Genomic DNA, 115,343 nt, shown 5'->3' on the forward strand with positions numbered 1-115,343 from the left:
GGGGGGGGGGGGGGGGGTCCCCCGGGGGTGCGGCCCCCCCGGGGGTTCGCGGGGGGGGGGGGGGCGGGGGCGGCGGGGGTAAGACGCCGGTGCGGCGCGCGTGGGACGCGCGCCGCACCCGGTGCCGGACCCGGTGTCGCTGGAGCGGCGGGCAACGGTCACGCCTGCCGTCTGATCTTCCGGGTCGAGGGGTGGGGGTCCGGCCGGGGGCCGGGCCGCCACCAGGTTCGTACGGCCGTCAGGCCAGGCCCGCCACGAGGTCGCCGACGCTCTTGCGGCGGCCGGTGTAGAACGGGACCTCCTCGCGGACGTGCATGCGGGCCTCGGAGCCGCGCAGGTGACGCATGAGGTCGACGATGCGGTGCAGTTCGTCGGCCTCGAAGGCGAGGAGCCACTCGTAGTCGCCCAGCGAGAAGGAGGCGACGGTGTTGGCGCGGACGTCGGGGTAGCCGCGGGCCATCTTGCCGTGGTCGGCCAGCATGCGGCGACGGTCCTCGTCCGGCAGCAGGTACCAGTCGTAGGAGCGGACGAAGGGGTAGACCGAGACGTAGTCGCGGGGGGTCTCGTCGGCGAGGAAGGCCGGGATGTGCGACTTGTTGAACTCGGCGGGGCGGTGCAGCGCCATGTTGGACCAGACCGGCTCCAGGGCGCGGCCGAGCTTGGTGCGGCGGAAGAGGTTGTACGCCTCCTGGAGCTCGTCGCTCGTCTCGGCGTGCCACCAGATCATGACGTCGGCGTCGGCGCGGAGACCGGAGAGGTCGTACGTGCCGCGGACGGTGATGTCCTTGGCGGCGAGCTGGTCGAACAGCTCCTGGACCTCGTCGGCGTAGCCGGCGCGGTCGGCGGGCAGGACGTCGCGCAGCTTGAACACGGACCACAGGGTGTAGCGGATGACCTCGTTGAGGTCCTTCGCCTTCTTACCGGCGTTCGGGATCTTTTCGGGCGCACTCATACGCCTATTCTCGCCCGTCACGAGGAGTGCCCCGCACCGGGGTGGGGGGTTTGCCGCGTGGCGATGATCTCGTCGGCCGCGCGGTGGGCGGAGGCGATGCAGGCGGGGATGCCGACGCCGTCGTACGCGGCGCCCGTGAGCCGCAGTCCGGGGAGGGCGGCGACGGTCTCGCGGACGCGGGCGACGCGGGCGAGGTGGCCGACGGGGTACTGGGGCAGGCCGCCGGTCCAGCGGGTGACGGTGGTGGCGACGGGCCGGGCGGTGAGACCGGTGGCGGCGGCGAGGTCCTTGAGGGAGGCGGCGACGAGGTCGGTGTCGTCCCGGTGGAGGTGTTCGTCCTCGCCGTGGCGCCCGACGGAGGTACGGAGCACGAAGAGGTCGGGGGCCCGGTCGGTGATCCAGCGCCATTTGCGGCTGGAGAAGGTCGAGGCCTTGATGGTGTGCCCGTCGACGGGCGGCACGAGGAAGCCGGAACCGGTGAGGGCGGGCATGTCGGCGCGTCGGAAGGCGAGGGTGACCAGGGCCATGGAGGCGTACTCGACGGCGGCGAGTTCGGCGGCGGCCGCCGGGGCGTGGTCGGCGAGGAGGGTGGCGGCGGGGCCGGCGGGGGTGGCGAGGACGACGGCGTCGGCGGTGAGGACGCGGCCGGGGGTGACGACCTGCCAGCCGGTGGCGCCGGTGCGGCGCAGGGCGGTGACGGGCGTGCCGGTGTGGATCTCGCCGCCGCCGGCGCGGACGGCGGCGGCGACGGCGGCGGGCAGGGTGCCGATGCCGCCGTCGAGGCCGGCGAAGACGGAGCCGCCGAGGCCAGTGGCGGCGCCGGCCGCGTCGGCGGGGACGGCGGCGCCGGCCCGCTGGACGGCGCGGACGGCTTCGGTGAGGGTGGGGTGGCGGCGGGCGGCGTCGAAGAGGGCGGGGACGGCGGCCTTCATGGAGATGCGGTAGGCGTCGCCGGCGTAGACGCCGCCGAGGAGGGGTTCGACGAGCCGGTCGACGACCTCGTGGCCCATGCGGGCGGCGACGTACGCGCCGATGGCGGTGTCGTCGCCGATCTCGGTGGGGGGCAGGTCGCCGTCCTGTCCGATCCGGCGCACGCCGTCCTCGGACAGGAGGCCTTCGACGGCGCGGGCGTCGCCGGGGACGCCCATGACGTGTCCCTTGGGCATGGGCACGAGCCGGCCCCGGGACCAGACGGAGGCGGTGGTGGTGGCCGGGGCCTGGAGCCGCTCGCCGAGCCCGACGTCGCGGGCGAGGGCGAGGGCCTCGGGGCGGCGGGCGAGCAGCGACTCGGCTCCGAGATCCACGGGGGCGCCGGCGATCTCTCCGGCGAGCAGCTTCCCGCCGAGCCGGTCGCCGCCTTCCAGGAGGGTGACGCGCGCGCCCCCGGCGAGCAGCCGGTGCGCGGCGGCGAGCCCGGCGATGCCGCCGCCCGCGACGACGACGTGGGGTCCCGTGGTGTCCGCGTTCATGCCCCCACTCTCTCAAACCGCCTCCCCACGCCGATGCCCCTCCCCGAGCCCTTGAAAATAGGCCCCATGACGGAACGACTGGTGGTCATCGGTGGGGACGCGGCGGGGATGTCGGCCGCTTCGCAGGCGCGCAGGCTGAGGCGGGCCGGGGAGTTGGAGATCGTGGCGTTCGAGCGGGGGCGTTTCTCCTCGTACTCGGCGTGCGGGATTCCGTACTGGGTGAGTGGGGACGTGCCGGCGCGGGAGGAGTTGATCGCGCGGGCGCCGGAGGAGCACCGGGCGCGGGACATCGATCTGCGGATGCGGACGGAGGTGACGGAGATCGATGTGCCGGGGCAGCGGGTCCGGTGGCGGGAGGTGGAGTCGGGTGCGGAGGGCTGGACGGGGTTCGACCGGCTGGTGATCGCGACGGGCGCGCGGCCGTTGCGTCCGCCGGTGCCGGGGGTGGACGCGCAAGGGGTCTTCGGGGTGCAGACGCTGGAGGACGGGCAGGCGTTGCTGGACGGGCTGTCGGGGGCGCGGGGGCGCCGGGCGGTCGTGGTGGGGGCCGGGTACATCGGGGTGGAGATGGCGGAGGCGCTGCTGAAGCGGGGCTTCGAGGTGACGGTGGTGAACCGGAGCGAGCAGCCGATGTCGACGCTGGATCCGGAGATGGGGCGGCTGGTGCACCGGGCGATGGACGGGCTGGGGATCCGCACGGTGGGGTCGGCCGAGGTGACGGGGTTCGTGGCGGACGGGGACGGCCGGGTGCGGGCGGTGGCGACGGACACGGCGGAGTATCCGGCGGATGTGGTGGTGCTGGGGGTGGGGGTGGTGCCGGAGACCTCGCTGGCGGAGGCGGCGGGGCTGCCGCTGGGGTCGTACGGGGGGTTGCTGACGGATCTGGCGATGCGGGTGCGGGGCCAGGAGAACGTCTGGGCGGGCGGTGACTGTGTGGAGGTGCTGGACCTGGTGTCGGGCCGGGAGCGGTACGTGCCGCTGGGGACGCACGCGAACAAGCAGGGGCAGGTGATCGGCTCGAACGTGGGCGGGGACTACGCGACGTTCCCGGGGGTGGTGGGGACGGCGGTGTCGAAGGTGTGCGATCTGGAGATCGCGCGGACGGGTCTGCGGGAGAGGGACGCCCGGGAGGTGGGGCTGCGGTTCGTGTCGGTGACGGTGGAGTCGACCAGCCGGGCGGGGTACTACCCGGGGGCGGCGCCGATGACGGTGAAGATGCTGGCAGAGCGGCGGACGGGCCGTCTCCTGGGGGTGCAGATCGTGGGCCGGGAGGGTGCGGCGAAGCGGGTGGACGTGGCGGCGGTGGCGCTGTCGGCGCGGATGTCGGTGGAGGAGGTGGCGGCGCTGGACCTGGGGTACGCGCCGCCGTTCTCGCCGGTGTGGGACCCGGTGCTCGTGGCGGCGCGGAAGGCGGTGGCGGCGGTCCGGGCCGCCGGGTGACGGGCCCGGGGGCCGGTCCGTTCTCCTCGTACCGTCCCTGACGACGGCGGCGGGGCCGGTCCCGTACCTTCCGTACGGTTCCGGCCCCGCCGTGGTCACGGGCGCGGGGGCGTCAGACGGCCGTCCGCGTGTGCACGTACTCGACCAGGCGCGTCAGGGCGTCGGGGTCCATGGCCGGCATCACGCCGTGGCCGAGGTTGAAGACGTGCCCCTCCAGGTCCTTGGCGGCGGCCAGGACCTCGTCGGTCTTGGCCTCGACGACCTCGCGCGAGGCGAAGAGGACGGCGGGGTCGAGGTTGCCCTGGAGTGCCTTGCCGGGGCCGACGCGGCGGGCGGCCTCGTCGAGGGGGACGCGCCAGTCGACGCCGACGACGTCGGCGCCGGCCTCGCCCATGAGGCCGAGCAGTTCGCCGGTGCCGACACCGAAGTGGATGCGGGGGACGCCGTGGCCGGCGACGGCGTCGAAGACCTTGGTGGAGGCGGGCATCACGGAGCGGCGGTAGTCGGCCGGGGCGAGCGCGCCGACCCAGGAGTCGAACAGCTGGACGGCGGAGACGCCGGCCTCGATCTGGACGGTGAGGAAGGCGGCGGTGATGTCGGCGAGGCGGTCGAGGAGGTCGGCCCAGAGCTGCGGGTCGCCGTACATGAGCGCCTTGGTGTGCTCGTGGCTGCGGGACGGGCCGCCCTCGACGAGGTAGCTCGCGAGGGTGAAGGGCGCGCCGGCGAAGCCGATGAGCGGGGTCTCGCCCAGCTCGGCGGTGAGCATGCCGATGGCCTCGGTGACGTAGTGGACGTCCTCGGGGGTGAGGTCGCGCAGGCGGTCGAGGTCGGCGCGGGTGCGGATGGGTTCGGCGACGACCGGGCCGACGCCGGGCTTGATGTCGAGGTCGATGCCGATGGCCTTGAGGGGGACGACGATGTCGCTGAAGAAGATGGCGGCGTCGACCTTGTGGCGGCGTACGGGCTGGAGGGTGATCTCGGTGACCAGCTCGGGCCGCATGCACGACTCGAGCATGGGGATGCCCTCGCGGACCTTGAGGTACTCGGGGAGCGAGCGCCCGGCCTGCCGCATGAACCAGACGGGGGTGTGGGGTACGGGCTCGCGCCGGCACGCCTTGAGGAACGCGGAGTCGTACGTCCGCGACTGCTGCTTCGTCTGCTGGCCCGTCGGGCTGTCCATGGCACTCACGCCCAAATCTTCGCATGTGGCGGTAAGCCGCTCGTGCGGGGCGGGTGTCCCTCCCTGCGCGGCGGGCCCGTTCCGCCTACTCTTCCCCGCATGGCTGCGGCTCAGGGACATTTTTCCGATCATTCCGAGGGCAATCGAGGGGCGGGCGACACGGCGGGGGGTACGGAGGGGGACGCGGCGCCGCCGGAGTTCCGGCGGGCGGTCGAGGGCTTGCGTGCGGCGCGGTTGCGGCCGGAGATGGAGGTCGATCCGACGCGGCCGCCGCAGCGTCTCGCCCCGTACGCCTACGCGGTGGAGGCGGCGGTGGTGGAGGGCGAGGAGGATCTGGCGGACGGGCGGCTCGTCCTGTTGCACGATCCGGACGGCCACGAGGCCTGGAAGGGCACGTTCCGGCTGGTGACGCTGGTGCGGGCGGAGCTGGAGCCGGAGATGGCGGCCGATCCGCTGCTGCCGGAGGTGTGCTGGTCGTGGCTGACGGGCGCGCTGGAGGCGCGGGGGCTGGCGTACGGCGAGGCGAGCGGGACCGTCACGATGGCGGGCTCCCACTATTTCGGGGGCCTGGCGGACCGCAGACCGGCGACCCAGATCGAGATCAGGGCCTCGTGGACGCCGCGCGAGGGGTTGGGCGGGGCGCCGGACACGGGGGCGCATCTGGCGGCGTGGTGCGATCTGCTGTGCCAGATCGCGGGGCTGCCGCCGGTGGCGCCGGAGCCGGGTTCGACGACGGCGGGGGCGGGGGTCGTGTCGCTGCCCCAGCGGCGGGGGCCACAGGGCGCTTGACGGGGTCCCCCGTGGGGGTGAGCGGCGGGGACGTTCCGGCCGACGCTCGCTCACGCGTCCGAATTGCCCGAATTGTTACTCACTAAATCGTGATCTTTCCCTAAAGGCGGGCGGCCCTGCTGCCGAAGGATTCAGTGACCCCTTCACAGCACGGGTTCGCCCCCGGCTTCTTCCCCGAGCCGGCTCCGTCCCCGCACCTTCCCCCCAGGAGGCCTGGTGTCCGTTCTCCTCGAGCAGCCCGCAAGCCTGGTCGCCTACCGCCCGAACAAGCCGACGGCCATGGTCGTCGTGGCCGACCCGCGCGTCCGCTCCACCGTCACCCGCCACCTGTGGGCCCTCGGAGTACGTGACGTGATCGAGGCGTCGTCCATCGCGGAGGCCCGTCCCCGCGTCGGCAACCCGCGCGACATCTGCGTGGCCGACGTCCACCTGCCCGACGGCAGCGGCCTGACCCTGCTGTCCGAGACCCGCGCGGCGGGCTGGCCCAACGGCCTGGCCCTCTCGGCCGCCGACGACATCGGCGCGGTGCGCAACGCCCTCGCCGGCGGCGTCAAGGGCTATGTCGTCACCGGCACCCGTACGAACATCGGGCACCCGACACGCCCGGGTGCCGCGCCGATCGGCGCCGCCGCCGCCCGCCTCGGCCACCGCCGCCCCCCGGGTGCCCCGAGCCACCCGGGCGGCTACCGCGAGCTCTCCGGCCGTGAGGTCGAGGTGCTGCGGCTGGTGGCCGAGGGCCAGTCCAACAAGGCGATCGGCGTCTCCATGGGCCTCTCGGCCCTCACCGTCAAGAGCCACCTCGCCCGCATCGCCCGCAAGCTGGGCACCGGCGACCGCGCCGGCATGGTCGCGGTGGCCCTGCGCACCGGAATCATCCACTGAGGCACCACCGGCGCTCCGCGGTCACCTGTCGACGGAACGTTCCGTCCGTTCCTCGGGGGGTGACCGCCGGTGGACGGATACCCTTGACAGGTGACCGACGCCCAAGAGACCGCAGCAGACACAGCACTGCGCACCACCGGGGGCGGCCCCCCGGACGACGATGTCCCTGCGAATGGGCTTCCGATCCCGTTGCTGGAGCCCCGTGAGGGGGTTCCGCCCGTCGTCGCGAGCGAGGACGCCCTCGCCGAGGTGATCGCCGCCTTCGCGGCCGGAAGCGGTCCCGTCGCCGTGGACGCCGAGCGCGCCTCCGGCTACCGCTACGGCCAGCGCGCCTATCTGGTCCAGCTCCGCCGCGAGGGGGCCGGGACCGCCCTGATCGACCCGGTCGGCTGCCCGGACCTCTCCGGCCTCGGCGAGGCGCTCGCCGGGACCGAATGGATCTTGCACGCCGCCACCCAGGACCTCCCGTGCCTGCGGGACATAGGCATGCTTCCCACCTCCCTCTTCGACACCGAGCTCGCCGGACGGCTCGCGGGCTTCCCGCGGGTCGGCCTCGGCGCGATGGTCGAGTCCGTCCTCGGGTACGCCCTGGAGAAGGGCCACTCCGCCGTGGACTGGTCCACCCGGCCGCTGCCCGAGCCGTGGCTGCGGTACGCCGCGCTGGACGTGGAGCTCCTGGTCGACCTGCGCGACGCCCTGGAGAAGGAGCTGGACCGGCAGGGCAAGCTGGAGTGGGCCCGCCAGGAGTTCGACGCCATCGCCTCGGCCCCGCCCGCCCCGCCCCGCAAGGACCCCTGGCGCCGCACCTCCGGCATGCACAAGGTCCGCCGTCGCCGTCAGATGGCGGTCGTACGGGAGCTGTGGACGGCCCGCGACCGGATCGCCCAGCGGCGTGACGTCTCCCCCGGCAAGGTGCTGAGCGACGCGGCGATCGTTGAGGCGGCCCTGGCCCTCCCCGCGAACGTGGCCGCGCTCTCCGCGCTGCCGGGCTTCGGCCACCGGATGGGCCGGCGCCAGCTGGAGCAGTGGCAGGCCGCGGTGGACCGGGCCAGGGCGCTCCCCGAGAACGAGCTGCCCCAGCCGGGCCAACAGGTCGCCGGGCCGCCCCCGCCGCGCGCCTGGGCGGACAAGGACCCGGTGGCGGCCGCGCGGCTCTCGGCGGCGCGGGCCGCGGTGTCGGCGCTGGCGGAGGAGCTGAACCTGCCGCAGGAGAACCTGATCACCCCCGACACCGTGCGGCGGGTCTGCTGGGAGCCCCCGGCGCCCGCCACGGAGGAGACGGTGGCCGCCGCCCTGACCGGGCACGGCGCGCGTCCCTGGCAGGTCGGCCTGGTCGCCCCGCTCCTGGTGACGGCCCTCGCCGCCACCGCCTGAGACGAGCGGTCCGCGAAGGTCCCCCCAGCCGGCCCGGGGGGACCTTCGCGCATGTCGGGCCCTGCCGGGCCGGGGCTCCGGCGCCGCTCCCGCGTCGCCGGCCCGCCGGGAACCGGTTCAGGCTTCCGGGAGCGGCCTGGAGCAGGTCGAGACGGCGACGTAGCCCAAGCCGTCGTACTCCCCGGCCGGGGAGAGCGGACTCAGGTGCAGCCGGTAGGTCCAGCGGGGCACCATCGCGCCGAAGCTCCGCGCGGGGTGCGGGCCCTTCAGCCACTCCCGCACCGTCCGAGGGGCGCCGGCCGCGCCCCTCAGGTCCAGGAGGTGGTCGCCGGGGACGGCCTCGGCGAGCCGTGCCTCCAGGGTGCCGGGGCGGGCGGGACCGATCCGGTGGGCCACGGCGGCGCCCGCGCGGCGCCGGGACCACGGCAGCCGCCGCAGGCGGCGGGCCCGGAAGGCGCCGCCGCCGAACAGCAGGCCGAGCGCGTAGTAGGCGTCGCCGTGGCGGGCCTGAAGGTGGTGGCCCATGGCCGGCACGGCGCCGCCGTAGCGGCCCTTGGCGAGGTGCCCGTTGTGGGCCCAGAGGGCGACCCTGGCGGCCGGGTCGTCCAGGAGGTCCCCGACGGCCTCGGCCATGTACCGGTCGCGGGCGGCGAAGACGGTCTCCTCCGGGTCCTCGTGCCGCCCGGGCCTGGTCACCAGGTCGGCGGCCCGCACCAGGAGGCGGGCGTGCCCGTGCGCGTCGGCCGCCTCGGGGGCCGTGCCGCGCAGGAACTCCAGCAGCTCCCCGGCCTCGTGCACCAGGCGCCGCTCGGGGTCGGGGCGTGAGCCGGGGGCGGCGTCGGCGAGGACGCGGAGCGGGGCGAGGAGCCCGGCCGCGCGGTCGGGCGCGGTCCTGCGGAGGAAGGCGTCGAGTGCGGTCAGGGAGGGGCCGCACTTCTGCGGGTCGATGCCGGCGAACCGTACCTTCGCGGCGTCCGGACGGCCCTGGTTGTAGGTGCGCATCCAGGTGAGCACCGCGAGCATCTCGCGGGTCCGCCAGGTCCAGAAGCCGAGTCCGGCGAGGGCTTCGGCGGCGTCGCCCACGCCGTGGCGGACGTAGGCGTCGACGGCGGGGGCCGCCGAGGCGCTCGCCTCCATGGCGAGGACGGTGAAGCCGTGCTCGGTGACGAGGTACTCCAGCAGGCGGTGTTTGAGCCGGAAGAACTCGGCGGTGCCGTGGGTGGCCTCACCAAGCCCCATGATCCGCACGCCGTCCAGCACCTCGCCCAGCGGCCGGAGGTCGTCCACCGGGCCGCCGGCGGACAGGCCGGCCAGCGGCAGGGCCGTGCGGGCCAGCCACTTCGTCACCTCGTCGGACATGTCCTCCCCCTCCGCGCGCTCCGCGAGGACACTAGTGAGGAGGGCCGCGCCCGCGCGCGCCGTCCATGAGACAAAGGTGGCCGGAAAGGCGGCGGCGGTCGGCGCGGTCCGCGGATGTGACCTTCACCGCTTGCCCCTCAGGGGGTGGGCAGCCTGGTTACCCACAAGTAGCATGGGGGAAGCAAGCGCGCGCTTAGCCGTGCGCCGCAGCAGTGCCATCCCGCACCCTGGAGGAGAGCCATCGTGCCTCGTACCGTCAGGGACGTCGTCTTCGTCGACGGCGTCCGCACCCCGTTCGGCAAGGCGGGCCCGAAGGGCATCTACCACGAGACCCGCGCCGACGATCTCGTCGTGAAGGCCATCCGGGAGCTGCTGCGCCGCAACCCGGGCCTGGACCCCGCGAAGATCGACGAGGTCGCGATCGCGGCCACCACGCAGATCGGCGACCAGGGTCTGACCCTCGGGCGTACGGCGGGCATCCTGGCCGGGCTGCCGCAGTCGGTGCCGGGTTACTCCATCGACCGTATGTGCGCCGGCGCGCTGACCGCCGTCACCTCGGTGGCCGGTTCGATCGCCTTCGGCGCGTACGACGCCGTCATCGCCGGTGGTGTCGAGCACATGGGCCGCCACCCCATGGGCGAGGGCGTGGACCCGAACCCGCGCTTCGTGTCGGAGAAGCTCGTCGACGAGTCGGCCCTCTTCATGGGCATGACCGCCGAGAACCTGCACGACCGCTACCCGCACATCACCAAGCGCCGCGCCGACGAGTACGCCGTGCGCTCGCAGGAGAAGGCCGCCAAGGCGTACGCCGACGGCAAGATCCAGCAGGACCTGGTCCCGATCTCCGTCCGCCGCACCTCCCCCGAGGCCGGCGAGACCGGCTGGGGCCTGGTCACCGCCGACGAGCCGATGCGCCCGGGCACCACCCTGGAGTCGCTGGCCAACCTGAAGACGCCGTTCCGCGTCCACGGCAACGTGACCGCGGGCAACGCGGCCGGCCTGAACGACGGCGCCACCGCCTCGATCATCGCCTCCGAGGACTTCGCCCGGGAGAACAACCTCCCGGTCAAGATGCGCCTGGTCTCCTACGCCTTCGCCGGCGTGGAGCCCGAGGTCATGGGCTACGGCCCGATCCCGGCGACCGAGAAGGCCCTCGCCAAGGCGGGCCTGACGATCGACGACATCAACCTGTTCGAGATCAACGAGGCGTTCGCCGTCCAGGTCCTCGCCTTCCTCGACCACTACGGCATCGCCGACGACGACGCGCGCGTCAACCAGTACGGCGGCGCCATCGCCTTCGGCCACCCGCTCGCCTCCTCCGGCGTCCGTCTGATGACGCAGCTGGCCCGCCAGTTCGAGGAGCAGCCGCAGGTCCGTTACGGCCTCACCACCATGTGCGTCGGCTTCGGCATGGGCGCGACGGTCATCTGGGAGAACCCCCACTGGGAGGGCAAGTGAGCAACACCGCCGAGCTTCTGAAGGGTGCGGCCGAGCTGTTCCCGGACGAGGTCGTCACCAGCGCCCACGTACGTCACTTCGAGCTGCCCGCGGGTGCGGGCCGGTTCGCGCTGATCACGCTGGACAACGGCTTCGACCACACCAAGCCGACCACCTTCGGACCGCAGTCCCTCGCCAACCTGAACACGGCGATCGACCAGGTCGAGGCGGAGGCCGCGAACGGCGAGATCGTCGGCGTCGGCATCACCGGCAAGCCGTTCATCTTCGCCGTCGGCGCCGACCTCAAGGGCGTCGAGCTGCTGAAGAAGCACGAGGAGGCCCTGGCCATCGGCAAGGGCGGCCACGACGTCTTCAAGCGGCTGTCCGCGCTCGCCGTGCCGACCTTCGCGTACTACAACGGCGCGGCCATGGGCGGCGGCGTCGAGGTCGGTCTGCACTGCGCCTACCGCACGGTGTCGAAGGCCCTGCCGGCCTTCTCGCTGCCCGAGGTCTTCCTCGGCCTGGTGCCCGGCTGGGGCGGCTGCACGATCCTGCCGAACCTGATCGGCGCCGAGAAGGCCGTCTCGGTCATCATCGAGAACTCGCTCAACCAGAACCGCCAGCTCAAGGGCAAGCAGGTCTTCGAGCTCGGCATCGCCGACGCGATCTTCGAGGGCGCCGACTTCCTGGAGCAGTCGCTGATCTGGACCGCGGGCGTCCTGAACGGCACCGTGACCGTCGAGCGTCCCGAGGTGGACCGCGGCGAGGCCTGGGACCAGGCCGTCGCCAAGGGCCGTGCCTTCGCCGACTCCAAGGTGCACGGGGCCGCCCCGGCCGCGTACCGCGCCCTGGACATCATCGAGGCGTCCAAGGACGGCGACCTGCAGAAGGGCTTCGACGCCGAGGACCAGGCCCTCGCGGACCTGATCATGGGCGGCGAGCTGCGCTCCGGCATCTACGCCTTCAACCTGGTGCAGAAGCGCGCCAAGCGCCCCGCCGGTGCCCCGGACAAGTCGCTGGCCCGCCCCGTCACCAAGGTCGGCGTCGTCGGCGCCGGTCTGATGGCCTCGCAGCTGGCCCTGCTGTTCCTGCGCCGCCTGGAGGTGCCGGTCGTGCTGACCGACATCGACCAGGAGCGGATCGACAAGGGCGTGGGCTACGTCCACGCCGAGATCGACAAGCTGCTCGGCAAGGGCCGCATCAACCAGGACAAGGCCAACCGTCTCAAGGGCCTGGTCTCCGGTGTCCTCGACAAGGCCGAGGGCTTCGCGGACGCGGACTTCGTCATCGAGGCCGTGTTCGAGGAGATGTCCGTCAAGCAGAAGGTGTTCGCGGAGGTCGAGGCGGTCGCCCCGGCGCACGCGATCCTCGCCACCAACACCTCCTCGCTGTCGGTCTCCGAGATGGCCTCCAAGCTCCAGCACCCGGAGCGCGTGGTCGGCTTCCACTTCTTCAACCCGGTCGCGGTCCTGCCGCTCCTGGAGATCGTCCGCGGTGAGAAGACCGACGACGCCTCCCTGGCCACCGCGTTCGGTGTCGCGAAGAAGCTGAAGAAGACCGCGGTCCTGACGAAGGACGCCCCGGCGTTCGTCGTGAACCGCATCCTGACCCGCTTCATGGGCGAGATCCAGAACGTCATCGACGAGGGCACGCCCGTCGAGGTGGCGGAGAAGGGCGTCGAGCCGCTCGGCCTGCCGATGTCCCCGCTGGTCCTCCTGGAGCTGGTCGGCCCGGCGATCGGTCTGCACGTCTCGGAGACGCTGAACCGCGCCTTCCCGGAGCGCTTCAAGGTCTCTCCGAACCTGAAGGCGGTCGTCGAGGCCGGCAAGCGCGGCTTCTACGTCTACAAGCCGGAGAACGGCTTCAAGCCGGAGCTCGACCCCGAGGTCGCCGCGCTCCTCAAGCAGGGCGACACCGTCCTGACCGAGGAGCAGGTCCGGGACCGCGTCCTGGACGCGGTGGCGCAGGAGATCGGCCTCATGCTGGAGGAGGGTGTCGTCGCCGAGGCGCAGGACATCGACCTCTGCCTGATCACCGGCGCGGGCTGGCCCTTCCACCTGGGCGGCATCACGCCGTACCTGGACCGTGAGGGCGTCTCCGAGCGCGTCAACGGCAAGCGGTTCCTGGCCCCGGGCGTGGCGAGCGTCCCGGCGTAACGGCAGGACTCACGTCGTACGGGAACGGCCCCGGCACCTGGAAAGGTGCCGGGGCCGTTCCGCGTGCACGGGCTCGACGCGGCGGATCAGTCGAGGGTGTGCCAGGGCTCCAGGGCGAGCGCGTCCCCTCCGGGGCGGACGCGGGCGGTGAGCAGCGAGGTGCCGTCGGCCAGGGCCAGCGCGACGAGGCGGCCGTCGGGCCCGGCGCGCAGGGCGGTGGACAGCTCGCGGTACGGCGTGCCGGTGTGCGTCCAGGCGGTGCCCGCCTCCTCCTGCTCGCTGGGGTGGGCGCACAGGGCGAGGCGGCCGTCCTCGGCCCGCTGCGCGAGGACGGTGCGGTCGGCGCCGTCGACGACGCAGCGGGTGGCGGTGAGGGGTCCCGGCCCGGCGGCCTCGACGAGGCGGGTGGGGGCGAGGGAGCGGTCCGGGGACCAGGCGCACACCCAGCCCTCCTGGTCGGCGTAGAAGGCCGTGGTGTGTCCGGAGGGGCCGGTGACGGCGGTGAGGGTGCCCATGGTCACGGAGGCGGGCAGGAGCTCCTCGCGGACCGGCTTCCCGCCGGACTCGCGCTGCTGGTAGCGGACGAGGCCCTTGGCGTGAGAGCTGTACAGCTCGACGAAGCCGGAGCCGTTGGTGACCGCGACGGGCGAGGGGTCGGTTTTGGACCCCAGCAGGTCCCACCAGGGGTGCCAGCCGCCGGCGTCCTTCTGGGCGCGGACGCTGACGCCGCCGCCGCCGTTGCGGGAGAAGACGTAGGTGCGGCCGATGCCGTCGACGGTGACGGCCGGGGTCCCGGTCCAGGTGTAGGAGGGCCCGTTGGGGTGGGCGAGGGAGCGCCACTCCAGGGCGGGGCGGCCCGTCTGGTACTGGGTGGTGTGCACCAGTTCGACGTGGTCCGGCTCGCCGCCGACGGCCGGCCGCAGGGCGACGAGGTGGACGTAGCCGTCGGCGCCCTGGCCGACCGAGAGGGCGGGGAGGAGCTCCCCGCCGCCGCCGAGCGAGACGGGACCGGTCCAGCGGCCGTCGGCCCCCTCGGTCCAGCGGACCACCTCGCCGTTCCTGGGCAGGTAGGCGCTGAATCTCCCCTCCTTGCCACGGGCCAGCCAGGCGCCGTGGAGTCTGGGGGCGGCGGGGGAACCGGTGGGGCGGGCTGTGGGGGCCTCGGATCGATTCGCCATGGGGGCTGCAGCACTCCGGTCAACGTTGAGGTCGGGTACGAGCCGACCCTATCGGCCCGGGTGAACCCGTCCCTCCGCCGCCCGCAGTCCCGTCCGCGGCCGCAGCGGGCGCCCTCGCGGGACGCCCGCGGCGGGGGCTCAGTAGGTGGCGTCCCGGCCCTCCCGGCCGAGCCGGCTGTGGCCGCGTCCGTACAGGAAGTACACGACGATGCCGATCGCCATCCAGACCGCGAACCGGAACCAGGTCTCGCCGGGCAGGTTCAGCATCAGCCACAGCGAGGCGGCGATGGAGAGGACCGGCAGGACCGGGACCCACGGGGTGCGGAAGGCGCGGGGCAGGTCGGGGCGGGTGCGGCGCATGACGATGACGCCGGCGGCGACCACGACGAAGGCGAAGAGGGTGCCGATGTTCACCAGCGTCGCCAGCTCGTTGATGCTGGTGAAGCCCGCGACGATCGCGATGAGCACGCCGAGGAGGACCGTCGGCCGGTAGGGCGTGCGGTACTTGGGGTGGGTCACCGAGAAGAACCGGGGCAGCAGTCCGTCGCGGCTCATGGCGAAGAAGACCCGGGTCTGGCCGAGCAGGAGGATCAGACAGACCGTGGTGAGGCCGACGGCGGCACCGAAACTGATCACGCCCGCGTAGAAGGGGTGTCCGGCGGCCTTGAAGGCGTCGGCGAGGGGGGCGCTGACGGAGAGCTCGGTGTAGTGCTGCATACCGGTGACGACGAGGGCGACGGCCACGTAGAGCACGGTGCAGATGAGGAGGGAGCCGAGGATGCCGCGGGGCATGTCGCGCTGCGGCAGCTTGGTCTCCTCGGCCGCGGTGGCCACGACGTCGAAGCCGATGAAGGCGAAGAAGACGACGGAGGCGGCGGTGAAGATGCCCATGACGCCGAAGTTGGTCGGCTCGTAGCCGAACAGGAGCTGGACCAGCGGCGAGTCCCAGTTGGAGCCGCCGCCCTCGGGGGTGACGGCGGGCGGGATGAAGGGCTTGTAGTTGTCGCCGACGACGAAGAACAGGCCGGCGACGATCACGATCATCACCACGGTCACCTTGATGGCGACGACGAGGGCGGTGATGCGGGCGGAGAGCTTCATTCCGAGGACGAGGATGACGGTGAGGACCAGGACGAGGAGGAAGGCCAGGATGTCGAAGGTGCCGCCGGGCGCGTCGGGGCCTTCAAGGGCGGCCGGCAGATGCCAGCCGACGTTGTCCATCAGCGAGCGGACGTACCCCGACCAGCCGACGGCGACCACCGCCGTACCGAGGGCGAACTCCAGGACGAGGTCCCAGCCGATGATCCAGGCGGGCAGCTCGCCGATGGAGGCGTACGCGAAGGTGTACGCCGATCCCGCCACCGGCACCGTCGAGGCGAACTCGGCGTAGCAGAGGGCGGCGAGGGCGCAGACGATGCCGGCGGCGACGAAGGCGAGCGCCGTGGCCGGGCCCGCGTTCTCCTTGGCGACCTTGCCGGTCAGGACGAAGATGCCGGTGCCGATGATGACGCCGACGCCGAAGACCGTGAGGTCCCAGGCCGAGAGGGATTTCCGGAGCGCGTGCTCCGGTTCCTCCGTGTCGCGGATCGACTGCTCGACCGTCTTGGTCCGGAACATGCCGGAGTTGGCGCGTGGCCGTTGGTCCGTACTCACCGTCGTACCTCCCTGCCATGGGGCTGCCCGCTCTCAGGTCAGGATGCACGCGGAAGGGCCGGTCGGCACCTGTAAGGGTGATCCGACCGGCCCAATGGTGACGCCGGGTGACGGGGGCCGTCAGTCGCGGGCGGGCTCCACCGCCTGGCTGCTCTCCTCGAACCGGCCGTCGAGGCGGGAGACCAGGCCGGTGACCTGGCGCGCGATGTCCGGGGCGGTCAGGCCGATCTCGGCCAGGACCTCGGCGCGGGAGGCGTGGTCGAGGAAGCGCGGCGGGATGCCGAAGTCACGCAGCGGTACGTCCACGCCGGCGTCGCGCAGCGCCTGGGCGACGGCCGAGCCGACACCGCCGACACGGCTGTTGTCCTCGACGGTGACGACGACGCGGTGGCGCTCGGCGAGCGGGGCGAGGGCCTCGTCGACGGGCTTGACCCAGCGGGGGTCGACCACCGTGGTGGAGATGCCCTGCCGGTCGAGCAGGCCGGCGATCTCCAGGCACATCGGCGCGAGGGCGCCGACGGAGACCAGGAGCACGTCGGGCCGGTCGGTGCCGGGCTCGCGGAGCACGTCCATGCCGCCGACGCGTCCCACGGCGGGGACGGCGGGGCCGACCGCGCCCTTGGAGAAGCGGACCACGGTGGGGGCGTCGGTGACCTCGACGGCCTCGCGGAGCTGGGCGCGGACCTGGTCGGCGTCGCGCGGGGCGGCGAGCCGCAGACCGGGCACGACCTGGAGGATCGACATGTCCCACATGCCGTTGTGGGAGGCGCCGTCGGTGCCGGTGACACCGGCCCGGTCCAGGACGAAGGTGACGCCGCACTTGTGCAGGGCCACGTCCATGAGGACCTGGTCGAAGGCGCGGTTGAGGAAGGTGGCGTAGACGGCGAAGACCGGGTGCAGGCCGCCGGTGGCGAGGCCCGCGGCGGAGACCGCGGCGTGCTGCTCGGCGATGCCGACGTCGAAGACGCGCTCGGGGAAGACCTTGGCGAACTTGTCGAGGCCGACGGGCTGGAGCATGGCCGCCGTGATGGCGACGATGTCCTCGCGCTCCTTGCCGAGCGCGACCATCTCCTCGCCGAAGACGGAGGTCCAGTCGGCGCCGGAGGAGGCGATGGGCAGCCCGGTGTCGGGGTGGATCTTGCCGACGGCGTGGAAGCGGTCGGCCTCGTCGGCGAGGGCGGGCTCGTAGCCGCGGCCCTTCTGCGTGATGCAGTGGACGATGACCGGGCCGCCGAAGCGCTTGGCGCGGGTGAGGGCGGACTCCAGGGCCTCGAGGTCGTGGCCGTCGATGGGGCCGACGTACTTCAGGCCGAGGTCCTCGAACATGCCCTGCGGGGCGATGAAGTCCTTCAGGCCCTTCTTGGCGCCGTGGAGGGTCTCGTAGAGCGGTTTCCCGACGACGGGGGTGCGCTCCAGGATGTCCTTGCCGCGGGCGAGGAACCGCTCGTAGCCGTCGGTGGTGCGCAGGGTGGCCAGGTGGTTGGCGAGGCCGCCGATCGTGGGGGCGTACGAGCGCTCGTTGTCGTTGACGACGATGACGAGCGGCCGGTCCTTGGCGGCGGCGATGTTGTTGAGCGCCTCCCAGGCCATGCCGCCGGTGAGGGCGCCGTCACCGATGACGGCGACGACGTGGTCGTCCTTGCGCAGGATCTCGTTGGCCTTGGCGAGGCCGTCGGCCCAGCCCAGCACCGTGGAGGCGTGCGAGTTCTCGATGACGTCGTGCTCGGACTCGGCCTGCGAGGGGTAGCCGGACAGGCCGCCCTTCATCTTCAGCCGGGAGAAGTCCTGGCGGCCGGTGAGCAGCTTGTGGACGTAGCTCTGGTGGCCGGTGTCCCAGAGGACCTTGTCCTTCGGGGACTCGAAGACGCGGTGCAGGGCGATGGTCAGTTCGACCACGCCGAGGTTGGGGCCGAGGTGTCCGCCGGTCTTGGAGACGGCGTCGACGAGGAAGGACCGGATCTCCGCGGCCAGCTGCTCCAGCTGTTCCGGGGAGAGCCGGTCCAGGTCGCGCGGTCCCCTGATACGGGTCAGCAGGGCCACCCGTGCCTCCTTGCGTGTGCTGGTCGAGCTTGCCGATTCGGTCGAGTCTAATGTTCCGTCCTGGATCGCGGGCATCGGGCCGGGGGTGGGGCATCACCCGTACGGCCGATGGACCGCTGATCTGTACGGCTCCGTACGCGTGATCCGTACGGCTCCGTACCCCTGATCCGTACGGCTCCGCACGCGCGCGTGCACTGCTCCGGACGCACCGGTGCCCGGCGCCGGTTTCGCGGCGCCGGGCGGTGTGGCGAGCGTTACGCGGGCGTCAGGCGCGCCCGGCGGTCTTCTGCGTGCGGCGGGAGACCGAGTCGATCACGACGGCGGCGAGGAGCACCGCGCCGGTGATCATGTTCTGGATGGCGTTGGACATGCCGATCATGTTCAGGCCCTGCTGGATCGACTGGATCACGATCATGCCCAGGAGCGCCGACCAGACCTTGCCCCGGCCGCCGAAGAGGCTGGTGCCGCCGATGACGGCCGCGGCGATGACGAGCATCAGCGTGTTGCCGCCGCCGAGCGACTTGGTGGCGCCGCCGGAGAGGCTGGCGATGAAGAGTCCGCCGAACGCGGCCAGGGTGCCGGCGATGGCGAAGACGCTGATGCGGACCAGGTCGACGTTGATGCCGGCGCGGCGGGCGGCCTCGGCGTTGCCGCCGACGGCGAAGACCTTGCGGCCGAAGAGGGTGCGGCGGGCGACGAAGTCGGCGACGACCAGGACGGCGAGGAAGAGGACCAGGGCGAGCGGCAGGCCGCGGGCGCCCTCGGGCTCGTTCATGACGTAGGCGACGGCGAGGACGAGGACCGCGACGACGGCGGTGCGCAGCGCGATCTCGGTGACCGGGCGGGCCGGGAGCTGGGCGGCCTTGCGGCGGCCGCTGTCGCGGAGCAGGGAGGCCAGGTACACGGCGACCGCGAGGACGGCGAGGCCGTAGGCGGCGATCTTGTCGGCGAAGAAGTAGTTGGTGAGGTTCTCCACCACGCTGCCGGAGGGCGTGTTGATGGAGCCCTCGCCGCCCATGAGCCACTCCTGGAGGCCCATCCAGCCGAGGAAGCCGGCGAGGGTCACCACGAAGGCGGGGACGCCGATCTTGGCGAAGAAGAAGCCGTGGAGGGCGCCGATGACGGTGCCGGTGAGGACGGCGAGGACGATGGCGAGCCATTCGTTGGTGCCGTTGCTCACCTGGAGTCCGGCCCAGACGGCCGCGCCGACTCCGGCGACGGAGCCCATCGACAGGTCGATCTCGCCCAGGATGAGGACGAAGACGATGCCGACGGCCATGATGCCGAGGCCGGAGGAGTACACCGCGATGTTGGCGACCGAGCTCGCGGACAGGAAGTTGCTGTTCTGGAGCTGGAAGACGACCGCGATGACGATCAGGCCGAGGACGACCGGCAGGGAGCCGAGCTCGCCGCCGCGGATCTTGCGGGTGAACTCGGTCCAGTAGCCCTTGAGCCCCTCCTCGCGGACGAGGAGGCGCGGGTCGACGGCCGGGACGGGGGCGGCGGAGCCCTCGACGGCGGCGGCCGGGGCCGGGGTCTTCGGAGCGGTACCGGCGTCCGCCGGGGACTGCGGGGTCTTGGCGAGGTCGCTCACTTGGCGTCCTCCTTCGCGGCCGTACGGGCCTGCCGACGGGTCACGGCGTTGTCCGTGGCACCGGTGATGGCGGCGATGATCGTTTCGTGGGTGGTGTCCGCGACGTCGAAGACGCCGTTGTTGCGGCCGAGCCGGAGCACGGCGACCTTGTCGGCGACGGCGCGCACGTCGGCCATGTTGTGGCTGATGAGGATGACGCCGTGGCCGCGCTCGCGCAGCCGCTCCACGAGGTCGAGCACCTGTGCGGTCTGCTCGACGCCGAGGGCGGCGGTGGGCTCGTCGAGGATGACGATCTTCGGGTCGCCGATCAGGGCGCGGGCGATGGCCACGACCTGGCGCTGTCCGCCGGAGAGGGCGGCGACGGGGATACGGACGCTGGGGATCCGGATGGACAGGGTGTCCAGGAGCTCCCGGGCCCGCTTCTCCATCGCGATCTCGTCGAGGACGGAGGCCGAGGCCAGCTCGCTGCCGAGGAAGAGGTTGGCGACGACGTCGAGGTTGTCGCAGAGCGCGAGGTCCTGGTAGACGGTCGCGACGCCGAGGTTCTGGGCGTCGTGGGGCTTGGTGAGCTGGACCGGGCGGCCCTCCCACTCGATGACGCCCTCGTCGATCGGGTGGACACCCGAGATGGTCTTGACGAGGGTCGACTTGCCGGCGCCGTTGTCGCCGACGAGGGCGACGACCTCTCCGGCATGGATCTCCAGATCGACGTCGGTGAGCACCTGGACGGCGCCGAACCGCTTGGAGACCCCGCGCAACGCCAGCACGGGCGTAGCGGACACGTGAATCATCTCCTTGCCGCCTGACCGGCGGGGATGAGGTGCGGGAGCACAAGGGGGGTGCGAGAGCACCAGGGGGGTGGTGAGTCCGGCGTCCCCGCCCCCGCTTGCGGGGCGTCGGACGGGGCGGGGCGCGCCGGACCGGTTCCGGGACGGGCCGGGGGCGTTACTTGACGCCGGCCGCGTCGCAGGCCGCCTTGTACTCGGCGGTGCAGATGTCGGCGGCCTTGTAGACGCCGTCGGCGACGATCGTGGAGGCGATGTTCTCCTTGGTCACGATCTGCGCGTCGTACAGCTTCGCCGGGATGTCCTTGAACTCGCCGGTCAGGCTGGTGACCTTGGTGGGAACCAGGTCGTCGATCTTCTCGCCCTTGAGGAGGCGCACCGCGATCTCGGCGGTGGTCTCGGCCTCCGGCTTGATCTGCTTGTAGATGGTGAACGCCTGGTCGCCCTTGAGGATGCGCTGCAGACCGGCGAGCTCGGCGTCCTGGCCGCCGACCGGGACCTTGACGCCCTGCTTGTTGAGGGCGGTGATGATGCCGCCGGCCATGCCGTCGTTGGCCGAGTAGACGCCCTGGAAGCCGTTCTTGCCCAGGGAGTCGATGGCGGCGCCCATCTTCTTGTTGGCCTCGTCCGGGGACCAGTCCGGGATGTCCTGCTCGTAGACGACCTTCTTCACGCCGGTGTCGAGGACGCTGTGGGCGCCCTTCTTGAACAGCGGGGCGTTCGGGTCGGTCGGCGAGCCGTTGATCATGACAACGTTGGCGTCCTTGGCCTTGGCGCCGAGCGCCTTCACCAGCGCCTCGCCCTGGAGGCGGCCGATCTTCTCGTTGTCGTAGGAGACGTAGGCGGAGATCGGGCCCTCGGCCAGGCGGTCGTACGCGACCACCTTGACGCCCTTCTTCTCGGCCTGCTGCACCCAGGACTTGGTGGCCTTGTAGTCGACCGAGTCGAGGATGATCACCTTCACGCCCTGGGTGACGAGCGCGTCGAACTGCTTCTTCTGGGTCTCGGTGTCCTGCGCGGCGTTGTTGTACTTGACCTCGCAGTCGCCGCACAGGGCCTTGATCTTCGCCTCGATGATCGGGCGGTCGAAGGTCTCGTAACGCGTGGTCTTGTTCTCCGGCAGGAGCAGACCGATGGTCTTGCCGTCACCGCCGCCGTCCGAGCCGCCGTCGCCGGCCTTGCCACAGGCGGCGAGCGAGAGGGCCATCGAGACCGCGGCCGTGCCTATGACGACGCGACGCGTCCTTGCGTTCATGTGGGGTTGCCTCCCTGACGAGGCCGCGACGTTGCGGCCGAGGTGGCACGAAGTCAACTCGGCCGCACGATCGACGTCAAGAAGTAAATCCTTAACGAGATGACAACGGTGCCGTTCGTAATCTAAGTGAAGGCAGGCGTGGCCAGGGCCGCGGCGGCGGGCAGTGCGCTCCCCGCGCTGCGCAGCAGCGTCGAGTCCCCCATCTCGTTGAGCACCAGGGCAAGGGCCCCCAGTACCTCGGCGCGCCCGCCGAGGGCGCCCTGCGCGAGCGAGAGCTGCCGGGCGGCGCTGGGGATCGCGTACCGCGAGACGGAGTCCCTGATGGGCCCGAGGACCAGCTCGCCGGCCTCCGCCAGGTCCCCGCCGAGCACCACCCGGCTGGGATTGAGCAGGTTGCAGAGGTTGGCGATGCCGCTGCCGATGTGCCGGCCCACGTCGGCGACGACCCGGCGGCAGCCCGGGTCGCCCTCGCGGGCCAGCTGGACGACCCGCTCCATGGTGAGGTCCGGGCCGTGGCTGGGCTGGAGCAGCGGCAGCACGTAGCGGGCGGCGGTGAAGGTCTCCAGGCAGCCCCGGTTGCCGCAGCGGCAGACGGGGCCGGACTCGTCCAGGGTGATGTGCCCGATCTCGCCGGCCGTGCCGCCCGGGCCCCGGTAGACCCGGCCGTCGATCACCAGACCCGCTCCGACGCCGCTGGCCACCTTGATGTACGCGAGGTCCTTCACGCCCCGGCCGCTGCCCCAGACCAGTTCGCCGAGGGCGCCGAGGTTGGCGTCGTTGTCGACGTGCACGGGGACGCCGAGGCGGGCCGAGAGCTCCTCGGCGGGGTTGATGCCGCTCCAGCCCGGCAGGATCGAGGTCGAGCCGAGCGTCCCGGAGGAGACGTCGATGGGGCCGGGCACACCGAGTCCGACGCCGATGACCTTGTCCCGGCCGATGCCGGTGGCCTCGATCAGCCGCGTGACCAGCTGTTCCGCCCGGTCGAAGCCCTCCGCGGCGGAGGCGTCGACGTCGAGCGGCTCGGCCTCCTCGGCGAGGACCTGGTGGGCGAGGTTGCCGACGGCGACCCGCAGGTGGGTGTGGCCGAAGTCGACGCCGATGACGATGCCCGCGTCCCCGGAGAGCGAGACGCTGCGGGCGCGGCGGCCCCCGGCGGAGGTGGGCGTGACCTCGACGGTCCCGCCGTCCTTGAGCTCGCGCACGATGTTGGAGACCGTGGCGGCGGACAGGCCCGTCGCCCGGGCGATCTCCGCCTGGGTAAGCGACCCGGCCATGCGCACCGCCCGGACGACCCGTTCGAGATTGGCCCTGTGCAGAGACGTCTGCGACCCGGGAGTCTCCATCGACTCACTCACTCCTGCCGTTTTCTCCAACATGTGAACTCTAAGGGGACGCTTTCGGCTTGGTCCCCGTCAAGACCTTGAAGAGGCGGGGCGGTGGGTGTCACAGCACGGACGGGGCCCCCGGCGCGCCGTGCGCGCCGGGGGCCCCGGGCCGGTCGGTCCTGGACCGCCGCGTCACTTCACCGCGCCGGCGGTGAGTCCCGCCACCACCTGCCGCTGGAAGATGATGTACGCGGCCAGCACCGGCAGCATGGCCATGACGAGGCCGGCGAAGAGGCCGGACCAGTCGCCCTTGTAGCCCTGGCTGACGGCGAGCTGCACCAGGCCCTGGGAGAGCACCTTCTGGTCCTGCTCGGTGTTGAGCACGGTCGGCAGCAGGTACTGGTTCCACTGGCCGAGGAAGTTGAAGATGCCGACGCTGATCAGGCCCGGCTTCGCCATCGGCAGCATCACCTGGAAGAAGGTCCGGGTGTGCGAGGCGCCGTCCACGAAGGCCGCCTCCGCCACCGAGGTCGGCAGGGTGCGGAAGAAGGCCGTGAGGAAGAAGACCGTGAAGGGCAGCGAGTACGCGATGTAGACCAGGATCAGGCCGTGCGGGGTGTTCAGCAGGGCCATGTTCTGCATGACGTAGAACAGGGGCACGAGCGCCAGGATGATCGGGAAGCTCATCCCGCCGATGAAGAGGAAGTAGAGGAAGCGGTTGCCCGGGAAGTCGAAACGGGCGAGGACGTAGGCGGCCATCGAGCCGAACAGCAGCGTGCCGAGGAGCGAGCCGCCCACCACCACGATCGTGTTCATGAAGTAGTCGCCCATGTGCGCCTCGGTCCAGGCGCGCGACCAGTTCTCGAAGTGGAGCCGGTCCGGGAGCGACCACGGCGAGGTGAAGATCGCCCGGTCGGTCTTGAAGGAGGTCATGACCGCCCAGAGCAGCGGCATGACCACCATGATCGCCCAGATGATCAGGACCCCGTGCGAGAAGACGTTGAGGACCCCGCCCTCGCCCCTGGGCTCCTTGACGGCGGCGGGGGCCGTGGCGCCGGCGGGCAGGGCGCCGCCGCCCGCCGGGGGGCCGGGGGTCTTCTCGACGTCGGTGGAGGCAGTTTCGGTGATCTTCATCAGAACTCCAGCCGCTCGCGCCGGCCGACCTTCATCACGACCGCCGCGAAGGCGAGCGTGAGCAGGAGGAGGGCGACGCCGATGGTCGTTGCGTAGGCGGCCTGACCGTCCCGGAACGCCTTCTGGTACACGTACAGCGGCAGGACGATCGTCGAGTAGTCGGGCCCGCCGCCGTTGGGGCCGACGGTCATGATCTGGACCACGGCGAAGGACTCCGCGCCGAGCGCCAGGATGCCCATGTAGATCCAGCCGGACTGCACGGTGTCCCAGAGCAGCGGCAGGGTGATCCTGAAGAAGGTGGTGAAGCGGTTGGCACCGTCGAGCAGGGCGGCCTCGTAGAAGTCCCTCGGAATGGACGCCATGCCCGCCGAGAAGAGGACGACGAAGAATCCGACGGTGGACCAGACGAGGACGACCATCACGCACATGAGGGCGAGATCCGGGTCGCCCAGCCAGTCGGGCCGGACACTGCCGAGGCCGACGAGTTCGAGGGCGGAATTGATGGCGCCGCTGTTCGGGTTGTACGCGAACTGGAAGAGGAGCGCCACGATCGCGATGGACAGCACCTGCGGGAAGAAGTACACGATTTTGTAGAACGACGATCCGCGCACGCCCGCGACGGCCGCTCCCTTGCGGCGGCGGCCCCCGACATTCAGCATGAAGGCGAAGAACAGGGCGAGGCCGACGGTCACCAGCGGCAGCACCACGGCGAAGGTCAGGCTGTGCTGGAGCGATTTCCAGAAGATCTCGTCGTCCAGCATCCGGCTGTAGTTGTCGAAGCCGACCATCGAGAATTCCGGACTGAGCCCGGTCCAGTCCGTGAACGAGTAGTAGATGGACTGGATGAACGGCCAGATGACGAACAGCGCGTAGAGCGCGAGGGGGATCGCCAGGAACCCCACGATGAAACGGTACTTGCCGTGTTGCATTCCTACCGACCCCGATCTTTCCCGCCGAGGCGCGCCGCCGGTGCCGCGCGCGAAGGTTCCGGGGCCCGCTCCCGGTCGGCGGGAAGGGGCCCCGGCGCTGCTCACTGGTGCTTGTAGTGCTTGATGTTCGGGTCCTTGGCCGCGTCGTCGGCGAACTTCTGGATCTTCTTGATCGTCTCGGCGGGGGTCGCGCGGCCCGCCATCATCTCGCCGATGCCGGCGACACCGATCTTCTCCTTCTGCAGGGCGACGTACCAGTCCTGCAGCCGCGGGTTGACGACGTTCTGGCCGGCCTTCTCCAGGGCGGCGACGCCGGACTTCAGGCCCGGGGTCAGCTCGATGCCGTCGGTGCCGCCGTTGAAGGCGGTCAGGGACTTCACCGACTGGGTGAAGTTCTTGGAGGAGGCCTCGCTGAGCATGATGCGCAGCTGCTCCATGCCGCCCTCGGCGTTCTTCGCCTTGGCCGGGACGATGAAGGGCTCGCCGCCGGAGGCCCAGATCGTGCCGAAGGGCATCTTGTCGGAGGAGTCAAGGCCGGTCGGGGCGGAGAGGGCCAGGCCGAAGTCGGCCGGCATGGTCTTGGCCGCCTCGTTCTCGACCCAGGAGCCGTTCGGGATGAAGAGGGCCTTGCCCTCGGTCCAGGCGGTCTGCGACTGGATGTGGTCGAGGCCGGGGGTGCCCTGGAGGATGTAGCCCTTGCGGACCAGCTCGTAGTACGCCTCGAAGCAGGCCTTGACGGCCGGGTGCTCCCAGGCCTTCGGCTCCAGGTTGTCGATGGCGTCGAGCACCTCGCGGCCGCCGACCTTGCCGATCATCGGGTAGAGGGAGAAGGGGACGTAGTACGGGTGCTTGCCCGCGTACGTCCAGCCCGCGATGCCCTTCCTCTTGGCCTTCTCGCAGACGGCCAGCATCTCGTCCCAGGTCTCGGGGTACTTCGCGTCGAGCGAGTCGAGCAGCTTCTGCGAGTACCAGACGCCGTAGACGGTGTAGGCGTAGTAGAGGACCCAGACGGGGGCGCCGTCGAACTGGCCCATCTCGACGATGCCGGGCCGCAGGGTGTCGCGGACCTTCTTCTTCGGGTCGTCGACGGAGGGGGCGTCCAGGAGGGGCGTGAGGTCGGCCAGCTGCTTCTGGCCGACGAGGACGCCCATGTCCATCTGCTCGGCGCCGGAGTTGTCGATGAGGTCCGGCGGGTTGCCGCCGTTGAAGCGGGGCTGGAGCTCGGTGGTGATCTTCTGGGTGGGCGTGAACTTGACCGTGGCCCCGGGGTAATTCTTCTCGTAGAGCTTGATCGCGTCCTTGGCGTACTGCTGGCCGAAACCACCGTCGAAGAGGACGAAATCGAGCGGCGCCGACTCGTTCACCCCGAGCGGGTTCTTGTCGGATTTCGTGCCCTTCTCGACCTTCTCGTTCCCGCTGCCGCCACCGCTGGCACAGGCCGACAGGAAGCCCATGGTCGGCACGGAGATGAGGCCGATCGCGGCGGAACGCTTGATGAGGTCGCGACGGCCGAGGCCCTCACTGGTGCGGGCGGAGGTGGATCCCATGCTCAAGTCCTCGCCTTCATTCAGGACTCAGGCGGTGTACCGGTCACCCGTACTCTCGCCACAGGCGAAGGGCCCCGCCACCGCGGTCAATTGCTGGGTCGTGCAGGCGTCGGGCCGTCGTCGATGGATACGACCGGCGGGACGCCGACAGGTATAGTCCACTTCCCTTCGCCGGAGCAAGATCGAAAGCAGGTTTCGGCAGCCATCTTTCCCGAGTTGAGACCTCGGGGAGGAGCACCACGTATCTGCGGCGTTTCGTCCCGCCATTCACCGCCAACACCCTTGACACGCTGTGCGACTTGACCCCTACTGGAGTCTGCGCCATGGATCTGACAACGTTGTCCAAGACCAGCGGCAGGAGCGACGACACCGCATGCAGACCGGATTCCCTCCCCGATCGCGGCCCCGGCCCGGTGGCCCGAGAGCGCTTGCGCTCGCCGCGTCGGCGGCCCTGATCCTGACCTCATTCCCCGCCCTGGCCCCGGCGGCTCAGGCACTCCCCGGCCCGGCGGAGAAACCGGACCGGGAGTTCCACACCTCCTTCGAGGCGGACGAAACCCCACCGACCTGGCGGAACACGGTGGAGACGGCCCCCGACGGCACCGAGCGCGCCTCCGGCGTCGACGGCGGCTTCGCGAGCGGCATCCCCGGCAACGTCACGGACCGCGTCACCGGGCTGCGCGCCAGCGGGGAACACGCGGGCGCGGGCGAGACCAAGGAGAACCTGATCGACCTCCAGCCCGGTACGAAATGGCTGGTCTTCGCCCCCACCGCCTGGATCGAGTTCGACCTGGACTCGCCCGTCGCCCTCGCCTCCTACGCCCTGACCTCCGCCAACGACGCCGCCGAGCGGGACCCCCGGGACTGGACGCTCAAGGGCTCGGCCGACGGCGAGGAGTGGACCGTCCTCGACACCCGGACGGGCGAGGACTTCGCGAAACGGTTCGAGACCCGAACCTACGACCTCCCGACGCGCGGCACCGCCTACGCCCACTACCGGCTCGAGATCACCGCGAACCACGGCGCCGGGCTCACCCAGCTGGCGGACGTTCAGTTCTCGAACGGGGACACCTCCGCCCCCGTGCCCAAGGAGATGCGCACCGACGTCGACCGCGGCCCGCTCGGCTCCCCCACCGCCAAGGCCGCCGCCGGCTTCACCGGCCGCCGGGCGCTGCGCTACGCGGGCACCCACCGCGCTGACGGCCGGGCCTACGCGTACAACAAGGTCGTCGACGTGCACACCCCGGTCCGCCCGGACACCGAGCTGTCCTACCTCGTCTTCCCGGCGATGAACGAGACCGACCTGAACTATCCGGCCACGCACGTGGCGGTCGACCTGGCCTTCACCGACGGCACCTATCTGAGTGACCTGGGCGCCGTCGACGCCCACGGCGGGCCGCTCACCCCGCGCGGGCAGGCCGAGGCCAAGCGGCTGTACGTCAACCAGTGGAACCGGGTCAGCTCCCGGATCGGCGCCGTCGCGGCCGGCAGGACCGTGGACCGGATCCTCGTCGCGTACGACTCCCCCAAGGGGCCGGCGAAGTTCCAGGGCTGGATCGACGACCTGAGGATCGGCGCCACGCGGCCCGAGCCCCGCCCGGAGCACCTCTCCGACTACGTGTCGACCACCCGCGGCACGAACTCCAGCGGCGCCTTCTCGCGCGGCAACACCTTCCCCGCGACCGCCGTCCCCCACGGCTTCACCTTCTGGACGCCGGTCACCAACGCCTCCTCCCAGAGCTGGCTGTACGAGTACGCGCGCGGCAACGACGCCGACAACCTGCCCACGCTCCAGGCCTTCTCCGCGAGCCACCAGCCGAGCCCGTGGATGGGCGACCGGCAGACCTTCCAGGTGATGCCCTCGGCGGCGGCCGGTGACGTCCCCACCGGCAAGGCGGCCCGGGCGCTGCCCTTCCGGCACGCCCGCGAGACCGCCAGGCCGTACCTCTACGGCGTCACCTTCGAGAACGGGCTGCGCGCCGAGGTCACGCCCACCGACCACGCGGCCATGATGCGGTTCACCTATCCGGGTGAGGACGCGAGCCTCGTGCTCGACAACGTCACCGACGCGGGCGGTCTGACCCTCGATCCGGCCACCCGCTCCTTCACCGGGTACTCCGACGTCAGAAGCGGCCTGTCCACCGGCGCCGGACGCATGTTCGTGTACGGCGTCCTCGACGCGCCGGTCACCGACGCGGCGGCCGAGGGCGTCCGGGGCCGGCTGCGCCTCGACGCGGGCGAGGACCGCACGGTCACCCTGCGGATCGCCACCTCCCTCATCTCCGTCGAGCAGGCCAAGGCGAACCTCGCCCAGGAGATCCCGGACGGCACCTCCTTCGAGCGGGTCCGCGAGCGGGCCCGGAAGGCCTGGGACGCACTGCTCGGCCGGGTCACCGTCGAGGGCGCCACCCACGACCAGCTCGTCACGCTCTACTCCGGGCTCTACCGGCTGTACCTCTACCCCAACTCCGCCTTCGAGCAGGTGGACGGGCGCCCGCGCTACGCCAGCCCCTTCGTCCCGCCGGCCGGACCCGACACCCCGACCCGTACCGGCGCGAAGATCGTCGACGGCGAGGCGTACGTCAACAACGGCTTCTGGGACACCTACCGCACCACCTGGCCGGCCTACTCCTTCCTCACGCCCCGGAAGGCGGGCGAGCTGGTCGACGGCTTCGTACAGCAGTACAAGGACGGCGGCTGGATCTCCCGCTGGTCCTCCCCCGGCTACGCCGACCTCATGACCGGCACCTCCTCCGACGTGGCCTTCGCCGACGCGTACGTCAAGGGCGTGGAGTTCGACGCCGAGGCGGCGTACGAGGCGGCGCTGAAGAACGCGACCGTCGTCCCGCCGCACCGGGGCGTCGGCCGCAAGGGCATGGACACCTCGCCCTTCGTCGGCTACGCCTCCACCGAGACGCACGAGGGCCTGTCCTGGTCCCTGGAGGGCTACCTCAACGACTACGGCATCTCCCGCATGGCCGAGGCGCTGTACGAGAAGACCGGGAAGAAGCGGTACCAGGAGGAGGCGGCGTACTTCCGCGACCGCGCCCAGGGGTACGTCTCCCTCTTCGACGCGGAGGCGGGTTTCTTCCAGGGCCGTGACGCGAAGGGGGCCTGGCGGGTGCCGTCGGCCGCGTACGACCCCCGGATCTGGGGGCACGACTACACCGAGACCAACGGCTGGGGTTACGCCTTCACCGCCCCGCAGGACTCGCGGGGCCTGGCGAACCTGTACGGCGGGCGGGCCGGTCTCGCGAAGAAGCTGGACGCCTACTTCTCCACCCCCGAGACGGCGAGCCCCGAGTTCACCGGCTCGTACGGCAGCGTCATCCACGAGATGACCGAGGCCCGGGACGTCCGCATGGGCATGTACGGCCACTCCAACCAGGTCGCGCACCACGTGCCGTACATGTACGACGCGGCCGGGCAGCCCTGGAAGACGCAGGAGAAGGTGCGCGAGGTGCTGTCCCGGCTCTACACCGGCAGCGAGATCGGGCAGGGCTACCACGGCGACGAGGACAACGGCGAGCAGTCGGCCTGGTACCTCTTCTCGGCGCTCGGCTTCTACCCGCTGGTGATGGGCGGCGGGGAGTACGCGATCGGCTCGCCCCTCTTCCGGAAGGCCACCGTCCGGATGGACAACGGCCGCACGCTGGTGGTGGAGGCTCCCCGCAACAGTGCCCGGAACGTCTACGTCCAGGGCGTCACGGTGAACGGCCGCGCCTGGAACTCGACGGCCCTCCCCCACGACCTGCTGGCGCGCGGCGGCACCCTGCGCTTCGACATGGGCCCGCGGCCCTCGTCCTGGGGTACGGGGCCGGGCGCGGCGCCCGCCTCGATCGCACGGGACGACCGGGTGCCGGCCCCGCCGTCGGACGCGCTGGCCCGGACGGGTCCGCTCACCGACGACACCTCGGCGACCTCGGCCGCCGTCACGGCGGAGCCGCTGCCGGTGACGGGCCCGACCCGGGCGGTCCGCTACACGCTGACCTCGGCGGCGCGGGCGGACGCGCCCTCCGGCTGGGTGCTGCAGGGCTCCGCGGACGGGGCGCGCTGGACCGATCTGGACCGCAGGGCGGGCGAGTCCTTCGTCTGGGACCGGCAGACGCGGACCTTCACGATCGCCGCGCCCGGCTCATACACGGCGTACCGGCTGGTGGCGGACGGCACGTCCCGGCTGGCCGAAGTGGAGCTTCTGCGCTGACAAAAGGGATATAAGTCCGGGATCGAAACAGTTGTGTCACAAACCAGTTGACCTGTGAAGATCTGATGAGAACGATCCTGGATCATAAGGTTTCCGCTGTCGGCCGTCCGGGTGACGCGCCGGTGGCGGAACCTTTCCTTTCGTCTTCCTCTCAGGAGAACTACGTGGCCAACTCCACTGGCCTGAACCGCACGGGCATCCTGTCCCGTGTCACCGTCGCGGCGATCACCGCGGCGCTCGTGGGCACCACCACCGCCGCGGTCGCCGCGGACGCGCCGGCGCCGGTCGGCAAGACCTCCGCCGCGGCCGAGAAGGCCACCCCGGGCGCGGGCACCTTCGCCGCCGAGTCCGCGGCCGACGCCGCCATCGGCGAGCTGCGCGCCGCCGACCGCAACGGCGGCCTCTGGTCGTACTGGCCGAACGGCTCGGGCGGCTTCGACGCCCGCGAGTCCGTCGGCTCCGGCTGGAACAGCGTCAGCAAGGCCACCCAGGTCGACCAGGACGCCGACGGCGTCTCGGACGGTGCCTGGATCGTGTCCTACGGCACGCTGTACTGGCTGGAGTGGAACGCCGACCCGGTCAACCTGGGCAGCGGCTGGGGCACCTTCAACACGGTCGTCTCCACGGCCAGCCTCGGCGGTGCCGCCGCGGACGACCTGCTGACCCGTGACGGTTCGGGCAACCTGTACCTGTACCTCGGGTACGGCAACGGGCGTCTCGCGCCCCGCGTCAAGGTCGGCACCGGCTGGAACATCTACAACGCCATCACCGGCAAGGGCGACCTGAACAACGACGGCAAGGCCGACGTGATCGCCCGTGACGGTTCCGGCAACCTGTGGCTGTACAAGGGCACCGGCAACTACAACGCCCCCTTCGGCCCGCGCGTCAAGGTCGGCACCGGCTGGGGCATCTACAACACGGTGGTCTCCACCGGTGACGTGGACATCGACGGCGTGGCCGACGTGCTCGCCCGCGACGGTTCCGGCAACCTGTGGCTCTACAAGGGCACCGGCACCACCGCTCCCGCCTTCAAGCCGCGCGTCAAGCTCGGCACCGGCTGGAACACGTACCGCCTGATGTTCTGATCCGCGCCCCGCGCGTGTGAACGAACGAACGGGCCCCGCTCCTCTTCCGAGGAGCGGGGCCCGTCCCGTTTCGCCGACCGGCCGGCCGGGACCGGGTCAGCCGCGGATCAGGTTCCGCAGCACGTACTGCATGATGCCGCCGTTGCGGTAGTAGTCGGCCTCACCGGGGGTGTCGATGCGGACGACCGCGTCGAACTCGACACCGGTGTCGGTGGTGACCTTGACCGTGCTGGGGGTGGTGCCCTCGTTCAGCTCGGTGATGCCGGTGATGGAGAAGGTCTCCTCGCCGGTCAGGCCCAGCGAGTCGGCCGACTCGCCGGCCGGGAACTGGAGCGGGAGGACGCCCATGCCGATGAGGTTCGAGCGGTGGATGCGCTCGTACGACTCGGTGATGACGGCCTTGACGCCGAGGAGGGCCGTGCCCTTGGCCGCCCAGTCGCGGGACGAACCGGAGCCGTACTCCTTGCCGCCCAGGATCACCAGCGGGGTGCCGGCGGCCTGGTAGTTCTGCGAGGCGTCGTAGATGAAGGAGACCGGGCCGCCCTCCTGCGTGAAGTCGCGGGTGTAGCCGCCCTCGGTGCCCGGCGCGATCTGGTTGCGCAGGCGGATGTTGGCGAACGTGCCGCGGATCATGACCTCGTGGTTGCCACGGCGCGAGCCGTAGGAGTTGAAGTCACGACGCTCCACACCGTGCTCGGTGAGGTACTGGCCGGCCGGGGTGTCGGCCTTGATGGCACCGGCCGGGGAGATGTGGTCGGTGGTGACCGAGTCGCCGAGCTTCGCGAGCACGCGGGCGCCCGTGATGTCCTTGACCGGGGTGGTCTCCATCGTCATGCCCTCGAAGTACGGGGGCTTGCGGACGTAGGTCGACTCCGGGTCCCACTCGAAGGTGTTGCCGGTCGGGATCGACAGCGCCTGCCACTGGGCGTCGCCCGCGAAGACGTCCTGGTAGGACTTGTTGAACATGTCCTCGCCGATGGCGCTGGCCACGACGTCGTTGACCTCGGCCTCGGTCGGCCAGATGTCCTTGAGGAACACCGGGTTGCCCTCGGTGTCGGTGCCCAGCGCGTCCTTGGTGATGTCCACCTTCATGGAACCCGCGAGGGCGTACGCGACGACCAGCGGCGGGGAGGCCAGGTAGTTCATCTTGACGTCGGGGTTGATGCGGCCCTCGAAGTTCCGGTTGCCGGAGAGGACCGAGGTGACCGCGAGGTCGTGCTCGTTGACGGCCTGGGAGACCTCCTCCGGCAGCGGGCCGGAGTTGCCGATGCAGGTGGTGCAGCCGTAACCGACGAGGTTGAAGCCGACCTTGTCGAGGTACGGGGTGAGGCCCGCCTTGTCGAAGTAGTCGGTGACGACCTTCGAGCCCGGGGCGAGGGTGGTCTTGACCCACGGCTTGCGGGTCAGGCCCTTCTCCACGGCCTTCTTCGCGACGAGCGCGGCGGCGACCATGACGTACGGGTTCGAGGTGTTGGTGCAGGAGGTGATCGCGGCGACGGTGACGGCGCCGTGGTCCAGCGTGTACGTCGAGCCGTCGGGAGCGGTGACCTGGACCGGGTTCGACGGGACGGCGGCGCCGGTGCCCTCGGCGTGCTGCGGGGCGCCCGCGCCGTTCTCCTGGCTGCCGTAGGCGGGGGCGTCGGAGGCCGGGAAGGACTCGACGCTCGCCTCGTCCACCGGGGAGGCGGCGGTGCCGGCCTCGGCGGCCGGGACGTCGACGTAGTTGAGGACGTCCTTGGCGAACTGCTCGGCGGCGTTGGCGAGGACGATGCGGTCCTGCGGACGCTTCGGGCCGGCGATCGACGGGACGACGGTGGAGAGGTCGAGCTCCAGCTTCTCGGAGAAGTCGGGCTCGGCGGCCGGGTCGAGCCAGAGGCCCTGCTCCTTGGCGTACGCCTCGACGAGCGCGACCTGCTGCTCGGAGCGGCCGGTGAGCTTGAGGTAGTTCAGGGTCTCGCCGTCGATCGGGAAGATGGCGGCGGTGGAGCCGAACTCCGGCGACATGTTGCCGATGGTGGCGCGGTTCGCCAGCGAGGTGGCGGCGACGCCCTCGCCGTAGAACTCGACGAACTTGCCGACGACACCGTGCTTGCGCAGCATCTCGGTGATGGTCAGCACCAGGTCGGTGGCGGTGGTGCCGGCGGGGAGCTCACCGGTCAGCTTGAAGCCGACGACGCGCGGGATGAGCATGGAGACCGGCTGGCCGAGCATGGCGGCCTCGGCCTCGATGCCGCCGACGCCCCAGCCGAGCACACCGAGGCCGTTGACCATGGTGGTGTGGGAGTCGGTGCCGACGAGGGTGTCGGGGTACGCCTGGCCGTTCCGGACCATGACGGTGCGGGCCAGGTGCTCGATGTTGACCTGGTGGACGATGCCGGTGCCGGGCGGGACGACCTTGAACTCGTCGAAGGCGGTCTGGCCCCAGCGCAGGAACTGGTAGCGCTCCTTGTTGCGGCCGTACTCCAGCTCGACGTTCTGGCCGAAGGCGTCCGCGGTGCCGAACTTGTCGGCGATGACGGAGTGGTCGATGACCAGCTCGGCCGGGGCCAGCGGGTTGATCTTCGCCGGGTCGCCGCCGAGCTCCTTGACGGCCTCGCGCATGGTGGCGAGGTCGACGACACAGGGCACACCGGTGAAGTCCTGCATGATCACGCGGGCCGGCGTGAACTGGATCTCCTGGCTCGGCTGGGCCTGCGAGTCCCAGTTGCCCAGGGCGCGGATGTGGTCGGCGGTGATGTTCGCGCCGTCCTCGGTGCGGAGCAGGTTCTCCAGCAGAACCTTCAGGCTGTAGGGGAGCCGGGCCGAGCCCTCCACCTTGTCCAGGCGGAAGATCTCGTACGACTCGTCGCCCACGCGCAGCGTGCTGCGGGCGTCGAAGCTGTTCGCCGACACGACAGTCTCCTTCATCAAAGTGCGCGTACTACCGTCATGCTGCCGCCACGACTCCTCGCCGATCCGCTAAGGTAAGGCTAAGTTAGGTAGCCCTTACCGGGCAGGCGGCCGCAGTGCGCCGTAAGCAGTTATCTCGATGTCGAGATAACTCTAGTGCATCCACGGCGTCCGGTCATGCCCGGCCGCGCGCGTTCTCCCCGCGCGTACGGGGCGCGCGGGCGGTGGGGCCGGACCGCGCGGCGACAGAGCGGGACGAACCCGGACGGACGCGGAAGGATTGCCGCCACCCCGGGGCGGGCCGAGGATCGGAACATGTTCAGCGGCGCGCATGTGATTCTCTACACCCGGGACGCCGAGGCGGACCGCGACTTCCTCAAGGACGTCGTCGGCTTCGACCACGTGGACGCCGGGCGCGGCTGGCTGATCTTCCGGCTGCCGCCGGCCGAGATCGCGGTGCACCCCACGGACGGGGAGCCGCAGCACGAGGTGTACCTCATGTGCGAGGACGTCGCGGCCACCCTCACGACCCTGGAGGACCGCGGGGCGCACATCTCACGGCCCATCAGCGACCAGGGGTGGGGCCTCCTCGCGGCGGTACGGCTGCCGAGCGGCACCGAACTGCCGCTGTACGAACCGCGCCACCCGATCGCGCACGACACGCCACCCGGATGAACCACCCCAATGATCGTCTCATCTCATATCTGAGATAACGTGACGCCATGGCAGACGACTACCTCGTACGTATCGGCAAGCTCATCCGTGACGCCCGCCAGCACCGTGGCTGGACGCAGACGCAGCTCGCCGAAGCACTGGCCACCAGCCAGAGCGCCGTCAATCGGATCGAACGCGGCAACCAGAACATCAGCCTTGAGATGATCGCCCGCATCGGTGAAGCCCTCGACAGCGAGATCGTGTCCCTCGGCTACTCCGGGCCCATGCACCTGCGCGTCGTCGGCCGCCGCCGTCTCTCCGGCTCCATCGACGTCAAGACGAGCAAGAACGCCTGTGTCGCGCTGCTCTGCGCCTCCCTGCTCAACAAGGGCCGCACCGTCCTGCGCCGCGTGGCCCGCATCGAGGAGGTCTTCCGCCTCCTGGAGGTGCTGAACTCCATCGGCGTCCGCACCCGCTGGATCAACGACGGCGTGGACCTGGAGATCGTGCCGCCGGCAGAGCTGGACATGGAGTCCATCGACGCGGAGGCCGCCATCCGCACCCGCTCCATCATCATGTTCTTCGGCCCGCTGCTGCACCGCCTGGACCGCTTCAAGCTGCCGTACGCCGGCGGCTGCGACCTCGGTACGCGCACGATCGAGCCGCACATGATCGCGCTGCGCCGCTTCGGCCTGGAGATCACCGCCACCGAGGGGCTGTACCACGCGCGCGTGGAACGGTCCGTCTCCCCCGACCGCCCCATCGTGCTGACCGAGCGCGGGGACACGGTCACCGAGAACGCCCTGCTGGCCGCGGCCCGCCACGACGGCGTGACCGTCATCCGCAACGCCTCCTCCAACTACATGGTCCAGGACCTCTGCTTCTTCCTGGAGGCGCTCGGCGTACGGGTCGACGGCATCGGCACCACCACCCTCACCGTGCACGGCGTGCCGCAGATCGACGTCGACGTCGACTACTCCCCCTCCGAGGACCCGGTCGAGGCGATGAGCCTGCTGGCCGCCGCGGTCGTCACGGAGTCGGAGCTGACGATCCGCCGGGTCCCGATCGAGTTCATGGAGATCGAGCTCGCGGTCCTGGAGGAGATGGGCCTCGACCACGACCGCTCCCCCGAGTACGCCGCCGACAACGGCCGCACCCGCCTCGTCGACCTGACGGTCCGCCCCTCCAAGCTGGAGGCGCCGATCGACAAGATCCACCCGATGCCCTTCCCGGGCCTCAACATCGACAACGTCCCCTTCTTCGCGGCCATCGCGGCCACCGCCCAGGGCAAGACCCTCATCCACGACTGGGTCTACGACAACCGGGCCATCTACCTCACCGACCTCAACCGCCTCGGCGGCCGCCTCCAGCTCCTCGACCCCCACCGCGTCCTGGTCGAGGGCCCCACCCGCTGGCGCGCCGCCGAAATGATGTGCCCCCCGGCGCTGCGCCCGGCCGTGGTCGTCCTGCTCGCGATGATGGCGGCGGAGGGCACCTCGGTGCTGCGGAACGTCTACGTCATCAACCGGGGGTACGAGGACCTGGCGGAGCGGTTGAACTCGGTGGGGGCGCAGATCGAGATCTTCCGGGACATCTGAGCAGCCTCGGATGCAATGCCACTAATCCCCTCCTGACCTGCACGTATGTGAGCCAGGAGGGGACTCGTCGGCGTCTGTGGAACTTGTCTGGGACTTTGGTTCGAGATCGGGAGACTACCGGGTTCGGTGCTCCATGTGATACGTCATCAGAATGATGCGGAGCAGCCACCCCGTCGGAGGAGACCCGGTACAGCGAGCTGTCTCCAACTCGTGCTCAGCCATGCGCCCCATGCACCGGCTCAGGTGTCCGAGGAACCCCGGAGGGCGCGCTGCCCTGACGTGACATTGCTGAGCCGTGAAGCATGCGCCGAGCCAGCGCGTCGATCTCGGCAAGCAACCCCGCGGACTGCTGTTCCAGGTCAATGGCATGCTGGTGGAGGACTGTACCGGCATGTCGCACACGGTGGCTGATGTGTGGAGCGTTGCCCTTCGCGTACACCAGGTGCCCCTCCGGCAGCCCCAGGGCTGTGCAGTAGGCCAGCATTTGGTACAGGTCCTCATTCGGAAAGCCGCGATTTCTGCGGGCCTTGTACTTGGCGTCCGCGACGATCAGCGGGGTGCCGGACTCTCCGTACCAGACGAAATCGGGTCGCAGGCCGATCGCATCCCCTTCGTCCATGTGGATGTTCCGGGCCTGGAGGACACTTCTGCCACCGTAGGGGCGCATGGCCTCCCGTAGTGCCGTACAGATGAAGTCCTCGTAGATGCCGTTCATGTCGAACAGGAATCCGTTCATGCGCAGCTGCCCGGGCAGGTGCTCGGCCGACCATCCCCTCAGCACCGTTCCGGAGAGGTGAAGCGCCGGGTGGTAGCGGGTGTTGAGCCGCGTCGGATGCCAGGCGGGTGGTGTCTGCCCCCGGGTGAGCGGTGTGATGTCCACCAGCCGGGACCGCTGGTGCATCAGGCGCGTACGTACGGTCCGGGGGACACCGGGGAGGCGCAGGAGCCGGTCGACAGCCGCGCGGAGGAGGCGGTTCTCGGCGATGTCCGTGGTGAATTCGTCGTACGTCACCTCCGCGGGCACGGGCATGCCGAATCGGCGGCGGATCTGTTCGGACTCGCGGAGCCGGCCGCGTACGACGGGGGACGACTCCTCGGCCGTCCGGTAGCCCTGGAGCAAGCCCTGCCGCAGTGCACGGTCGATCTGGCGCTCGACGGTGTGCGCGAACGCCGGGAGGAGGTCGTCGTGCGCGGCCAGTTGCACGGTGCCGTCCCGCCAGCCCCGGGGGTCGCTGCTGTAGCCGAGCAGGAAGATCAGGCGGGTGATCGGCACCTTGGGGGTGATCCGCACCGTGACGCCTTCGCCTCCGGGGACGGTGAGTGTGACGGCACCCACCCTGCTGCCGGCGCGCAGTCGCCAGGCGCCCGGGTCATAGGGGTCCGGACCGGCCTCTTCCAGGATTCTGGACGCGGCCAGTGCGCGGCCCACGGCGTCGGGGAGCCGGACCGAGCGCGCGGGTCCGTGCTCGACGAGCGGGACGTCGGAGGTCACTGTGCGTCGGTCCCGTCACCCGGTTCGGGCGAGGTGGTGCGTGACGCGAGCGCCCTGCGGAGGGCCGGCAGGCCGTAGCGGCCCTCGATGTCCACGCCTTCGCCGTAGTGGTGCTCCTCCAGGAGCGGAAGGATCTTGGTCCGCCAGGTCCGTTCCAGTCCGCCCTCGCGGTAGACGCCGGTCTTCATCAGGTACGACGGTCCGATCTTGAAGTCGGGGTCGTCGATGCGGGCGTTGAGGGCGTCGAGCAGGTCCGCGGGTTCGGGGTCCTGCTCCTTCGACTCCAGCCAGGAGCGCAGCAGCCCCCGGGTGGGATCGATGCGCGGGGACAGCTCGACGAACGCGAAGCGCCGGCGCATCGCCGCGTCGACGAGGGCGATCGAGCGGTCGGCCGTGTTCATGGTGCCGATGACGAAGAGGTTTCGGGGCAGGGAGAAGTCCTCGTCCGAGTAGGTCAGCCGCACCGACCGGTCGCGGTATTCGAGGAGGAAGTACAGCTCGCCGAAGACCTTGGCGAGGTTGGCCCGGTTGATCTCGTCGATGACCAGGAAGTGCGGGATGTGCCGGTTGCCCTCCCTGCTGGCCAGTTCGGCGAATTCGCGCAGCGGGCCGGCCGTGAGCCGGAAGGCGACCTCACGCGTCCCGGGGTCCTCGCGGGGGCGGAAGCCCTCGAAGAAGTCCTCGTAGGAGTACGACGGGTGGAACTGGACCAGTTCGACCTGCTCCGGCCCGCCGCCGAAGAACTCGGCGAGCTCCTGCGCCAGGAAGGTCTTGCCCGTCCCGGGAGGCCCGTAGAAGATCAACTGTTTCTCGTCGTGGAGCAGTTGCCTGATCTCCTGCAGCCATGCGAGGTGGTGCACGTGGAGCTTCTTCCGCAGTTCCTCGGTGGGCTCGGGCAGCTCCACGTCGCGGCGGGCGGTGACGGCCAGGGGCTCGGCGCTGATCACGGAGCCGTCGGCCAGGGCTTCTTCCACCAGCTCCTCGTCGCTGACCCCGAGGCCGTCCACGATGGCCTTGACGGTGGTGAGGTCGATCACGTCGTGGCGCGACGAGAGCTTCTGACGCAGTTCCTGCGGCAGTTCGTCCAAGGGGAAGCCGTCGCCTCCCCACTCCACGGGGCGCCAGAGAACGCGGCTTCCATCGTCGGCGACGAGGTGCTCGACGTTGCCCGTGATCTTCCCGGTGTGGAGCCGGCCATCGGAGAGTGCGCACACCGTGTCGCCGGGCCGCATCCGGGAGAGGAAGGCGTGCAGCTCCTCAACGAGCTGCGGCTTCTCGGTGTACGTCGCCGCCGATCCGTAGTCCTCGTCGACGAAGGTGCGCAGCTGTTCCTTGCTGATGCCCTGAGTGGCGGCGGGGCGCAGGTGGGCGGCGGTCAGGGACACCCTGCCTTCGGGGAGCCACGCGCGCCGGAACAGGTCGGGGCCGGCCGAGTGCGGCCCCCGTACCAGCCAGGCGCGACTCGGACCCGACCACACCTGACCGAGGAAGTCGGCGAGCGGCCGGCCGTCCTCGGTCTTCCACTCCATCCACCCGTTGCTGCTGCGACCCAGGAGGATCTCCCCCGCCGCGGAGGGCGAGTTGCACTCCACGTCCTCGACCACTTCGAGCCAGCCCGGCCACGTGGACGTTTCGCGTATCACCCCTTCCGCGATGAGCCGTTCGCGCAGGCGGTACGAGGAAGGCGTCTTCTCCGGGAACGACGGGACGACGTCGGGTCGCGCCGGGGAGCCCGCGAGCACCACCATCTTCTGGCTGCCGTTAGTCCCGTTCTCGGTCAGCAGCCGGCCTCTGGCCGTGGGCCCGCCGTACGGCAGGCCCAGCTGGAACTCGGGGTACGAATCGAGCATCGGTGTCCTTGGGTCGGTGGGTACGGCCGGGTGCATTGTGGGGCGCTCGTGATCCACTTCGGCGTCGCTTCGCGTATTTCCGGCCAACTCCGACGCCTCGGCCGGCACAGATCCGGCCGCACGTTGCCGTGCACGGCGGCCGACGTCCATGATCGGGAGCGGAGCACCGGCACGGCGAGGGGGGAACGGTGGGCACCGGAACGACGAGCGGACCGACCAGGCAGCGGCACACCGAGGACCTGCTGGCGGCAGTGTCCATGACGTCCGCGCAGCTCGCCCAGGCGGTCGGCCGGTTCGACGGTGACACCCTGGCCATGGTGACGGCCGCGATTCGCACGGCGGAGCGCGCCTTCGAGGAGCTCGACGCCTGCTACGACGTCATCGACGACGCGTCGGCCACGGGCCGGGCGATCGCCGCCCGGCTGAGCGCCCTGCTCGCGGCGGAGGACGAGCCGGGCGTCGGTCGGGAGCTGGACGCCCTGGACGCGGTCTCCGCTCGCGTCCGCGGCACGGACCGCGCCCGAGAACTGCTGCACCGTGTCCTCGGACGGGAGGAGGCGGCCGAGCGCGCCCTGCCGGCGGTATGCCGTCTCACCGGGGCGGACCTGCCCGCTCTCCCTTCCGCGTACGCGGACGACGCGGGTTTCGACGACCTGATGGCCTTTGCCGCCCGCGAGGAGGAGCTGGCGCCACGGCTGCGTGAGGCGCACGCCGAACGCCTCCGCGAGGTGGCCGCGCACCTCGTCCACGTGGTGGAGCAGGTCGCGGCCGTGGGTTTCGCCGACGAGGCCTTCGCCCGGGAATCGGCGCACGAGGCACGCCGGGCCCACGAACTGTGGGTCCGCTGCCTCGCGGAGCGCAGGCGCGACCTCGGATAGCAGGCCGTCTCCGCGCCCGTACGGCATCGGTCTCCGGCCGGATACCGTGTGCGGTGCGACCGGACACGTCAGCTCCGTCCTCCCGCTCACGAGCAGAAAGGCCCCTCGTGCACATCGCCCCCCTGAGCCCGCATGACCCCGTCGAGCTGGGGGGCTACGAGCTGCTCGGCCGCATCGGGCACGGCGGCATGGGACAGGTGTACCTGGGCGAGTCACCCGGCGGGGAGCCCGCAGCCGTCAAGGTGATCAAGCCGTCGGTCGTGGACTCCGAGACCCGGCAGCGCTTCGCCCAGGAAGTGGAGATCCTCAAGACGATCTGGGGTGCGCGGATCGCGGCGCTGCTCGACGCCGACGCGGAGGCCGATCCGCCGTGGCTGGCCACCGAGTACATCGAGGGCCCCGACCTGAGCCGACATGTGGCCCTGCACGGCCCGCTTCCCTCGCTGCTCGCCGCCTCCCTCGGGGCGACGCTCGCCGAAGCGCTCGCCACCGTGCACAAGCAGGGTCTGCTGCACCGTGACCTCAAGCCCGCGAACGTGCTGCTCGGCCCCAACGGACCGAAGGTCATCGACTTCGGGCTCGCGGTGTTCGCCGAGTCGAGCGTGTCCCTGACCGCGCCCAACGCCGTGGTCGGCACCCCGGCCTGCATGGCGCCCGAACAGGCGCGGGGCGACCGGCCGCTGACCCCCGCGGTCGACGTGCACGCGCTCGGCGCCGTGATGCTGTTCGCCGTCTCCGGCCACCTCCCCTACCAGGCCGCGAACATCCACGTCCTCTTCCACCAGGTCACGGACCCGGAGACGGCTCCCGACCTGTCGGGGGTCCCCGACGAGCTGATGCCCCTGCTGACGGCGATGCTCGCGCACCGGGCCGAGGACCGGCCGGCGCTGAGCGACGTCGTCCAGCAGTGCCGGGCGGTCATCGAGGCGCAGGGCTTCAAGGTCGCCCAGGCGCGGCGCCGGCTCACGACGCACACGGCGGCCCCTTCACATCTGCTGGACAGCCTGCCGCCGACGGTCCCCCTCCCGCTGCCGCCCACCGTCCCGGCGGTCCCGGCGGTCCCCGGGCCGAGCACGTCGCCGAAGACAGAGCCGACCGTGGTGCTTCCCCCGGACGCCGTGGTGCTGTCCCCGGACGCCACCCCGCCGGCCGCCCCCGCGCCTGACACCGACGAGCAGGTCGCCCCCGAGCCGACCCCTACGCTCGTCGACCGTCCCACACCGCGGTCCGGAACCGCCGCGCCCTCGTCCGCGCCCGCCGCTCCGCGGCCCTCCACGGACACGGACAGCCCGTCGTCCACGCCGCCGGCCACTCCCCGCACTCCCCGCGGCCGCTCCGGGCAGCGGCTCCCTTCCGCCCAGGCCCGGATCACCGGACAGCGGCTCCGCGAGGTGTACGCGGCCCAGGCGCCGTTCTGACACCGGCGGGCTCCCGTTGCCGGCGGACCCGCGATACTGAGGGGCCTGCCACAACCGTCACGTAACACCACAGGAGGACACGGGTGACCGCCGTCCAGACCAGCCCCGAGCAGCACGGCGACGCGTCGGACGCGGCGGGGCAGGAGCAGTTCCCGGCAGGCGCGCAGGTGCTCGTACGCGACGAGGTGTGGCTGGTCAAGAACGCGGTGCCGACCGCCGATGACGGCACCCGGGTCGAGGTGGTCGGGGTGTCCGACTTCGTACGGGACCAGGAGGCCGTGTTCTTCACCGGCCTGGACACCGTCGAGCTCATCGACCCGCGCGACACCCGGCTGATCGCGGACGACTCCCCCACCTACCGGCGCTCCCGGCTGTTCCTGGAGGCCGTGCTGCGCCGCACGGCCCTGCCCCAGTCCGAGCGGCGGCTCGCGCTCGCCGACTCCTTCCTCCTGGACCCGCTCCCCTACCAGCGCCGCCCCGCCGAGCTCGCGCTCTCCGGCGCCAATCTGCGCCCCCGGCTGCTGATCGCGGACGTGGTGGGCCTCGGCAAGACGCTGGAGATCGGCCTGACGCTCGCCGAGCTCATCCGGCGCGGCCGGGGCGAGCGCATCCTCGTCGTCACGCCCCAGCACGTCCTGGAGCAGTTCCAGCACGAGCTGTGGACGCGGTTCGCCATTCCGCTGGTCCGCCTGGACTCGGTGGGCATCGAGCGGATCCAGCGCGAGATCCCCGCGGGGCGGAACCCGTTCACCTTCTTCAAGCGCGTGATCGTCTCGATCGACACGCTGAAGAACACTGACCAGTACCGCCACCACCTGGAGCAGATCCGCTGGGACGCGGTCGTCATCGACGAGTCGCACAATCTGATCAACCGCGGCTCCCTGCGCAACCAGCTCGCCCAGACGCTGGCGCCGCGGACCGACGCCCTGATCCTCGCGTCCGCCACGCCGCACAACGGCGACGCGAGGTCGTTCGCCGAGCTGATCGCCCTGCTGGACCCGGCGGCGATCCGCGATCCGGAGAACTACCGGGCCGAGGACATCGAGCACCTCTTCATCCGCCGTACGAAGGTCAGCACCGAGGTCCGCGAGCAGATGAAGGGCCAGTGGGCGGACCGCGGACCGTCCCAGGCCGTGCACTGCCCGGCCACCCCGGCCGAGGAGCGGATCTTCGAGGAGCTGGCGTCCGTCTGGCTGCCGCGCGACGGCAGCCCGTCCGTGAGCTCCGTCCCGCTCTTCCCGTACACGCTCCTCAAGTCCTTCCTCTCCTCGCACGCGGCGCTCAGGGCCACCGTGAGCGCCCGTATCAAGACCCTGGAGAAGAAGGACGCCCCCCGCGCCACGGCGGCGGAGCTCGCCGCCCTGCGCCGGCTCGCGGAACTGACCGCCGACCTGACGGAGGCGGACTCGGCGAAGTTCGCCGCGCTGGTGGAGCAGCTGAAGGGCATCGGCGTCGGCCCCTCCTCCGACACCCGCGTCGTGGTCTTCTCGGAGCGCGTCCAGACGCTGGAGTGGCTGGCGACCGTCCTGCCCGCCGCCCTCGGCTTCCGGGGCCGGACCGCGAAGGACTGCCTGCGCGTCATGCACGGCGGCCTCTCCGACGAGCAGCAGATGCGGGTCGTGGAGGAGTTCGGGCTGGCCGGCGCCCCGGTACGGATCCTGCTGACGGGCGACGTGGCCTCCGAGGGCGTCAACCTGCACCGCCAGTGCCACCAGCTGATCCACTACGACGTGCCGTGGTCGCTGATCCGCATCGAGCAGCGCAACGGCCGCATCGACCGCTACGGGCAGGCCCACCCGCCGCAGTTCCGCGCCCTGATCCTCACCAGCGTCACCGAGGGCGCGAAGGACGACACCCTGGTCTCCGAGCGGCTCCTGGAGCGCGAGGACCAGGCGCACCGTTCGCTCGGCACGGCGGAGGCCGTCACCGGCCTCTACCGCGCGGAGGCCGAGGAGAAGTCCCTCATCCAGGATCTGCTGCGCGGCAGGACCGTGGACGAGTCCCTCGACGGGCGCCGGTCCGGTGAGGACGCCGGCACGGATGCCATGGACGACTTCCTGGCGGACTTCTTCGGCTCGGTCGGTGACGCGCCGCAGGCGGACGACGGCACCGCGGCCGACGGGTCCGCCCCCGAGACGGTGGGAGGCGCCACCGGCACGGGTGAGGCGACGGGCTCCGTCCTCCCCCGCCTCTTCGACTCGACCGCCCACTTCCTGGACGAGGCGCTGCGCGAGGTGTACCCGGACGCCCGGGACCGCCTGGACCTCGACCGCGACGAGCAGTCGGGCCTGCTGTCCTTCCGCCCCCCGGCCGACCTCCTCCACCGCCTCAAGGCGCTGCCCGTGGACTACCTGCGCGAACAGCGACTGCGCGAGCGGCTGTTGGTCACCTTCAACCGGCGGCTCGCCCAGCACTCGCTCCAGCGTGCCCGCGAGGCGGGTTCCACCTCCAGCTGGCCGGAGATCTCGCTGCTGACCGATCTGCACCCGGTCGTCGAGTGGCTGACGGACAAGGTCCTCGTCCGGCTCGGACGCCAGGAGGCACCGATGATCACGGCCGAGGTGGCGGAACCCACCTATCTCGTCCAGGGCGTGTACTCGAACGCCCTGGGCCGGCCGACGGTCGTCAAGTGGATGGGCGTGACGCGCGGCGGGGTCGTCGACGACGACATGGTGTCGCTGCTGCGCCGCTCCGGGGTCGGCCCGACGATGGCGAACAAGCTCCGTCACCGGGATCCCGCCCCGCTGGCCGCCGCCATCCCCGCCGTCCTGGAGGCCGCCGAGGCCTTCATGGAGCGGCACCGGGACGCCTGGGACCGGCCGCTGCGCGAGTCGATCGAGCGCCACAAGCTGCGCCTCGGCGACTGGGAGCAGCCCACGCTGGCGGGCGAGCACACCAAGCGGCGGCTCACCGACCTCGCCGACGACCTGCTGACCACCGGGCAGCGCCCGATGCTGCGCGTCCTCGCGGTGCTGCTGCCCGACCCCGACGCACCACCGGCCGCGTCCGCGCCCCTGTCCGCCACGCCCGCCGCCCTCTGAGAGAGCCACTGTCATGACGTACGACTCACTGGTCAACCGCGGCGACTACTTCTCGGCCCACTACCTCGCCGAGGTGCTGCCCAAGGACCTCAAGACGGGCCTGCTCCAGACCTGGAAGGAGCGGGAGGAGGCCGCGAAGCCCCCGGCCGGTACGGGCGAGGCCGGGGCGGCGCTTTCCGAGGACGCGGACCCGCTGCGCGAGGACGCCAAGCAGGCCCTGCCCGTCACTCCGCGGGCAGGTCTCCGGGCACTGCGGCGTGACTACTTCCGGGCCCGCTCGTTCTTCGCCCTCCCCGAGGACGCCGAGGGGACCGCCTCCACGCCCGACGCGGGCGACGACGCTCTGACGTACGACGCCCCCGCCTGGCGGGAGCGGGTCCACGCGCTGAACGCCGAGGTCCTGCGCGCACTGGGCTACGACGCGAAGCCCGGCAGCATCACCGTCTGGCGGGCGGGTCAGAGCCACGAGATCACGGTCGCGCACGCCGAGAAGGGCCTCGTCGCCGTCGACTGCGGCTGGGCCGCCGAGGCGGACGCCGCCCTGGACCCCGACGGCCCGGGCCGCCTTCTCGACCCCGTCGTCCTCGACGGCTCGAACAGCCTGACCACCGGCTCCAAGCTGGCCTCGTTCCTGTTCGCCTGCGACGAGGCACCGCGCTACGTCCTGCTGCTCGTCGGCGGAGTCGTCGTCCTCGCCGACCGGATGGTGTGGGGCGAGGGCCGCTACCTCGCTGTCTCCCTCGACACCGCGCTCCAGCGCAACGACACTCGCCCGGGCGGCGAACTCGACACCGTCGCCGCACTGTTCGGCGCCGACTCGCTCCGCACCCCCGAGGAGGGTGGCGAGAACCCGCTCTCCGAACTCGTCGGCAAGTCCACCAAGCACGCGGTGGGCGTCTCCAGCGAGCTGCGCGACGGCCTGCGGCTGAGCGTCGAGCTGATCGCCAACGAGGTCCTGGAACGCCTCCGCGAGCAGGGCGTACGCCCCCAGGACATCGGCGAACTCTCCGAGCTCGGCCGCCAGCTGACCCGCGAGTCGCTGCGCTACCTCTACCGCATCCTGTTCCTGCTGTACGCCGAGGCCCGCCCCGAGCTGGGCATCCTGCCGTCCGACTATCCCGAGTACCAGCTCGGCTACGGCCTCGGTCGGCTCGGCGAACTCGTCGCGGAGCGCGACCTCGTCGACGAGAAGTCCCGCCGCGGCTTCTACCTGTACGAGTCCCTCGACCTGCTGTTCCGCAAGGTCCAGGACGGCTACCGGCCACGCCGCACCCACGGCGAGGCGGCGGAGGCGCCGGAGCCCGCCGACGCCGTCGGCGCCGTCGGCGCGAAGACGAGCGAGGACCTGGGCCTGCGCTTCGAGCCCCTGCACTCCACGCTCTTCGAGCGGGACTCGATCAAGCTGATCGGCGCGGACGCCGTCGTCGACCCCCGTCACGACGCCGACGAGGCCCTCGCCCGCGGCGAGCGCGTCCGCTACCTCGACACCCGGCTGCGCAACGCCACCCTGTACGAGGTCCTGCACAAGCTCATGCTCACCAAGGGGAAGAAGGGCGAGCGCGGCGGGTTCATCTCGTACGCCCAGCTGGGCATCAACCAGCTCGGCGCCGTGTACGAGGGCCTGATGTCGTACTCCGGCTTCATCGCGGGCGAGGAGCTGTACGAGGTCGCCAAGGGCGGCGACCCGAAGGACGGCTCCTGGCTGGTGCCCAAGTCGAAGGCCGACGAGTATCCGGACGCCGTCTTCGTCCGCCGCCCCGACCCGGACACCGGCGAGGAGGTGCGCGTCCGGTACGCCCCCGGCTCGTTCGTCTACCGGCTCTCCGGCCGCGACCGCCAAACCTCGGCCTCGTACTACACCCCGGAGTCCCTCACCAAGGTCACCGTTCAGCTCGCCCTCCAGCACCGCCTGGACCAGGACGGCACGGTCACCGAGGCGCGCGAGCTGCTCGACTGGAAGATCTGCGAACCGGCCCTCGGCTCGGGCGCGTTCCTCAACGAGGCCATCAACCAAGTCGCCGCCGAGTACCTGCGCCGCCGGCAGAAGGAGCTCGGCCGCTCCATCGACACCGAGCAGTACGCCGTCGAGCTCCAGAAGGCCAAGGCGTACATCGCCCTCCACAACTCGTACGGCGTCGACCTCAACGAGACCGCCGTCGAGCTGGCCGAGGTGTCCCTCTGGCTCAACACCATGCACCCCGGCATGGAGGCCCCCTGGTTCGGCCTCCACCTGCGGCGCGGCAACTCCTTGATCGGCGGCCGGCGCGAGGTGTACGGCCCCGAGCGCCTGAAGAAGGGCGGCTGGCTGGGCACGACCCCGGAGCGCTACCCGCTCGCCGACGCGCAGGCGGGCGTCCCGCTGCCGGAGGGCGCGGTGCACCACTTCCTGCTCCCCGCGAAGGAGTGGGGCGCGGTCGCCGCCGAGAAGGAGGCGAAGGCGCTGGCCCCGGAGGCCGCGAAGGCGCTCGGCGCGTGGCGCAAGGCGGTCACGAAGTCCCCGACGGCCAAGCAGACGGCCCGCCTCCAGGGCCTCGCCCGGCGCGCCGAGTACCTGTGGGACCTGGTCGTGCAGCGGCTGACGATCTCCGAGCGGGAGATCTCCCGGCGGGTCGATGTCTGGGAGGCGGAGCCGGAGTGGCTGCGCCGGCCGAAGGAGGCCGTACCCCGGGAGAAGGTGCTGGCCGACCTGACGGCCGTGGACACCCCGTACTGGCGGTTGAAAAAGCTCATGGACACGTGGTGCGCGCTGTGGTTCTGGCCGGTGCAGGAGGCTGCGCTGCTGGACGGGACCGACGCACGGTACGAGCGGACGGAGGTCGTACCTGCGGGGCAGGGCGGGGCCTCTGCGGAGTCCGGGGCGTCGGACGTGATCCGTACGTACGAGGAGGTCGACCTCCTCGGGAACGTCACCGTGAAGGAGGTCAGGCGCGGTGACATCGACAAGCGGCGCAAAGGCACCCGCAAGGGCGAGCAGTCCTTCGCGGGCCAGCGCCGCGAGATCATCCCCCTGTCGAACCTGGACGACTGGCTGGACTTCGCGGAGGCGCTGCTGGGCACGCACGACGTGCCGGCGGAGTCGCTGGTGGCGTCTTTCGACTCGCTCGGCGACCTGGAGCGGTACGAGGACGAGCTGCCGGACTGGATGGGCATGGACCGGTCGTACTGGCTGGAGGGGCGGTTCCCGTGGGTGGGGGTCGCGGGGGATGTGGCCAAGCGGCAGGGGTTCTTCCATTGGGAGTTGGAGTACGCCCAGGTGTTTGGGGGGCGGGGCGGGTTTGATCTGCAGGTGGGGAATCCGCCTTGGGTGAGGCCGGACTGGCGCGAGGACCTGGTCCTTGCTGAACTGGAGCCTTGGTTCGTTTTGGCGGAGAAACCCGGAGCAGCGGAGTGGCGACTGCGAAAGGACGACGCCCTGACCATAAGCGGAAGCACAGACGGTCACGCCTATCTTCTGACGGAGTTGGCGACTCACGCGGGGGCTGTCGCCACACTTGGGAGCCCGGCCTCGTATCCGCTCCTGGTTGGCACCCGAGGCGACCTCTATCGCGCGTTTATGGCTAGGGTTTGGCAGCATCTAGCACGCTACGGTAGCGCTGGCCTGATTCACCCCGACACCCACCTCGGGGGGGTGCGAGAGCGCACGATCCGGGCCGCAGCCTTTCGACACCTGCGGGTGCATGCACACTTCGTCAATTCCGCCAACTGGGCATTCGAAGACCTGAACCGGTCCCAAGAGTTCGGCATGCATATTTACGGGACTCCACAAGACCCCGACTTCTTGCATCTCAGCGAACTGCGGGACGCCGATTTGCTGCCTGATTCCCTCACCCATGACGGACTTGGTGAAGCGCCCGGCATCAAGAACAAGGGTTCTTGGGACATTCGACCCCATTACGATCGCGTAGTTCGAGTGAACACCGAGCTGCTGGCCAGTTGGCAGGCGCTCACTGACTCTCCCGGCCCAGCAACAGAAACTCCGCTGCTGTACCCCGTCCTGCGTGGCGAACAAATGGCCATCCAAGCCATTTCCGAATTCCGGGGGCGTCTTGCCGACTACGCACCCTCGATCACAATCGGCTATACCGAGACAGCCGCCAAGAAGGAAGGGCTGATCAGGTGGGGCAACCAGAGGGTGAGGTCCCTATCGGATGTCATCCTCCAGGGTCCGCATTTCGCAGCGGCGCTTCCATTTTCTAAGACTCCAAGGATTCCCTGCCGCAGCAATCGAGACTGGGACCTTGTCTCGCCAACAAAGTTGCCCGAAGACTACGTGCCAGCAACCAATTACGTCCGGGCCTCGGATGAGGAGAACTACCTCGCAGCTCAGGACAAGTGGCACGGCAATCCGTCGACAGCATACTTCCGGCTGGCGTGGCGCAGGATGATCCCCTTCGACAGCAGTCGATGCCTGCACGCCATTTTGCTACCTCCGGGGCCAGCACACGTCCACACGGTTCAGACGGCTGCTCTGGCAAACAACCAACTTACTGCGCTCAACGCAGGTTTCTGGGCTTCGCTACCTCTTGATTACCTCTTGCGCATCACCGGTCGTGCAGACCTGCAGTTCACCGAAGCCCGAAAGATGCCCGCCCCCGACCCCAAGCATCCTCTCGCTCCAGCCCTTCTCGTGCGGACCCTTCGACTCAACGCTCTTACGAACCACTACGCCCCTATCTGGAAGGAACTCTTCGATCCGCGCTGGGCGGGCTACGAGGACTGGGCCAATGCGGACTGGCCCCGCTTGCGGCCCCTCACCGCCAACCTTACGTCCACCTGGGAAAGCACCACTCCGCTGCGCGCCGAGGACGAGCGTCGAGCCGCAATGGTCGAACTGGACGCCCTTGTGTCCGTGTGGCTCGGCATTACCGCTGACCAACTCGTCGCAATCTTCAAGTCGCGCTATCCGCAACTGCGCGACTACGAGGCGAAGACCTGGTTCGACGCCAACGGCCGTAAGATCGCCGAGAACCACAACACCTATGGCTATGGCCAGACAAGGCAGGACTGGCTCGACTTCGAAGCCCATCTCGCCGACCCTGCCAACACCCCGCCCCCCGCCGGCTACGTCGGACCCTTCTACAAGGCCGACCGTGAAGCCGAGATGCGGGCCGCGCACGCGCACTTCCAGGCGCGGCTGGACAAGGAGATCGAGCTCGGGCGGTGGACGTCTCCGGCGCGCAAGACGGCCGTCGAGAGCGCAGCATGACATGCGGCTGCCCCGGACCCCCTTCGAGGAGGTCCGGGGCAGCCGCTTGCGCCGCTACCGGCCTGCGAAGCCGACGAACGCAGTCCAGGCAGATGCGTCGACCACCAGCCCAAAGCGGGTCGTGTCCTTGGAGTCGCGCACGTGGACGCTGCTCGCGCATGCAGCTACCTCGACGCAGTCGCCACCGTCCCCGGCGCTGTAGCTGCTCTTGAACCAGGCAAGTCCCTCGTTGCCATGCTCCAACTGCTTCACGATCATCCGTCTCCCAGCAACTTCTCGATCAGAGCCTGCGACTCCCGTGGGGTGAGAGCCTGAGCACGCAGCGTCCCATACGTGGCTTCTAACCCTCGCACCCTGCCCCGCTCTGTGTGTAGGCGGCTGTCGCTCTGGACCTCCGTGTAGGCGATCCTCCGCCCGTCCTTCAGCTCCATCAAGGTGAACGGTCCCGCCAGTCCGGCGTGTTCCTCACGGTCGAGCGGCATCACCTGCACATCGACGTTGCGCGCCTGGCTGATCAGCAGGATCTGTTCCAGTTGGCCTCGCCAGACGTTCCGGCCCCCAAGGCGCTTGTGAAGGGCGGCCTCTTCGATCACGAAGCTCATGTGAGGGTGCGGGCGCCTGGTGAAGATCGCCTGGCGGGCCAGTCGGGCAGCGATCCGCTGCTCGATGGTCTCGTCATCCAACAGAGGACGCCACATCTTGAACACAGCGCGGGCGTAGTCCTCCGTCTGCATGAGACCCTTCACCAGATGGGCGTCGTAGGCATGAAGCTCAACCGCCTCCGCCTCCAGCTTCGCCGCGTCCCTGAAGAACGCCGGGTACTGCGCCCGCGCCACCTCCTCCTTCATCTCCTTCAGGACCTCGCCCGCATCGAGCAGCTCGTCCGCCTGGTCGATGAAGCGCGGCGGCGGTACCCTCCGCCCCTGCTCGTACGCCGCGATCGTCGACGCCGAGTACCCCAGCCGCGCCCCGAACTCCGCCCGCTCCACCCCGGCCCGTACCCGGAACCGTTTCAGCTGGCGGCCGAAGACACGCAGAATGCCCGAGCCCGAGTCCGGTACGGCGGCGGCGCCGGCCGGGTCGTCGTCCTCTGCCCGCTGGGTGGATTCGTCCATGCTCGCCCTCACCTCCACCAGCCAACGCCGCTCCGCGTCGGCCGTCACGCTCCGCGCCGCTTACAGGCACCGACACCGCGCCCACCACTGCCCCCTGTACGCGCACCGAGCCTTACTCAGCGTAAGCGGAGCACGCCAGCCTGTGCCCCATGAACAGCGAAACTTCCCCCACATCAACCGCCCTTGAGTTCGCGATGCGCTTCACGTCCTCCCCGCGCGGCGCCCGCCTCGCCCGGCGGCTCGTCTCTCACCGTCTGGACTGCTGGGGGCACCCGTACACCTCGACCGCCAACGAGACGATGACGCTGATCGCCGCCGAGCTGACCGGTAACGCCGTGCGTCACGGGCACGTGCCTGGGCGGGACTTCCACCTCCGGCTCACCGACTCGGCGGACACCCTGCGTATCGAGGTCACCGACACCCGTACCGAGCGCGTACCGCTGCTCTCCTCCCACGAGCCGCCCGGGGACGCCGAGTCGGGGCGCGGGCTGCTGGTCGTGGCGCGGCTGGCGAGTCGGTGGGCGGTGGTGCCGCGCGGGGGTGCTCCGGGGAAGACCGTATGGGCCGAACTGCGCCTTTCCCGCCAATGATCAGCAGGTTTCGGAAACGAGCCGACGACCTGTCAGTGCGTGCCGCTAGCGTCGTTCGTCCGTCTGTGCACTGCACTGCACGGGGGAGCCCAAAGGAGATCAGCGCACGTGAGCAGCACCACCCACACAAACCCGGCCGCCGGTTACCGCATCTCCCTCGTCGACGAGGATCCGCTGCGCGCCCGGCGCGAGGCCCGCGAGTTGCTTGCCGCCCTCGCCGAGACCGACCCGCAGGCCGCGCTCGACGTTCCGGCCGACCCCGCGACCACCGGCACCACCACCGACAAGGGCGGGCCGGTCACGGATCTCCTCGGCCTGGTGTTCGGCGGCGGCTCCCTGGTCGCCGCCGCGCTTCAGCTCTGGCTGGCGCGCGTGCCGCAGCGGACGATCGTCGTGACGCGGCCCGACGGGGCGACGCTGACCATCTCCGGGAAGCAGGCCCGCGCGGACGACGCGCGGATCGAGCGGTTCCTGAACGGTGGTGCGGGTTCGGCGGACGAGGGCGGCGCGCAGGGCGGGCCGGGCGCGGCGTGAGTGACAACGACCGGTACGCCATGCTCATCGGCGTATCCACGTACGACAGCGAGCGGTACCACGATCTGCCGGCGGTGCGGGCGGACCTGCACTACATGCAGGCGGTCCTGGAGAGCACCGAGATCGGCATGTACAACGACTGCGCGATGGTCGCGGAGCCGACGCGCGCCGAGATGCTGCACGCCGTGGAGACGTTCCTGGAGGAGCGGCAGGCCAGTGAGACGGCCCTGCTCTACTTCAGCGGGCACGGGGAGTTCTGCGAGGCGGACGGGCAGCTGTACTTCCTGACCCGGGACGCCGATCCGGACGACCTGCCGGGTACCGCCGTGCCGGCTGAGTTCCTGGAGCGGATGCTCACGTCGTGCCGGGCCTCCTCGAAGGTCGTGCTGCTCGACTGCTGCTCCAGCGGGTCCGTCGTCCAAGGGTGGACGGCCAAGGGGGCGGCCGACGGCGGCGTACGGCCCGCGCCCAGCACGCTGCTGCGGCCGACCGGCGTGTACTTCATCACCGCCTCGGACGCCCTCCAGCCCGCCTCGGCACTGGCTCCGGCCGGTTCCTCGCTCGGCACGTCCCGGTTCACCGGGGAGATCGTCGAGGGGCTGCGCAGCGGGCGGATCAAGGACAGCGGCTGGATCACGCCGGACGACCTGTTCGAGTACCTGACCACGCAGATGGTGCGCATCGGCGTGCCCGAGGAGCAGCGGCCCACGAAGTCCACCATCCGCGCGACGCATTCCCTGCCCCTGGCCCGCTCGGTGGCGCGGTCCGTCCAGCTTCCCGAGCCGCCGCCGGAGGCCGGTGGCGGTCCCCCGGTCTCCTCGGCACTGTCGAAGGCGCGCGGCCTTGTCGCGCAGGACGCGCACGACGGCGTGGACCGGGAGCGTCTGCTGCGCTACTACGCGCACTGCTTGCGGGCGCAGGCCGAGTCGAAGATGCTGCCCGACCGGGACGGCGGCCGGAACTCCGCGTACTTCCTGCTGGGGCAGGGGCCGGAGACGATCCAGTCCGGGCTGGGGTCCGGTCTTCCCGCGCCCCGTGGACTGCCGAAGGCGAAGAGCACGGGTGCGAAGGTCGACGAGGCCGGGCTGCAGGAGTACTGGTACGGGTACCCGGCCGTGACGCTGCCCGAGCGCGGTGGGAACGGTGGCCGGCGGGCCGCGGTGCGCATCGCGCCGCTGCTGGTCCAGCCGATGGAGCTGGCGCCCGACGAGAACGGTCGGGACCGGCTGCGGCCGAGCGGGGTGCCGTCGCTGCACAGCGGTGTCCTCACGGAACTGCTGGAGGACGAGGAGGCGGCCGAGCTGCTCGGCCGCTGGCAGCCGACCTGGCAGGAGGGCAACGCCGCCCAGATGGTGAAGGCGGTGCGGGAGCTCCTGACGCGGCTCGAACTCCCGGAGCTGGAGCCGCTCGACCTGTCCGCGCTCAGCGAGCGGTCCGTCATGGACTCGCTGCGTCCCGGCGCCCACAACGCCGCCGTCCTCCTCACGCCCTCGGGTCTGGAGCGGACCGCGTCCGAAGGGCTCGTGGAGAACCTGCTCCAGATGTCCACGCGCACCGACCGCATCCCCGGCACCGCCCTGGACGCGCTCCTCACCGGGGGTGGCGACGGCGGACCGGGCGGGAGCGGCGCGCCGCCCGTCCTGGTCTCCCCCGGGCCGTGCAACGAGAGCCAGGCGCGGGTGATCACCTCGGCGATGACCCGGCCGCTCACCGTCTCCACCGGACCGCCCGGCACCGGGAAGAGCGAGGTGGTGGCGGCGGTGGTCGCCACCGCGGTGGCCGCCGGGCAGTCCGTCCTCGTCGCTTCCACGAACAACGAGGCCGTGAACGTGGTGGCCGAGCGCTGCGACGCCATCTCCCCCGGGCTGCTCATGCGGACGGGGAACTCCGAGGCCCTGGAGGCCGAGGCCGCGAAGCTGGAGCGACTGCTCGCCGAGCCGGTCGAGGCCCCGGCGCGGGGTGCGGCGACCGTGGCGGGCGACCTCAGGAACCGGCACGCCCGGGCCGCCGAGCACGAGGCCGAGGCGGCGCGGCTGGTCGGGGAGGAGGCGCGGCTGCTGGAGCTGCTGCGGGAGCGGGCGCGCCGCGCGGAGGAGCTCGGGCTGCCGGTGGAGCTGCTGGAGCGGGCGTGGTCCGAGGACGGGAGCGCGGCGCTCGCCGACTGGGAGGACCGGGCGCGGAGGGCCGCCGTCGCCCGCTGGTACTCCTTCGGCCGGTGGCGCAGGGGGCGGGCGCTGTCCGCGTTCGTCGCCTCCGCCGGGGAAGGCGGCGCGGACGCGTGGCCGGCGTGGACCGCGGAACGGCCCGTACCTCCTGAGCTGCTGTTCTCCCTCGCCGAGGCCGCCGGGGTGGAGGGCGCGCTCAGGAGCCTCGTACCGGGGCATCTCGCCCTGGACGAGGAGGCGCTGAAGCGGGCGCGGCTGGAGAGCCGGGCGGGTCTGTCGGAGGTGTCGGGCGAGCTGGCCCGGGCCGTGTCCGCCGAGGCGATGACCCGGGGGCGGTCGCTGATGGCCCAGCGGCTTCAGGCCCTGCGCCGGCGCTCCGGCTTCTGGAAGAGCCAGCGCAATCTGATGGCGCACCTGAAGGGCTGGGCCATCAGCACCCACTCGGTGCGCCAGCTCGAACTCGTCCCGGAGCTCTTCGACCTCGTCGTGATCGACGAGGCCAGCCAGTGCTCGATCCCGGCGGTGCTGCCGCTGCTGTTCCGGGCGAAGCGGGCGCTGATCATCGGGGATCCGATGCAGCTCGGGCACATTCCCGGGATCACGGCGCAACAGGAGCGGCAGGCCCGTGTGCGGGCGGGGCTGAGCGCGGCGCAGCTGGAGGATCACCGGCTCGCTTACCACGTGTACTCCGCGTACCACGCGGCGGCGCAGCACGGCGAGGAGACGCTGCTGCTCGACGAGCACTACCGGTGTCATCCGGCGATCGCCGATGTCGTCAACGGTCACTGCTACGCGGGGCAGTTGCAGGTCCTCACAGACGTCAGGAAGCAGGTTCCGGCGCTCGATCCGGTCGGGTCGGGCGGTCCGGCGCCCGCCCTCGGCTGGGTGGACGTGCCGGACGGCGGGTCGGCACTGGGCCCGGGTGGCCGGTCCTCGCGGAACGCGGCGGAGGCCGCCCGGGTGCGGGAGACGGTGGACGAGCTGCTCGCGCGGCTTCCCGAGGACGCGACGGTGGGCGTGGTGACGCCGTTCCGTGCGCAGAAGGACGCCCTGGCGCAGGTGTGGGCGGACGACGACCGCGTGCGGGTCGGCACGGTGCACGCCTTCCAGGGCGGGCAGCGGGACGTCATGGTCCTCAGCCCGGTGGCCACCGGCAACACCCCGCCCCGGACGACGCACTGGGTGTCGAGCCAGGTCAACCTGTGGAACGTGGCCGTCACCCGGGCGAAGTCGCAGCTGATCACGGTGGGCAGCCATGCCTTCTGGCAGGGGCAGTCGGGGCTTCCGGCGCTCCTCGCGGGGCGGTCGGAGGTGCTGGGAGCGGGCGCGTCGGCGGACCGGCCCGGCGCGGCCTTCGGCGCGAGGTCGCGTAGCGCCTTCCGGGAGGAGCTCACGGACCGGCTCCAGGACTTCCTCGGGCGCCGTGGTGTGACCGATCTGGAGCGCGAGGCGGTGGTCGGCGGGCACGTCGTCGACCTGCTGTTCACGGTGGACGGCGCCAACACCGCCGTCCTCGTCGACACCGGGCCCGAGCACGGGCAGGACCCGGCCCGCCACCTGCGTCTGACGCACGCGCGCGGCGACCTGCTGCCCGGGCTGCCGTCCGGCGGCTCCGGCGCGAAGCCCGGACCGGTGGCGCGGACGGTCCGGGTGCCGGCGTGGCGGATCCTGGCGGGTGACGTGACGCTGGAGCCGCTGTTCGGCTGAGCCGTGCACCCGGCGGGGTCAGGACCGCAGGCTCCGGACGACGTGCGTGATGTGCTGGATGTTGCCGACGCGCAGCCAGACTCCGACGTTTCCGGTGCCTTCGGGGCCGTGCCCGTGTGCGCAGTCGCGGAGCCAGGTCTCGCCCGCGCTCGCCGCCGGACCCCGGAAGTCCGGCAGGGCGAGGATGTCCCGCGCGGCGGACCGGACGGCGGCGGACCGGTCGGGTCCTCGTGTCGGCACCTTCACGAGGACGTACGACTCTTCGGTGGTGTACCGCAGCGCGTTCCAGGGCGGACCTCCCTTGCCGGTGGAGGGCGGGCGGGCGATGCCCCTCGTGGAGTCGGCGCCGTAGTCGCCGTACGCGAGGACGGAGTCGAACTCCCGTCTGCTGCGCCGCACTTCCGTCCACACGCGCCAGTCCGAGCGCGGTACGACCGCGCTGCCGCGCTCCAGGAGCCGGGCGGTGACGTCGGGGAAGGCGCCGCTCAGGACGGCCGCCGTGCGCCAGGGGAACAGCGGCAGCAGGGCGTCGAGCGCGCGCCGTGCCTCCTTCGCGGCGTCGGTGCGGTCGGCGAGGACGGCGCCCAGGTCGAGCAGGAGGTCCGCCTCCACGGCGGCATCGACGCGGGCGATGAGGTCGCGGACAGCATGAAGGGGCACGTCGTCCCAGTGGCCGGGCATCATGAGGCGGATGCCGAGCCCGCTCCCCGTGGTACGGGCGTGCCGGAGCATCGCGTTCTGGTGTGCCTCGGAGCGGTCGGGTCCCGTCACCGGGCGCAGCGGACTCACGTCGGCATTCGCGGACAGCGCCCGGGTCAGCGCCGACTGCTGTGCCTCGTCGGCGAACGGGCAGTCGACCCAGGCCGGATGGTGGCGATGGGCCTTCCGCACGCGCCACAGGTCGTCCCGTACGCCCACGGCGAGGGCGTCGGGATGTGCGCCCGCGCGGGGCGGAAGGTTCCACAGCGGCACGACGGCCGCCTGCACCGCTGGGATCAGCTGCCGGTACGCCTGACAGGCGTGCCGCTTGGCCGGCAGGACGGGCACGTACAGCGGTCCGGACATGGCGGCTCCCCCTCGGCTCTGTCCGCGTCCTCTTCGCCGCGCCTGTCCTCGTCCGTTCCGTTGGCCGTTCCAGGATCCGCCGCCTCACCGCCGCAGGAAATGGCGTCTTTTCAGCCTTCATGACTGAAACTTCGATGAATCTGGAAGCGCTGTGATCACCGAGGTACTGTTCGTGAGGCTCGGCAGCGGTATCGGCAAGGTGAAAGGGACCGTCGTGAAGCCCACCATGGCCGCCGCCCAGTTGCGCGGCAGTCTGACGCAGTACCTCACGACGACGTACGCCCTCGCCGACGAGGGCACCCGGCGTGCCCTGGAGCGCTTCCTCGGGCATCCCGAGACGGGGATCTTCCGGGGTCCGTACCTCCGGATCCGGACGCCGTTCCACGTGGCCGACGACGGCTGGCAGCGGGAGCTGGAGTGGACGGCCGGGTTCCCCGGCTTCGCCCCGTACCGGCACCAGGCCCGGGCGTGGGCGCGGCTGTCCACGCTGCACGGTCCGGCCCTGCCGACGCTGGTGACCACCGGGACGGGCTCCGGCAAGACGGAGTCGTTCCTGATCCCGGTGCTCGACCACTGCCGCCGCGAGCGGGCGCGCGGCAACCGGGGCGTCAAGGCCGTCCTGCTGTACCCGATGAACGCGCTCGCCACCGACCAGGCCGGCCGCATCGGCGACTACCTGGCGCGGCCCGAGCTGGCGCAGGTGACGGCCGGTCTGTACATCGGCGACCGGCCCGACACGGACTTCCGCCGGGTGATGATGCGGCGCGAGGAGATGCGCGTGTCGCCGCCGGACGTGCTGATCACCAACTACAAGATGCTCGACCTGCTGCTCCAGCGCGGCGAGGACCGCTCCCTGTGGGAGGGCGCCGACCTCACGTACGTCGTGCTGGACGAGTTCCACACGTACGACGGGGCGCAGGGCACCGACGTGGCCATGCTGCTGCGGCGGCTGGCCGCGGCGACCGGTGCGTCACGGCCGGGCCGGCCGCTCGGGTCGATCTGCCCGGTGGCGACGTCGGCGACCCTGGGCGAGGGGCCGGCGGGCACCGTGGGCAAGGAGGCCGGCGGCATCCTCGACGTGGCGTCGCGGGTGTTCGGGATGCCCTTCCCGGCGGACGCGGTGGTCGGCGAGGAGCGGATGTCGGCCGAGGAGTTCACGGGCGCCGTGGACTACGAGCTGCCCGAGCCGCCGACGCCGCAGGAGGTCATCGCCTGTTCGGGCGGTCCCGGTGTGGAGGCCCAGCCCGATCTGCTGGACCTGGACGGGCTGGCGGAGCGGCTGCTCGGCCGCGCCGGCCTCGACGCCTTCCGCATCGGGCGGCTGCTCAAGCGCCACGACTTCACCCACGGCGTGCTGTCGCTGCTCGGCGGGGAGCCGCTGGACGAGTGGGGGCTGCGGGACCGGCTGGCCCGCTTCGGATACGCGTGGGGACGCACCGCGCGGGAGAACCCGCAGCTCGTGCTCCAGGCGCTGTCACGGTTCGTCGCCCTGCTGTCGGCGGCGCGCGACCCGGAGTCCGACGAGCGCCGGCCCCGGCCGCTGCTGCACATCGAGGCCCACCTGTGGGTCCGGCCCGTCACCCGGGTGCTGCGGGGCGTGGGGGCGGCCCCGGAGTTCCGCTGGTACGAGGACGACCGCACCGCGGCCCGCCGGGCCGCGCTGCACGCCGCCCCGGTCACCGACGAGGAGCCCGACGGGTCGTCCGGCGGCTGGCCTTCGGCCTCGGCGCGGCCGCAGCCGCTGCCCGGGGCCGACACCGCCGTCCGGCCCGCCGAGGTTCATCTGCCCGCGGTGTACTGCCGCAACTGCGGCCGTTCCGGCTGGGCCGCGCTGTCCCCCGAGGCGGACCCGCAGCGGCTGGTCATGGCCCAGGACCGCATCTGGCGGGCGTCCGTGGGCCGGGACAAGCGGCGCCTGCGCTACTTCATCGCCGCCACGCAGAGCGAGCGGCAGCAGACGCTGGACGCGCTGACCGGTGCACGGCCGTCGGACGGCGGCGGGGTCGACCCGCTGTCGGTGGTGGTGCTCGACGGTGGGCAGGGCACCTACCGGCTGCCGACGCCGTCGGACGCGGGCGACCTGATCGACGCCTGGTTCGCGCTGGCCGTGCTCGACAAGAAGTCGGCCGACCGGGCCGCCAAGGACGACCGCTGCCCGGCCTGCCACACCGACAACAGCATCCGCTTCCTCGGCACCGCGCAGGCGGCGCTCGCCTCGGCGACCGTCACCCAGCTGTTCACGGGCGGCGACATCGCGCTCGTACCGGAGGAGCGCAAGACGCTGCTCTTCAACGACTCCACGCAGGACGCCGCCCACCGGGCCGGATACGTCGCGAACGCCTCGTACAAGTTCTCGCTGCGCTCGCTGCTCGCCCACAACCTGGACGAGTCGGGCGCGCCGACCGCGCTCAACGACCTGATCGGGCACGTCCTGGAGTCGGTGGACGACCCCGAGGCGCTGGCCGCCGTCGTGCCTCCCGACCTGCACGACGAGCCCGGCGTCGACCGGCTCCTGTCGGGACGCGGCACCGGCGACGCGCGGACGTGGAAACTGATCGGCGAGCGTCTCGCCTTCGCCACCGTCATGGAGTTCGGGCTGCGCAGCCGCATGGGCCGCACCCTGGAGCTGACGCGGACCGCCGCGGCCGAAGTGGTCGTCGCGGACCCCGAGCGCGTCACGGCGCTCGCCCGCGACATCCACCTGGCCCTGCGGGGCCAGCTCCTCGTCACCGGCGGGCTGCCCACGCCCGACCGCTACCTCGCCTACGTCCGCGGCCTGCTGGAGCGGCTGCGGCTGCGGGGCGCGGTGCACCACCGGTGGCTCGACACCTGGATGAAGGAGGCCGGCACCAACCGGTACCTCATCTCCGGCCGCCGGCCGGAAGGCATGCCCGCGTTCCCCGAAGGCGTGGCTCCGCCCCGCTTCCTGCTGGACGGGCAGAAGGACAGGTCGGAGTTCGACGCGATCACCGGCCGGCTGGGCTGGTACCAGGACTGGACCCGCCGCTGTCTCGGCCTGGACGCCGCCGGCGCCACCGAGTACCTGCGGCGGCTGCTGCCCGCCCTCGCCGACGAGCGGGTCCTCGCGGTGCGCACCGCCCGGGACCGGCAGACACGGCTCTACGGACTGCAGCCGGGGCACATCGAGGCACGACTGCTCGACGACGCCGTCGTCAACAAGGCGTTCGTCAGCTGCGAGGACTGCGGCTGGCAGCAGGTGGTGGCGCCGGAGCGCCGCACCCGCTGGTACGGACACCCGTGCCCGCGCTACCGGTGCAAGGGACTGCTGACCCCGCCCCAGCCGGGCGTGCCGCACAGCGGGGCCGGCACGTCCGGGTTCGGCTCGGCGGTCCACGAGCGAGACTACACCGGCGACTACTACCGCCGGCTCTACCTGACCGGCGGGACGTTCCGCGTGGTCACCGCGGAGCACACGGGCATGCTCACCAGACCGGAGCGGGAGCGCGTCGAGCGCAGCTTCAAGGCGGGCACGCACTACACCGACCCGAACGTGCTGTCGTGCACGCCGACGCTGGAACTCGGCATCGACATCGGGGAGTTGTCCGCCGTGCTGCTCGGGTCCCTGCCCAAGGGCCCCGCCAACTACGTGCAGCGGGCCGGCCGTGCGGGGCGCCGTACGGGCAACGCGCTGGTGGTCGCCTTCGGCGGGCGCCGCGCCCGCGACCTGTACTACCTGGACGAGCCGTCGGAGATGATCGCGGGGACGATCCTTCCTCCCGGCTGCTACCTGTCGGCCGTGGAGATCCTGCGCCGCCAGTACACGGCCCGGCTCCTCGATCTCGCGGCGAGCGGCGGGCTGCGGACCTCCGACGGCGAACTCCTGCCGCCGGTGCCCCGGTTGTCCTCCGCCCTGTTCGGCACCACGGGCTGGTGCCAGGACCTGGCGGACGCCGCGCAGACCCACGGCGCCACGCTGGTCGAGGAGTTCCTCGCCCTGTTCCCGGGTGGCGGTGACGATGCCGACGGCGGCGTGTCGCCGTACGCGGCGGACGAGCTCAGGGCGTACGCCACCGGCGGCATCGTCCGGGCGCTGCAGGAGGCGGAGGAGGACTGGACCGGCCGACGCGAGGAGCTCCGGCGCAGGATCGCCGCGATCGACGAGGCCGCCGAGCACCTGGTCCGCACGGACGTCGTCCAGGACCGCGAACGCCGGGAACTGCTCGCCGCACGGCGCAGCGCGGGCGACCTGCTGCGGGAACTCAGCCAGTCGAGCGCGCACGGCACCCTGGTGGAGCTCGGACTGCTGCCGAACTACAGCCTCACCGACACCACCACTCAGCTGGAAGCGACGCTGTACTGGACGGAGACGCCGGACGACGAGGAGGACACCCGGCCGGAGAACCCCGCGGGGGACCCGGCCAAGCGGGTGTACCGCAGCGAGACGCGGGACTACGAGCGCTCCCGCAAGCTCGCCCTGACCGAACTGGCCCCCGGAAACAGCTTCTACGTCAACGGCTACCGGCACGTGGTGCGCGCGCTCGACGTGGGCACCCCGGACCGACGGGCCTGGGCCGAGTGGCGGCTCTGCCCGGCGTGCGGGTACGTCCGTACGCACGACGCCAGGAAGGACACCAGCCCGTGTCCCCGCTGCGGCGGTCGGGAGATCGCCGACGCGGGCTGCGTGCAGTACGTGCTCCAGCCGCGGCGCGTCGTCTCCCGTGACAAGCGGGACGACGCCCGGGTGCGGGACGACCGCGACGAGCGGGACCGCCGGCACTACGCGGTGCTGACGACGGTCGACGTCGACCCGGAGCGGATCACCCCCGGGTCGTGGCGGCACGAGACGGCCGTCTTCGGCGTGGACTTCACCCGGCACGCGAAGATCCGCACGCTCAACCTGGGTCTCGACCGGGAGGAGGGCAGCAGCACCGTGCCGCTCGCCGGCGCGGACGTGCGGCTCAACCCCTTCTACGTGTGCACCGGTTGCGGCGGCGCGACGGCCGAGGGCCGCCCGGTCGTGGACGTGCCCCAGCACGCGCTGACGGACTCCGGCGCGGCGAGCACCGCGGCCGCCGCCCACCACCTGCTGTGGTGCCCGCGCCGCCGCACCAGGGAAGCACCCGCGGCCGGACCGGCCGAGCAGCAGGGCAAGGGGGAGGACGTGCCGCTGCTGCTCGCGCACGAGCTCACCACGGAGGCGGTGCGCATCCTGCTGCCCGCATCCGTGGCCCGCGCCAAGGAACGCCTCGCGTCGTTCACGGCCGCGCTGTTCGCGGGCATCGCGGCCCAGTACGGCGGGGATCCCGACCACATCGACATCGCCGAGGCGACGATGCCCGACCACCTGGGCGCCGACGGCTCCGACTGGCCTCGGCGGTTCCTCGTGGTCTACGACCGCCTCCCGGGAGGCACCGGCTATCTGCACCGGCTCGCGTCCGCTGACGGCTTCCGGGACGTGCTGCTCAAGGCGCGGGACGTCATCGAGGACTGCGGGTGCCGCGAGAAGGGTCTCGACGGCTGCCACCAGTGCCTGCTGCGGCGCGTGCCGGCCGCCGACTACGACAAGGTCAGCCGCAACGAGGTGCGGCAGATGCTGGAGGACCTCCTCGGCGAGGACGGTTCGCGCTGGCGGACCTCACCCGTCGCGACGACCCGGCACATCCCGCTGGAGCGGCAGGCCGAGAGCGATCTGGAGATCCTGTTCATCGAGACGCTCCAGGAGTGGGCAAGGCTCGCCGATTCCGGGGCCACCGCCGACGCGTACACCACGTCGGCCGGCACGTACGCGCTCGACCTGCGGCTGACGGGTGACGACGGGGCGACGGTGAGCTGGCGTGTCTCGCAGCAGCGCGCGCTGGACGGCACCCGGCCCGACATACTCCTCGAACGCCTCGACGCGCCCGGCCCTCGCGTCGCGGTGTACCTCGACGGCTTCGCCTACCACGCGACCCCCGAGCACAACCGGCTGGCCGACGACGCCACCAAGCGGACCGGTCTGCGCAGCGAGGGGCTGCGGGTGTTCCAGCTGTCGTACGACGACGTCAAGGAATGGCGCGAGCACGTACGGGACACCGGATACGCGGCGGCGGGCCCGGCCGATCCGGTCTGGCAGCCCTACCCGGCGGACGCGCAGAACCGGGCACGCGACTACTACAGCCGCATCGGCGGAGGACTGCCCGGCGAGCTGTCCGACGCCGTCTGGGTCAACCCCGCCCGGCTCCTGCTCGCCTATCTGCGGAGGCCCGACGCCGCACGCTGGCAGCGGCGGGCCGAAGCCGTCGCCGCGGGACTCGTCGGCGCGGCCGGCGTCCGCGCCGCCGCCCTCGGGACGGACGGCCTCGGGCCGGACCTGCTGTCGGCGCTGGGCGGCGGAGCGGTCACGGGTCCGGCGGGACCGGTCCGGCTGGTGTACGGGCCCGACGCCTCCGGCTGCCGGCTCGTCCTGGCCGCGGACGGCCGGCGCACCCCGCCGGTGTGGACGGGCCTGACCGTGCTCGACGACAGCACCGAAGCCATGGCCGATGCGCGGGCCCACCGGAGGCGCTGGCGGGCCTGGTTGTACTGGAGCAACGTGTTGCAGTTCCTGGACCACGGGGGCGGCGACAGCGCCCAGCTCACCACGAGCCTCGTCGACGGCTTCGCCACCGAAGCGCTGACCGTGACCGGCGGCGAGGGATGGCTGCAGTCCGCCAGGGCCGAGATTCCCCGGGAGGAGTCGGCGCCGGTCGCGGCCGAGTCGGCGGCGGTCGAGGTCGGCGCCGTCCGGGACGGCACGCCGGCGGCCGCGGTCGCCGCTGCCGCGGCCTCCGCCGGAGTGACGGCAGCGGCCGCCGAGCCGGTCGCGGCAACGGTGTCCGGCCGGGACCCGGGCTGGGGCCCGGTGCTCGAATTCCTCGATCCCGACGAGCCGGGCCTGGCCGAGCTGGCCCTGGCCCTGGCGGAGGCCGGGGTGCCCGCGCCCGAGGACGGTCACGAGCTCGACGAGCGGGGTTGGCAGGCCGAACTGGCCTGGCCCGCGGCCCGCGTCGGCGTGGTCCTCGCCGCCCGTGACGACGGCCCGGAACCCGACCACGAGGCCGCGGACCGGGACAAGGCCTTCGCGACGGCCGGCTGGGACGTCCGTACGGCGACGGCCTGGGACGCCGCCGAACTGGCCGCCCGGCTGCTCGGACGGAGCCGGGACACGAACCACGACAGCACCAGTGACGGGGAGCACACACGATGACCGCCTCGGGCGTGACGCTGCGCCTGCTCGACAAGGCCGACAAGGAGATCCTCAAGCTCCCCCGCACGGTCAAGGGCGCCTTCTTCGACTTCCAGCACAAGTTCAAGACGAACCCGCACACCACCGGCCTCAAGCTCCAGCAGCTCAAGGGAGACAGCCGGCTGTGGTCGGCGCGCGTCAGCGACGACTACCGGGCGCTGCTGATCCGGCTCGCCGAGGACGACTGGCTGATCGTCTCCGTCAAGCACCGCAAGGACGTCTACGACCGGCTGTCGGCGCAGGTCAACCAGGTCACCGGTGGCATCGAGTACGTCGACCTGGAAGTCGTGGAGGAGAGCGTCCTCCGCAGGCTTCCCGCGCCGGCCGCGCCTGAGGCCCCGGCGCCCGAAGCGGCCAAGCCGCAGGAGCTCTTCGCGGCCTGGACCGACGCCCAGCTGTCGGATCTCGGCGTCGCCGAGCCGCTGCTCCCGGTCATCCGGACGCTCACCACCGAGGACCAGCTCCTCGGCCTCGTCGAGTACGCCCCCCAGCTCACCGGCGAGGTCCTGCTCGCGCTCTTCGACGGCAAGGCGTACGACGAGGTCCTCGACCAGGTGACGACGCCCGTCGCCGTCGCCGAGCCGGTCGACCCCGACGACTTCCAGGCCGCGGCGCAGCGCCCGGCCACGGTCGTCACCACCTCCGACGAGGCCCTCCGCGAGGCCCTGGAAGGCGGCGACTTCAGCCGCTGGAAGGTCTTCCTCCACCCCACGCAGGCCAAGCTCGTGGAACGGCGCTACTCGGGCCCGGCCCGGGTCGGCGGAGGCCCCGGCACGGGCAAGACCATCGTCGCCCTGCACCGGGTGCGCCATCTGGTGCGGCAGCTGCCGCCCGGCCGCGACAAGCCGGTCCTCCTCACCACCTACAACAAGAACCTCGCCGCGGATCTCCGGTCCCGGCTGCTGGAGCTGGGCGGCGAGGAACTGCTGGCCCGGGTCGAGGTCAGCCACGTCGACCAGCTGGCGCTGCGCATCGTGCGCGAGGCCGAACCGGGCAGCGGCAAGCAGGTGATGGACGACAGCCAGGCCGTACGGGAATGGCGGGCGCTGCTCGACGAGCTGGGCGAGGAAGGCTGGGACCCCGAGTTCCTGCACGACGAATGGACCCAGGTGATCCTGGGGCAGGCCGTCGCCACGCGCACGGACTACTTCCGCGCCCGGCGGGCAGGACGCGGCCGGAACGTCACCCGGGGCGAGCGCGCCGAGATCTGGCAGCTCGCGGAACGCTTCACCCAGCGCCTGGACCGGCTCGGGCGCCAGACGTGGGACCAGGTCGCCGAGCGCGCCGCCCGCCTGGAGATGGGCCGCGAACAGCGGATCCTCTCCCTCGCGCGGCAGCGGGAGGAGGCCGGCGGCCTCGACAACATCCACGTCGCGGACGGCTCGGGCGGCTGGCTGCGCTACCGGTACCGGTACCGGCACATCGTGGTGGACGAGGCCCAGGACCTGCGCCCGGCGCACTGGAAGATGCTGCGCGCGATGGCGCCCCGAGAGGCGGACGACCTGTTCCTGGTCGGTGACACCCATCAGCGCATCTACAAGAACCAGGTGACGCTGGGCAGCCTGGGCGTCAACATCCGGGGCCGGTCGTCGAAACTGAGCTTGAGCTACCGCACGACGCGCCAGATCCTCCGCTCCGCGCTCGACGTGCTCGGCGAGACGGATTACGACGACCTCGACGGCGACAAGGAGACGCTCGCCGGCTACCGGTCCGTGCTCAGCGGACGGCACCCGTCGGGGCATCCCTACCCGGACTGGACCGCCGAGCGGGAAGGCATCGCGGCCCTCATCGCGGGCTGGGACGCCGACCCCGATCTGGCCATTCCGCACGAGCAGATCGCCATCTGCGTGCCGACGAACCAGATGGCCGCCGAGATCGGCTACACGCTCGCCACGCACGGCATCCGGCCGGTGGAGATCCGTGCCGACGGCCCGCAGGGCGACGGCGGCGTGCACATCGGCACGATGTTCCGGTTCAAGGGGCTCGAATACCAGCGAATGATCATCGCGGGCGTGTCTGACGGCCTGGTACCGCGCGAGGCGGTGAGCCGGCTGCGCACGGGCGATCCGGTGCGGTACCGCCACGAGATGCAGCGGGCCCGGTCGCTGCTGTTCGTGGCGGCCACCCGGGCTCGGGACAGTGTGGATGTCTTCTGGCACGGCAACCCCAGTCCGTTCCTGGGTCCCGGGCTGACGCAACACGAGTAGCGCGGGGCTGGGCGAGAGCCACGACCACGCCCGATGGAAGCCCTCTGGGACTTCTCTGGGACTTTCGGCCGGGTCAACGGGCATGACCCTAAAACAGTCGAAAGACGATCTGCTCAGGTCACTCACTCAGGGAGATGGGTCGCGGCAGGTCACAGACCCACCGAATTTTTCCGGGACATCTAGGAAGCGCTCCACTGCCCCCGGCTCCTCCCTTCGGAAGGAGCCGGGGGCTTCCTCATGCCCGGGTGAGCGCCTTCGCGGTGACCGCTGGTGCCGAGGGCACCGCCGGGATCGCCAGGACGGGGAGGGCTGCCAGGAGGAGCCAGGGGGTGGGGCCCGGGAGGGTGAGGAGGGTGGCCGTGGGGGGAGAGGCGGCGAGGACCGTGAGGCCCGCGAGGGAGGAGAGGGCGCCGGTCGCCAGGCCCAGGTGGGCGGATGGGACCAGGTCGGGGAGCAGCGCGCGGGTGGCCGGGAGGATCAGCATCTGGCCCAGGGTCAGCAGGACAGTGAGGGTGAGGGCCGCGCCGGGCCCGCCGAGGGGGCGCAGTGCGGCGCCGGCGGCGAACGCGGCGGCGAGGAGCAGCAGGCCGGCCCGGACCATGGCGGGGGCGTCCAGGACGGCGGCGGCCCGGCGTTCCAGGGGGCCCGAGCCGAGGACGACCAGGGCGGAGGAGAGGGCGAAGAACCAGCCGAGTGCGGCCTGGGAGCCGGTGACGCGGTCGAGTTCGGCCGGAAGGGCCAGGTAGAGCTGGTTGTGGAGGAGGAGGTAGACGGAGTAGGCGAGGGCGAGGCGGAGGAAGCGGTGGTCGCGGAGGATCGCGCGGCGCCGGACCGTGCCGTGGCGCTCCCGGGTGCCGCCGCCGCGGGGCATCAGCCGGGCGTGGGCGGCGAGGACGAGGGCGAACAGGGCCGCCCCGACGAGGCAGGCGGCACGGAAGGAGGCGTCACCCGCCCCGTACACGAGGAGTGTGCCGAGGACCGGGCCGAGGAGGGCGCCGGCCTGGCCGCCGGCCGAGAAGCGGGCGAGGGTGCGGGTGCGCCGGGGGCCGCCGGCCCGTTCGGCGCGCAGCGCCTCGCGGGCCATCTCCGACTCGACCGCCGGGGAGAAGAGGGCGGCGGCGAAGCCGACCAGGACCACGGCCCCCGTGACCGTCCACGCGCTCGTCGCGTACGCGAGCCACACGAACCCGGCGATCCGCAGCGTGACTCCGGTGAGGACGACGGGCCGGGGGCCGAACCGGTCGGTCAGGGCGCCGCCGATGACGAACAGGCCCTGCTGGCTGAAGGTGCGCAGGCCCAGGACGAGACCGACGAGGGCGCCGCCGAGACCGAGGGCGCCGGTGAGGTGGCCGGCCAGGTAGGGCAGGACGGCGTAGAAGCCGGCGTTGAAGGCGAACTGGCTGGCCGTGAGAAGGCGGGCGAGCGGGGTCACGCGGTGAGTCGTCCTTCGCGCATGGTCAGGACGCGGTCGCAGACGTGGCGTACCGCCGCCCGGTCGTGGGAGATGAACAGCGTGCCGACACCGAGGGTGTCCTGCAGGTCCGTCAGGAGGTTGAGGATGCCGGCGCGTACGGACGGGTCGAGCGCGGAGGTCGGTTCGTCGAGCACGAGCAGCTCCGGCCGGGTGGCGAGGGCGCGGGCGATCCCGACGCGCTGGGCCTGGCCGCCCGACAGTTCGTGCGGCAGCCGTTCGCCGAGGGCGGGGTCGAGGCCGACGCGGTCGAGGAGTTCGGCGACCCGCGGCGGGCCGTCCGCACGGGACCAGAGGCCGTGGATCCGCAGGGGTTCGGCGATCTGGTCGCGGACGCGGCGGCGGGGGCTCAGGGCGGCGTACGGGTCCTGGAAGACGGGCTGGAACCGGGGGCGCAGGGCCCGCAGGGCGCTCGCGCCGAGGGTGGTGAGTTCGGTGCCGTCGAAGCGGACGGATCCGGCGGCGGGGCGCAGCAGCCGCAGGACGGCGGCTGCGGTCGTGGACTTGCCGCAGCCGGAGGGGCCGACGAGGCCGACGGTCTCGCCCGCCGCCACGTCGAAGGACACCCCGTCGACGGCACGGCGGGCGCCGTACCGGACGACGAGGTCACGGACCTGGAGCAGGGCGTTCACGCCGCCTCCCCTTCGGTGTACGGGTGGTGGCAGGCGACCCGGTGCCCGGCGGCGGTCCTCAGGTCGGGTTCCTCGGCGCGGCACCGGTCGGTGGCGCGCGGGCAGCGCGGGGCGAAGGCGCAGCCCGGCGCGCCGGGGACGGGCGGGGCGCCGTCGGGGGCGGGCAGCCGGGAGCGGTGCGGCAGGTCCTCGGTGGGGAGGGCGGCGAGGAGGCCGCGGGTGTACGGGGCGGCGGGCCGGGTCAGGACGCGGGCGGCGGGCCCGAGTTCGGCGACGCGTCCGGCGTGCAGGACGGCGACCCGGTCGGCGTGCCGCCGGACCGCCTCCAGGTCGTGGCTGACGAGGAGGAGCGCCGCCCCGGCGTCGGCGCAGCGCTCCCGCAGCAGGGTGAGGATCTGCTCCCGCCGCTCGGGGTCGAGGGCGGTGGTCGGTTCGTCGGCGACGACCAGTTCGGGGCCGTTGACGAGGGCCGTCGCGATGACGGCGCGCTGCCGCATCCCGCCGGAGAGGGCGTGGGGACGGGCCGCGGCCGCCTCGGGGCCGAGGCCGACCTCGGCGAGGGCCCGGCGTGCCAGCGCCCGTGCCGCTGCGCGCCGCAGGGGCCGTACGGAGCGGGCGGCGAGGGCGAGTTGGTCCTCGACGCGGTGGACGGGTGACAGCGCCGACTGGGCGTCCTGCGGGATGCGGGCGATGCGGCGGCCGAGGTCGGCGGGGGTGACGGGGGCACCGCGCAGCAGGACGCGGCCGGTGACGGTGGCGGCGCGGGGCACCATGCCGAGCAAGGCCCGCGCGGTCAGCGACTTGCCCGCGCCCGATTCGCCGACGAGGGCGAGGACTTCGCCCTCGTACACCTCGAAGGTGACGCCGCGGACGGCCTCGGTGCCGCTGAAGGAGATCCGCAGGCCCTCGACGGTGAGGAGCGGTTCAGGCCGGGAGCGTGGCGGTGTCGGGGGCGGCGTCGGCACGGGCGGGGGCCTTCCTGAGGGGGGTACGGCGGGGGGCACGGCGGAACCGGGCGGTGCCGCCCGCCAGACGGGCGGCCAGGGCGGCCAGCAGGGCGAGGGCCACGGCGGGGGCGAGGGCCGCGACCGGGGCGCGCTCCACGTAGTCGGCGGACTCGTCGAGGAGCAGCCCCCACTCGGGCGAGGGCGGCCGGGCGCCGAGGCCGAGGAAGCCCAGGGAGGCGAGGGCCAGGGCGACACCGGGCAGACGCAGGGCGGCGTGGCGGGCGACGGGGCCCGCGACTGCGGGCAGGACGTGCCGGGTGGCGATCCACCACGGTCCGGCGCCGAGCGCCCGCTGGGCGACGAGGAACCGGGAGGCCCGTATCTCCTCGGCGAGAGCGGCGGCGTGGGCGGCCAGCGGCGGCCAGGACACCAGGGTCACCGCGAACGCGGCCGCTCCCGTGCCGGGGCCGGTGACGGCCGCGACGAGGAGGCCGGTGATCACCGGGGGCAGGGCGTTGGCGATGTCGGCGAGGCCCGCCGCCGTACCCGGCAGGAAGCCGAGGACGAGGGCGACCAGCCAGCTCAGCGCGGTGACGGCGACGGCGGTGCCGACGGTCGCGGCGGCGCCGTGGCCGAGCCGGGCGAGGACATCGCGGCCGAGGGCGTCGGCACCGAGCGGGTGCGTGGCGGACGGGCCGGCGAGCCGGGACGCGAGGTCGACGGCGTACGGGTCGCGGAGCAGGCCCCAGCCGATGACCGTGGCGAGGACGGCCGCCAGGATCAGCGGCGTCCGGGCGGAGGTCCGCGCCGGGCGCGGCGACGGCAGGCTCAGACCGGACGCGCGGAGCACCGGTCCGAGGAGGCGCCGGCGTACGAGGGTGGCGGCGGCGCCGGTGAGCAGGCCCAGGCCCAGGAGGGCGAGGACGCAGCCCTGGAGCAGCGGGAGGTCCTGGGAGGTGGCCGCGCCGAGGGCCGTGCGGCCGATGCCGGGGACGGCGAAGACGGTTTCGACGGCGACGGCGCCGCCGGTCAGGCCGACGACCACCAGGGCGGCCTGCGGCACGAGGGCCGGCAGGGCGCGGCGGAGGGCGGCGGCGGTGATCCGGCGCCCGCTGGTGCCGGCGCCGCGCCACAGTTCGGCCCACGGCTCGTCCAGGACGGCGGGGAGCGCGTCGGCGACGAGCCGGCCGAGCAGTGCCCCGGCGGGGACGCCGAGGGCGAGCGCGGGCAGCACCAGGTGGGCCGGGCCGGCCCAGCCGGAGGTGGGGAGCAGGCGGAGCCAGACCCCGGCGACGACGAGCAGGGCGAGGGAGAGGAGGAACTCGGGGAGCGAGGTCAGGGTCGCGGCGACGGTGCCCGTGGTGGCCCGGCCGCGCAGGAGCGCGGGGGCGGCGACGAGCACGGCGACGAGGAGCGCGACGACGAGGGCCGCGCCCATCAGGGTCAGGGAGACCCCGAGGCCCGCCGTGACCGAGGGCAGGACCTCGGCGCCGGACACCCAGGAGACGCCGAGGTCCCCGTGGAGCAGACGGCCGGCCCAGCCGGTGAGCAGGCCCCAGGGGCCGGCGTCGAGGCCGAGGTCGGCGCGGATGGCGTCGAGCGCCTCGGGCGTGGGCGCCTGTTCGGCGGACCGGGCCCGGAGCAGGCTGAGCGCCGGGTCCTTCCCGGACAGCCAGGGCAGCAGGCCGACGGCCGCGACGACTCCGGCGAGCGCGCCGGCCCGGGCGAGCGGGGCGGCGAGGGCGGACGGGCGGAGGGGGGAGCGGGGTTCGCGGAGTCGGGGGCGGCCGGTCATGATCGGGCTCCGGGTGCCGGGGGGCCGGCCGGGAGGGTCCCCGGGGCCGGGCGCCGACCCGAGGGGCGGGCCGTCGTCCGGGCGGTCATCGGAGGTGGGTGCGGGCGGTGACGAGTTCGCGCTCGCGCGGGTCGTGGGCCGCGTCCACGACGTGGGCGGCCTCGCCCTGGATCACGCGTTCGTGGAGCATCGGCACGGCGGCGTCCGTGGCGAGGACGGCGGCTTCGGCGTCGAGGACCGCGCGGCGGCGGGCGTCGCCGGCCGGGGTGCCGGCGGCGGTGGTGAGCGCCCGGTCGACCGCCGGGGCGGCGAGCTGGGAGATGTTGAAGGAGCCGTCCGAGGCGAAGTCGCTGTAGAGGTACGCGGCGGGGTCGCCGGAGTCGAGGACGGTGGCCCGGGAGAGGACGAAGGCGTCGAACTTCCCGGCGAGCGCGTCGGCCTCGATGTGGGCGTACTCGCGGATGTCCAGCTCGACGGTGAAGCCGGCCTTCCGGAGCTGCTGCTGGAGGAGCTGGGCCGTCTCGGGCAGTTCGGCGCGGTCGGTGAAGGTGCCGAGGGTGACCGTGGTGCCGCGCGGGGCGGCGGGCGCGTCCGGGCGGCGCACGGGGCGGCGCAGCTCGGCGGCCCAGGGCAGGGCGGGGCCGAGGAGGCCGTGGGCGAGGTCGGCGCGGCCCTCGTACACCCCCGTCACGAGGGCGCGGGCGTCGACGGCCCGGCGGGCGGCGGCCCGCAGGGCGGGGTCCTTGAAGGGGCCCCGGCGAGTGTTGAGGTAGAGGGTGTTGGTCCGGGGCATGGGGACCTCGGTGATCAGGTCGGGATCCAGGAGCCGGGCCTGGGAGACGGGGACGGCCTCCACGATGTCGGCCTCTCCGCTGCGCAGGGCGGCGGCGCGGGCGGTGCCGTCGGGGACGTACCGCACGTCGATGCCGGGGGCCTTGGGGCGGCCGCCCCAGTAGCGGTCGTACCGGTCGAGGGTGGCGGAGACGGTGCCGTCGGCGCGGACGAGGACGAAGGGGCCGGTGCCGGCGCCGACGGGGTTCACGGTCCGGCCGCGGTAGGCCTTGGCGGCGAGGATCGACAGCTGGGGGGAGCTGAGGCGCTGGGGGACCAGGGGGTCGTCGGCCGCGGTGGTGACGGTGACGGTCCCGGGTCCGGTGGCGCGGGTGGTGAGCTCGACGCCGTCGAGGATCCGGGGCTTGGGCGCGGCCCGGGCGGCGGTGGTGAGGGAGCGGACGACGGCCTCGGCGGTGAGGGGGGTGCCGTCGTGGAAGGTGACGCCCTCGCGGAGGGTGAAGGTCCAGGTCCGGCCGGTGCGCTGCCAGGCGGTGGCGAGGGCGGGGACGGCGTTGCCGTCGGGGTCGAGCCGGACGAGGGTCTCGGCGGTGGACCAGCGGGAGAGCTTGAAGGCGTCGTCGGAGAGCGGGGAGAGGCCGGAGCGGGGCGGCTGCATCATGGCGACGCGGATCCGTCCGCCGGAGGCCGCGTCGCCGCCGTTCCCCGGCCGTCCTTCGCTTCCGGGGGCGCCGCCGGAGCCGGCGAAGCAGCCGGTGAGCAGGGTCGCCGCCGCGGTGGTGAGGGCGAGGGCGGTGGTGAGTGGGCCGCGTCGGGGCGTGCGGCGGGTTTCGGGCAGGCGGAACACGGGGGTCCTCAAAGGGCACGGGGGGCGGGTGTGCCGATGACCATAGCAGCATGACAATCGTTTTCATTAACCCGCCCGTGCCCCGCCCGTGCCCCGCCCGGTAGCTCCGCCCTGCGGCCGCCCCAGGGGATCAGCCGCCCGGCATCAGCCCGCCGCCCTTGAGCCGCTCGATGTCGGAGGGGCGGACCTGGATGACGGCGAGGGCGATGACGAGGGAGACGATCGCGAAGGCGGCGGCCACGATGAATCCGGCCGAGACACCGGCGGTGAGCACCTCGTCGCCCCAGGGAGGCGGCAGTTGCCCGGTCTCCGCGAACCGGGCCTTCTCGGCGGGGCCGGCCTGGGAGAGGAAGGCCGGGACCTGCTGGTCGGCCTCGCTCCGGCTGACCGTGCCGAAGACGGTGACGAGGATGGACAGGCCCAGTGAACCGCCCACCTGCTGCGTCACGTTGAGCAGCCCGGAGGCCGCGCCCGACTCGTCGGGGGCCACGCCGGACAGCGCCATCAGGGTCAGCGAGACGAACATCATGCCCATGCCGAGGCTGAAGACCAGCATCGGTCCGAGGATCGAGCCCGCGTAGGTCGAGTGGACGTCGGTCAGGGTCAGCCAGGACAGACCGGCGGCCAGACAGAGCGAGCCGAGGACCATGAAGGGCTTGGGACCGTACTTCGGCAGGAGCTGGGAGGTGAAGCCGGCGGCGACCGCGATGACCGCGCTCACCGGCAGGAACGCGAGGCCGGCCTCCAGCGGGCTGAAGTCCAGGACGCTCTGCACGAACAGGGTCAGGAAGAAGAACATGCCGAAGATCGCGGCGGCGAGGCCGAGCATGATGCCGTAGGTGCCCGCCCTGTTGCGGTCGGCGAACATGTGCAGCGGGGTGATCGGCTGCCGCGAGCGCCGCTCCACCAGGACGAAGAGGACCAGCAGGACGACGGCGGCGACGAACGAGCCGAGCGTGTACGCGTCGCGCCAGCCTTCCTGGGCGGCGCGGATGAACCCGTACACCAGGGCCACCATGCCGAGCGTCGAGGTGAGCGCGCCTGCCAGGTCGAAGTGGCCCGGGTGCCGCTCCGACTCCTTCACGTGGCGGGGGGTCAGGAGGGCGATGAGCAGGGCGATCGGCACGTTCACGAAGAAGATCCAGCGCCAGTCGAGCCATTCGACGAGGACGCCGCCGGCGAGCAGGCCGATGGCGCCGCCGCCCGCCGAGACCCCCGCGAACACGCCGAAGGCCCGGTTGCGTTCGGGTCCCTCCTCGAAGGTCGTGGTGATGAGGGAGAGCGAGGTCGGCGAGGCGATGGCGCCGCCGACGCCCTGCAGGGCGCGGGCCGCGAGGAGTTGCCAGTCGGACTGGGCGAAGCCGCCGAGCAGCGAGGCGAGGCCGAACAGCAGCACGCCGAAGACGAACACCCGGCGGCGGCCGAGGATGTCACCGGCGCGTCCGCCGAGCAGCAGCAAGCCGCCGAAGGTCAGCGTGTAGGCGTTGACCACCCAGGAGAGGCTGGTGGTCGAGAAGTCCAGCGCGCTCTGGATGTGCGGGAGCGCGATGTTCACGATGGTGATGTCGAGGACGACCATCAACTGGCAGGAGGCGATCACGAACAGGGCGATGCCCTTGCCGTCCCCACCGCTGCCGCGCGGGGAGGTCGCCGCCGGGGTCGTCGGCTTCGGCGTACTACTCATGGTCGTTCATGGCGCATCGCGCCCCCACGGGAGGAGCCGTGGGCCGGTCGGTCCACTGTTCGACCCTAAGCCCGCCCCGGTCACCTTTCCAGTCGATCAGGCGGGGGGCGGGTCGTCCAGGACCGCGAAGCCGTCGAGCTCGACCCGCGCCTGCTCGTCCCAGAGCCGTACGACACCGACGACGGCCATCGCCGGATAGTCCCGGCCCGCCAACGACCGCCAGACGCGCCCCAGTTCGTGGGCGTGCAGACGGTAGTCGGCGACGTCGGTGGTGTAGACCGTGACCCGGGCCAGGTCGGCCGGGGTGCCTCCGGCGTGCCGCAGCGCGGTCAGGAGGTTGCCGAGCGCGGTGGCGAACTGCTCGGTGAGGGTCTCCCCCACGACCTTGCCGTCGGTGTCCAGCGCGGTCTGTCCGGCGAGGAAGACGAGCCGCGAGCCGGTGGCGGTGACCGCGTGCGAGAAACCGGTGGGCGGTGACAGTTCTGCGGGGTTGTGCCGGTGCAGGCTCATCGGGTCCGGGCCTCCTCGTGCGGGGCGGGAGCGCTCGCGGGCCCCTCCCCCGCCGTGCGCGCCCTCCCGTACAGCTCCTTGGCGACGATCGCGCGCTGGACCTCGCTCGCGCCTTCGTAGATCCGGGGGGCCCGCACCTCGCGGTAGAGGTGTTCGAGGAGGTGGCCGCGCTGGAGGGCGCGGGCGCCGTGCAGCTGGACGGCGGAGTCCACGACGTACTGGGCGGTCTCGGTGGCGAACAGCTTCGCCATGGCCGAGCGCCGGGGCACCTCCGGGTCGCCCGCGTCGTACGCGGCGGCGGCCGCGTACACCAGGAGTCGGGCGGCCTCCGTGCGGGTGGCCATCTCGGCGATCCGGTGGGAGACCGCCTGGAGGTCGGCGAGGACGCCGCCGAAGGCGGGACGGGCGGCGGTGTGGGCGAGGGCCGCGTCGAGGGCGGCCTGCGCCATGCCGACGGCGAAGGCGCCGACGCTGGGCCGGAAGAGGTTGAGGGTGTTCATCGCGACCCGGAAGCCGCCATCGGGCGGGCCGAGCAGGTCCTCGGGGCCGACCGGCACCCCGTCGAAGGTGAGGGTGCCGAGGGCGTGCGGGGCGAGCATGTCGAGCGGTTCCCCGCCGAGGCCCGGCCGGCCGTCGGGGACGAGGAAGGCGGTGACGCCGCGTGCGCCGGCGCCCCGGGTGGTGCGGGCGAAGACGGTGGCGAAGTCGGCCTCGGGGGCGTTGGAGATCCACTGTTTCTCGCCGTGCAACCGCCAGCCGCCACGCCCGTCGGGGACGGCGTCGAGCGCGAGGGCGGCGGCGTCGGAGCCCGCGCCCGGCTCGGAGAGCGCGAAGGCGGCGACGGCCCGTCCGGCGGTGGCCTCGGGGAGCCAGCGGGCCCGCTGCGCGGGGGTTCCGAAGGCGGCCACGGGATGGGTGCCGAGCCCTTGGAGGGCGAGGGCGGTCTCGGCCTCGGTGCACTCCCGGGCCAGGGACTCGCGCAGCAGGCAGAGGTCGAAGGCGCCCGCCCCGACGACGCGGGCGAGCAGGCCGAGCTCGCCGAGCGCGGCGACGAGGGGCCGGTTGACGCGGCCCGGTTCGCCCTTCTCGGCGAGGGGGCGCAGGCGCTCGGCGGCGAGGGCGCGGAGCTCCGCACACCAGGTGATCTGTTCCTGATCGAGTGAGAATGCGGGCATGTGGGCCCTCTCCGACGCCCTCGGGCGTCCCTCGTCCCGCGCCCTGGAGCGCGTGTGCCACGGCGCCCTCCGGCACCCTTGTCGCGAACCGTTGACTGTCGTCACCATCACGATACGCTCGTGGGGCGCCGGACGACCCCACCTCGACAGGGGGACGGATCCATGGAGCTGACGCCCTCGGCCCATCTCGACACCTTCGCCCGCGACCACCTGCCGCCGCCCGAACGGTGGCCGCGCCTCCTCTTCGAGCTGCCGGAGCTGACCTACCCGGAACGGCTCAACTGCGGCACGGAACTCCTCGACCGCACGCTGGAACGATTCGGCGCGGACCGGCCGGCCTTCCACGACGGTGACGGCGGGGTGTGGAGCTACGGGGAGCTACGGGACCGGGTCGACCGGATCGCCCACGTCCTCACCACCGACCTCGGCCTCCGACCCGGCAACCGCGTCCTGCTCCGGGGGCCCACCACCCCGTGGCTCGCCGCCTGCTGGCTCGCCGTGATGAAGGCGGGCGGGGTGGCCGTCACCGTCCTCGCCCAGCAGCGCGCACCCGAACTCGCCGTCATGGCGGAGATGGCCCGCTGCACCCACGCGCTCTGTGACACCACGGTCCTGGACGAACTGCTCGCCGCCCGGGTGCCGGGCCTGCGCGTCACCCCGTACGGCGGGGACGGCCCCGAGGACCTCTTCACCCTCGCGCGGCACCGGTCCGGTCCGTACGAGGCGGTGGCGACGGCCGCCGACGACGTGGCCCTGATCGCGTTCACCTCCGGCACCACCGGGCGGCCCAAGGGCTGCGTCCACTTCCACCGGGACGTCCTCGCCGTCGCCGACACCTTCTCGGCCCACGTCCTGCGGCCCGCGCCCGACGACGTCTTCGCCGGTTCGCCGCCGCTCGCCTTCACCTTCGGCCTGGGCGGCCTCGTCCTCTTCCCCCTGCGGGCCGGAGCGAGCGCGGTGCTCCTCGCGCAGGCCGGTCCTAAGCAGCTGCTCGCCGCCGTCGAACGCCACCGGGTCTCCGTCCTCTTCACCGCCCCGACCGCCTACCGCGTGATGCTCGACGAGCTGGACGCGGGCACCGCGCCGGACACCGGCTCGCTGCGCCGCTGCGTCTCCGCCGGGGAGAACCTGCCCGAGGCGACCTGGAAGGCCTGGTACGCGCGGACCGGGCTGCGCCTGATCAACGGCATCGGGGCGACCGAACTGCTCCACATCTTCATCTCGGCCGCCGACGGCGACATCCGCCCCGGCACGACCGGCCGCCCGGTGCCCGGCTGGCAGGCCCGGGTCGTCGGCCCCGACGGGGCTCCGGTCCCCGACGGTGAGGAGGGGCTGCTCGCGGTGCGCGGGCCGGTGGGCTGCCGCTACCTGGCCGATCCGCGCCAGGCCGAGTACGTCCGGGACGGCTGGAACATCACCGGCGACACGTACGTCCGCGAGCCGGACGGCTACTTCCGGTACGTCTCCCGGGCCGACGACATGATCATCTCCGCCGGTTACAACATCGCGGGACCGCAGGTGGAGGAGGTGCTGCTCGGCCACCCGGACGTCGTGGAGACGGCGGTCGTGGGCCGTCCGGACCCGCTGCGCGGCCAGGTCGTGGTCGCGTACGCGGTGGTACGGGACGGGGTGCCGCGCGACTCGGTGACGGCCGCCTCGCTGCGGGCCTTCGTACGGGCCCGTCTCGCCCCGTACAAGTCGCCGCGCGAGATCGTCTTCCTGGACGCCCTGCCGCGCACGGCGACCGGCAAGCTCCAGCGCTTCCGCCTGCGGGATCCCGCCTGACGGGCGGGCGGCGGAGGTACCGGCGGGTCCGCGCGGGTGACACGACAGGCCTAAAGTGATCACCGTGGCCGAGCAGCACACCCCCCGTTCCCTGATCGTCTCGTTCTACGGCGCCTACGGCCGTGGTCCCGACGACGCCCCCGTACCGGTGGCCGCGCTGATCCGGCTGCTCGCCGTGGTCGGTGTGGACGCGCCGTCGGTGCGGTCCTCGGTGTCGCGGCTGAAGCGGCGCGGGCTGCTGCTGGCGCGCCGGACGGCGGACGGGGCCGCCGGGTACGCCCTGTCGGAGGAGGCGCGCCGGCTGCTCGACGACGGCGACCGCCGCATCTACGCCCGGACGGAGCCGAAGCTCTCCGAGGGCTGGGTCCTCGCCGTCTTCTCCGTGCCGGAGGCGGAGCGGCACAAGCGGCACCTGCTGCGCTCCCGGTTGGGCCGGCTCGGCTTCGGCACGGCGGCGCCCGGGGTGTGGATCGCGCCGGCGCGGCTGTACGAGGAGACCCGGAACACCCTGGAGCGGCTCGGGCTCTCGGCGTACGTCGACCTGTTCCGGGGCGACCACCTGGGATACACGGCGACGGCCGGGGCGGTGGCCCGCTGGTGGGACCTGCCGGCCATCGCCGCGCTGCACGAGGAGTTCCTGGCGGCCCACGAACCGGTGCTGCGGGCCTGGCGGACCGGGAACGGCGGCAGCGCCGAGGACGCCTACCGGGACTACCTGTACGCCCTGGACTCCTGGCGCCGGCTGCCCTACGCGGACCCGGTGCTCCCTTCCGAACTGCTGCCGGCCGACTGGCCGGGGCGGCGCTCGGCGGAGGTGTTCACGGCCCTGCACGAACTGCTGCGGGACCGGGGTGCGGAGTGCGTGCGGGGGGCCACCGGCACGGGGGTCAGCTGACCGGGTCCCGGCGGCCCGTCGGGGGCCGGCGGCTGCCCGCGCGGTACGGGGCGGGCCAGGGGGCGGCCGGGCCCCGGTAGTCCTGCTCGGCGGCGGCGTGCAGGGTCCAGTGCGGGTCGTAGAGGTGGGGGCGGGCCAGGGCGCAGAGGTCGGCCCGGCCCGCGAGGAGCAGCGAGTTGACGTCGTCCCAGGAGGAGATGGCGCCGACGGCGATCACGGGGACGCCGGTCTCGTTGCGGATGCGGTCGGCGTACGGGGTCTGGTACGAGCGCCCGTACTCGGGTCTCTCGTCGGGAACGACCTGGCCGGTGGAGACGTCGAGGGCGTCGGCGCCGTGGTCGGCGAAGGCGCGGGCGAAGGCGACGGCGTCCTCGGCGGTGGTGCCGCCCTCGGCCCAGTCGGTGGCGGAGATCCGGACGGTCATGGGCCGGTCGCCGGGCCATACCTCCCGTACCGCGTCGAAGACTTCGAGGGGGAAGCGCAGCCGGTTCTCCAGGCTGCCGCCGTAGGCGTCGGTGCGGTGGTTGGTGAGCGGGGAGAGGAAGCCGGAGAGCAGGTAACCGTGGGCGCAGTGGAGTTCGAGGAGGTCGAAGCCGCAGCGGGCGGCGCGGCGGGCGGCGGCGGTGAACTCCTGGCGCACGGCGGTCATACCGGCACGGTCGAGGGCGTGCGGGGTCTGGTTGACGCCGGGCCGGTACGGGAGCGGGGAGGCGGCGACGAGCGGCCAGTTGCCGTCCGGCAGGGGCTGGTCGATGCCCTCCCACATGCGCCGGGTGGAGCCCTTGCGGCCGGAGTGGCCGAGCTGGACGCCGATCGCGGTGCCGGGTGCCGAGGCGTGCACGAAGTCGGTGACGCGGCTCCAGGCGGCGGCCTGTTCGTCGGTCCAGAGGCCGGCGCAGCCCGGGGTGATCCGCCCGCGTTCGCTGACGCAGACCATCTCGGTCATGACGAGTCCGGCGCCGCCGAGGGCCCGGGCGCCGAGGTGGACGAGGTGGAAGTCGCCGGGGACGCCGTCCTCGGCGACGTACAGGTCCATCGGTGAGACGACGATCCGGTTGCGCAGGGTGAGGCCGCGCAGCGGGAAGGGGGTGAACATCGGCGGGGTGCCGGGCGGGCAGCCGAAGTCGCGTTCGACGGCGGCGGTGAGGGCGGGGTCGCGCAGCCGCAGGTTGGCGTGGGTGACGCGGCGGCTGCGGGTGAGGAGGTCGAAGGCGAAGCGGCGGGGCGGGCGGTCGACGTGCCCGGCCAGCTCCTCGAACCAGCGCAGGCTGGCGGCGGCGGCCCGCTGGGTGGAGGCGACGACCGGGCGCCGCTCGGCCTCGTAGGCGGCGAGGGCCTCGGGGAGGGTGGGGTGGGCGCCGAGGGCGGTCGTGAGGGCGAGGGCGTCCTCGACGGCCAGTTTGGTGCCGGAGCCGATGGAGAAGTGGGCGGTGTGGGCGGCGTCGCCGAGGAGGACGGTGCGGTCGTGGGACCAGCGGTCGTTGACGACGGTACGGAAGGCGGTCCAGGCGGAGTTGTTGGAGCGCAGCGCCCGGCCCCCGAGGGCGTCGGCGAAGATCTTGGCGCAGCGGGAGGTGGATTCGGCCTCGTCCAGCGCGTCGAAGCCGGCCGCGCGCCAGACCTCCTCCCGCATCTCCACGATGACGGTGGAGGAGTCGGCGGAGAAGGGATAGGCGTGCAGCTGCATGACCCCGTACTCGGTCTCCGCGATCTCGAAGCGGAAGGCCTCGAAGGGGAAGTCGGCGGCGAGCCAGATGTAGCGGCAGCGGTGGGTGGTGATCCGGGGGCGGAAGTGGCCGGCGTGGGCCTCGCGGGTGCGGCTGTGCACGCCGTCGGCCGCGACGACGAGGTCGTGGCCGGCGGCGAGGTGCGCGGCGGGCGGGGCCTCGGCGCGGAAGCGGAGCCGTACGCCGAGGTCGGCGCAGCGGGCGTGCAGGACCTCCAGGAGGCGGCGGCGGCCGAGGGCGGCGAAGCCGTGGCCTGTGGAGGTGGTGAGGTGGCCGCGGTGGACGATGTCGATGTCGTCCCAGTGGACGAGTCCGCGGGCGAGTGCCTCGTACACGACGGGGTCGGCGTCCCGGATGCCGCCGAGGGTCTCGTCGGAGAGGACGACGCCGAAGCCGAAGGTGTCGGAGGGCGCGTTCCGCTCCCAGACGGTGATCTCGCGGGCCGGGTCCTGCCGTTTGAGCAGGGCGGCGGCGTAGAGGCCGCCGGGGCCGCCGCCGATGACGGCGACCCGGCCGAGCCGGACGCCACGGGCCGCGGGGGCGGACCGCGGCTCGTCTTCGGGCGCGGCGGTCGGGGCGGGGCCCGTGAGGGCCGGGCCCGCGGGGGTGGGGGCGCGCATGGTCAGCGCCCCCGCCACTTCGGGGGCCGTTTCGCCGTGAAGGCGGCGTGGAACTCCGCGTAGTCCTCGCCGTTCATGAGGAGGGCCTGGGTCGCCGCGTCCAGTTCGACGGAGGCCGCGAGCGGCATGTCGAGTTCCGCGGTGAGCAGGGCCTTGGTCTGGGCGTGCGCCAGCGCGGGCCCGTCCGCGAGGCGGCGGGCGAGCGCGGCGGCGCGCTCCCCCGCGCGCCCCTCCTCGGTGAGTTCGCTGAGGAGGCCGATCCGCTCGGCCTCCGCCGCGTGGACGGCCTCGCCGAGCATGAGGAGGCGGGTGGCGTGTCCGAGGCCGACGACCCGGGGCAGCAGATAGGCGGCGCCCATGTCCCCGCCGGAGAGGCCGACGCGGGTGAAGAGGAAGGCGAAGCGGGTGGTGGGGTCGGCGATCCGGAAGTCGGCGGCCAGCGCGAGGACGGCCCCCGCTCCGGCGGCGACCCCGTGCAGGGCGGCGACGACCGGAAAGGGGCACTCGCGCAGCGCCCGGACGACCTGGCCGGTCATCCGGTTGAAGTCGAGGAGTTCGGCGGTGTCGAGGGAGAGCGTGGCGCCGATGATCTCGTCCACGTCGCCGCCGGAGCAGAAGCCGCGGCCCTCGCCGCCGAGGACGAGGGCGCGGACGGCGCGTTCGCGGGAGAGTTCGGCGAGCAGGTCGCGCAGATCGGCGTAGGCGCCGAAGGTGAGCGCGTTGAGTTTGGCGGGGCGGGCGAGGGTGACGGTGGCGACGCCCTCGTCGAGGTCCAGGCGGAGATGTTGCCAGCGTTCGGTACGGGTCGCGGAGCCGGTAAAGGGGCTCATTCGGCGGCCTCCTTCCTCCACCGGGAGGGTATCACTCTGTTGTGACTATCGTCACGAGTACGCGATACGGCGGGCCGGAGGGGAGGGGCCGCTGGGAAACGGATGTTGCGCCTCGTAAGGTTGAAACCAGGACGTCTCGGGTTCGCCCCCCACTCGCCCGCCCGCCCCTCCTCGGTGAAGGGACCCGCCCCTCATGCCCGAAGCCCCGGCCCCCGCGCCCGGCACCGCCCCCGCTCCCCCGCCGGCCGGCCCTCCCGGTTCCTGGTGCGCGCGGCTGCCGCACACCACGGCCGCGGTCCCGCTGGCCCGCGCCCTCGTCCGTACCGCCTTCGACGACGCCGGGCCCGATGTGGACACCGCCGAGCTGCTCACCGCCGAGCTGGTGGCGAACGCCGTCGAGCACACCGGGGGACGCGGCCCGATCGATCTCGTGGTGGAGGTGTGCGCGACCTCCGGCGGCTGTCAGATCGAGGTCCACGACCCCGAGCCGCCGGAGCCCGACCGGCTGGTCCACCCCGAACCGGGCGAGGTGGACCCCTGGCAGGAGCACGGGCGCGGGCTGCTGCTGATCAGGGCGCTGAGCAGCGACTGCGGCCACCGCCCGACCCCGCGCGGCAAGGCGGTCTGGTTCACGCTCCCCGGGGTGCCCGCGCAGCGCCGTCGCCGGGAGCCGTGACCGCGAGACGTGAGTGGCGGCGCCCGTACACCGCGTACAGCAGGGCGCCGACGGCGAGGAAGACGGCGAACTGGACCCAGGTCGTCCAGCCCGTTCCGGCCATCAGGTAGAGGCAGAAGCCGATGCCCAGGAGCGGGCTGAGCGGGAAGAGGGGCACCCGGAACGAGCGCTTCAGACCGGGGTGGCGGCGGCGGAGCACGATCACCGCGAGGTTCACGACGGCCATGACGGCGAGCGTGCCGATGGTGGTCAGGTCCACGACCACGTCGAGCGGGGCGAAGGCGGCCGGGACGGCGAAGACGGCGGCGACGATCCAGGTGTTGGCCACGGGGGTCGCGGAGCGCGGCGAGACGCGTTCGAAGACGCGCGGGACGAGCCCGTCGCGGGACATCGAGAGCAGGATCCGCGTCTGTCCGTACATCACGGCGAGCACGACGGACGCGATGGCGACGACCGCGCCGAAGGCGATGATCCCGCCGCCGATGGAGGAGCCGGTGACGCGGTCCACGACGAGGGAGAGCGCGGCCGGCTGCCCGGCGACGGCGTCGGCGCCGAGTGCCCCGACGGCGGAGAGCGCCACCGCGCCGTAGAGCAGGGTGACGATCCCGATGCAGATGAGGATGGCGAGCGGGACGTTGCGGCGCGGGTTGCGCACCTCCTCGCCCGCGGTGGTGATCGCGTCGAAGCCGATGTAGGAGAAGAAGGCCACCGAGGCGCCCGCGGTGATCCCGGCGACGCCGTGCCCGGCGAACGGCGAGAGGTGCCCGGCGCGGAAGGCGGAGAAGCCGACGGCGCAGAAGACGAGCAGGATCCCGATCTTCAGGAGGGCCATGGCCGCGGTGGCGCGGGCGCTCTCGCGCACGCCCCGGACGAGGAGACCGGCGGCGAGGGCGATGACGATCACGGCGGGCAGGTTGACCACCCCGCCCTCGGCCGGTCCCGCGGTGAGGGCGGCGGGCAGCCGCAGCCCGGTCAGGCTCTCCAGGAGTTCGTCCACGTACTGGCTCCAGCCGACGGCGACGGCCGAGACGGAGACGCCGTACTCCAGGAGCAGGCACCAGCCGACGAGGAAGGCGGCCCGCTCGCCGAGGCTCGCGTAGGCGAAGGAGTAGGAGGAACCGGAGACCGGGATGGCGCCGCCCAGCTCCGCGAAGGAGAAGGCGGTGAAGACGCAGGTGATCGCGGCGAGGACGAAGGAGAGGACGACGGCGGGGCCGGCCTCGGCGACGCTGCCGGAGAGTCCGACGAAGATGCCGGTGCCGACGATCGCGCCGACGCCGAAGCAGACGAGCTGGAAGAGGCCCATGGTGCGCCGGAGGCCGTGGCCTTCGAGGTCGGCGCCGGACTCGGCGAGGAGTTGCTGCGGCGACTTGATCCGCGAGGACATGCGGGGGTGCTCATCTCTGGTCGTGCGTGCGTGAGCCCCGGGGTGCGGGGGCCGCGCAGGAGGTGGGAGGACACACGGAGGGGGGTCCGGACGTGTGCGTCCGGACCCCCCTGAACCGTGCGATGGTAACCGCACCTCGCATACGGACCCAATCGGGCGCAAAGCTATGCCGGGTCGGCCGTACCGGCGAGGGTGGCGACGAGGACCGCCTTGATGGTGTGGAGCCGGTTCTCGGCCTCGTCGAAGACGACCGAGTGGGCGGACTCGAAGACCTCGTCGGAGACCTCCAGCTCGCTCAGCCCGTACCGGGCGTGGATGTCGCGCGCGACGGCCGTGCCGAGGTCGTGGTAGGCGGGCAGGCAGTGCAGGAACTTGACGTCGGGGTTGTCCGTGGCCCGCAGGACGTCCATGGTCACCGCGTACGGGGAGAGCGCTGCGATCCGCTCGTCCCAGGCCTCCTTGGGCTCGCCCATGGAGACCCACACGTCGGTGACGACGAAGTCGGCGCCGCGCACGCCGTCCTTGACGTCCTCAGTGAGGGTGATGACCGCGCCGCTGGCCTCGGCGAGCTCGCGGGCCGCGGCGACGACCCCGGCCGCCGGCCAGTACGCCTCCGGGGCGACGATCCGGACGTCCATGCCGAGCAGGGCGCCGGTCACGAGGTAGGAGTTGCCCATGTTGAAGCGGGCGTCGCCGAGGTACGCGAAGGCGATGCCGTCCAGCGGCTTGTCCACGTGCTCGGTCATGGTGAGCACGTCGGCCAGCATCTGGGTGGGGTGCCACTCGTCGGTGAGGCCATTGAAGACGGGGACGCCCGCGAAGGCGGCCAGCTCCTCGACGGTGGCCTGGCTGTCACCCCGGTACTCGATCCCGTCGAACATGCGGCCGAGGACGCGGGCGGTGTCCTTGATCGACTCCTTGTGGCCGATCTGGGAGCCCGAGGGGTCGAGGTATGTGGTGGAGGCACCCTGGTCGGCGGCAGCGACCTCGAAGGCGCAGCGGGTGCGGGTGGAGGTCTTCTCGAAGATCAGGGCGATGTTCCTGCCGCGCAGCCGCTGCACCTCGGCGCCCGCCTTCTTGGCGGCCTTGAGCTCGGCGGCGAGCTCGACCAGACCGCGGAACTCCTCGGCGGTGAAGTCCAGCTCCTTGAGGAAGTGGCGGCCGATGAGGTCAGTGGCCATGGGAAGCGCTCCTGTGTGAGGGTGGGGCGGCGGACGGGCCGGGGCACGGGGGCCGCGCGCGGCTCCCTGACCCGGGGACTCTGGAATTGTATACATGGTTCAACATTTATATACAGCCCCCGTCGTCCGGCCGCCCCTCCGACCGGCGCCGTCAGGCCGCGTCCCGCTCCACCGGGCAGCTCATGCAGCGCGGCCCGCCCCTCCCCCGGCCCAGCTCGCTGCCCGGGATCTCGATCACCTCGATGCCCTGCTTGCGCAGATGGGTGTTGGTCGTGACGTTCCGCTCGTACGCGACGACCACCCCCGGCTCCACGGCCAGCACGTTGCACCCGTCGTCCCACTGCTCCCGCTCCGCCGCGTGCACGTCCTGGGTGGCCGTCAGGACCCGGATGTCCTGGAGCCCGAGCGCGGCGGCGATCGCGCTGTGCATCTGCTCCGGCGGATGGTCGGTCACCCGCAGGGACTGGCCCGCGTCCCCGGGTTCGATCGTGTACGAGCGGAGGTTGCCGAGCCCGGCGTACTGGGTGAACGTGTCGTGGTCCACCATCGTCATCACCGTGTCCAGGTGCATGAAGGCGCGCCGCTTCGGCATGTCGAGCGCGACGATCGACCGCGCCGATTCGGCCGCGAACATGCGCCGGGCCAGCATCTCCACCGCCTGCGGGGTGGTCCGCTCGCTCATCCCGATCAGCACGGCCCCGTTGCCGATCACCAGCACGTCGCCGCCCTCGATCGTGGACGGGTAGTCCGGCTGCCCCTCCGACCAGTGGTGGAAGTGGCCGGCGTCCGGGCCGGTGAAGAGGGGATGGTGCTTGTAGATCGCCTCGAAGTGCACGGTCTCGCGCTGCCGGGCGGGCCAGCGCATCGCGTTGATCGAGACGCCGTCGTAGATCCACGCCGAGGTGTCCCGGGTGAAGAGGTGGTTCGGCAGCGGGCCGAGGACGAAATCGTCCAGGTCGAGCGCGTGGAAGCGGACGGAGGTCGGCTCCCGGTGCGCCGCCAGGAACTCACGCTTCGTCATGCCGCCGACCAGCGCCTCCCCGAGCGTGGCGGCGTCGAGCGAGTCGAAGGCGGCGCGCAGGTGGTCGGCGGCGAGCGGCCCGTACTCCTTCTCGTCGAAGACCCGGTCGAGGACGAGCGCCCGGGCGGCGGGCACCTCCAGAGCCTCCCTCAGCAGGTCGCCGAAGAGGTGCACCACCACCCCCCGGTCGCGCAGGACGTCGGCGAAGCCGTCGTGTTCCTGGCGGGCGCGACGCACCCACAGCACGTCGTCGAAGAGGAGGGCGTCCTTGTTGCTCGGCGTGAGCCGCTTCAGCTCCAGATCGGGCCGGTGGAGTATGACGCGGCGAAGCCGCCCGGTCTCGGAATCGACATGGAATCCCATGCGTCCCATCCTGACGGAGCCGGGCGGCGAGAGCCCGTCTTTCGGCGGAGGCCTTTCGGAACGCACGCCTCGGTGGAGGACCCGTGGAGGCCGGGGAGCCGGCTGCCGGGCGGTCACTCCTCGGGCGGGTCGCCCCGGCCTGAACCGGGCCGGGTGGGGCGGGGGAACCGTCTGCGCCGGCCCGGCCGCGCGCGGTCGTAGGGGTCGTCCCTCTCGTAGCGGTCGTACGTCTCGTCACGGTCGTAGGCGTACCGCCGGTCGTCGTCGCGGTCGCCGCGCTCGTACGTGTCCCCCCGGCCGTGCGGGACGTCCCGGCCGTCCGGGTCCTGCCGGCCGTCGCTCCGGTCCCGGTCCCGGCCCCGATCCCGCTCCCGCTCCCGCTCCCGGCTCCGATCCCCTCCCCCTCCCCCTCTCCCTTCCCCTTCGCGTTCGCGTCGCTCGGCGGCCGACTCGACGCGGGTGGGTTCGTGCACCCGCGGGGCGCGGGGCGCGTCCCGGTGGCCGCCGTGCGCGGCCCGGCCCTCCCCCGCGTCCCCGCCCCCCGGGTCCGGCCGCGGCCCGGCCTCCTCGAGAGCGGGCCGGGCCCTGGGGGCGTCGTCACAGGGGCCGGAGGCTCCGGCGGCCTCCGCCCCGCCGAGCGTCCGCAGATACATCAGCACCTGGTACAGGTGGTCGCCGATGTCCTCCCGCCCCAGGACCCCGGTCACGAGCAGCCGGTCGAGGACGGCCGTCACGTCCTGGTGGTCCTCCCGGCCCTCCCGCCCGTCGCGCCGTTCCTGCTGGAGCCGGAGGCGGATCTCCGCCCGCTTGTCGGCGTACCTGGCCACGTGATGGGCGATCCGTGCCAGGTCGCCGCTCCGGAGCAGGGCTTCCACGGCGCGGACGCGGTCGGCGATCCGGGCCCACTCGGCCGCGTCCCTGCGGCGTTCGGCCTCGGCGAGGCGTTCGTCCGCCTCCATCGTGACGCCGAGGGTGTCCCGGCGGGACACCTCCGCCTTGACGGTGGCGTCGAGGTCGATGAAGACGTAGACCCGCGTGCGCAGGCCGATGGACCGGCCGAGCCCGAGGCTCCCGGTGTCGAGTGCGTGCCGTACGGCCTCGTCGGCGCGCTGCGCCTCGGTGATGCCGAACCTCCGGGTGATCCGGCGCAGGGCGTCGAGAAGTTCGTCGTGGAGGAGTTCGGCGACGTCCCAGACCTGTTCCCGGACCACCAGGCGGGGATCGGTCACCGTCCAGTGGACCTTGGCGACCGCCTCGAAGAACACGCCGTCACCGGCGGCCGGCAGATCGAGCCGGAACGCGGTGACGTGCGTGCCGAGCCGCACCTCGAAGACGGTGTAGGGGGAGCCGAAGAGGGGTTTGTCGACGTCCTCGTTGCGGTCGGGCCAGACGATCCGGTGACCGCCGTTGCGGTAGAGGAGGACGGCCGCGATGCCGCCCTTGCGCTGGTACGGGGGTGGTGACTCGCGCAGCAGCGGCCCCCGCGGGCGCCGCACCTCGTCCCGCTCCCCCGGGCCCCGGTCGGGAGGCCGCTCCCGGGCGGCTCCCGCCCGGCCTCCCTCGCCGGCGTGGCCATCGGTGCGGCCATCGGCGCGGTCCTCCGCCGATTCCGCCGACCGGCCGCCCGGCGGTGCCTCCGGTCGCGTGTCCCTGTTCCGTTCCGGCCCGGTCATCGGCTCGCCCTCACCCCCGTACCGCTCGCCCGGCCGCCGGGGCGGGGCCGCCCCGGACGGCCGTGGCGGCCCCGGCTCGGCAACGACACGGCGAGCGAGGCTTGTTGACGACATGTCACCTCAGTCGGAAGAGGCGCGTCAACGGTCACGGGGGGCGCACGAGGAGCGCCACCCCCGGCGCCCCTGCGCCCCCGGGCGCCGACCGGGCCGGGCCGGCCGGCGGCGGCCGGGCCCGGGACCCGGCCGCCGCCTTCGCCTCAGAGCCTCGGGTCGACCGGCTCTGACTCCAGGGCGAGGACGGCGAAGACGGCCTCGTGGACCCGCCACAGCGGTTCGCCGTCCGCGAGCCGGTCCAGCGCCTCCAGACCGAGGGCGTACTCGCGCAGGGCGAGCGACCGCTTGTGCCCGAGCGAGCGCTGCCGCAGCCGTTCCAAGTTCTCGGGCCGGGTGTACTCGGGGCCGTAGACGATCCGCAGGTACTCCCGGCCGCGCACCTTCACACCCGGCTGTCCCAGCCGGCCGGAGGTGTCGCGGACCAGGGCCGCGAGCGGTTTGACGACCATGCCCTCGCCGCCCGCGCCGGTCAGCTCCAGCCACCAGTCGGTGCCCGCGCGGACCGAGTCCGCGTCGCCGGTGTCGACGGTGATCCGGCGGGTGACCTGGAGCAGGCCCGTCGGATCGTGTTCGACGAGCCGGTCCAGGCGGGACAGCTGCTCGTCGTGCGGTTCGGCCGCCAGCGAGCGGCCGCGGGCGGCGAGCACCTGGAAGGGCGCGAAGCGCACGCCGTCCAGGCCGTCGGTCGGCCAGCAGTAGCGGCGGTACGCCTCCGTGAACGCCCGGGCGTCCGCCGCCCGGCCGCGCTGCCGGTCGAGGAGTCCGCCGAGGCCGTCGACCCCGCGCCCGGCCGCCCGCTCGAGCGCGGCGAGCGCGTCCGGGAGGACGGCGCCGGAGGCCGCGCCGACCGCCGCGTACTGCGTGCGCAGCAGCCCGGCCGACTTGAGCGACCAGGGCATCAGCTCGCCGTCGAGCAGCAGCCAGTCGGTGTCCAGCTCGTCCCAGAGACCGGCGGCGCCGATCGCGGTCCGCAGCCGGCCGAGGACCTGCTCGGTGACGTCGGGGTCGGTGAAGAACGGCCGTCCCGTGCGGGTGTACAGGGCCCCCGCCGGTCCGGCGACGCCGAACCGCTCGGCGGCCGCGCCGGCGTCCCGGCAGACCAGGGCCACGGCCCGGGAACCCATGTGCTTCTCCTCGCACACCACCCGCTCCACACCGTCGGCCCGGTACCGGTCGAAGGCCTCGGCCGGGTGCTCCAGGTAGCCGTCCTCCTTCGAGGTGGGCGTGGGCGCCATGGTCGGCGGCAGGTACGTGAGCAGCCGGGGATCGACGGCGAAGCGGCTCATGACCTCCAGGGCCGCGGCCGCGTTCTCCTCCCGTACGGCGACGTTGCCCAGGTGCCGGGTCTCCACGGTCCGCCGGCCGTGCACGTCGGCCAGGTCGAGGGGGCGGCCCTGGTGGCCGGCGGGTGCCCCGGTCGCGAGCGGCCGGGCCGGCTCGTACCAGACCCGCTCGGCGGGGACGTCGACCAGCTCCCGCTCCGGCCAGCGCAGCGCGGTCATCTTCCCCCCGAAGACGGCGCCGGTGTCGAGGCAGATGGTGTTGTTGACCCAGGAGGTGTCCGGGACGGGTGTGTGTCCGTAGACGACGGTGGCCCGGCCCCGGTACTCCTCGGCCCACGGGTAGCGCACGGGCAGGCCGAACTCGTCGGTCTCGCCGGTGGTGTCCCCGTAGAGGGCGTGCGCCCGGACCCGGCCGGAGGTGCGGCCGTGGTACTTCTCCGGCAGGCCCGCGTGGCAGACGACGAGGTTCCCGCCGTCGAGGACGTAGTGGCTGACGAGCCCGTCGATGAATTCCCGCACCCGCTCGCGGAACTCCTCCGGCTCCCGGCCCAGCTGTTCGATGGTCTCGGCGAGCCCGTGGGTCTCCTGGACCTTCCGCCCCTTGAGCCACCGGCCGAGCTTGTTCTCGTGGTTGCCGGGCACGCACAGCGCGTCGCCCGCGGCGACCATCCCCATGACGCGGCGCAGGACGCCGGGCGAGTCGGGGCCGCGGTCGACCAGGTCGCCGACGAAGACCGCCGTACGGCCCTCGGGGTGGCGGCCGTCGACGTACCCCAGCTCGGCCAGCAGGGTCTCCAGCTCGGAGCGGCAACCGTGGACGTCACCGATGATGTCGAAGGGGCCGGTGAGGTGGCGCAGGTCGTTGAAGCGGCGCTCCCGGACGATCCGGGCCGCCTCCACCTCCTCGGCGGAGCGCAGTACGTGGACCTTGCGGAAGCCTTCGCGTTCCAGGCCGCGCAGCGAGCGGCGCAGCTCGCGGCGGTGGCGCGGGATGACGTGGTCCGGCATGTCCGCCCGGTCGGCGCGGCCGGCGTTGCGGCTCCGGCACACCTCCTCGGGCAGGTCGAGGACGATCGCGATCGGCAGCACGTCGTGGGACCGCGCCAGTTCGACGAGCTGCCGTCGGGCCTCGCGCTGGACGTTGGTGGCGTCGACGACGGTCAGCCGGCCGGCGGCGAGCCGCTTGCCCACGATGTAGTGGAGGACGTCGAAGGCGTCCTTGCTGGCGGACTGGTCGTTCTCGTCGTCGGCGACGAGGCCGCGGCAGAAGTCGGAGGAGACGACCTCGGTGGGCTTGAAGTGGCGCCGGGCGAAAGTGGACTTGCCGGATCCGGTCGCACCGACGAGGACCACGAGGGACAGGTCGGTGACGGGCAGGGCGCGGGTGTCGGTCGTGGTCGTGGTCGGGGTCGTCACGGTCCCTCCTCCTTGTCTGCGGGTGCGTCGGTACGGGTGAAGGCGGCCATCTGGGTGGGCGGACCGACTTCGGGGTCCTCCGGGCCTACGGGAACGAGCTCCACCTCGTACCCGTACCGGCCGGCGGCGCCGGCCGCCCAGTCGCGGAACTCCGCCCGGGTCCACTCGAAGCGGTGGTCCCCGTGCCGGGCGTGCCCGGCCGGGAGCGACTCCCAGCGCACGTTGTACTCGGCGTTGGGGGTCGTCACGAGGACGGTACGGGGCCGGGCCGAGCCGAACACCGCGTACTCCAGGGCCGGCAGCCTCGGCAGGTCCACGTGCTCCACGACCTCGCTGAGCACGGCCGCGTCGTAGCCGGTGAGCCGCTTGTCGGTGTAGGTGAGCGAGCCCTGCAGCAGCTTCACGCGGGCGGCCTGCCGCTCCCCCATCCGGTCCAGGCGCAGCCGGCGCGCGGCGACGGTCAGGGCGCGCACGGAGACGTCGACGCCGACGATCTCGGTGAACACCGGGTCCTTCAGCAGGGCCTGCACCAACTGTCCCTGTCCGCAGCCCAGATCGAGGACACGGGTGGCGCCGGCGGCACGCAGGGCTGCCAGGATCGCCTCGCGGCGGTGCTGCGCGAGCGGCACGGGCCGGTCCTCGGTGTCGGTCGCCTCGTCGACGGCGTTGTCGACGTCCTCGACGCCGACGCCTTCCGCCTCGGCGAGCCGGGCCAGTTCGAGCCGTTCGGTGGCCTCGCGGGTCAGGCCCCGGCGTCGCGCGAGGTAGCGGGCGGTGATCAGGTCACGCTGGGGGTGGCCTGCCAGCCAGCCGTCCCCGGCGCGCAGCAGCTTGTCGACCTCGTCCGGTGCCACCCAGTAGTGCTTGGCGTCGTCCAGGACGGGCAGCAGCACGTACAGGTGGTTGAGGGCGTCCGCGAGCCGCAGCTCGCCCTCCAGGACCAGCCGTACGTAACGGGAGTCGCCCCACTCCCCGAACTCCGGGTCCAGCGCGATCGGTTCGGCCTCCACACTGGACCAGCCGAGCGGCCCGAACAGCGCCCGGACCAGCTCGGCGCCGCCCCTGGCGGGCACCGCCGGGATTTCGATGCGCAGCGGCAGCGGCGCGGCGGCGCGCTCGGGCAGGGCGCGGCACTCCCCGTGCAGGGCGGTCTTGAACACCCTGGCGAGGGCGACGGCGAGCAGCGAGGACGCGGCGTAGGGCCGGTCGTTCACATACTGCGCGAGCGCGGAATCGGGGGCTCCGCCCCGCCCCTTCCCCTTCCCGCGCCGCACCAGTGCCACGGGGTCCACCTCCAGGAGCAGCGCGGCGGTGCACCGCTCGGCGCTCGCCTCGGGGTAGAGGACGTGCGCCGTGCCGTAGGAGGTCGAGAACGCCTGCGCCCGCTCGGGATGCTTGTGCAGCAGATGTCCGAGATCGGTCGCGGGCCGCTCCGGGGTGCCGTGGGTACTGATCGTCATGAACACACGCCCGAGTATGTGCGCCCGCCCCCGTGCCCGACGAGGCATTTTCCGGCGGCCGACCCGGGCGGTGACAGCGCTCGGGGGCCTCCCTGCCGGGTGGAGGCAGCACTCGCGGCCCCCCTGCCAGTGGGGCGGGAAGCCCTACCCGGGCACGGGCGCGGGCTCAGGCACGGGCTCGGGTTCGGGGCCGCGCCGGGGACGAGGCGGCCGGGCTCCGGAGCCCGGCCCCGGGGCCCGGCCCGGTCCACCGGGGCCGTCGCGGTACGGCTCCGCACCGCGACGGCCTCCGTCAGGGGGTGGCGCCGCCGGGGAAGAGGGCCGAGAGGGCGGTGGTCGTGGCGGGGCCCACACGGCAGCAACCACCGATCAGGCGGGCCCCGGCGGCGGCCCAGGTCGTGGCGAGGGCCGGGTCGAAGGCGACGTCGCCGCGCCAGCCGCGTGCCGCGGCGTCCCACCGCTCGCCGCTGTTGGGGTAGGCCACGGCCGGTTTCCCGGTCACGGCGACGGCCGTCGCCACGGCCTCCTCGGCGTCGGCCGGGTCGCAGCAGTTCACGCCGACCGCCACCACCTGCTCGTTCCCCGCGGCTACGGCGAACGCCCCGGCCAGCTCCTGCCCGGCTCGGGTCCGCCCGCCGTCGACCGTGTACGAGAGCCAGACGGGCACCCCGCACCCCGCGGCGGCCCGCAGCAGCGCCTCGGCCTCGTCGGCGTCGGGAACCGTCTCCAGGGCGAGGACGTCGGGGCCCGCGCCGGCGAGCACCTCGATCCGGGGGCGGTGGAACCGTTCCAGCTCCCGCACCGACCGCCCGTACCGGCCCCGGTACTCGCTGCCGTCCGCGAGCATCGCCCCGTACGGCCCGACGGACGCGGCGACCCACACCCCTTCCGCCGCGCCCGAGGCCGCCTCGCGCGCCAGCTCCACGCTCCGGACCAGGAGCCGCTCCGCCTCCGCCCTCCGTGTGCCCCGGCGGGCGAAGCCCTCGAAGGTGGCCTGGTAGCTGGAGGTGATCAGGACCCGCGCGCCGGCCCGTACGTAGGCGGTGTGCGCCGCCTCGATCTGCTCGGGCCCGTCGGCGAGGAGCCGCGCGGACCAGAGGGCGTCCGAGAGGTCGCAGCCCTGCGCCTGAAGCTGGTTGGAGAGCCCGCCGTCGAGCACGAGCACCCCGGCGGCGAGCGCCTCCGCGAGCGACCGGTCCGGTGTCATCGCGGCCTCACCCCAGCTGGGGCCGGACCCGCGCGGAGATCAGCTCCAGGTGGTCCAGGTCGTGCAGGTCCAGGACCTGGAGGTAGACCCGCGAGGAGCCGACGGCCGCGTACCGGCCGAGCTTGTCGACGACCTCGGCGGGCGAACCGGCCAGTCCGTTCGCCTTCAGTTCGTCCACGTCCCGCCCGATCGCGGCGGCCCGGCGGGCCACCTCGGCGTCGTCCTTGCCGACGCAGACGACCAGCGCGTTGGAGTACACGAGGTCGCCGGCCGCCCGGCCGGCCGCCTCGGCGGCGGCCCGGACCCGACCGAACTGCCGCTCGCTGTCCTCGACGGAGGCGAACGGGATGTTGAACTCGTCCGCGTACCGCGCGGCCAGCCGGGGCGTGCGGCTCGCGCCGTGTCCACCGATCAGCACCGGGATCTTCGCCTGGGCCGGCTTGGGCAGCGCCGGCGAGTCGACGAGCCGGTAGTACCGTCCCTCGAACGAGAAGGTCTTGCCCACCTCCGTCTCCCACAGGCCCGTGACGATCGCCAGCTGCTCCTCCAGCCGCCCGAACCGCTCCTTGGGGAAGGGGATGCCGTAGGCCGTGTGCTCCTCCTCGAACCAGCCCGCCCCCAGGCCGAGTTCGACACGCCCCCCGGACATCTGGTCCACCTGGGCGACCTGGATGGCGAGGACACCCGGGAGGCGGAAGGTGCCGGCCGTCATCAGCGTGCCGAGACGGATCCGCTTCGTCTCCCGTGCCAGTCCGGCCAGCGTGATCCAGGCGTCGGTCGGTCCGGGCAGCCCGTCCGCCGAGCCCATGCTGACGTAGTGGTCCGAGCGGAAGAAGCCGTCGAAGTCGAGCTCCTCGGTGGCACGGGCCACCGTGAGGAGGGTGTCGTAGTCGGCCCCCTGCTGGGGTTCGGTGAAAATGCGGAGATCCATGCCTCCATCCTGCACCGCCGGGCGCCCGTCAACCGCTCCGTCGGCGCCGGGCACGCCCCGGCCCGGTCGGGTGAACGTCCCCGGCGGGCGGGCCGCGTCCGGCCCGGCCACCGACCGGGGCGGGACACCCGTCGCCGGCTCGGGCGGAGCCGGACAGCCCGGCCCCGACCGTGCCCGGGCCGTGGGGCGGGGCCGGTCCGCGGGCGGGGGTCAGGCGCGCGTGTTGACGCTCACGGGTCGCGAGCCGGTCGGTGGCGTCCAGCCCTGCAGGGTGGCGGGGATGCCGACCCTCGTGTTGCAGTCGATGACCTGGAAGTGGAGATGCGCGCCGCTGGCGGCGCCCGTCGCACCCGACCATCCGATGACCCGGCCCTGCGGTACCCAGTCGCCGGTGTTGTAGAGGGCCCGGTTGAGATGGGCGTAGTGGGTGCAGCGTCCGTTGGAGTGCCGGATGATCACCTCGATGCCGTTCTGCCAGTAGGGCGACCAGTCCGATATCACGATCGTGCCGCCCTGGGCGGCCGAGACCTCGTAGTTCGCCGGGAGCCCGAAGTCCCAGGCGTACTCGTTGTAGGGGCCGGTGTGCGAGTACGTGCCCTCCGGGCCCTGCGTGACCGTGTAGGCCTCGCCCGCCGGGTAGGGCAGCTCGTAGTAGTAGTCGGCGGCCGCGGCCGGCGGGGCCGCCGCCAGGCCGAGGCCCACCGTGGTCAGCACCGCGCTCACGGCGGCCGCCAGTCTCGTCACGGGCCTTCTCGCGCCAGGGGTCACTGTGCCTCTCCCGTTCCTGCGTCCGTCCACGGATCGCCGGGCCACCCGCTCGCCCCAGCGATACAACGCTTCCCATGAACGCGCCCAGGTAACACCGGAGTTGGCCGAGGATCGCACGCGCCCGTCCGCTTCGCCCCGTCACGGTCGCGATCCGGTCCGGCGCGCCGGCTTCCGCGCGGCACCCCGCCGGCCGCCCGTGGCACCGGGGGGCCGGCCCGCGCGCCCCACGCTCCTCGCTCATCCCGCGCCTTCCGGCACTCCCGGCCGGGCGGGGCCCGCTCGGCCCCAAGCGCGGTCGGGCGGGCGGGCCCGCGCCCACTCGCGTACGTCCAGCCGGCGCAGCATCCCGCGCACCCGGTCACCGGCCTCGTCGGCGGCGTCGATGGCCTCGATGCACTGCCAGTACAGCCCCTCCTCGTCCGTCGCGCAGGCCACTCCGACGAGGGCCATGCCCACCTCCTCCAACAGCTCCCCGAGCGCCGCCAGCGCGGGCTGCGGGTCGATCACCTCGGTGAGCTGCGCGGCTCTCGGTCCCGCCGCCCCCCACGCCGGGTACTCCCCGGTCTCGCTCAGCCCCCGAGCCTCTCCGCGCAGCTCCATCGGGCCGCAGAGCGCGAGGTGACTCCCTATCGCCTGGGCGAGGGCCTGCGCCTGCCATGCCTCCGCCACGATGTCCTGTGCCGTGCCACTTGCCGCCAGTGCCTGCCGGCCCGCGGCGATCAGTCGCTCCGCGTCCACCCACACCGCCCCCGTTCGTACGACTTACTGCCCACTCACTCACTACCCAGAGTGAGGCCGTCCGAGCCGCCGCACCAGAGGAATGCGGAAATCTGTGGACAGTAAGCCCGATGGGGAAAAGTGGATCACTCCGAAGAGTGACGATCGTCCGGTGCGCCCCCTTCCCCGGCCTCTCCGGCACCTCGCCGCGCGGGAAACCGGAGCTCGTTCCGCTCGATCTTGGCGGCGAGAGCGGCCAGCGGATCGATCCCGAGCACCTCGCAGAACTGCAGGAGGTAGGCGAGGACATCGGCCACCTCGTCGGCGACGCGGTGCGCCGTCGCCGGATCCTCCATCACCCGTTCCGCCTGGTCAGGGGTCAACCACTGGAAGATCTCCAGCAGTTCGGCCGCCTCCACGCTGAGCGCGGCGGCCAGGTTCTTGGGCGTGTGGTAGGGCTGCCATTCCCGGGCCGCCGCGAATTCGGCCAGCCTGCGCTGCAGCCCCGCCACGTCGTAGTCCGTCACGGCGTCAGGTCTACCACCGTCACCCCTGCGACCCCCCGGGCGTCCTCCGCCGTGACGGCCCCGGCGGCCGCCGCGACCCGGATGTGCCCGTCCCCGGCGATGGCGGCGGCGAGCCCGACCAGTTCGCGCGCCTGCCGCCCGTCGAGCCCCCGGTCCAGGTCGTCCGCGAGGAGCGTCAGGCTCTGCATGGCCTCGGGCACCTCGGCGATCCGGTCCATCGCGAGGACGCCGGGCCCCGTGAGCAGGGTGAGCGCCAGGGCGAGGTAGCGCAGTTCACCGTCGCCGAGGCGGCCGAGAGGGGTCACGGGGCGCCCGCCGCCCCGTTCGAGGACCGCGCGGACCATGCCGTCGGGCAGCTCCTCCACCCCCAGCCCGGCGACGGGTCCCGCGCAGCCCGCCCCCGCGACGGCGGCGAGACGCCGGTGCCGCCGGGGGCACTCGGTGTGGGTGCGGTGGAGCACCTCGGCCAGGTTGCCGCAGTGCCTGAGCAGCCGTCCCTCACCCGGCGGCACCGGGGTGCGCATGCCCTCGGGGCGCGGCTCGCAGGGGAACACCGACCGCAGCCCCAGGACGACCTGTTCGGCGGCGGCCAGCACCTCGCGCTGGCCCTCCGTCTTGCCGGCGACCCTCAGCGGCAGCAGGGCCGTACCGAGCAGGTCGTCGGGGAGCGGGGCGCGGGTGACGGGTGCGGCGCCGGCGGTCAGCCACTCGGCCTGGACGGCGCTGCGGCCGGGGTCGCGCAGGGCGGTGGCCAGCAGCGTACGGCCGTGGCGGGTGAGGCGCTCGCCGACGATCCGGAGCCGGGGTTCGGCCTGGACGGCGAGGTCGAGGCGGACGGGACCGGCCGGTCCGTCGACGGTGCACCCGATGCGGAATCCGCGCCTGCCCTCGGCGTCGGGCCGCGCCCGCTCCGGCACCAGGTCGGCCGCGTCCGGGAACACCTCCTCGAGGGGATCGCCCGCGCCGAGCCGGGCGAGCGCCTCGTAGGCGCGCAGGGTGGTGGTCTTGCCGCTGCCGCTGGGGCCGGTGAAGAGGGTGACCGGGCCGAGCGTGTGCGCGGTGGCGCGGCGTCCGGCGAAGGCGGAGAGCCGCAGCTCGGTCAGCGCCGGCCGGGCGAACGCGGCTCCCCCGCCGGGACCGGCCACGGCGGCGCGGGAACCGGACCCGACCGGTCCGCGCGCCCCGGGGATCAGGGGCGCGGCGCCGGGCGCCCCGCCCGGCGCGGGTGCTCCCGAGGTGCCGGCCCGGGTCCGCCGCGGGTCCGGAGCAGGGGCCCGCGGGGTCCGGGGCGCTGGAGTCCGGGGCTCTGGAGTCCGGGGCTCCGGGGTACGGGGCTCCCGAGCACGGGCCTGCGGGCTCCAGGATTCCGGATCCCCGGATTCCGGGACCCGCGGGTCGGGAGTCCCGGCCCGGGGAGTGCCAGGGTCGGTCCCCCGGGCAGCCGGGGGCCGGGCCTCCCGGGTCCCGGGGTCCACGGTCTCGGAGTGCGGGTTCGCGGGCCCCGGAGGGTGGGCTTCCGGAGTGCGGTCGACGGGCGTACGGGCGGGCGTGGGGCCGCCGATGAGGTCCATGCCCGGACCGTACGCAGTCGCGAACCTGACGAACCGTTACATCGTGCGGACCTTCCTACGATCGGGGGACACCGGCCGTCGCCGCGCTGCCGACGGCCTCGTCGTCCTCGGCCGCGCCCTCGACCTCGGTTCCGGGAGGCGCGAGGAGGAAGACGTTCCGGTCGACCCGGTGCATGCCGCTGCCGAGGCCGAAGACGACACCGCTGGTGAAGTCGAGGATGCGCTTGGCGACATCGGTGTCCGCGCTCGTCAGGTCGAGGAGGACCGGGACCTGGGCGATGAGGTACTCGGCGACCTCGCGGGCGTCGGCGAACACCTGCACCCGCAGCACGACCATACGGCGCTGCGCGGCGGACTCGTACTGCTCGGGAATCGTGCGGTGATCGACCCTGGACGGCCATTCGTCACGGCCGCGCAGGGGCACGACCTGGGCCAGGCCCTCCCACTGCTCGTCGGTGACGTCGTACCTCTCGTACCTACTCATGGGGCCATCCTCCCGCTCCTCACCCGTTCGGCCCAACAACGACACGAAATCGTGCCGTGGCACACCTGCCTCGTACCCCCGGACGCCCCTGCCAGGCCGGGCGCGGCGGCACGGGGCGGGCGCGTCCTCAGGCAGGGTCCTGCCGCGCGGCGGGGAGGCGGATGACGACCACACCGCCGTCGAGGTCGATCGGCCCCCGGTCCGGATCGGCGTCGCCGACCTCGTCGAGGGTGAGCTCCAGGCGCCGGCGCTCCTCCTCGGTGTGCCGCCGGCCCGGAGCGAACAGCTCGTTCAACGCGCTACCGAACATGAGCACTCCTGTCGCACGCGGGCATGGCCCCTCATCTTACGAACGTTCGTGCGGCCCGGGAGGGGTCCGGGGCGTGCCGTGCCCCACAGACGACCGCGGCCGCCGCCCGTGCGCACGCGCGCGTACGGGCCCGCCCCCGGGAAGGGGGACGGGCCCGTACGTTTCGGCAGTCCGTGACCGCGCGGTCAGGAACCGGACTCCGGCGGCGTCACGGCGATGCCGCCGACCGGCGTGCCCTCCGGCAGTTCGCGGACCTGGAGCGTGATCTGGGTGCACAGTTCGAAGTACACCTGGCGATCGGTGAGCTCCATGTTCGCCACGTCGTCCTCGCCTCCGAGGGCGAGCGGCACCTTGTAGCCGACCACCTGGTCGAAGGCGAGCGGCACCGTGCCCGGGTGGGCGTCCCGCCAGTCCTCGAAACAGGGGTAGGCGAGCGCGTCCTCGTCCTCGTCGGCCACGGCCTCGAAGAACTCGTCCAGTCCCAGACCGGTCTTGTAGTACTCGCCCTCCGCCGGGTCGATCATGATGACGTAGCGGGGGCGCGCTTCGGGGTCGCGGATGTCGAAAAGGAGCTCACGTCCCGACCAGTCGAAGGCGAAGGGGAAATAGCGCCCCTCCACCCCTTCGATCAGCCGGGCACACGCCTCGTACGACGTGAAGGCCGACGCGGGCGTGTGGAACCGCAGGAAACCGTCGGCCAAGGTCCTCCCCGCCGCCCGCTCGAAGAGTGCGGCAAGCGTCGGGGGCAGGTTGTGCTCGCCCTCACAGGGCTCGGCCGTACCGGTCTGCGGGAAGACGCGCAGGAGTGTCTCGAGCGTCATTCACGTTCTCCTCGGCATCGCCCAGGGCGACGGGGCAGCGGGGTGCAGGCAAGGGGAAAGGCCCGGCTCCGGACGGAGCCGGGCCTTTCCTCACCGGTCACACACGAGCGGCCGTCATTCCTCTTCCTCGTCGAGGAGACCCAGAACGTCGGGGAGATCCGCCATCGCCTGCCGGCGCTCGGGGTCCTCCTCCAGCTCGGACAGCTCGACGAGCAGGCCCGCGAAGGTCCTGCGGTCCTGGTCGCTCAGGTCGTCGAGCAACGCGCTTGCCGGCTCCAGAATGTCCGTGGCCACATCGGGGTCGATGGCATCGTCATCGGAGAGGTCGATCGAGATGACGAGACTGGCGAATGCCCTGGCCAGAACCTTGTCCAGTTCCATCACTTGGGAACCACCCTTACCTTGATGTTCGTGATCAGCAGCGTCCCGAGCATTCTCCGCGCCCGTCGGGCCTCGGCCGCGGTGGGAACCTCCCACCGGCCTGTATAGCCGTTCTGCTCCAGTGCCAGAGACTGGTTCAGGGCCTGGCGCCAGGTCTTGTTGTAGAACTTGATGCTGAGCTTGCGGTCGACGAGCACACCGTTCTGAGCATCGAAGCCGTCGAACTTGACCTGGGACAGGCTCTTGCCGTTCTCCTTGTAGTACTGGAGTGCGGGCGCGTAGCCGGTCCTGGAGCCTACAGCACCGTCGTCGTACTTCCGGGCCGCAGGGCTCATGCTGGCGTTTTCCTTGACCCAGTGCACCTCGCCGTCGCAGTTGTGCGTGAGGACCGGCTTGATGCCCGCGAGCACGTAGAACGTGTGGATGTCGTCCACGGTCAGGTTGCGGACCGTGGCGTGACCGGTGCGCTTGCGCACCGACTCCACCTGGATCCACTCCCCGGCGGGCGACTGCAGCCACTGCCCGGCGCGGAGCTCGCCCGCGTCGACCCAGTCCCGCAGCGCGGGCACCCACAGCGGGTGGTTGTCCGTGGCGGTGAGCTTGGCGACCGTGCCGCCCTTGTCACCACCGTGGAACCTGAAACTGATGTCGACCAGCTTCTTGCGGCCCTTGCCGTCGATGGTCGCCGAGACCGTCTTGCTCCGCGTCTCGCCGGTCACCGGGTCCGTGGCGAGGACCTTGTCGCCGACCTTCACCTTGCCGAGGGGCTTCTTGGAACCGTCGGCCATCAGGACGAGCGTGCCGGGGACGAAGCTGTTCCCGCTCGCCGAGCGGCACGCTGCTCCCTGCACCTCTTCCTTGACCTGCTCCTGCAGCTCCTTGCGGGCCTGCTTGACCACCTTCTTGACGGCCGACGGCTTCGGCCTCGGCTTGGGCGCGCTGCGCGGCTTGGGCCTCGGCTTCGGCCGCGACGCCGCCTTGCGCGCGGCCGCGCGCCGAGCAGCGGCACGCCTGGCCGCCGCACGAGCGGCCTTGGCCCGGGCCTGCGCCGCGGCGCGCTTGGCGGCGGCACGCTTGGCCGCCGCACGAGCGGCAGCACGCTTGGCCGCCGCACGCCTCGCCGCCGCCGCCTTGCGGGCCGCCTCGCGACGGGCCTTGGCGGCAGCACGCTTGGCCGCCTCGATGGCGCGCTTGCGGGCCAGGGCCGCGGCACGACGCGCCGCCGCCTGGGCCGCCTTGCGGGCTGCGATGATCGCCGCGCGACGGGCCGCCGCGCGGATGGCCGCCTGGATGGCGATGCGGGCCGCGATGCCGATCAGGATCGGGAAGAACTGCCCGTCCGGGTCGGAGAACGTGACCGGGGAGTTGTTGCTGTAGGCGTAGGGGTTCATCGTCGCGGGCTGCGTGTAGTCGACCAGGGGGTCGACCGAGATGAACCTGCCGGTGGTGGGGTCGTACTCACGGGCTCCGAGCGTGGTCAGCCCCGTGTCCTTGTCCACCGTGCCGCCGACGAATCCGCGCTGTCCGGGCCAGGCGGCCGGCGCGCCACCGCGCTCCTCACCGAAGGGCATCAGCTTGCGCCGGGTGACGGCCATGTCGGTGGCGACCATGTCGACCGCGGTGTGGGAGGAACCGTTCTGGTCGGACAGCAGTACCTGCCGCCCGCCACCGGTCGCCCGAACCGTGATCACGCCGTCGGGGTGGCCGTAGAACCGTTCGGCGGTCTTCTTGGTCAGATCGGCGCTCACGGTCAGTTCGGCATCGCCCAGGTAGAGCGTCTTGCTGCCGTCCGGACCCACGCGGATGAGCCGCTCACCAGCGGCGTCGTACACGTAGGAGGTGGTCTTGGTGCCGCCCCCCTCGACCGGCTCGGTGACCTTGCGCAGCTCTCCTTCGGCGTCCCACTCCAGGGTCTGGGTGGTGCCGCCGTTCTGCCGCTGCGTGGTGTTTCCGGCCTGGTCGTAGGCGAACGTGTTCAGCCGCTCGCCCTCGGGGCCGACCGACCTGACCTCCGCCAGCGCGTTCGGGCCGCCGACACCCGTCTTGCCATAGGTGTACGTCCGGGTGACGTCCTGGGTCGGGTCACCGGCCGTGTTGTGCTCGACGAGCTTCGTACGGTTGCCCGCGGCGTCGAACTCGAACGACTGCCAGTAGGCGTCCGGGCCACCGACCGTGTCCTTGGACGGCCCCGCCGTGCAGTCATCGGTCTTCGCCGTCCAGGCCGAGGTCATCTGACGCAGCTGATTGTGGACGAAGCACTGCGTGTCCGTCGCACCGCTGCCCGGCGCCGCTCCGCCCGGGACGTCGGTGATCTTCGTGATGTTTCCGGCGGCGTCGTAGGCGTAGCGGGTGTCACTGATGCGCCCCGGTGCGATCGACCGGTCGAAGGTGGAATTGATCAGCCTCCGGGTGAACTCGTCGTAGATGTACGAGCCGTAGACCTTCTTGCCGGCCGGACCGGCCTCGGTACGCAGCACCTCGCCGAAGGCGGAGTACTGGGCGTCCCCGAGATAGGTGGAGGCGCCGCTGATGGAGATCGGCAGACCGTCCGAGTTGTAGCGGAAGACCACGCGCTCGGTGGTGAGGCCGCCGACACCGGGCACCTCCGCGTACGCCATGTTGCCGGTCGGCGTGTACGAGTAGGTGTAGGTGTAGGTGCCCGCGAGGCCGGACTCCTCGGCCGGGATGACCGTCTGCGTCGACTTGATCCGGTAGGCCGGGTCGTACGCGGTCACCTCCTCGCGGTAGGCCTTCGCCCCGTCGTAACGGATGGACGCGGTCGGCTGGCCCTTGAAGAGCGAGTCGTACGTGAACTCGACCCGCTTCGGCCCGGTGGGGCTTCCGTCCCTGACCGTGGTGACACGGCCGCCCGCGTCGTAGGTCGTCACCAGCGTGTTGCCACGCGGGTCGGTGGTCGACACGACGTCGTCCGAGTTGTTGTACGTATAGGTGGTCTTACCACCGTCCGGGTCGGTCGACGAGATCTGCCGTCCGCGCTTGTCGTACTCGAACGACGTGACCGCACCACCCGGAGCGATGATCTTGGTGACGTTGTCCTGGTCGTCGTACTCGTACCGGGTCGAACGCCAGGCGCTGCGGTCGTCCTTGGTGTACTCACGCATTTCGACGACGCGGCCCTCGGCGTCCTCGAACGTCGCCGTCACCGTGTCGCCCTTCGGCGGGATCGTCGTCGAGACGTCCCCGTCCACCTCGGTGGTGGTGCGGAGCTTCTCCACGCCGCGGTGGTAGGTCACCTCGGCGACGGGCTCACCCATGCCGTTGAAGGTGGTCCGGTTCTGCGACGGCACCTCGTTGTCACCGACCTGCAGGAGCTTCGGCTCCGGCTCCAGGTCGTTGTAGTAGCCGTCGTTCTCCTTCCACTTGCGGCCCGCGGTGTCGTAGAAGGTGTCGTTGACGATGCGGCCGGGGCCCACGGCCTCGTCCTGCGTCTGGCGCTCGCGCAGCAGGCCGTCGAGAATCTCGTAGGAGACCGCGTACTGGCCGTCGTCCTTGAGCGTCCTGCTGGTGACGACCGTCGGGCCGTCGCGGCGCACGGTGTAGTCGTACTCCGCGGTCGGCGTCTGGGTCAGCGGGTCGCGGTCGATCTCCCAGAGCTTCAGCAGCCGGCCCAACGGGTCGTACTGCATCGTGGTCTTCTTGCCGTTGGCGTCCGTCTCGACCAGCGGCAGGCCGCGTACGTCGTCGAAGTCGGTCGTCTCCGTGTGGCCCAGCGGGTCCGTGGTGACCTGCTTCGTCGGGCTCGCGACCGTCGCGGGGGTGTAGACGACGGAGGTCTTGTGGTTCTCCGCGTCCCACGTCGCTGTCTCACGGCCGTGGATGTCGTACTCGGTCCGGTCGATGGTGACGTAGCCGGTGCCCTCGGCGTTCAGCTCCTGGACCTCGGTCGCGAGACCGCGCGTCGGCGCGGCGCCGAAGGCCAGACCGTCGTAGAGCGTCCGGGTGTCCTCCACGACCTCGCCGCCGGTGGTGCCGCAGGCGCCGAGCGTGGTCAGCTCGCGGGACTCCGACTCCAGCAGGTGCGCCGCGGTGTTGCGGGCGTACGTCGTCGTGGTGCACATGCGCTTGCCGCCGGGCGTCACCTCGTCCACCTGGTAGGGCAGGCCGTAGCCGTCGTACGCGGTGGTCTCGGTCGACGTGCGCCAGGTCTCGCCCTTGACCCGCTCGCGGGTCTGGACGCTCGCCGGGCGGGTCATCCACGCCTCGAGCGGCGTGGTGCCGGCACGGGCGCGACTGGCGGTCTTCACCGCCCAGGGCGTGGTGAGCGTGGTGGAGTCGACGAGTCCGCCGTCGGACTCGTAGGTGATCTGCTCGCGCAGCTGGCCCTGGTACTGCGGCAGGTCGTCGACGCTGCCGCCCTGGGAGTCCTCGACGACCGAGACGCGGGTGCCGGTGGGCAGCTTGTCGCCGTGCATGCCGCGGAAGTAGCGGTGCTCGGAGAGCTGCTTGACGTCGGTGCCGCTGCCGAGGCGGGTGCGGACCCGCTCGTAGCCGCGGTACTGCGACCAGGTGCGGTACTTGGTCTCGGTGAACTCGCTCTCGTCGTAGGCCCACGCGACGTCGCCGATGAACTCGTACGAGGTGACCTTGGGCGGGCTGTCGGTGACCAGGTCCTCCTCACGCACCTCGGTGACGACGTACTTGTGGAACCAGTCCTTGACCGGGGCCAGCGCGCCCTTGGGCATCCAGTACTGCGGGAAGCAGCGCATGGTGTTGGTCTCGGGCGAGGCCGGCATGCGGCGCGGCTCCAGGGCCTGGCAGTCGCGCGGCGAGTAGGTCACGCCGATGCGGCCGCCGGTCTCGGTGTCGATCGCGTTGATGCGCAGGCGCGAGAAGGGCGGCAGGCCCTCGACGCCGTCGACGCGGTTGTCCAGCTGGACCCACGAGAAGCTGACCTTGGGCATCGACGCGGTCCCGCCGGCGCCGTAGCCGGTACGGGTGATGGAGTTCAGCCACAGCGCCGGGGACGTGCCGTCACCGGTGTCGGGGTAGGAGCTTTCCAGCGTCCACGCGTCGACGTTCTTCAGCGCGGTGCCGGAGAGCACCTGGGTGCTGATCTTCGTCAGGCGCTTGGTGGACCAGAACGTCGGGGAGTACTTGTCGGTGCACGGGGTGCCGGAGGCGCACTGCTGGTCGAGCGGGGTGTCCGGCCAGTACTTGGCGTTGGCCGTGGTCCGCTTGGACTCCGCGCAGTCGAACGTGGCGTCCGGGACGCAGCGCTCGGAGACGGTGAAGGTGACCCGGCCGGCGGGCTGCGCCGTGAACAGGGTGTCCGACCGCTGGCCGTAGTCGACGCGGGCCAGGTCGGCGGAGCGCACGTAAGCGGCCTGCTGGTCGGCCTTCATGTTCTGGCCGTAGTAGTTCGTCCGCTTGTTCCACCACAGGGTCATGGCGTCGCCGAGCGGGTCGACGACGTAGTCCAGGTTCCAGCGGTAGGCCTGGGTGCAGTCGGAGTCCATGAACGCCGTGGCGTGGCAGGGCTCACCGGGGTGGTTGCCGAACACCGGGACGGTCAGGGCCGAGTTGGTGGTCTGCGTGGTGGCGCCGGGCAGCTTGTTGAGACCGAAGTGGTACTTGACGCCGTCGGTGCCGGTGACGACCCAGTACTCGCCGGTCTTGGTGTCGTTGGCGGCACCGGTCTTCTGCTCGACCTTGACGCCGTCGTCGTCGGCCGGACGCCACTTGCCGGTGGTGTCGTCCTTGACGAGCTCGGTGGTGTTGCCGCCGAGCGACATCACGACGTGGTCCGAACCCCAGCACAGGTCACCGCTGTCGGTGGTGTTGTTGGGGGCGACGCCGTCGACCTTGGCCTTGTCGTCGGAGCAGGAGCGGTACTTGCGCTCGATGAACCCGGGCTCGTAGTCCCAGCCCTCGGCGATCCACGACGACTGGGCGTTCGTGGAGGCGGTGCGGCCGTCGACGGACTGCGAGGAGTACGAGAGCGCGATCTCCGGCTGCGGTCCGCCCGGGACCTCGGGGGCCTCGATCGGGTACGTCCAGGAGAAGCCGCCGGAGGAGCTGCCGCCCATCCAGGAACCGGACGGTGACAGGGAGGTGGCCTCGTGGCTGCCACCGGGGCCGGAGGCGGCGGCGGTGGCGGCGAGCACCATGGGGGCCATGGCCGCGCTGCGCGTGCTCACGCCCTGCTCGGGCGCCTTGCCCAGGTCGACGGTGGCCTCGACGGTGTGGTCGGCCGGGTCGTTGGTGCCGCGCAGCTCGGTGCGGGTGCGGCACTCGGCCTTCTCCGGCGTCGTCAGCGCACAGGCCGGGAGCTGGACGAGGCGGAGCCGGGAGCCCCAGTCACCGCCGTAGGTGTCCTTGATGGCCGAGTAGTCCAGCTCGACCTGCACGGCGCCGGACGCGGCGTCGGCGGTGCCGTTCTCGGCGGGTGCCGGAGCGGCGGTGAACAGCACGCCCTCGACACCGGCGCGGCGGGCGGCGGCGGCGTCCTTGACCTGGACCCGGGCGGCGGAACCGGCCTCGGCCTTGGGCGCGTCGGCCCGTGCGCCCTTCGACTTCGGTGCCGTCCGCGCCTGGCGGAGACGTACCGGAAGCCGGCCGAAGGTCTCCTGGGCGGTGCCGAGCGCGGAGCCCTGCGCGGAGCGGAGGGCCGGCTTCACGGCCTTGCCGGGGGTCCTGCCGCCGGCGTCGGCCACCTGGACCAGGAAGTCCCCGGTCGGGACCTTGCCCACGAGAGGCCGCCAGTCCTTGGCGGAGTTCCCCTCCGAGCGGCGCTCCGGGGTGAACACCCGGCCCGCGACCGAGCGGTCACGGTTGAGGTCGGCGAGATCCGGGCCACGGCCCGCGGCGGCGGCCGGATCGTCCGGTATGAGTGTGATCATCATCGCCATGAAGGCGACAAAAGTAGTAGATCTGTGCCAGTGCCCCAAATAGCGCAACTGGCGTAGGAATTGGTGCATACGAATCCCCACCCTCGGTAGTAGAACAGTTGATCGCCCGCGACATTAGATGGGCGGGGCGCACCCGATCAAGGCGAGACCGTCCCCGGCTAAACCCCCTGATCAGACATGGTTGGGTAAAAGCTGTGTCAAGGGCACCCTGTACTGTTCGGCCGAAGTCCGATCGAGAACAGCTCGACGGCCGACAGAAAGGATCAGGGGGGCTTCAACTGATGTCAGACATAACCATCGGAAGACGGGGGGCGAGACGTGCCACGGGCACCGCGCTCGCGGCCCTGCTCGTCGGAGGCACGCTGGGCCTCACCCCGCTCGGCCTCACCCCGGCCGCGGCCGAGGAGACCCCGCCCACCGCACCCGCCGGCTCCGAGGCGTACGCCCTCCAGCAGGCCGAGCGGACCGGCGAGCCGGTCGAGGTGCTGACGGAGCGCACCGAGACCAGCGAGACCTACGCCCTCCCCAACGGCAACCTGCGCCACGTCGAGCACACGGTTCCGCAGCGCGTGAAGCGCGAGGGCGCGTGGACCCCGGTCGACACCACGCTCGCCAAGTCGAAGGGACGCGTCGCGCCGAAGGCCGCCGCGGGCAACGTCACCTTCTCGGCGGGCGGCAGCGCCCCGCTCGTCGTCCTGGCCGACCAGGGCCGCACGCTCTCGCTGCACTGGCCGAAGCCGCTGCCCGAGCCGGTGCTCGACGGGGCCACGGCCACCTACCCCGAGGTCCTGCCGGGTGTCGACCTCGCCGTCGCCGCCGGTGTCGACGGCTTCAGCCAGGCGCTGATCGTCAAGACGCCCGAGGCGGCGGACAACCCCGAGCTCGAGACGATCGACTTCGACCTCAAGGTCAACGGGCTGACGCTGAAGAAGGACACCGGCAGCGGCAGCCTCCGCGCCGTCAACCCGGCCGGCCAGACCGTGTTCGCGACGTCGACCCCCCGGATGTGGGACTCGTCCGGCTCCGACCCCGTGCCGGCGCCTCTCACGAAGTCCGCCTACGCGGCCCTCGCCGACGTCGACGTGGACATGGCCGACGTCAATCCCGTCCCGACGGACCTGACCCCCGGCACGAAGAGCGCCGACGTGGGCGTCACGGTCTCGACCGGCCGGCTCACCCTGACGCCCGACCAGAAGCTGCTGGACGCCCCGGAGACCACGTACCCGGTCTACATCGACCCCCGTATGACGGGCACGCGCCAGGCCTGGACGATCGCGTACAAGCCGACCCCGACGAGCAGCTACTGGAACGGGACCGGCTGGAACGGCGGCACCACCAGCGAGGCCCGCGTCGGCTACGAGAGCTCGTCCGGCGGCACCGCCCGGTCGTTCTTCCGCGTCGACTCCAAGTTCCTGGCGGGCGTGAAGGTGATCGACGCCCAGTTCCAGATCACCGAGACGCACTCCTGGTCCTGCACGCCCAAGCCCGTCGAGCTGTACCTGACCGGCGGCATCAGCTCCTCCACCACCTGGAGCAACCAGCCGGCGTGGTCCACCCGGCAGGACAGCCGCAACTACGCGCACGGCAACGACACCTACGGCTGCCCCGACAAGGCGGTCGACTTCACGGCCGTGGACGCGGCGGTCAAGGCCGCCGCGGGCAAGTGGACCAACATCACCTTCGGCCTGCGCGCGCCGCAGACCGCCGAGGACGCCAAGGACACGTACAGCTGGAAGAAGTTCAAGCCGGACGCCAAGCTGATCGTCGACTTCAACCGTCCCCCGAAGGCCCCGTGGGCGCTGGACACGATCCCCAGCACCAAGGTCAACACGACCGAGTGCGGCAACGGCACCTCGTACGTGACCCTCGGCAACACCGACGTGACGCTGACCGCCCAGGTCTGGGACCCGGACGGCGGTGACGTCAACGTCCAGTTCCACCTCTGGGCGACCGGCAAGCACGACGTGGCGCCCGGCGTGTTCTTCGACAAGAAGATCAGGGTCACCGTCTCGTCGACCAACTCCGCCGGCGCACCGGCGCGGGTGGTCGTCCCGAAGACGCTGCTGGACCAGTACAAGGGCGCGAGCAACGGCCAGTTCTCCTGGAAGGCCCAGGTCGAGGACGTCGCCGACGCCTCCTTCGCCTCCGACTGGACGCCCACCCAGGGCGCTCCCGGCTGCCGCTTCGGATTCGACCCGACCGCCCCGTCGGTGATGCCGACGGTCCAGTCCGTGGACGCGGTCTACCCGGAGAACACCGAGGGCGCGCTCGCCCGCACCCAGGGCAGCTTCGTCTTCGGCGCGAACGGCGTCGGCGACATCACCGAGTACCGGTGGGCCCTGGACCGCACCCCGCCGAACAACTCGGTGAAGCCGACCGCCCCCGGCGGCTCGGTCACCGTGCCCGTCACCCCGCTCACCCCCGGACCGCACACCCTGTACGTCCAGGCCTTCGACGCGGGCAAGAACGCGAGCCCCATCTATCCGTACCGGTTCTACGCCAAGAGCCCCGGCGTGATGGACAAGCCGGGTGACGTCAACGGTGACGGTCTGCCGGACATGTTCGCCGTGGACGGCACGGACAACCTGAAGCTGTACGGCGGCACGGGCAACGGCGCCGTCGCCACCACGATCCCGCTCTCCTCGGGCGGCGGCTGGGCGGGTGCGCTGCTGACCCACCGCGGCGACTGGAACGAGGACTTCTACGAGGACCTCGTCGCGCGCAAGGCCGACGGCAAGCTCTGGCTCTACCCGAACAGCGGACAGGGCGAGTTCACCGAGGACACCAAGCAGGAGGTGTGGTTCTTCCCCGAGGAGCAGAGCGGGGCCGAGTTCGCTCCCTCGACGATCAAGCAGATCGTCTCGGTCGGCGACATCACTCCGAACGCCGAGAGCTACAACCCCGACTTCGTGGCCGTCGTCGGCGACCAGCTCTGGTTCTTCCCCGGCTACTCGGGCGGCACCCTGGAGTACGGCTACCCGATCGGCAACAGCGGCTGGGGCAAGATGACGCTCGCCTCCCCCGGTGACGTCGACGGCGACGGCTTCGTCGACATCATCGCCCGCGACACCACCAACGGCGAGCTGTGGCTCTACCACGGCAAGAGCCGCGGTGACGCGGACGGCGACGGCGTCCCCGACGGCGGCACCGACCCGTCGTCGCTCGGCGCCGGCAGCAGCCGCACCGCCTACGGCACCGGCTGGACCACCACGGCCCGGCCGCTGATCACCGCGACCGGTGACTCCAACGCGGACGGCATCCCGGACATGTGGAGCACCACCTCCACCACCACGGCCGGCCTCGAGTTCATCCCCGGCCGCCGGACCGGCACGGTCGGAGCGCCGACCGTGGTCGGCACGAACGGCTGGCAGACGATCAAGGCGATCTCCTGACACCCGGCCCGGACCTCTGACAGGACCGGGCCCGTCGGCAGGACCGGCCCTCACCGATCACCTCGGTAGGGGCCGGTCCCGTCTCCGTCTCCCCTTCCCACCCCCTTGCCCCACGGAGAGCATCCATGAGTCCCCACCCCAGCGAGGCCCCCAAGGCGGCCGCCCGTGAGCGGCTGCGCGCCGAGCGCGCACGCGAGGCCAGGCGGAGAACGGTCCTGCGCCAGGCCGTCGTCACGGCGTCGGCCGTCGCCGTCCTCGCGGCCGTGGGCGGCGCGAGCTACCTCGTCATGGAGGCCACCGAACCGAGCGGATGGGAAGCGGCGAAGGAGGCCCCGGTCGTCAAGCCCCGGCACACCAGCGGCGAGAACGGCACCACGGTCGTCATCGGCAGGCCCACCGCGACGAAGACCCTCGAGGTGTACGAGGACCCGCGCTGCCCCATCTGCGCGAGCTTCGAGCAGGCGGCCGGCGAGACCCTCAAGAAGGACGTCGACGCCGGCACGTACAAGGTCAGATTCGTCGGCGGGACCTTCATCGACACCACCGCCAGGGGCGAGGGCTCGAAGAACGCCCTCTCCGCCCTCGGCGCCGCGCTCGACGTGAGCCCCGAGGCGTTCCTGGACTACAAGAGCGCCCTGTACTCCGCGAACTTCCACCCCGAGGAGAACGACGACAAGTTCGCCAGGGACGACTACCTCATCGAGGTGGCGGGAGCCGTCCCCGCCCTGAGGAACAACGCCGCCTTCGCGCAGGCCGTCCGGCAGGGCACCTTCGACGCCTGGGCGCTGAAGATGTCGGCCGCCTTCGACGCCAGCGGCGTGACGGGTACGCCGACCTTGATGATGGACGGCGAGAAGATCGTCGCGGAGGGCACGAAGAACGCCCCGATGACGGCCGAGCAGTTCACCACCGCCATCGCCAAGGCACTCAAGAAGCAGAGCACCGCACCGTGACGGCGACGGACCCGTTCACACCAGTTCGGCGACCAGAATGACGACACCGGGGACGGCCTGGCTCAGCGCGCCGCGCCAGAGCCTGGGCTCGGACACGAACAGCATGAGGCCGCCCCCGGTCATGAACGCGGCGACGTAGAGGATCAGCGACCGGGCGACGGTCTCGTGCCCCAGATGCAGCGCCACGAAGCCGGCGATCATGCCTCCCGCCAGAAAGAGGTTGTAGAACCCCACGTTGAACCGCCACAGACGGACCTCCGGGGCGTCCGCCGTACTCCCGGTGAGAAACTCCCGGACCCACGGCCGCCGGCTGTAGAGGAAACTCTCCAACGGCCACACGAAGACGTGAACGGCGGCGGCGATCAGCGCGAACACCTGACTGACGATGTGCATGCCCGCATGGTCGTACGGACCGGGCGGCCGAGGAGGCCGTGACGCGGGGCGTTCACCCGCCTGACGGAGCGGCGGGGGCGGCCTGGTCCGGGCGGCCGTGTCGGGTGCGCGGGGGCGGCGTACCGGCGGGGGGCCGTTCTCGCCCCGTCCGGCGGAAGGCCCGCCCTCCGACCGGGTGCGCACCGGTCGGAGGGCGGGCCTTCCCTTGCGGACAGCACGCCGACTCGGACGTCAGACCCCTGTCCGTTCCGCCGGCGGCGTCAGGACGGGTCGCCGTACTGGAGGCCGCGGCCGTTGGTCCCGATGTACACGCGGCCGTAGGTGTCGGGGTCACCGGTGACGACGCCGGTGCCGCCGATGCCGCCCCACTGGTGGGCGTCGTCGTTGACGCGGAGCCAGGTGGCGCCCTTGTCGGTGGAACGGAAGACTCCGGTGACGTCCTTGACGGTGCCGATCAGGTAGAGGGCCTGGTAGGAGGCGCCCGGTGCGGCCTTGCCGAAGCCGAGCGCGGAGGCCGACTTCACCGTGGTGAGCGGGGTGAAGGTGCGGCCGCCGTCGGTGGAGTGCAGCAGCCCCTTGTCGCCGCCGGCGATCCACAGGTCTCCGGCGACGCCGGGGACGGCCGTGAGCCGGCCGGCGGGCAGACCGGTGGCGCGGGCGGTGAAGGTGGCGCCGCCGTCCGTGGAGGCGTGCAGCGTGCCGCCGGACAGGGAGTAGAACGTCCTGGCCGAGGAGCGGTCGGCGACGACCACGGCGTCGGGGCCCAGACCACCGACCCGCGACCAGCTCGCGCCCTTGTCGGTCGAGCGGTACGGGGCCTGCCCGGCCTGGGTCCAGACGATGGTGGAGCCGTCCGCCGCGAGCGCGACGCGGCCGTCCTGGGCACCGGGCACCGGCTCCGACGCGAAGCCCTTCCAGCTGATGCCGCCGTCGGTGGAGTAGGCACCGTCCTGCGCGCCGCCCCGGCCGACGCGGACCATCACCCCGGGGTCGGACTGGGCGAAGTCGATGTCGGTGCTGTTGGTCATCATCGGGTGGTCCAGCCGCCCGGCGGGCACCTTGGTCAGGTCGTCGTGGCGGAATCCGCCCTGGTCGCCCATGGCGGTGACGACGTGGGCGCCGCCGGGCGGGGCGATCGCGTCCATCAGCGCGGTCTCCTCCAGGCCCCGCGCCCCGGCGGCCCAGTGGCTGGTGCCGCCGCTGTCGGTGGCGTGGGCGTCCTTGCTGCGCCAGATGCCGTTGCCCGTACCGTACAGCACGTGCCCGGAGTCGAAGGGGTCGATGGCCAGGGCCGTCATCCAGTGCCCGGTGTGGGTGCCGACGTAGGGAGCGGCGGAGGCGTCGCGCACCGACCTGTCCGCCAGTGCCTTCCAGGTCGTGCCGCCGTCGGTGGTGCGGTAGATCTCGTCCTCGGGCCACCAGCGGTCGAGGGTGGTGACCATCACCGTGGACGGCTTGCGCGGGTCGACGGCGAGTCCGGAGAACCCGTAGCCGCCCTGGGAGGGGGAGACGTTCTTCCAGGCCCCACCGCTCGGCGTGTACTTCCACACCGAGCCGCCCGTCACACCGTTGGGGCCGAGGGCGTTGGTGTACGTCAGGTAGAGCGAGCCGTCTCCGGAGAGGACGCCGTGCTGCGGGAACTGGCCGGTGGGCTGTCCGGGGACGGCCTGCCAGGTGGTGCCGCCGTCCGTGGAGCGGTAGAGGGAGGTGGACCTGTCGGCGACGCCGGCGTACACCGTGCGGCTGCCGGCCGGGCCGTACGTCACGAAGGAGATGCCCGCGCCGCTGCTCGCCCCGTCCTTGACGGGGAACGAGGAGACCTGCCGCCAGGTCGCCCCGTGGTCGGTGCTGCGCCACAGGCCGTTCTTGCGGGTGCCGAGGAGCAGGGTGCGGTGGTCCGACGGGTCGATCGCGAGCCGTTCGCCCGCCCCGCGGCCGTCCTCGTTGCCGCCCAGCTTGAACGGCAGGTCGGTGCGCCGGAAGGTGCGGCCCCGGTCGGTGGAGCGCAGGATCGCGCCGTTGCCGGCCCACTCGTTGGTGTAGGTGCCGGCCGCGAGGTAGAGCCGGTCGGGGTCGACGGGGTCGGTGGCCAGCGCGTCGATGCCCAGCAGGTTCCAGTCCTTCTCGCCGATCCAGTCGGTCAGCGGGATCCACTGCTCGGCCGCGCCGTCCCAGCGGTAGGCGCCGCCCATGTCGGTGCGCACGTACAGCAGGCCCTTCTCCCGCGGGTTGAACACCAGACCGGTGACGTAACCACCGCCCACCACCTGGGCGTTGTTCCACACGTACGGTCCGGTCCCGGAGGCCGGGGACTCGGCCGTCCTCACCAGCCTC

73 protein-coding genes (1 of these 73 only partly in view) are annotated in these 115,343 nt (G+C 72.3%); 24 read left to right on the top strand and 49 right to left on the bottom strand.

All coding sequences use genetic code 11. The features are described 5' to 3' along the window. Positions 1-238: 238 nt before the first annotated feature. Together hemQ and hemG are read right to left on the bottom strand one after the other, a co-directional pair. Complete coding sequence (gene hemQ / locus ABTY40_RS09065) at positions 239-952, bottom strand: hydrogen peroxide-dependent heme synthase (RefSeq protein ID WP_345286211.1); 714 nt, start codon at positions 950-952, stop codon at positions 239-241. A gap of 17 nt (positions 953-969) precedes the next feature. Beyond that, positions 970-2,421, bottom strand: coding sequence for a protoporphyrinogen oxidase (gene hemG, locus ABTY40_RS09070; protein WP_352058910.1), 1,452 nt, complete (start codon positions 2,419-2,421; stop codon positions 970-972). Between the two features lie 66 nt (positions 2,422-2,487). Between hemG and ABTY40_RS09075 the strand changes: the two genes are divergently transcribed. Beyond that, positions 2,488-3,861, top strand: coding sequence for an FAD-dependent oxidoreductase (locus ABTY40_RS09075; RefSeq protein WP_352058911.1), 1,374 nt, complete (start codon positions 2,488-2,490; stop codon positions 3,859-3,861). A gap of 112 nt (positions 3,862-3,973) precedes the next feature. Here the strand turns inward: ABTY40_RS09075 and hemE are convergent, their stop codons facing one another. Beyond that, a complete protein-coding gene (gene hemE / locus ABTY40_RS09080; RefSeq protein ID WP_502990527.1) occupies positions 3,974-5,050 on the bottom strand; it encodes a uroporphyrinogen decarboxylase in 1,077 nt (358 codons plus the stop codon). A 90-nt stretch (positions 5,051-5,140) separates the two neighbouring features. Here hemE and ABTY40_RS09085 point away from each other — a divergent pair, with 90 nt between their 5' ends. The 3 genes from ABTY40_RS09085 (at position 5,141) to ABTY40_RS09095 (ending at position 8,086) form a co-directional block, all read left to right on the top strand. Continuing rightward, positions 5,141-5,830: a DUF3000 domain-containing protein gene (locus ABTY40_RS09085; RefSeq protein WP_352058912.1), complete on the top strand. Its 690-nt coding sequence runs from the start codon at positions 5,141-5,143 to the stop codon at positions 5,828-5,830. A gap of 216 nt (positions 5,831-6,046) precedes the next feature. Next, positions 6,047-6,712 carry a response regulator transcription factor gene (locus ABTY40_RS09090; RefSeq protein WP_015037008.1) on the top strand — a complete coding sequence of 222 codons (666 nt, stop codon included), beginning with the start codon at positions 6,047-6,049 and terminating at the stop codon, positions 6,710-6,712. 90 nt (positions 6,713-6,802) lie between these two features. Then, a complete protein-coding gene (locus ABTY40_RS09095; RefSeq protein ID WP_352058913.1) occupies positions 6,803-8,086 on the top strand; it encodes a ribonuclease D in 1,284 nt (427 codons plus the stop codon). A gap of 117 nt (positions 8,087-8,203) precedes the next feature. Here the strand turns inward: ABTY40_RS09095 and ABTY40_RS09100 are convergent, their stop codons facing one another. Next, complete coding sequence (locus ABTY40_RS09100) at positions 8,204-9,445, bottom strand: erythromycin esterase family protein (RefSeq protein WP_352058914.1); 1,242 nt, start codon at positions 9,443-9,445, stop codon at positions 8,204-8,206. 243 nt (positions 9,446-9,688) lie between these two features. On the opposite strand from ABTY40_RS09100, the gene ABTY40_RS09105 reads away from it, so the two are divergent. Further along, entirely contained in the window at positions 9,689-10,903 is a 1,215-nt protein-coding gene (locus tag ABTY40_RS09105; RefSeq protein WP_352058915.1) for a thiolase family protein, read from the top strand. Next, complete coding sequence (locus ABTY40_RS09110; RefSeq protein WP_345286199.1) at positions 10,900-13,038, top strand: 3-hydroxyacyl-CoA dehydrogenase NAD-binding domain-containing protein; 2,139 nt, start codon at positions 10,900-10,902, stop codon at positions 13,036-13,038. Before ABTY40_RS09105 ends, ABTY40_RS09110 begins: the two co-directional genes overlap by 4 nt. 86 nt (positions 13,039-13,124) lie before the next feature. Here ABTY40_RS09110 and ABTY40_RS09115 read toward each other — a convergent pair whose 3' ends face one another. The 10 genes from ABTY40_RS09115 to ngcE form a co-directional block, all read right to left on the bottom strand. Next, positions 13,125-14,216: a PLL family lectin gene (locus ABTY40_RS09115; protein ID WP_352058916.1), complete on the bottom strand. Its 1,092-nt coding sequence runs from the start codon at positions 14,214-14,216 to the stop codon at positions 13,125-13,127. A 138-nt stretch (positions 14,217-14,354) separates the two neighbouring features. After that, positions 14,355-15,833 carry an amino acid permease gene (locus tag ABTY40_RS09120; protein WP_352059077.1) on the bottom strand — a complete coding sequence of 493 codons (1,479 nt, stop codon included), beginning with the start codon at positions 15,831-15,833 and terminating at the stop codon, positions 14,355-14,357. A 156-nt stretch (positions 15,834-15,989) separates the two neighbouring features. Next, positions 15,990-17,909 (bottom strand): 1-deoxy-D-xylulose-5-phosphate synthase, encoded by a 1,920-nt coding sequence (gene dxs / locus ABTY40_RS09125; protein ID WP_352058917.1) that lies wholly within the window; start codon positions 17,907-17,909, stop codon positions 15,990-15,992. A gap of 265 nt (positions 17,910-18,174) precedes the next feature. Further along, positions 18,175-19,503, bottom strand: a complete 1,329-nt coding sequence (locus ABTY40_RS09130; protein WP_352058918.1) for a sugar ABC transporter permease — start codon at positions 19,501-19,503, stop codon at positions 18,175-18,177. Then, positions 19,500-20,294 carry an ATP-binding cassette domain-containing protein gene (locus ABTY40_RS09135; RefSeq protein WP_309050577.1) on the bottom strand — a complete coding sequence of 265 codons (795 nt, stop codon included), beginning with the start codon at positions 20,292-20,294 and terminating at the stop codon, positions 19,500-19,502. The genes ABTY40_RS09130 and ABTY40_RS09135 overlap by 4 nt, the downstream gene beginning before the upstream one ends. A 154-nt stretch (positions 20,295-20,448) precedes the next feature. Next, complete coding sequence (locus ABTY40_RS09140) at positions 20,449-21,543, bottom strand: sugar ABC transporter substrate-binding protein (protein ID WP_352058919.1); 1,095 nt, start codon at positions 21,541-21,543, stop codon at positions 20,449-20,451. A gap of 122 nt (positions 21,544-21,665) precedes the next feature. After that, positions 21,666-22,886, bottom strand: a complete 1,221-nt coding sequence (locus ABTY40_RS09145; protein WP_352058920.1) for an ROK family transcriptional regulator — start codon at positions 22,884-22,886, stop codon at positions 21,666-21,668. Positions 22,887-23,060: 174 nt separating this feature from the next. After that, a complete protein-coding gene (locus ABTY40_RS09150) occupies positions 23,061-24,002 on the bottom strand; it encodes a carbohydrate ABC transporter permease (protein ID WP_352058921.1) in 942 nt (313 codons plus the stop codon). Continuing rightward, complete coding sequence (locus ABTY40_RS09155) at positions 24,002-24,931, bottom strand: carbohydrate ABC transporter permease (RefSeq protein WP_352058922.1); 930 nt, start codon at positions 24,929-24,931, stop codon at positions 24,002-24,004. The genes ABTY40_RS09150 and ABTY40_RS09155 overlap by 1 nt, the downstream gene beginning before the upstream one ends. 101 nt (positions 24,932-25,032) lie before the next feature. Continuing rightward, entirely contained in the window at positions 25,033-26,478 is a 1,446-nt protein-coding gene (gene ngcE, locus ABTY40_RS09160) for an N-acetylglucosamine/diacetylchitobiose ABC transporter substrate-binding protein (RefSeq protein ID WP_352058923.1), read from the bottom strand. A gap of 373 nt (positions 26,479-26,851) precedes the next feature. Here ngcE and ABTY40_RS09165 point away from each other — a divergent pair, with 373 nt between their 5' ends. Together ABTY40_RS09165 and ABTY40_RS09170 are read left to right on the top strand one after the other, a co-directional pair. After that, complete coding sequence (locus tag ABTY40_RS09165; protein ID WP_352058924.1) at positions 26,852-30,682, top strand: GH92 family glycosyl hydrolase; 3,831 nt, start codon at positions 26,852-26,854, stop codon at positions 30,680-30,682. A gap of 164 nt (positions 30,683-30,846) precedes the next feature. After that, entirely contained in the window at positions 30,847-31,767 is a 921-nt protein-coding gene (locus ABTY40_RS09170; protein ID WP_352058925.1) for an FG-GAP repeat domain-containing protein, read from the top strand. A gap of 96 nt (positions 31,768-31,863) precedes the next feature. Here the strand turns inward: ABTY40_RS09170 and ABTY40_RS09175 are convergent, their stop codons facing one another. Further along, a complete protein-coding gene (locus tag ABTY40_RS09175; RefSeq protein ID WP_352058926.1) occupies positions 31,864-34,659 on the bottom strand; it encodes an aconitate hydratase in 2,796 nt (931 codons plus the stop codon). Positions 34,660-34,971: 312 nt separating this feature from the next. Between ABTY40_RS09175 and ABTY40_RS09180 the strand changes: the two genes are divergently transcribed. Both ABTY40_RS09180 and ABTY40_RS09185 read left to right on the top strand, forming a co-directional pair. Continuing rightward, positions 34,972-35,331, top strand: coding sequence for a VOC family protein (locus ABTY40_RS09180; RefSeq protein WP_352058927.1), 360 nt, complete (start codon positions 34,972-34,974; stop codon positions 35,329-35,331). A gap of 47 nt (positions 35,332-35,378) precedes the next feature. Next, a complete protein-coding gene (locus ABTY40_RS09185; RefSeq protein WP_352058928.1) occupies positions 35,379-36,908 on the top strand; it encodes a helix-turn-helix domain-containing protein in 1,530 nt (509 codons plus the stop codon). Positions 36,909-37,122: 214 nt separating this feature from the next. On the opposite strand, the gene ABTY40_RS09190 is transcribed toward ABTY40_RS09185, so the two are convergent. Continuing rightward, positions 37,123-38,400: an McrC family protein gene (locus tag ABTY40_RS09190; RefSeq protein WP_352058929.1), complete on the bottom strand. Its 1,278-nt coding sequence runs from the start codon at positions 38,398-38,400 to the stop codon at positions 37,123-37,125. Continuing rightward, positions 38,397-40,250 (bottom strand): DUF4357 domain-containing protein, encoded by a 1,854-nt coding sequence (locus ABTY40_RS09195; RefSeq protein ID WP_352058930.1) that lies wholly within the window; start codon positions 40,248-40,250, stop codon positions 38,397-38,399. Before ABTY40_RS09195 ends, ABTY40_RS09190 begins: the two co-directional genes overlap by 4 nt. 188 nt (positions 40,251-40,438) lie before the next feature. Between ABTY40_RS09195 and ABTY40_RS09200 the strand changes: the two genes are divergently transcribed. The 4 genes from ABTY40_RS09200 to ABTY40_RS09215 all read left to right on the top strand — a co-directional run bounded on the left by ABTY40_RS09200 (position 40,439) and on the right by ABTY40_RS09215 (position 50,793). Beyond that, positions 40,439-41,128 carry a hypothetical protein gene (locus ABTY40_RS09200; protein WP_352058931.1) on the top strand — a complete coding sequence of 230 codons (690 nt, stop codon included), beginning with the start codon at positions 40,439-40,441 and terminating at the stop codon, positions 41,126-41,128. Between the two features lie 107 nt (positions 41,129-41,235). Next, a complete protein-coding gene (locus ABTY40_RS09205; RefSeq protein WP_352058932.1) occupies positions 41,236-42,546 on the top strand; it encodes a serine/threonine-protein kinase in 1,311 nt (436 codons plus the stop codon). Positions 42,547-42,629: 83 nt separating this feature from the next. Next, positions 42,630-45,587, top strand: a complete 2,958-nt coding sequence (locus ABTY40_RS09210; RefSeq protein ID WP_352058933.1) for an SNF2-related protein — start codon at positions 42,630-42,632, stop codon at positions 45,585-45,587. A gap of 13 nt (positions 45,588-45,600) precedes the next feature. Beyond that, positions 45,601-50,793 carry a class I SAM-dependent DNA methyltransferase gene (locus ABTY40_RS09215; RefSeq protein ID WP_352058934.1) on the top strand — a complete coding sequence of 1,731 codons (5,193 nt, stop codon included), beginning with the start codon at positions 45,601-45,603 and terminating at the stop codon, positions 50,791-50,793. A 54-nt stretch (positions 50,794-50,847) separates the two neighbouring features. On the opposite strand, the gene ABTY40_RS09220 is transcribed toward ABTY40_RS09215, so the two are convergent. Both ABTY40_RS09220 and ABTY40_RS09225 read right to left on the bottom strand, forming a co-directional pair. Then, complete coding sequence (locus tag ABTY40_RS09220; protein WP_352058935.1) at positions 50,848-51,051, bottom strand: DUF397 domain-containing protein; 204 nt, start codon at positions 51,049-51,051, stop codon at positions 50,848-50,850. Further along, positions 51,048-51,908, bottom strand: coding sequence for a helix-turn-helix domain-containing protein (locus ABTY40_RS09225; protein WP_352058936.1), 861 nt, complete (start codon positions 51,906-51,908; stop codon positions 51,048-51,050). Before ABTY40_RS09225 ends, ABTY40_RS09220 begins: the two co-directional genes overlap by 4 nt. Positions 51,909-52,057: 149 nt before the next feature. Here ABTY40_RS09225 and ABTY40_RS09230 point away from each other — a divergent pair, with 149 nt between their 5' ends. The 3 genes from ABTY40_RS09230 (at position 52,058) to ABTY40_RS09240 (ending at position 56,904) form a co-directional block, all read left to right on the top strand. Further along, a complete protein-coding gene (locus tag ABTY40_RS09230; RefSeq protein ID WP_352058937.1) occupies positions 52,058-52,498 on the top strand; it encodes an ATP-binding protein in 441 nt (146 codons plus the stop codon). A 108-nt stretch (positions 52,499-52,606) separates the two neighbouring features. Beyond that, positions 52,607-53,032: an effector-associated constant component EACC1 gene (locus tag ABTY40_RS09235; RefSeq protein WP_352058938.1), complete on the top strand. Its 426-nt coding sequence runs from the start codon at positions 52,607-52,609 to the stop codon at positions 53,030-53,032. Further along, entirely contained in the window at positions 53,029-56,904 is a 3,876-nt protein-coding gene (locus ABTY40_RS09240) for a caspase, EACC1-associated type (protein ID WP_352058939.1), read from the top strand. Before ABTY40_RS09235 ends, ABTY40_RS09240 begins: the two co-directional genes overlap by 4 nt. A gap of 18 nt (positions 56,905-56,922) precedes the next feature. Here the strand turns inward: ABTY40_RS09240 and ABTY40_RS09245 are convergent, their stop codons facing one another. After that, the gene (locus tag ABTY40_RS09245) at positions 56,923-57,969 is read right to left on the bottom strand and encodes a beta family protein (protein ID WP_352058940.1); all 1,047 of its coding nucleotides are present in this window, start codon (positions 57,967-57,969) and stop codon (positions 56,923-56,925) included. Positions 57,970-58,183: 214 nt separating this feature from the next. On the opposite strand from ABTY40_RS09245, the gene ABTY40_RS09250 reads away from it, so the two are divergent. After that, positions 58,184-65,155 carry a DEAD/DEAH box helicase gene (locus tag ABTY40_RS09250; RefSeq protein ID WP_502990536.1) on the top strand — a complete coding sequence of 2,324 codons (6,972 nt, stop codon included), beginning with the start codon at positions 58,184-58,186 and terminating at the stop codon, positions 65,153-65,155. After that, positions 65,152-67,401 (top strand): UvrD-helicase domain-containing protein, encoded by a 2,250-nt coding sequence (locus ABTY40_RS09255; RefSeq protein ID WP_352058942.1) that lies wholly within the window; start codon positions 65,152-65,154, stop codon positions 67,399-67,401. The genes ABTY40_RS09250 and ABTY40_RS09255 overlap by 4 nt, the downstream gene beginning before the upstream one ends. 235 nt (positions 67,402-67,636) lie before the next feature. Here the strand turns inward: ABTY40_RS09255 and ABTY40_RS09260 are convergent, their stop codons facing one another. The 8 genes from ABTY40_RS09260 to ABTY40_RS09295 form a co-directional block, all read right to left on the bottom strand. Beyond that, the gene (locus tag ABTY40_RS09260; RefSeq protein ID WP_352058943.1) at positions 67,637-68,833 is read right to left on the bottom strand and encodes an MFS transporter; all 1,197 of its coding nucleotides are present in this window, start codon (positions 68,831-68,833) and stop codon (positions 67,637-67,639) included. After that, the gene (locus tag ABTY40_RS09265; protein WP_352058944.1) at positions 68,830-69,504 is read right to left on the bottom strand and encodes an ATP-binding cassette domain-containing protein; all 675 of its coding nucleotides are present in this window, start codon (positions 69,502-69,504) and stop codon (positions 68,830-68,832) included. Before ABTY40_RS09265 ends, ABTY40_RS09260 begins: the two co-directional genes overlap by 4 nt. Next, positions 69,501-70,469 (bottom strand): ABC transporter ATP-binding protein, encoded by a 969-nt coding sequence (locus tag ABTY40_RS09270; protein ID WP_352058945.1) that lies wholly within the window; start codon positions 70,467-70,469, stop codon positions 69,501-69,503. Before ABTY40_RS09270 ends, ABTY40_RS09265 begins: the two co-directional genes overlap by 4 nt. Continuing rightward, positions 70,429-72,246, bottom strand: coding sequence for an ABC transporter permease subunit (locus ABTY40_RS09275; RefSeq protein WP_352058946.1), 1,818 nt, complete (start codon positions 72,244-72,246; stop codon positions 70,429-70,431). The genes ABTY40_RS09270 and ABTY40_RS09275 overlap by 41 nt, the downstream gene beginning before the upstream one ends. A gap of 85 nt (positions 72,247-72,331) precedes the next feature. Further along, positions 72,332-73,876 carry an ABC transporter substrate-binding protein gene (locus ABTY40_RS09280; protein WP_502990537.1) on the bottom strand — a complete coding sequence of 515 codons (1,545 nt, stop codon included), beginning with the start codon at positions 73,874-73,876 and terminating at the stop codon, positions 72,332-72,334. 139 nt (positions 73,877-74,015) lie between these two features. After that, the gene (locus ABTY40_RS09285; protein ID WP_352058948.1) at positions 74,016-75,569 is read right to left on the bottom strand and encodes an MFS transporter; all 1,554 of its coding nucleotides are present in this window, start codon (positions 75,567-75,569) and stop codon (positions 74,016-74,018) included. A gap of 96 nt (positions 75,570-75,665) precedes the next feature. Beyond that, positions 75,666-76,079 (bottom strand): RidA family protein, encoded by a 414-nt coding sequence (locus ABTY40_RS09290; protein ID WP_352058949.1) that lies wholly within the window; start codon positions 76,077-76,079, stop codon positions 75,666-75,668. Further along, on the bottom strand, positions 76,076-77,254 hold the full coding sequence (locus ABTY40_RS09295) for an acyl-CoA dehydrogenase family protein (protein WP_352058950.1): 1,179 nt from the start codon (positions 77,252-77,254) through the stop codon (positions 76,076-76,078). The genes ABTY40_RS09290 and ABTY40_RS09295 overlap by 4 nt, the downstream gene beginning before the upstream one ends. A 162-nt stretch (positions 77,255-77,416) precedes the next feature. Here ABTY40_RS09295 and ABTY40_RS09300 point away from each other — a divergent pair, with 162 nt between their 5' ends. Further along, a complete protein-coding gene (locus ABTY40_RS09300) occupies positions 77,417-79,039 on the top strand; it encodes an AMP-binding protein (protein ID WP_352058951.1) in 1,623 nt (540 codons plus the stop codon). 64 nt (positions 79,040-79,103) lie between these two features. Beyond that, positions 79,104-79,934: a PaaX family transcriptional regulator gene (locus ABTY40_RS09305; RefSeq protein WP_352058952.1), complete on the top strand. Its 831-nt coding sequence runs from the start codon at positions 79,104-79,106 to the stop codon at positions 79,932-79,934. On the opposite strand, the gene ABTY40_RS09310 is transcribed toward ABTY40_RS09305, so the two are convergent. Beyond that, positions 79,927-82,281, bottom strand: coding sequence for a bifunctional salicylyl-CoA 5-hydroxylase/oxidoreductase (locus ABTY40_RS09310; protein ID WP_352058953.1), 2,355 nt, complete (start codon positions 82,279-82,281; stop codon positions 79,927-79,929). The two genes, ABTY40_RS09305 and ABTY40_RS09310, sit on opposite strands and share 8 nt — an antisense overlap. Before the next feature lie 2 nt (positions 82,282-82,283). Continuing rightward, the gene (locus tag ABTY40_RS09315; protein ID WP_352058954.1) at positions 82,284-83,111 is read right to left on the bottom strand and encodes an enoyl-CoA hydratase family protein; all 828 of its coding nucleotides are present in this window, start codon (positions 83,109-83,111) and stop codon (positions 82,284-82,286) included. 193 nt (positions 83,112-83,304) lie between these two features. On the opposite strand from ABTY40_RS09315, the gene ABTY40_RS09320 reads away from it, so the two are divergent. Then, positions 83,305-83,787 carry an ATP-binding protein gene (locus ABTY40_RS09320; protein WP_352058955.1) on the top strand — a complete coding sequence of 161 codons (483 nt, stop codon included), beginning with the start codon at positions 83,305-83,307 and terminating at the stop codon, positions 83,785-83,787. On the opposite strand, the gene ABTY40_RS09325 is transcribed toward ABTY40_RS09320, so the two are convergent. The 17 genes from ABTY40_RS09325 to ABTY40_RS09405 form a co-directional block, all read right to left on the bottom strand. Continuing rightward, positions 83,741-85,174 (bottom strand): amino acid permease, encoded by a 1,434-nt coding sequence (locus ABTY40_RS09325; protein WP_352058956.1) that lies wholly within the window; start codon positions 85,172-85,174, stop codon positions 83,741-83,743. The genes ABTY40_RS09320 and ABTY40_RS09325 overlap by 47 nt on opposite strands. Before the next feature lie 164 nt (positions 85,175-85,338). Further along, the gene (argF, locus tag ABTY40_RS09330; protein WP_352058957.1) at positions 85,339-86,355 is read right to left on the bottom strand and encodes an ornithine carbamoyltransferase; all 1,017 of its coding nucleotides are present in this window, start codon (positions 86,353-86,355) and stop codon (positions 85,339-85,341) included. A gap of 151 nt (positions 86,356-86,506) precedes the next feature. After that, positions 86,507-87,739: an arginine deiminase gene (locus ABTY40_RS09335; RefSeq protein WP_352058958.1), complete on the bottom strand. Its 1,233-nt coding sequence runs from the start codon at positions 87,737-87,739 to the stop codon at positions 86,507-86,509. A gap of 113 nt (positions 87,740-87,852) precedes the next feature. Then, on the bottom strand, positions 87,853-89,235 hold the full coding sequence (locus tag ABTY40_RS09340) for a hypothetical protein (RefSeq protein WP_352058959.1): 1,383 nt from the start codon (positions 89,233-89,235) through the stop codon (positions 87,853-87,855). A gap of 434 nt (positions 89,236-89,669) precedes the next feature. Further along, on the bottom strand, positions 89,670-92,225 hold the full coding sequence (locus ABTY40_RS09345; protein WP_352058960.1) for a polynucleotide kinase-phosphatase: 2,556 nt from the start codon (positions 92,223-92,225) through the stop codon (positions 89,670-89,672). Further along, on the bottom strand, positions 92,222-93,691 hold the full coding sequence (locus tag ABTY40_RS09350; RefSeq protein WP_352058961.1) for a 3' terminal RNA ribose 2'-O-methyltransferase Hen1: 1,470 nt from the start codon (positions 93,689-93,691) through the stop codon (positions 92,222-92,224). Before ABTY40_RS09350 ends, ABTY40_RS09345 begins: the two co-directional genes overlap by 4 nt. A 286-nt stretch (positions 93,692-93,977) precedes the next feature. Next, positions 93,978-94,892: a homocysteine S-methyltransferase gene (gene mmuM / locus ABTY40_RS09355; protein ID WP_352058962.1), complete on the bottom strand. Its 915-nt coding sequence runs from the start codon at positions 94,890-94,892 to the stop codon at positions 93,978-93,980. 7 nt (positions 94,893-94,899) lie between these two features. Beyond that, on the bottom strand, positions 94,900-95,823 hold the full coding sequence (locus ABTY40_RS09360) for an LLM class F420-dependent oxidoreductase (protein ID WP_352058963.1): 924 nt from the start codon (positions 95,821-95,823) through the stop codon (positions 94,900-94,902). Positions 95,824-96,033: 210 nt separating this feature from the next. Continuing rightward, the gene (locus ABTY40_RS09365; protein WP_345286132.1) at positions 96,034-96,567 is read right to left on the bottom strand and encodes a M23 family metallopeptidase; all 534 of its coding nucleotides are present in this window, start codon (positions 96,565-96,567) and stop codon (positions 96,034-96,036) included. 261 nt (positions 96,568-96,828) lie between these two features. Continuing rightward, positions 96,829-97,329 (bottom strand): DUF6099 family protein, encoded by a 501-nt coding sequence (locus tag ABTY40_RS09370; protein WP_352058964.1) that lies wholly within the window; start codon positions 97,327-97,329, stop codon positions 96,829-96,831. Between the two features lie 125 nt (positions 97,330-97,454). Continuing rightward, positions 97,455-97,835 carry a nucleotide pyrophosphohydrolase gene (locus tag ABTY40_RS09375; RefSeq protein ID WP_352058965.1) on the bottom strand — a complete coding sequence of 127 codons (381 nt, stop codon included), beginning with the start codon at positions 97,833-97,835 and terminating at the stop codon, positions 97,455-97,457. Further along, entirely contained in the window at positions 97,832-98,980 is a 1,149-nt protein-coding gene (locus ABTY40_RS09380; protein WP_352058966.1) for an AAA family ATPase, read from the bottom strand. The genes ABTY40_RS09375 and ABTY40_RS09380 overlap by 4 nt, the downstream gene beginning before the upstream one ends. Before the next feature lie 481 nt (positions 98,981-99,461). Beyond that, complete coding sequence (locus tag ABTY40_RS09385; RefSeq protein ID WP_309051996.1) at positions 99,462-99,890, bottom strand: cell division protein SepF; 429 nt, start codon at positions 99,888-99,890, stop codon at positions 99,462-99,464. Positions 99,891-100,017: 127 nt separating this feature from the next. Next, positions 100,018-100,200 carry a DUF6191 domain-containing protein gene (locus tag ABTY40_RS09390; protein ID WP_345286124.1) on the bottom strand — a complete coding sequence of 61 codons (183 nt, stop codon included), beginning with the start codon at positions 100,198-100,200 and terminating at the stop codon, positions 100,018-100,020. A gap of 185 nt (positions 100,201-100,385) precedes the next feature. Next, positions 100,386-101,021 carry a T6SS immunity protein Tdi1 domain-containing protein gene (locus ABTY40_RS09395; protein ID WP_352058967.1) on the bottom strand — a complete coding sequence of 212 codons (636 nt, stop codon included), beginning with the start codon at positions 101,019-101,021 and terminating at the stop codon, positions 100,386-100,388. Positions 101,022-101,135: 114 nt separating this feature from the next. Further along, complete coding sequence (locus ABTY40_RS09400) at positions 101,136-101,402, bottom strand: hypothetical protein (protein WP_352058968.1); 267 nt, start codon at positions 101,400-101,402, stop codon at positions 101,136-101,138. Beyond that, on the bottom strand, positions 101,402-108,340 hold the full coding sequence (locus ABTY40_RS09405) for an RHS repeat-associated core domain-containing protein (RefSeq protein ID WP_352058969.1): 6,939 nt from the start codon (positions 108,338-108,340) through the stop codon (positions 101,402-101,404). Before ABTY40_RS09405 ends, ABTY40_RS09400 begins: the two co-directional genes overlap by 1 nt. A 212-nt stretch (positions 108,341-108,552) precedes the next feature. Here ABTY40_RS09405 and ABTY40_RS09410 point away from each other — a divergent pair, with 212 nt between their 5' ends. Together ABTY40_RS09410 and ABTY40_RS09415 are read left to right on the top strand one after the other, a co-directional pair. Beyond that, positions 108,553-111,663 (top strand): VCBS repeat-containing protein, encoded by a 3,111-nt coding sequence (locus tag ABTY40_RS09410; protein ID WP_352058970.1) that lies wholly within the window; start codon positions 108,553-108,555, stop codon positions 111,661-111,663. A 125-nt stretch (positions 111,664-111,788) separates the two neighbouring features. Beyond that, complete coding sequence (locus ABTY40_RS09415) at positions 111,789-112,616, top strand: DsbA family protein (protein ID WP_352058971.1); 828 nt, start codon at positions 111,789-111,791, stop codon at positions 112,614-112,616. Between the two features lie 15 nt (positions 112,617-112,631). Here ABTY40_RS09415 and ABTY40_RS09420 read toward each other — a convergent pair whose 3' ends face one another. Beyond that, a complete protein-coding gene (locus ABTY40_RS09420; RefSeq protein WP_352058972.1) occupies positions 112,632-113,009 on the bottom strand; it encodes a DUF1304 domain-containing protein in 378 nt (125 codons plus the stop codon). Between the two features lie 260 nt (positions 113,010-113,269). Continuing rightward, on the bottom strand, positions 113,270-115,343 hold the 3' portion of the coding sequence (locus ABTY40_RS09425; protein ID WP_352058973.1) for an RICIN domain-containing protein. Its footprint extends 551 nt past the window's final position; 2,074 of the gene's 2,625 nt are visible here — the last part of the coding sequence; its start codon lies beyond the right edge, outside the window; its stop codon occupies positions 113,270-113,272.

Origin of the sequence: Streptomyces sp. NPDC126503 (genome assembly GCF_040302405.1) — a bacterium.
In the GTDB taxonomy this organism is placed as follows: Bacteria; Actinomycetota; Actinomycetes; order Streptomycetales; family Streptomycetaceae; genus Streptomyces; species Streptomyces gulbargensis.

Coding starts and splice junctions, on each gene's coding strand:
- ABTY40_RS09155 (WP_352058922.1), bottom strand. CDS start 24,931: ATGCAACACGGCAAGTACCGTTTCATCGTGGGGTTCCTGGCGATCCCC.
- ABTY40_RS09255 (WP_352058942.1), top strand. CDS start 65,152: ATGACCGCCTCGGGCGTGACGCTGCGCCTGCTCGACAAGGCCGACAAG.
- ABTY40_RS09275 (WP_352058946.1), bottom strand. CDS start 72,246: ATGACCGGCCGCCCCCGACTCCGCGAACCCCGCTCCCCCCTCCGCCCG.
- ABTY40_RS09400 (WP_352058968.1), bottom strand. CDS start 101,402: ATGGAACTGGACAAGGTTCTGGCCAGGGCATTCGCCAGTCTCGTCATC.
- ABTY40_RS09360 (WP_352058963.1), bottom strand. CDS start 95,823: ATGGATCTCCGCATTTTCACCGAACCCCAGCAGGGGGCCGACTACGAC.
- ABTY40_RS09225 (WP_352058936.1), bottom strand. CDS start 51,908: ATGGACGAATCCACCCAGCGGGCAGAGGACGACGACCCGGCCGGCGCC.
- ABTY40_RS09295 (WP_352058950.1), bottom strand. CDS start 77,254: ATGCCCGCATTCTCACTCGATCAGGAACAGATCACCTGGTGTGCGGAG.
- ABTY40_RS09180 (WP_352058927.1), top strand. CDS start 34,972: ATGTTCAGCGGCGCGCATGTGATTCTCTACACCCGGGACGCCGAGGCG.
- ABTY40_RS09405 (WP_352058969.1), bottom strand. CDS start 108,340: ATGCACCAATTCCTACGCCAGTTGCGCTATTTGGGGCACTGGCACAGA.
- ABTY40_RS09220 (WP_352058935.1), bottom strand. CDS start 51,051: ATGATCGTGAAGCAGTTGGAGCATGGCAACGAGGGACTTGCCTGGTTC.
- ABTY40_RS09165 (WP_352058924.1), top strand. CDS start 26,852: ATGCAGACCGGATTCCCTCCCCGATCGCGGCCCCGGCCCGGTGGCCCG.
- ABTY40_RS09075 (WP_352058911.1), top strand. CDS start 2,488: ATGACGGAACGACTGGTGGTCATCGGTGGGGACGCGGCGGGGATGTCG.
- ABTY40_RS09310 (WP_352058953.1), bottom strand. CDS start 82,281: ATGCGCGCCCCCACCCCCGCGGGCCCGGCCCTCACGGGCCCCGCCCCG.
- ABTY40_RS09115 (WP_352058916.1), bottom strand. CDS start 14,216: ATGGCGAATCGATCCGAGGCCCCCACAGCCCGCCCCACCGGTTCCCCC.
- ABTY40_RS09285 (WP_352058948.1), bottom strand. CDS start 75,569: ATGAGTAGTACGCCGAAGCCGACGACCCCGGCGGCGACCTCCCCGCGC.
- ABTY40_RS09315 (WP_352058954.1), bottom strand. CDS start 83,111: ATGAGCCCCTTTACCGGCTCCGCGACCCGTACCGAACGCTGGCAACAT.
- ngcE (WP_352058923.1), bottom strand. CDS start 26,478: ATGGGATCCACCTCCGCCCGCACCAGTGAGGGCCTCGGCCGTCGCGAC.
- ABTY40_RS09185 (WP_352058928.1), top strand. CDS start 35,379: ATGGCAGACGACTACCTCGTACGTATCGGCAAGCTCATCCGTGACGCC.
- hemQ (WP_345286211.1), bottom strand. CDS start 952: ATGAGTGCGCCCGAAAAGATCCCGAACGCCGGTAAGAAGGCGAAGGAC.
- ABTY40_RS09230 (WP_352058937.1), top strand. CDS start 52,058: ATGAACAGCGAAACTTCCCCCACATCAACCGCCCTTGAGTTCGCGATG.
- ABTY40_RS09140 (WP_352058919.1), bottom strand. CDS start 21,543: ATGAACGCAAGGACGCGTCGCGTCGTCATAGGCACGGCCGCGGTCTCG.
- ABTY40_RS09145 (WP_352058920.1), bottom strand. CDS start 22,886: ATGGAGACTCCCGGGTCGCAGACGTCTCTGCACAGGGCCAATCTCGAA.
- ABTY40_RS09100 (WP_352058914.1), bottom strand. CDS start 9,445: ATGTCCGACGAGGTGACGAAGTGGCTGGCCCGCACGGCCCTGCCGCTG.
- ABTY40_RS09415 (WP_352058971.1), top strand. CDS start 111,789: ATGAGTCCCCACCCCAGCGAGGCCCCCAAGGCGGCCGCCCGTGAGCGG.
- hemG (WP_352058910.1), bottom strand. CDS start 2,421: ATGAACGCGGACACCACGGGACCCCACGTCGTCGTCGCGGGCGGCGGC.
- ABTY40_RS09150 (WP_352058921.1), bottom strand. CDS start 24,002: ATGAAGATCACCGAAACTGCCTCCACCGACGTCGAGAAGACCCCCGGC.
- ABTY40_RS09195 (WP_352058930.1), bottom strand. CDS start 40,250: ATGCTCGATTCGTACCCCGAGTTCCAGCTGGGCCTGCCGTACGGCGGG.
- ABTY40_RS09300 (WP_352058951.1), top strand. CDS start 77,417: ATGGAGCTGACGCCCTCGGCCCATCTCGACACCTTCGCCCGCGACCAC.
- ABTY40_RS09290 (WP_352058949.1), bottom strand. CDS start 76,079: ATGAGCCTGCACCGGCACAACCCCGCAGAACTGTCACCGCCCACCGGT.
- ABTY40_RS09335 (WP_352058958.1), bottom strand. CDS start 87,739: ATGGGATTCCATGTCGATTCCGAGACCGGGCGGCTTCGCCGCGTCATA.
- ABTY40_RS09120 (WP_352059077.1), bottom strand. CDS start 15,833: ATGTTCCGGACCAAGACGGTCGAGCAGTCGATCCGCGACACGGAGGAA.
- ABTY40_RS09420 (WP_352058972.1), bottom strand. CDS start 113,009: ATGCACATCGTCAGTCAGGTGTTCGCGCTGATCGCCGCCGCCGTTCAC.
- ABTY40_RS09215 (WP_352058934.1), top strand. CDS start 45,601: ATGACGTACGACTCACTGGTCAACCGCGGCGACTACTTCTCGGCCCAC.
- ABTY40_RS09245 (WP_352058940.1), bottom strand. CDS start 57,969: ATGTCCGGACCGCTGTACGTGCCCGTCCTGCCGGCCAAGCGGCACGCC.
- mmuM (WP_352058962.1), bottom strand. CDS start 94,892: ATGACACCGGACCGGTCGCTCGCGGAGGCGCTCGCCGCCGGGGTGCTC.
- ABTY40_RS09390 (WP_345286124.1), bottom strand. CDS start 100,200: ATGTTCGGTAGCGCGTTGAACGAGCTGTTCGCTCCGGGCCGGCGGCAC.
- ABTY40_RS09385 (WP_309051996.1), bottom strand. CDS start 99,890: ATGAGTAGGTACGAGAGGTACGACGTCACCGACGAGCAGTGGGAGGGC.
- ABTY40_RS09410 (WP_352058970.1), top strand. CDS start 108,553: ATGTCAGACATAACCATCGGAAGACGGGGGGCGAGACGTGCCACGGGC.
- ABTY40_RS09320 (WP_352058955.1), top strand. CDS start 83,305: ATGCCCGAAGCCCCGGCCCCCGCGCCCGGCACCGCCCCCGCTCCCCCG.
- ABTY40_RS09135 (WP_309050577.1), bottom strand. CDS start 20,294: ATGATTCACGTGTCCGCTACGCCCGTGCTGGCGTTGCGCGGGGTCTCC.
- ABTY40_RS09085 (WP_352058912.1), top strand. CDS start 5,141: ATGGCTGCGGCTCAGGGACATTTTTCCGATCATTCCGAGGGCAATCGA.
- ABTY40_RS09395 (WP_352058967.1), bottom strand. CDS start 101,021: ATGACGCTCGAGACACTCCTGCGCGTCTTCCCGCAGACCGGTACGGCC.
- argF (WP_352058957.1), bottom strand. CDS start 86,355: ATGGCCACTGACCTCATCGGCCGCCACTTCCTCAAGGAGCTGGACTTC.
- ABTY40_RS09325 (WP_352058956.1), bottom strand. CDS start 85,174: ATGTCCTCGCGGATCAAGTCGCCGCAGCAACTCCTCGCCGAGTCCGGC.